The sequence below is a fragment of the Pseudomonas sp. AF32 genome (assembly GCF_022342325.2).
Lineage (GTDB): Bacteria > Pseudomonadota > Gammaproteobacteria > Pseudomonadales > Pseudomonadaceae > Aquipseudomonas > Aquipseudomonas uvaldensis.
The window spans coordinates 1-114777 of the sequence record NZ_RQJK02000006.1 but is presented as its reverse complement, the minus strand read 5'-3'; the positions used below and the strand labels follow the sequence as shown (position 1 = coordinate 114777).

The 114777-nt window shown below is 60.6% G+C and carries 99 protein-coding genes and 3 tRNA genes (1 of these 102 only partly in view); 53 read left to right on the top strand and 49 right to left on the bottom strand.

The genetic code is table 11. The annotated features are described in order from the left end of the window. From EGM97_RS07985 to EGM97_RS07975, 3 genes are all read left to right on the top strand, one after another. Positions 1–1233: the 3' portion of a dicarboxylate/amino acid:cation symporter gene (locus EGM97_RS07985; protein WP_238965150.1), read on the top strand. The gene continues 63 nt to the left of window position 1, outside the view; 1233 of the gene's 1296 nt are visible here — the last part of the coding sequence; its start codon lies off the left edge, out of view; its stop codon occupies positions 1231–1233. Between the two features lie 10 nt (positions 1234–1243). Continuing rightward, positions 1244–2767 (top strand): cysteate racemase, encoded by a 1524-nt coding sequence (gene cuyB / locus EGM97_RS07980; protein WP_238965149.1) that lies wholly within the window; start codon positions 1244–1246, stop codon positions 2765–2767. A gap of 90 nt (positions 2768–2857) precedes the next feature. After that, positions 2858–3160 (top strand): hypothetical protein, encoded by a 303-nt coding sequence (locus EGM97_RS07975; protein ID WP_238965148.1) that lies wholly within the window; start codon positions 2858–2860, stop codon positions 3158–3160. Here the strand turns inward: EGM97_RS07975 and EGM97_RS07970 are convergent. The 3 genes from EGM97_RS07970 to chrA all read right to left on the bottom strand — a co-directional run bounded on the left by EGM97_RS07970 (position 3157) and on the right by chrA (position 6418). Beyond that, a complete protein-coding gene (locus tag EGM97_RS07970) occupies positions 3157–3645 on the bottom strand; it encodes a hypothetical protein (RefSeq protein ID WP_238965147.1) in 489 nt (162 codons plus the stop codon). The two genes, EGM97_RS07975 and EGM97_RS07970, sit on opposite strands and share 4 nt — an antisense overlap. Before the next feature lie 87 nt (positions 3646–3732). Beyond that, a complete protein-coding gene (locus EGM97_RS07965; protein ID WP_238965146.1) occupies positions 3733–4884 on the bottom strand; it encodes a mechanosensitive ion channel family protein in 1152 nt (383 codons plus the stop codon). Positions 4885–5074: 190 nt separating this feature from the next. After that, entirely contained in the window at positions 5075–6418 is a 1344-nt protein-coding gene (gene chrA / locus EGM97_RS07960) for a chromate efflux transporter (RefSeq protein ID WP_238965145.1), read from the bottom strand. Between the two features lie 185 nt (positions 6419–6603). Here chrA and EGM97_RS07955 point away from each other — a divergent pair, with 185 nt between their 5' ends. The 6 genes from EGM97_RS07955 (at position 6604) to EGM97_RS07930 (ending at position 15235) form a co-directional block, all read left to right on the top strand. Further along, entirely contained in the window at positions 6604–7263 is a 660-nt protein-coding gene (locus EGM97_RS07955; protein WP_238965144.1) for a ribonuclease T2 family protein, read from the top strand. A gap of 315 nt (positions 7264–7578) precedes the next feature. Then, positions 7579–9150: a sensor domain-containing diguanylate cyclase gene (locus tag EGM97_RS07950; RefSeq protein ID WP_238965143.1), complete on the top strand. Its 1572-nt coding sequence runs from the start codon at positions 7579–7581 to the stop codon at positions 9148–9150. Between the two features lie 75 nt (positions 9151–9225). Beyond that, a complete protein-coding gene (locus EGM97_RS07945; protein WP_238965142.1) occupies positions 9226–11796 on the top strand; it encodes a bifunctional diguanylate cyclase/phosphodiesterase in 2571 nt (856 codons plus the stop codon). 69 nt (positions 11797–11865) lie between these two features. Further along, the gene (gene xth, locus EGM97_RS07940; RefSeq protein ID WP_238965141.1) at positions 11866–12660 is read left to right on the top strand and encodes an exodeoxyribonuclease III; all 795 of its coding nucleotides are present in this window, start codon (positions 11866–11868) and stop codon (positions 12658–12660) included. Between the two features lie 96 nt (positions 12661–12756). Further along, positions 12757–13575: an arylamine N-acetyltransferase family protein gene (locus tag EGM97_RS07935; protein ID WP_238965140.1), complete on the top strand. Its 819-nt coding sequence runs from the start codon at positions 12757–12759 to the stop codon at positions 13573–13575. Between the two features lie 139 nt (positions 13576–13714). After that, positions 13715–15235 (top strand): nucleobase:cation symporter-2 family protein, encoded by a 1521-nt coding sequence (locus tag EGM97_RS07930; protein ID WP_238965139.1) that lies wholly within the window; start codon positions 13715–13717, stop codon positions 15233–15235. 72 nt (positions 15236–15307) lie between these two features. Here EGM97_RS07930 and EGM97_RS07925 read toward each other — a convergent pair whose 3' ends face one another. Continuing rightward, the gene (locus tag EGM97_RS07925; RefSeq protein WP_238965138.1) at positions 15308–15658 is read right to left on the bottom strand and encodes a hypothetical protein; all 351 of its coding nucleotides are present in this window, start codon (positions 15656–15658) and stop codon (positions 15308–15310) included. A gap of 176 nt (positions 15659–15834) precedes the next feature. On the opposite strand from EGM97_RS07925, the gene EGM97_RS07920 reads away from it, so the two are divergent. Then, a complete protein-coding gene (locus tag EGM97_RS07920) occupies positions 15835–16656 on the top strand; it encodes a shikimate 5-dehydrogenase (protein ID WP_238965137.1) in 822 nt (273 codons plus the stop codon). A gap of 5 nt (positions 16657–16661) precedes the next feature. Here EGM97_RS07920 and EGM97_RS07915 read toward each other — a convergent pair whose 3' ends face one another. Beyond that, the gene (locus EGM97_RS07915; RefSeq protein ID WP_238965136.1) at positions 16662–17309 is read right to left on the bottom strand and encodes a YceH family protein; all 648 of its coding nucleotides are present in this window, start codon (positions 17307–17309) and stop codon (positions 16662–16664) included. A 128-nt stretch (positions 17310–17437) separates the two neighbouring features. Here EGM97_RS07915 and EGM97_RS07910 point away from each other — a divergent pair, with 128 nt between their 5' ends. After that, a complete protein-coding gene (locus tag EGM97_RS07910; protein ID WP_238965135.1) occupies positions 17438–17947 on the top strand; it encodes a DUF1993 domain-containing protein in 510 nt (169 codons plus the stop codon). A gap of 199 nt (positions 17948–18146) precedes the next feature. On the opposite strand, the gene sstT is transcribed toward EGM97_RS07910, so the two are convergent. Beyond that, on the bottom strand, positions 18147–19379 hold the full coding sequence (sstT, locus tag EGM97_RS07905; protein WP_238965134.1) for a serine/threonine transporter SstT: 1233 nt from the start codon (positions 19377–19379) through the stop codon (positions 18147–18149). A gap of 280 nt (positions 19380–19659) precedes the next feature. Between sstT and EGM97_RS07900 the strand changes: the two genes are divergently transcribed. Then, positions 19660–20820, top strand: a complete 1161-nt coding sequence (locus EGM97_RS07900; RefSeq protein ID WP_238965133.1) for an MFS transporter — start codon at positions 19660–19662, stop codon at positions 20818–20820. Here the strand turns inward: EGM97_RS07900 and nhaR are convergent. After that, positions 20817–21713: a transcriptional activator NhaR gene (gene nhaR, locus EGM97_RS07895; protein WP_238965132.1), complete on the bottom strand. Its 897-nt coding sequence runs from the start codon at positions 21711–21713 to the stop codon at positions 20817–20819. The two genes, EGM97_RS07900 and nhaR, sit on opposite strands and share 4 nt — an antisense overlap. Positions 21714–21849: 136 nt before the next feature. Here nhaR and EGM97_RS07890 point away from each other — a divergent pair, with 136 nt between their 5' ends. After that, positions 21850–22113 carry a hypothetical protein gene (locus EGM97_RS07890; protein WP_238965131.1) on the top strand — a complete coding sequence of 88 codons (264 nt, stop codon included), beginning with the start codon at positions 21850–21852 and terminating at the stop codon, positions 22111–22113. A 28-nt stretch (positions 22114–22141) separates the two neighbouring features. After that, positions 22142–22891, top strand: coding sequence for a TerC family protein (locus tag EGM97_RS07885; RefSeq protein ID WP_238965130.1), 750 nt, complete (start codon positions 22142–22144; stop codon positions 22889–22891). A gap of 61 nt (positions 22892–22952) precedes the next feature. On the opposite strand, the gene EGM97_RS07880 is transcribed toward EGM97_RS07885, so the two are convergent. Next, positions 22953–23117 carry a hypothetical protein gene (locus EGM97_RS07880; RefSeq protein ID WP_238965129.1) on the bottom strand — a complete coding sequence of 55 codons (165 nt, stop codon included), beginning with the start codon at positions 23115–23117 and terminating at the stop codon, positions 22953–22955. Between the two features lie 223 nt (positions 23118–23340). Here EGM97_RS07880 and EGM97_RS07875 point away from each other — a divergent pair, with 223 nt between their 5' ends. Together EGM97_RS07875 and EGM97_RS07870 are read left to right on the top strand one after the other, a co-directional pair. Then, positions 23341–24018 (top strand): peptidase C39 family protein, encoded by a 678-nt coding sequence (locus EGM97_RS07875; protein WP_238965128.1) that lies wholly within the window; start codon positions 23341–23343, stop codon positions 24016–24018. A 98-nt stretch (positions 24019–24116) separates the two neighbouring features. After that, a complete protein-coding gene (locus EGM97_RS07870; RefSeq protein ID WP_238965127.1) occupies positions 24117–24323 on the top strand; it encodes a DUF6021 family protein in 207 nt (68 codons plus the stop codon). Positions 24324–24371: 48 nt separating this feature from the next. On the opposite strand, the gene pbpG is transcribed toward EGM97_RS07870, so the two are convergent. Then, positions 24372–25310: a D-alanyl-D-alanine endopeptidase gene (gene pbpG / locus EGM97_RS07865; protein ID WP_238965126.1), complete on the bottom strand. Its 939-nt coding sequence runs from the start codon at positions 25308–25310 to the stop codon at positions 24372–24374. 290 nt (positions 25311–25600) lie between these two features. After that, entirely contained in the window at positions 25601–26455 is an 855-nt protein-coding gene (gene folD, locus EGM97_RS07860) for a bifunctional methylenetetrahydrofolate dehydrogenase/methenyltetrahydrofolate cyclohydrolase FolD (RefSeq protein WP_238965125.1), read from the bottom strand. 281 nt (positions 26456–26736) lie between these two features. Between folD and EGM97_RS07855 the strand changes: the two genes are divergently transcribed. From EGM97_RS07855 to EGM97_RS07810, 10 genes are all read left to right on the top strand, one after another. After that, positions 26737–26813, top strand: a tRNA-Arg gene (locus tag EGM97_RS07855). Between the two features lie 40 nt (positions 26814–26853). After that, positions 26854–26929: transfer RNA gene (locus tag EGM97_RS07850), tRNA-His, on the top strand. Between the two features lie 54 nt (positions 26930–26983). Beyond that, positions 26984–27068 (top strand) — tRNA-Leu (locus EGM97_RS07845). Between the two features lie 426 nt (positions 27069–27494). Next, a complete protein-coding gene (tig, locus tag EGM97_RS07840; protein ID WP_238965124.1) occupies positions 27495–28805 on the top strand; it encodes a trigger factor in 1311 nt (436 codons plus the stop codon). 92 nt (positions 28806–28897) lie between these two features. Then, positions 28898–29539 carry an ATP-dependent Clp endopeptidase proteolytic subunit ClpP gene (gene clpP / locus EGM97_RS07835; protein ID WP_003183177.1) on the top strand — a complete coding sequence of 214 codons (642 nt, stop codon included), beginning with the start codon at positions 28898–28900 and terminating at the stop codon, positions 29537–29539. A gap of 107 nt (positions 29540–29646) precedes the next feature. Beyond that, on the top strand, positions 29647–30930 hold the full coding sequence (gene clpX / locus EGM97_RS07830) for an ATP-dependent Clp protease ATP-binding subunit ClpX (RefSeq protein WP_030140022.1): 1284 nt from the start codon (positions 29647–29649) through the stop codon (positions 30928–30930). 161 nt (positions 30931–31091) lie between these two features. Next, the gene (lon, locus tag EGM97_RS07825) at positions 31092–33488 is read left to right on the top strand and encodes an endopeptidase La (RefSeq protein ID WP_238965123.1); all 2397 of its coding nucleotides are present in this window, start codon (positions 31092–31094) and stop codon (positions 33486–33488) included. A 149-nt stretch (positions 33489–33637) separates the two neighbouring features. Further along, positions 33638–33910: an HU family DNA-binding protein gene (locus tag EGM97_RS07820; protein WP_238965122.1), complete on the top strand. Its 273-nt coding sequence runs from the start codon at positions 33638–33640 to the stop codon at positions 33908–33910. 225 nt (positions 33911–34135) lie between these two features. Beyond that, positions 34136–36007, top strand: a complete 1872-nt coding sequence (locus tag EGM97_RS07815; RefSeq protein WP_238965121.1) for a SurA N-terminal domain-containing protein — start codon at positions 34136–34138, stop codon at positions 36005–36007. 222 nt (positions 36008–36229) lie between these two features. Beyond that, positions 36230–37102, top strand: a complete 873-nt coding sequence (locus EGM97_RS07810) for a DUF2242 domain-containing protein (RefSeq protein ID WP_238965120.1) — start codon at positions 36230–36232, stop codon at positions 37100–37102. Between the two features lie 285 nt (positions 37103–37387). Here EGM97_RS07810 and EGM97_RS07805 read toward each other — a convergent pair whose 3' ends face one another. Both EGM97_RS07805 and EGM97_RS07800 read right to left on the bottom strand, forming a co-directional pair. Beyond that, on the bottom strand, positions 37388–38425 hold the full coding sequence (locus tag EGM97_RS07805; RefSeq protein ID WP_238965119.1) for an AraC family transcriptional regulator: 1038 nt from the start codon (positions 38423–38425) through the stop codon (positions 37388–37390). A 1-nt stretch (position 38426) separates the two neighbouring features. After that, positions 38427–39557: a carbon-nitrogen hydrolase family protein gene (locus EGM97_RS07800; RefSeq protein ID WP_238965118.1), complete on the bottom strand. Its 1131-nt coding sequence runs from the start codon at positions 39555–39557 to the stop codon at positions 38427–38429. 328 nt (positions 39558–39885) lie between these two features. Here EGM97_RS07800 and EGM97_RS07795 point away from each other — a divergent pair, with 328 nt between their 5' ends. From EGM97_RS07795 to EGM97_RS07785, 3 genes are all read left to right on the top strand, one after another. Next, on the top strand, positions 39886–40452 hold the full coding sequence (locus EGM97_RS07795; protein WP_238965117.1) for a hypothetical protein: 567 nt from the start codon (positions 39886–39888) through the stop codon (positions 40450–40452). A gap of 169 nt (positions 40453–40621) precedes the next feature. Continuing rightward, positions 40622–40891, top strand: coding sequence for a YceK/YidQ family lipoprotein (locus EGM97_RS07790; protein WP_238965116.1), 270 nt, complete (start codon positions 40622–40624; stop codon positions 40889–40891). A 45-nt stretch (positions 40892–40936) separates the two neighbouring features. Continuing rightward, positions 40937–41272, top strand: a complete 336-nt coding sequence (locus tag EGM97_RS07785) for a hypothetical protein (protein ID WP_238965115.1) — start codon at positions 40937–40939, stop codon at positions 41270–41272. 51 nt (positions 41273–41323) lie between these two features. On the opposite strand, the gene EGM97_RS07780 is transcribed toward EGM97_RS07785, so the two are convergent. Then, positions 41324–41539, bottom strand: coding sequence for a hypothetical protein (locus EGM97_RS07780; RefSeq protein ID WP_238965114.1), 216 nt, complete (start codon positions 41537–41539; stop codon positions 41324–41326). A gap of 378 nt (positions 41540–41917) precedes the next feature. Here EGM97_RS07780 and EGM97_RS07775 point away from each other — a divergent pair, with 378 nt between their 5' ends. After that, a complete protein-coding gene (locus EGM97_RS07775) occupies positions 41918–42424 on the top strand; it encodes an anti-virulence regulator CigR family protein (RefSeq protein ID WP_238965113.1) in 507 nt (168 codons plus the stop codon). Positions 42425–42445: 21 nt separating this feature from the next. Here EGM97_RS07775 and EGM97_RS07770 read toward each other — a convergent pair whose 3' ends face one another. The 6 genes from EGM97_RS07770 to EGM97_RS07745 form a co-directional block, all read right to left on the bottom strand. Next, entirely contained in the window at positions 42446–43657 is a 1212-nt protein-coding gene (locus EGM97_RS07770) for an MFS transporter (protein ID WP_238965112.1), read from the bottom strand. 38 nt (positions 43658–43695) lie between these two features. After that, complete coding sequence (locus EGM97_RS07765; protein ID WP_238965111.1) at positions 43696–44082, bottom strand: ectoine synthase; 387 nt, start codon at positions 44080–44082, stop codon at positions 43696–43698. 20 nt (positions 44083–44102) lie between these two features. Beyond that, entirely contained in the window at positions 44103–45290 is a 1188-nt protein-coding gene (locus tag EGM97_RS07760) for an acyl-CoA dehydrogenase family protein (RefSeq protein ID WP_238965110.1), read from the bottom strand. Continuing rightward, positions 45283–46251 (bottom strand): class I SAM-dependent methyltransferase, encoded by a 969-nt coding sequence (locus tag EGM97_RS07755; RefSeq protein WP_477788792.1) that lies wholly within the window; start codon positions 46249–46251, stop codon positions 45283–45285. The genes EGM97_RS07760 and EGM97_RS07755 overlap by 8 nt, the downstream gene beginning before the upstream one ends. A 77-nt stretch (positions 46252–46328) precedes the next feature. Further along, positions 46329–47867 (bottom strand): class I adenylate-forming enzyme family protein, encoded by a 1539-nt coding sequence (locus EGM97_RS07750; RefSeq protein WP_238965108.1) that lies wholly within the window; start codon positions 47865–47867, stop codon positions 46329–46331. Positions 47868–48273: 406 nt separating this feature from the next. Beyond that, a complete protein-coding gene (locus EGM97_RS07745; RefSeq protein WP_238965107.1) occupies positions 48274–50124 on the bottom strand; it encodes a sigma-54-dependent Fis family transcriptional regulator in 1851 nt (616 codons plus the stop codon). Positions 50125–50546: 422 nt separating this feature from the next. Here EGM97_RS07745 and EGM97_RS07740 point away from each other — a divergent pair, with 422 nt between their 5' ends. Genes EGM97_RS07740 through EGM97_RS07715 form a run of 6 tightly spaced genes read left to right on the top strand, consistent with a single transcriptional unit; the run spans position 50547 to position 56481 of the window. Then, positions 50547–51641, top strand: a complete 1095-nt coding sequence (locus tag EGM97_RS07740) for an ABC transporter ATP-binding protein (protein ID WP_238965106.1) — start codon at positions 50547–50549, stop codon at positions 51639–51641. Beyond that, a complete protein-coding gene (locus EGM97_RS07735) occupies positions 51641–52750 on the top strand; it encodes an ABC transporter ATP-binding protein (protein ID WP_238965105.1) in 1110 nt (369 codons plus the stop codon). Before EGM97_RS07740 ends, EGM97_RS07735 begins: the two co-directional genes overlap by 1 nt. Continuing rightward, positions 52747–53613 carry a carbohydrate ABC transporter permease gene (locus tag EGM97_RS07730; RefSeq protein WP_053158456.1) on the top strand — a complete coding sequence of 289 codons (867 nt, stop codon included), beginning with the start codon at positions 52747–52749 and terminating at the stop codon, positions 53611–53613. Before EGM97_RS07735 ends, EGM97_RS07730 begins: the two co-directional genes overlap by 4 nt. A 10-nt stretch (positions 53614–53623) precedes the next feature. Continuing rightward, positions 53624–54424 carry a carbohydrate ABC transporter permease gene (locus EGM97_RS07725; RefSeq protein ID WP_053158453.1) on the top strand — a complete coding sequence of 267 codons (801 nt, stop codon included), beginning with the start codon at positions 53624–53626 and terminating at the stop codon, positions 54422–54424. Between the two features lie 10 nt (positions 54425–54434). Then, complete coding sequence (locus EGM97_RS07720) at positions 54435–54707, top strand: DUF2160 domain-containing protein (RefSeq protein WP_053158450.1); 273 nt, start codon at positions 54435–54437, stop codon at positions 54705–54707. A 31-nt stretch (positions 54708–54738) separates the two neighbouring features. Continuing rightward, a complete protein-coding gene (locus EGM97_RS07715; protein WP_238965104.1) occupies positions 54739–56481 on the top strand; it encodes an ABC transporter substrate-binding protein in 1743 nt (580 codons plus the stop codon). Between the two features lie 224 nt (positions 56482–56705). On the opposite strand, the gene EGM97_RS07710 is transcribed toward EGM97_RS07715, so the two are convergent. Then, positions 56706–57647, bottom strand: coding sequence for an alpha/beta hydrolase (locus EGM97_RS07710; RefSeq protein WP_238965103.1), 942 nt, complete (start codon positions 57645–57647; stop codon positions 56706–56708). 161 nt (positions 57648–57808) lie between these two features. Between EGM97_RS07710 and EGM97_RS07705 the strand changes: the two genes are divergently transcribed. Further along, on the top strand, positions 57809–58027 hold the full coding sequence (locus EGM97_RS07705; RefSeq protein WP_238965102.1) for a hypothetical protein: 219 nt from the start codon (positions 57809–57811) through the stop codon (positions 58025–58027). A 163-nt stretch (positions 58028–58190) separates the two neighbouring features. On the opposite strand, the gene EGM97_RS07700 is transcribed toward EGM97_RS07705, so the two are convergent. From EGM97_RS07700 to EGM97_RS07620, 17 genes are all read right to left on the bottom strand, one after another. After that, positions 58191–58982: a carbohydrate deacetylase gene (locus EGM97_RS07700; RefSeq protein ID WP_238965101.1), complete on the bottom strand. Its 792-nt coding sequence runs from the start codon at positions 58980–58982 to the stop codon at positions 58191–58193. Further along, the gene (locus EGM97_RS07695; protein WP_238965100.1) at positions 58954–60132 is read right to left on the bottom strand and encodes a GNAT family N-acetyltransferase; all 1179 of its coding nucleotides are present in this window, start codon (positions 60130–60132) and stop codon (positions 58954–58956) included. Before EGM97_RS07695 ends, EGM97_RS07700 begins: the two co-directional genes overlap by 29 nt. Positions 60133–60137: 5 nt before the next feature. Further along, positions 60138–60827, bottom strand: coding sequence for an N-acetyltransferase (locus EGM97_RS07690; RefSeq protein ID WP_238965099.1), 690 nt, complete (start codon positions 60825–60827; stop codon positions 60138–60140). 76 nt (positions 60828–60903) lie between these two features. Next, entirely contained in the window at positions 60904–61593 is a 690-nt protein-coding gene (locus EGM97_RS07685; RefSeq protein ID WP_238965098.1) for a GNAT family N-acetyltransferase, read from the bottom strand. Further along, complete coding sequence (locus EGM97_RS07680; protein WP_238965237.1) at positions 61590–63554, bottom strand: hypothetical protein; 1965 nt, start codon at positions 63552–63554, stop codon at positions 61590–61592. The genes EGM97_RS07685 and EGM97_RS07680 overlap by 4 nt, the downstream gene beginning before the upstream one ends. Before the next feature lie 89 nt (positions 63555–63643). Continuing rightward, entirely contained in the window at positions 63644–64948 is a 1305-nt protein-coding gene (locus EGM97_RS07675; protein ID WP_238965097.1) for an oligosaccharide flippase family protein, read from the bottom strand. Next, complete coding sequence (locus EGM97_RS07670) at positions 64945–65949, bottom strand: polysaccharide deacetylase family protein (protein ID WP_238965096.1); 1005 nt, start codon at positions 65947–65949, stop codon at positions 64945–64947. The genes EGM97_RS07675 and EGM97_RS07670 overlap by 4 nt, the downstream gene beginning before the upstream one ends. A 12-nt stretch (positions 65950–65961) precedes the next feature. Then, positions 65962–67098, bottom strand: a complete 1137-nt coding sequence (locus tag EGM97_RS07665; protein ID WP_238965095.1) for a glycosyltransferase family 2 protein — start codon at positions 67096–67098, stop codon at positions 65962–65964. Beyond that, on the bottom strand, positions 67091–68050 hold the full coding sequence (locus EGM97_RS07660; RefSeq protein ID WP_238965094.1) for a glycosyltransferase: 960 nt from the start codon (positions 68048–68050) through the stop codon (positions 67091–67093). The genes EGM97_RS07665 and EGM97_RS07660 overlap by 8 nt, the downstream gene beginning before the upstream one ends. Then, positions 68047–69417, bottom strand: coding sequence for an O-antigen ligase family protein (locus EGM97_RS07655; protein WP_238965093.1), 1371 nt, complete (start codon positions 69415–69417; stop codon positions 68047–68049). The genes EGM97_RS07660 and EGM97_RS07655 overlap by 4 nt, the downstream gene beginning before the upstream one ends. Beyond that, positions 69414–70517: a glycosyltransferase family 4 protein gene (locus EGM97_RS07650; RefSeq protein WP_238965092.1), complete on the bottom strand. Its 1104-nt coding sequence runs from the start codon at positions 70515–70517 to the stop codon at positions 69414–69416. The genes EGM97_RS07655 and EGM97_RS07650 overlap by 4 nt, the downstream gene beginning before the upstream one ends. Next, a complete protein-coding gene (locus tag EGM97_RS07645; RefSeq protein WP_238965091.1) occupies positions 70514–72106 on the bottom strand; it encodes a GumC family protein in 1593 nt (530 codons plus the stop codon). The genes EGM97_RS07650 and EGM97_RS07645 overlap by 4 nt, the downstream gene beginning before the upstream one ends. 17 nt (positions 72107–72123) lie before the next feature. Beyond that, on the bottom strand, positions 72124–73146 hold the full coding sequence (locus EGM97_RS07640; protein ID WP_238965090.1) for a polysaccharide biosynthesis/export family protein: 1023 nt from the start codon (positions 73144–73146) through the stop codon (positions 72124–72126). A 20-nt stretch (positions 73147–73166) separates the two neighbouring features. After that, on the bottom strand, positions 73167–73811 hold the full coding sequence (locus EGM97_RS07635; RefSeq protein ID WP_238965089.1) for a CpsD/CapB family tyrosine-protein kinase: 645 nt from the start codon (positions 73809–73811) through the stop codon (positions 73167–73169). Further along, positions 73812–74552: a sugar transferase gene (locus EGM97_RS07630; protein WP_238965088.1), complete on the bottom strand. Its 741-nt coding sequence runs from the start codon at positions 74550–74552 to the stop codon at positions 73812–73814. After that, a complete protein-coding gene (locus EGM97_RS07625) occupies positions 74549–75607 on the bottom strand; it encodes an NAD-dependent epimerase (protein WP_238965087.1) in 1059 nt (352 codons plus the stop codon). The genes EGM97_RS07630 and EGM97_RS07625 overlap by 4 nt, the downstream gene beginning before the upstream one ends. Further along, entirely contained in the window at positions 75604–76959 is a 1356-nt protein-coding gene (locus tag EGM97_RS07620; protein WP_238965086.1) for a UDP-glucose dehydrogenase family protein, read from the bottom strand. The genes EGM97_RS07625 and EGM97_RS07620 overlap by 4 nt, the downstream gene beginning before the upstream one ends. Positions 76960–77328: 369 nt before the next feature. Between EGM97_RS07620 and EGM97_RS07615 the strand changes: the two genes are divergently transcribed. The 6 genes from EGM97_RS07615 (at position 77329) to EGM97_RS07590 (ending at position 83964) form a co-directional block, all read left to right on the top strand. Next, positions 77329–79026 carry a sulfatase-like hydrolase/transferase gene (locus EGM97_RS07615; RefSeq protein ID WP_238965085.1) on the top strand — a complete coding sequence of 566 codons (1698 nt, stop codon included), beginning with the start codon at positions 77329–77331 and terminating at the stop codon, positions 79024–79026. 180 nt (positions 79027–79206) lie between these two features. After that, positions 79207–79875 carry an ABC transporter ATP-binding protein gene (locus tag EGM97_RS07610; RefSeq protein WP_238965084.1) on the top strand — a complete coding sequence of 223 codons (669 nt, stop codon included), beginning with the start codon at positions 79207–79209 and terminating at the stop codon, positions 79873–79875. After that, positions 79875–82343: an FtsX-like permease family protein gene (locus EGM97_RS07605; protein ID WP_275300779.1), complete on the top strand. Its 2469-nt coding sequence runs from the start codon at positions 79875–79877 to the stop codon at positions 82341–82343. The genes EGM97_RS07610 and EGM97_RS07605 overlap by 1 nt, the downstream gene beginning before the upstream one ends. 25 nt (positions 82344–82368) lie before the next feature. Further along, positions 82369–83448, top strand: a complete 1080-nt coding sequence (locus tag EGM97_RS07600; protein ID WP_238965236.1) for a lipocalin-like domain-containing protein — start codon at positions 82369–82371, stop codon at positions 83446–83448. A 77-nt stretch (positions 83449–83525) separates the two neighbouring features. Then, positions 83526–83768, top strand: coding sequence for a hypothetical protein (locus tag EGM97_RS07595; RefSeq protein WP_238965082.1), 243 nt, complete (start codon positions 83526–83528; stop codon positions 83766–83768). A 16-nt stretch (positions 83769–83784) separates the two neighbouring features. Continuing rightward, positions 83785–83964 (top strand): hypothetical protein, encoded by a 180-nt coding sequence (locus tag EGM97_RS07590; protein ID WP_238965081.1) that lies wholly within the window; start codon positions 83785–83787, stop codon positions 83962–83964. A 327-nt stretch (positions 83965–84291) separates the two neighbouring features. Here EGM97_RS07590 and EGM97_RS07585 read toward each other — a convergent pair whose 3' ends face one another. From EGM97_RS07585 to EGM97_RS07555, 7 genes are all read right to left on the bottom strand, one after another. Then, positions 84292–84810 (bottom strand): Hcp family type VI secretion system effector, encoded by a 519-nt coding sequence (locus tag EGM97_RS07585; protein ID WP_041022074.1) that lies wholly within the window; start codon positions 84808–84810, stop codon positions 84292–84294. Positions 84811–85117: 307 nt separating this feature from the next. Then, positions 85118–86488, bottom strand: coding sequence for a 2-oxoadipate dioxygenase/decarboxylase HglS (hglS, locus tag EGM97_RS07580; RefSeq protein ID WP_238965080.1), 1371 nt, complete (start codon positions 86486–86488; stop codon positions 85118–85120). A gap of 97 nt (positions 86489–86585) precedes the next feature. After that, positions 86586–87806 carry a glycolate oxidase subunit GlcF gene (gene glcF / locus EGM97_RS07575; RefSeq protein ID WP_238965079.1) on the bottom strand — a complete coding sequence of 407 codons (1221 nt, stop codon included), beginning with the start codon at positions 87804–87806 and terminating at the stop codon, positions 86586–86588. After that, positions 87806–88870, bottom strand: a complete 1065-nt coding sequence (gene glcE / locus EGM97_RS07570) for a glycolate oxidase subunit GlcE (RefSeq protein ID WP_238965078.1) — start codon at positions 88868–88870, stop codon at positions 87806–87808. Before glcE ends, glcF begins: the two co-directional genes overlap by 1 nt. After that, on the bottom strand, positions 88870–90369 hold the full coding sequence (glcD, locus tag EGM97_RS07565; RefSeq protein ID WP_238965077.1) for a glycolate oxidase subunit GlcD: 1500 nt from the start codon (positions 90367–90369) through the stop codon (positions 88870–88872). The genes glcE and glcD overlap by 1 nt, the downstream gene beginning before the upstream one ends. 55 nt (positions 90370–90424) lie before the next feature. Beyond that, complete coding sequence (locus EGM97_RS07560; protein ID WP_238965076.1) at positions 90425–91354, bottom strand: alpha/beta fold hydrolase; 930 nt, start codon at positions 91352–91354, stop codon at positions 90425–90427. Between the two features lie 713 nt (positions 91355–92067). Next, on the bottom strand, positions 92068–93585 hold the full coding sequence (locus EGM97_RS07555) for a polymorphic toxin type 44 domain-containing protein (protein ID WP_238965075.1): 1518 nt from the start codon (positions 93583–93585) through the stop codon (positions 92068–92070). A 269-nt stretch (positions 93586–93854) separates the two neighbouring features. On the opposite strand from EGM97_RS07555, the gene EGM97_RS07550 reads away from it, so the two are divergent. Further along, positions 93855–95093 carry a M20/M25/M40 family metallo-hydrolase gene (locus EGM97_RS07550; RefSeq protein ID WP_238965074.1) on the top strand — a complete coding sequence of 413 codons (1239 nt, stop codon included), beginning with the start codon at positions 93855–93857 and terminating at the stop codon, positions 95091–95093. A gap of 141 nt (positions 95094–95234) precedes the next feature. On the opposite strand, the gene EGM97_RS07545 is transcribed toward EGM97_RS07550, so the two are convergent. From EGM97_RS07545 to xthA, 3 genes are all read right to left on the bottom strand, one after another. After that, positions 95235–95561 (bottom strand): DUF6124 family protein, encoded by a 327-nt coding sequence (locus EGM97_RS07545; protein WP_238965073.1) that lies wholly within the window; start codon positions 95559–95561, stop codon positions 95235–95237. A gap of 530 nt (positions 95562–96091) precedes the next feature. Beyond that, positions 96092–97426, bottom strand: a complete 1335-nt coding sequence (locus EGM97_RS07540; RefSeq protein WP_238965072.1) for a substrate-binding domain-containing protein — start codon at positions 97424–97426, stop codon at positions 96092–96094. A gap of 136 nt (positions 97427–97562) precedes the next feature. Next, positions 97563–98375, bottom strand: a complete 813-nt coding sequence (gene xthA / locus EGM97_RS07535) for an exodeoxyribonuclease III (RefSeq protein ID WP_238965071.1) — start codon at positions 98373–98375, stop codon at positions 97563–97565. A gap of 174 nt (positions 98376–98549) precedes the next feature. Here xthA and EGM97_RS07530 point away from each other — a divergent pair, with 174 nt between their 5' ends. The 7 genes from EGM97_RS07530 (at position 98550) to EGM97_RS07500 (ending at position 109786) form a co-directional block, all read left to right on the top strand. Continuing rightward, complete coding sequence (locus EGM97_RS07530) at positions 98550–99194, top strand: GNAT family N-acetyltransferase (RefSeq protein ID WP_053158344.1); 645 nt, start codon at positions 98550–98552, stop codon at positions 99192–99194. 65 nt (positions 99195–99259) lie between these two features. Beyond that, positions 99260–100987 carry an autotransporter assembly complex protein TamA gene (locus tag EGM97_RS07525; protein ID WP_238965070.1) on the top strand — a complete coding sequence of 576 codons (1728 nt, stop codon included), beginning with the start codon at positions 99260–99262 and terminating at the stop codon, positions 100985–100987. Beyond that, positions 100984–104670, top strand: coding sequence for a translocation/assembly module TamB domain-containing protein (locus EGM97_RS07520; RefSeq protein WP_238965069.1), 3687 nt, complete (start codon positions 100984–100986; stop codon positions 104668–104670). The genes EGM97_RS07525 and EGM97_RS07520 overlap by 4 nt, the downstream gene beginning before the upstream one ends. A 222-nt stretch (positions 104671–104892) precedes the next feature. Further along, a complete protein-coding gene (locus EGM97_RS07515) occupies positions 104893–105366 on the top strand; it encodes a MarR family winged helix-turn-helix transcriptional regulator (RefSeq protein ID WP_238965068.1) in 474 nt (157 codons plus the stop codon). Then, complete coding sequence (locus EGM97_RS07510; RefSeq protein WP_238965067.1) at positions 105363–106832, top strand: efflux transporter outer membrane subunit; 1470 nt, start codon at positions 105363–105365, stop codon at positions 106830–106832. The genes EGM97_RS07515 and EGM97_RS07510 overlap by 4 nt, the downstream gene beginning before the upstream one ends. 15 nt (positions 106833–106847) lie before the next feature. Continuing rightward, on the top strand, positions 106848–108047 hold the full coding sequence (locus tag EGM97_RS07505; protein ID WP_238965066.1) for an HlyD/EmrA/EmrK family protein: 1200 nt from the start codon (positions 106848–106850) through the stop codon (positions 108045–108047). A 209-nt stretch (positions 108048–108256) separates the two neighbouring features. Beyond that, positions 108257–109786 carry a DHA2 family efflux MFS transporter permease subunit gene (locus EGM97_RS07500; RefSeq protein WP_238965065.1) on the top strand — a complete coding sequence of 510 codons (1530 nt, stop codon included), beginning with the start codon at positions 108257–108259 and terminating at the stop codon, positions 109784–109786. A 127-nt stretch (positions 109787–109913) separates the two neighbouring features. Here EGM97_RS07500 and lpxH read toward each other — a convergent pair whose 3' ends face one another. Then, positions 109914–110663: a UDP-2,3-diacylglucosamine diphosphatase gene (gene lpxH, locus EGM97_RS07495; RefSeq protein WP_238965064.1), complete on the bottom strand. Its 750-nt coding sequence runs from the start codon at positions 110661–110663 to the stop codon at positions 109914–109916. Continuing rightward, positions 110660–111163, bottom strand: coding sequence for a peptidylprolyl isomerase (locus tag EGM97_RS07490; protein WP_238965063.1), 504 nt, complete (start codon positions 111161–111163; stop codon positions 110660–110662). Before EGM97_RS07490 ends, lpxH begins: the two co-directional genes overlap by 4 nt. Before the next feature lie 250 nt (positions 111164–111413). Here EGM97_RS07490 and EGM97_RS07485 point away from each other — a divergent pair, with 250 nt between their 5' ends. Then, positions 111414–113111, top strand: coding sequence for a glutamine--tRNA ligase/YqeY domain fusion protein (locus tag EGM97_RS07485; RefSeq protein WP_238965062.1), 1698 nt, complete (start codon positions 111414–111416; stop codon positions 113109–113111). Between the two features lie 21 nt (positions 113112–113132). Further along, positions 113133–114515, top strand: a complete 1383-nt coding sequence (gene cysS, locus EGM97_RS07480) for a cysteine--tRNA ligase (protein WP_238965061.1) — start codon at positions 113133–113135, stop codon at positions 114513–114515. The last annotated feature ends 262 nt before the right edge of the window (positions 114516–114777 follow it).

Below are 114777 nucleotides of genomic sequence, written 5' to 3'. Positions count from 1 at the left end.
TGGGCGTGTCACCATTTCGCAGGGAGCGAGCAACAGGCCAAGGAGATTGCCGGCTACTTCTCGATGGTCACTGACATCTTCCTGCGCATGATCAAGATGATCATTGCGCCACTGGTGTTTGCGACGCTGGTGGGTGGAATCGCCAGCATGAGCAACTCCCGCTCCGTGGGGCGTATTGGTGCGCGGGCGATGGCGTGGTTCGTGACGGCCTCAGTCGTGTCGCTGTTGATTGGGATGGGGCTGGTGAATCTGTTTCAACCTGGCGCCGGACTGAACCTGGACGTTGCGCAACAGGCAGCGGCGGCGATACCGGTCAACACCGGTGATTTCAGCCTCAAGGCCTTTATCGGCCATGTCTTTCCCCGCAGCATTGCCGAAGCCATGGCCAACAACGAGATCCTGCAGATTGTGGTGTTCTCGTTGTTTTTCGGTTTTGCCCTGGCCGGTGTGAAACGGGCGGGCTACACCCGGATCACGGACGCCGTCGACGAGTTGGCGAAGGTGATGTTCAGGATCACCGACTACGTGATGGCTTTCGCTCCGGTCGGGGTTTTCGCCGCCATAGCCTCCGCTATCACCACCCAGGGGCTCGGCTTGCTGGTCGACTACGGCAAACTGATCGCCGAGTTCTACCTGGGGATCCTGATCCTCTGGGCGCTGTTGTTCGGTGCCGGGTATCTGTTCCTCGGACGTTCGGTCTTGCAACTTGGCAAGCTCATCCGCGAGCCGATCCTCCTGGCGTTTTCGACCGCCAGCAGCGAATCGGCCTATCCGAAAACCATCGAAGCGCTGGAGAAGTTCGGCGCGCCTAAACGGGTGTCCAGTTTCGTACTGCCCCTGGGTTATTCATTCAACCTGGACGGTTCGATGATGTACCAGGCGTTCGCCATTCTGTTCATCGCCCAGGCCTACAACATTGATCTGAGTTTCACCCAGCAAATGCTGATTCTTCTGACGCTCATGATCACCAGTAAAGGCATGGCCGGTGTGGCGCGGGCATCGGTCGTGGTGGTGGCGGCCACGCTGCCGATGTTCCATCTGCCCGAGGCGGGGTTGCTGTTGATCATTGGTATTGATCAGTTCCTGGACATGGCGCGCACGGCCACCAATGTGGTGGGTAACAGTATCGCCACGGCTGTGGTCGCCCAGTCCGAACCTCACGAAGAGCCTATCGAGGAAGCGGGCACCCGGTCTCCCGTGCGGGCTCGATCCGAGCCGGTCCCGGTTGCTTGAGGAGCGCACCATGAAGATGAGAGGCAAGTCTGCCCGCAAGGTTTCTGTAGCGCGCAAGCTCGGGATTGTCGGGGGGCTGGGTTCACTGGCCGGCGGCGATCTGTTCTACAAGTTACTCAAGTCCCGGGCCGTGATAGAGGACCAGGACCGGTATCACTTTCTGGTCGAGCAGCACCCGTTCAAGGATGTCCTGCTGCCCCTGGATACCGGTGCGAGCATGACGTCGCGCAAGTTCTATGTCTTTGAGGTATGCAAATCATTCGAGGCGAACGGCTTCGATGCGGTGATGCTCCCGTGCTTCGCCAGCCATACCTTTCGGGGCGAAATCGAGGATGCGCTGGGCATTCCCGTGTTGGACATGATGGCCGCCTTGAGCCGGCACGTCAGTGATGTTGTCCAGTCCCGGGCGACGCTGGGCGTCATCGCGGCGGACTTCGTGCGTCATAGCGGGTTGTTCGAACGCTATTTCGCCGATGATTTCAGGATCATCTACCCCGATACCGAGGCGCAATCGGCATTGATGGAAGCCATGTACGGCGTCAATGGCATCAAGGACGGACACCTGGAAGACGCTCCGCTGGAGGCGGTCTACCAGGCTTGTCTTTCACTTCAGGAGCAGGGCGCGACGCTGATCCTGCCCGGCATGACCGAGCTGTCGCTGGTGTGCCTGGAGCTGCAGCGACGTGGTGTGCCGGTGCTGGACATCAATGAAATCTATGCCGATTTTGCGACCGAGGACCGGGAGCCATTGAGCTCCCCATTCAAGCTGGGCGTCGTGGGCGGTGTGGGGCCCGCCGCCACGGTGGACTTCATGGCCAAGGTGGTCGCCAATACCCCGGCGCAAAGGGATCAGGAACACATCAGGATCGTGGTCGAGCAGAACCCGCAAATACCCGATCGAACGGCCAACCTATTGGAGAATGAAACCGATCCCACGATGGCGATGTACGCCATCTGCAAGCGTCTCGAAAGCGCAGGCGCCAATACCATCGCAATCCCCTGCAACACCGCCCACGCTTTCGTCGAGCGGATCCAGGCGCACCTGAACGTGCCTATCGTGCATATGCTCGACGAGACGGTGGCGTGGATCGCGCATCAGTACGGTCCCGGCCAGGTCATCGGGCTGCTGGCGACCTCAGGCACCGTGCAAAGCCAGGTTTATCACCGTGCGGCCCGCCGCGCCGGGTTGCAGATCCTGACGCCAGGTATCGATTATCAAGCCATGGTCATGGACGCCATCTACGGGCCGCGGGGTATCAAGGCCGGTTTCACCCAAGGACTTTGCAAGGAGCAGTTGTTGCTGGCGGCCGAGCATTTATGCGAGTTGGGGGCCGCGGTGTTGATTCTGGGGTGTACGGAGCTGCCCCTGGTGCTCGAACATTGCGAGGCGTTCGACATCAACGGTCACACTGTCGCTCTGGTTGACCCGACAATGATCCTGGCGCGCAAATGCATTGAGTTGTCGCAGACAACCAGTCGGGCATCAAACCACCTGGCGATCACGACCTGGGCCGTGCGACATAACTCACCCTGAAAGCCACCAGAAGCGACCGTTGAGCGCCTATGGTTGGTGGCCTATTGATATCTTGCTAAGCTCAAGCTTCTTACCTTCAGGCTGTCAGTTGTGTCTACCGAACGTATTGTCCAGCTGGAACAAGCCCTCATGGCCGTTATCGCCGCTGCCGGAAAATTGGGCGTTGGCAGCGATAAATTGTGCGCCGAAGCGATTGGCGGTTTGATGTCTGATCGCTACTGGGGCTGGGCCCATGCCCAGCACGCACAAGGCGCTGCCGATGAAATCGACAATGCCTTGAACCTGCTGGTGGGGCGCAGGGCATTGAATCTGAGGCCGCCAGAGATGGAGCAACCGCTCGATTCGGTGGTCGGCGCCACGCAGGCGGCCTCGACGGATCGCCTTGTGCCTTAAAGCCCCAAGCCTTCCTCTACCAACGCGAGCAGGGCGTCTTCATCCAGCTTCAAGGGTTCGGGGCGTGGTTGTCCGGCCGGTTGAGTCATCTGGACGTGCCACAGCGATTCGCCATGCTCGCCGATGGTTCTCAGGATGCAGCGAGCCTGTCCCTTCATATGCACTTCGATACAACCTTCGCCTCGGCTGGAAAAGCGCGCGATCGGGTCCAGTTCGATACGACGATGGTTGCCCTCCATCACCAGTTGGTCGATGGCGTAGTTGTAGGTCGAACCGTTGGGATGACTTTCGAACACATGGGTGGGGTTGCGCCGGATATGCAGCCCGGCCTCGCAGACCGGCGCCAGCCAGGTCTCGATCTGGCGATACAGCTCATAGACCTGGGCGGGCCAGTGCTCGATGGCCAGGTCGGCGCAGGTGTCGGTGTCGGCGCGGGTTCTCTGGGTCTGCCTCAGTTTGGCTGCTAGCTCGTCTGCCTTGCTCATGTCGATTCCCTTTCGTGGTGATGGGGTGAACTTAGCTGATGAGTGATTGAACTCGTGTTGCGCTGGATCATGGGGAGCCCGACACGATTAATGTTGTGCCCGGTAGGAAGGTTCAGCTCGCATGGATGTCCTGTCGGTATTTTTCCCAGGCAGTCGCTCGGACACCTCCGGCAACGAAGCCACATGCACCGTCCGCGCCGGCAGCGCAAACCGTACGCCGATCTTGGCGAAGGCTTCCATCATGCCCAGGTTGATTGCCTGCTGGACGTCCATGTAGACGTTGTAGCTGGGGTCCAGCACGATGTACACCGTTTCGAATTCCAGCGCACTCTCGCCAAAACCGCGGAAGTGAGAGCGGTCGAAGCGGGTTTTTTCCTGGGCCTTGATGATGCGTTCCACGATGCCTGGCACTTGCTTGATCTGGTCGAGGGAGCAATCGTGGGGCAGGGCGAATTCGAAGACGATGCGTCGTTCCTGGAGCCGTTTGTAGTTCTGGATGGTGACATTGATCATCTGCGCGTTGGCCATCACGATCTGCTCGCCGCTCAGGCTGCGGATTCGTGTGGTTTTGAGGCCAACATGCTCGACGGTGCCGGCCAGGGTGCCGACGACGATGAAATCGCCGACTTCGAACGGTTTATCCACGGCAATCGACAGCGAGGCGAACAGGTCGCCGAGGATGTTCTGCACGGCAAGGGCCACTGCGATACCGCCGACCCCGAGGCTGGCGACGAACGCGGTGATGTTAACGCCCAGGTTGGAGAGCATGGCCAGCAGCACCACGGCCCAGAGAAACACTTTCGCACCCCACAGGCTCAAGGTTGCCAAGGCACTTTTCTGATGAATTTCGCTGTGGCTGTGGCGGGCGAAATAGTGCAGCAGAGTGAGCGCAATGGCCCGGTTCGCCCACAATCCTAATTGCAGGGCCGCCACCACGAACCAAAGGCTGCTGACCCGGCCCAGCCAACGCTCCGGCAGGTCGAGGACGCCGACGCCAATGAGGATCGAAGCCAGCAGCAACAAGGTATTGCTGGTGCTCGACAGCACCTCGACGGCAATGTGGCTGACATGGGCGTCAGGCTTCTGCGCCCGGGTCTGCACGTTTCTGAACAAGAAGGCGACACTCGCCCTGGCGATGATGAAACTCACCGTCATCACGCCGAGTGCGAGCAGCCAGTTGGCGATGGAAATACCCAACAGATGGGTGTCGGTAAAGAATGGAAGAGCGTTTGAATCCATGGGTCGTTCACCTGCGCCAGGCAATGGCACCGTGCGCAGCGGTGTGCTCATCCGGTTGCGCCATTGCTGTTCTGGTTCGGGCCCTGGCCGTTGTGCGCGAGGGCGTGGCAGGGCCATGAACCTGATTAGGTCGCAGGTAGGATAGGGTGTTCAATTTTATTGGCGGCGGCCCCCAGCTCGTCTGCAGGGCCTAGCGCAACAAATGCACCGCCAAGCCGGCCAACCCGCACGCCACCAACACCTGAAACACCCCACGCTTGTAGTGAAACAGGGCGACGGCCGCCGCCAGGGCGATGACTGCCGATGGCCAATCCAGCGCCCCCGAGAACCCATTGGGCCACAGCACGTGATAACCGAAGAAACAGGCGAGGTTGAGAATGACGCCGACCACGGCCGCGGTAATGGCCGTCAGCGGTGCGGTGAATTTCAACGCGTTGTGGGTCGATTCCACGAGCGGACCGCCGGCCAGGATGAACAAGAAGGAAGGCAGGAAAGTGAACCAGGTCACCAGGGTGGCCGCGACGGCGCCGGCGAGGAACGCCTGCTCGGGGCCAAACACCTGCATCACGTAGCCACCGACGAAACCGACGAACGCCACCACCATGATCAAGGGACCGGGCGTGGTTTCCCCGAGCGCCAGGCCGTCGATCATCTGGGTCGGCGTCAGCCAGCCGAAGTGTGCGACAGCACCCTGATACACATAGGGCAAAACCGCATAGGCGCCGCCGAAGGTCAGCAGCGCGGCCTTGGTGAAGAACCAGGCCATTTGTGTAAACGTGCCTTCCCAGCCGAACACCACGGTCAGCAGGCCCATCGGTAACGCCCACAGCAGGGCGCCGATGACCGCCAGGCGGATGAGCCTGAGGGCGCTGAACCGTGCATGGTCCGGGGTCGGAGTGTCGTCGTCGATCAAGGCCGGGCCATAGGAGCGATGGCTCGTGTCGTGACCGCCCAGGCTGAATTCTTCCGGGACCCAGCGACCGCCCAGGTAGCCGATCACAGCAGCACTCAGAACAATCAGTGGGAAGGGCAGATTGAACGCGAATATGGCGGTAAACGACGCCGCGGCGATTGCCCACAGCCAATTGTTCTTGAGCGCGCGGGAGCCTATGCGGTGGGCGGCATGCACCACGATCGCCGTCACGGCCGGCTTGATGCCGTAGAAGATTCCCGCCACCACCGGGACTTCGCCAAAGGCGACATACAGCCAGGACAAGGTGATGAGGATGAACAGCGAAGGCAAAACGAACAACGCCCCGGCGATGACCCCACCCCAGCCGCGGTGCATCAGCCAACCCAAATAGGTCGCCAACTGTTGCGCCTCGGGTCCCGGCAGCAGCATGCAGTAATTCAGGGCATGCAGGAAACGCCGCTCGGAAATCCAGCGCCGCCGCTCCACCAGCTCCTGGTGCATGATCGAAATCTGCCCCGCCGGCCCACCAAAACTGATAAAGCCCAGCTTGAGCCAGAACCAGAAGGCTTCGCGCAGACTGATAGCCGAGGGAGCATCGACGGGGTTAGGCAGTTTATTCATGGGCGTTGGGGTGCCTCAGGGCCAAGGACGAACTACGTTATGGCGCGTAACGCAATTTGGATAGCCCCAGGCGAGGTTTACCTGTAAATAACACGTCCCTTCATGGGGTTGAAACACAGCCCTGGAACAATCACCGCCCGGAACGTCGTCATGGTTATTTCCAATACAGCCCAAGGAATGGGTCAATGAAACACCGTTTAATGATTGTTGTGCTGCTTGCCCTCACATCAGGTTTCATCGGTACGGGCAATGCCCGTGAGTCGCGCAACGCACGGGCGGAATCCGTCGCGGGCGTATTCGATTACTACGTCCTGTCATTGTCCTGGTCACCGACCTTCTGCCTGACTCACCAAAACGATACGCAATGCTCCGGCAAAGGCTACGGCTTCGTGCTCCACGGCCTCTGGCCGCAATATGCCAAGGGGGGATGGCCGCAATCCTGCGGGCCGAGGGTGCCGTTGACGGCCGCCGAGCGGGCAAAGGGACTGACACTGTTCCCTACGCCAAAGCTGTTGGAGCATGAATGGTCCAAGCACGGTACGTGCAGTGGTCTGGGCGCGATGGGTTATCTGCAAGCCTCCGACAAGGCACTCGGTGCGGTGAAGATTCCACCGCAGTTGCAGCCACTCAATTCCTCCTATTATTTTGAAGCCGAGGAGATCGCCCGGTTGTTTCGACAGAGCAATCCAGGTATCCCGGACAAAGGAATCGCCGTTATTTGCAGTGGCCCGCAATTGTCGGAAGTGCGGGTGTGCATGGACAAGGACCTGAGCTTTAGCGCATGCGGCAAGGGCGTCAGGACACAATGTCGGGCAGGGGAAATCCGCGTGCCGCCGGTGCGGTGACTCCGGCATGATTGCGTGAGGCAGGCCAGCCCCTGCCTCGTGGGAGCAGTGTGCCTACCCGATTCGCAAGCACCCTTAACCCCTTGTGGGAGCGAGCCTGCTCGCGATGACGGCGGTACATCCGGCATCTCTGCAAACTGATCCACCGCTGTCGCGAGCAGGCTCGCTCCCACGGGCGACGTTTTGGATCCAGTCGAGCCATCTATCGCCTCCGTCACGACGGCAAATTGCCGCCCTACAAGCGGTAGGCTAAGCTCACGGATATTGGGGGCTTTGAGCGATTTGCTCATGTTTTTGCCCTCCCCAGGACTTCGCTTGCCAATCCCCATCCATGATCCGCTCCATACCCCTGGCGGTGCCCTGAAGCGTCTGCCGCTGCTAAAGGCAGCGGTGGCCTTTATCGTGGCCGTCTGCCTGTGCCTGTGCGGTTTGCTGTACCTGCAACTGGAGCAGTCCCGTCGGCACGACCTCGAAGCGGCGAGCATCGCCTCGGCCAACCTGACCTGGGCCATGGCCCAGCAGGCCCAGGATACGTTCCGGCAGGCCGACCTGGTGTTGGACAGCCTGACGGACTGGATCCAGGCCGAGGGATTCGGACCGGCGACGCAACCGCGCCTGCAGAAAATCTTCGCCCGGCGCGCGCTATCGCTGGAACAGTTGCATGGCCTGTTTCTGTTCGACAAGGACGGACACTGGGTCGTGACCTCCTTCGATCATTTGAAGAGGGGCAACGGTGTGGCGGACCGGGAATACTTCACTTTCCATCAGCAGAATGCCTCCCTGATCGCCCATATCGGGCCGGCGATCCGCAGCCGGCAAAATGGCGATTGGATCATTCCCATATCCCGGCGTCTGAATGATCAGAACGGCAACTTCCAAGGCGTGCTGATGGCCGGGATCAAGATGTCGTACTTCGACAGATTCTTCAAAAGCTTCAACCTCGACGACAAGGGCGAGATGGTCCTCACCTTGTCCGATGGAACGCTGCTGGCCCGTCGGCCATTCGATGAGGCGATGATCGGCCGTTTCCTGGCCCAGGAACGTCTTTTTCGGCATGACCCGCAGGAAAAGGAGCCTCACCGGGCGATGATCCGCTCCACCACCGACGGTGTCGTCCGGCTATACGATCATCAACATTTGCAGGCCTATCCGTTGATGGTCTCTGTGGCGATGTCCAAGCAGTCGATCCTGGCGGGCTGGTATGACAAGGCCTTTCAATCCACTCTGATCGTGGCCCTGGTGGTGATCGGCATCTGTCTGTTCGGTTGGGTCTTCGTACGTCAGGTGCGTAACAGCGAGCGGATTGAGGCCGATCTGCGCAAGGCCCAGGAAACCTTGCGATTGATCGCTACCCACGACAGCCTGACGGGGCTGGCGAATCGGCGATTGTTCGAGCGGGCGCTGGACATCGAGTTCGGCCGGGGCGCCCGCCAACGCAGTTCGCTCAGCCTGATTTTGCTCGATATCGACTTCTTCAAACGTTACAACGATACCTATGGGCACGTGGCTGGGGATCATTGCCTGGCGGAGGTGGCGCAAGTGCTCAAGGGTTGCTGTCATCGCAAGGCAGACCTGGCGGTGCGCTACGGTGGAGAGGAGTTCGCGGTGTTGCTGCCCGATACCAACCTGCAGGGCGCCGTGACGCTGGCCGAGCAAATCCGCAGCAGGCTGATCGAAAAACACATCACACACGCCGGTTCCCCGACCGGTTACCTGACGGTGAGCCTGGGCTGCTACGCTTTTGTACCGAGTAGCCTCGACAGCACCGAGGTCTTCATCCAGAGGGCCGATGCCGCCCTTTACCAGGCCAAGCACAGCGGTCGCAATCGCGTGGCGGTATGGCCGACGGAAGACGGGCGAGATGTGCTGGAGCGCTCCGATCGTTGAGTTCGTGGGAGTCATCGACGGCGGGCAACGGTCAACTGCACATCCAAGCCAGCGTCGAAGCCCAGGAACAGATGAATGGACACTTCTGCCGATACGCCTTCAAACGTCACGCGCCATACCCCTATTACCCGTCGCCTGGTGGCGGCGGTGGCAGGATTGTTTGTCCTCGGTGTGCTGCTGACGGTTGGGGCGTTATTCGAGATCGCGGGCGACCTGGACACCGAGGATGTGCGCAAAACACATTTCTACACCGAGCGCGCCGTCGAGAACCGCATCACTGCTTCCAAAAACTACATCACCAGCTATGCCTTCTGGACCACAGCCTATGAACATCTCAATGGCGAGGTGGATGTGCAATGGGCCTACGCCGACCAGAACATGGGCAGGACGCTGTTTACCAACGACGAATACGAAGGCGTGTTCGTCATTGATCGCGAGCGCACCAAGTACGCCGTAATACGAGGGCAGCCTCTCCAGGTCGACGCGTCGGCTTACATGGAAATGCCATTGAAGGAACTGGTGGAACAACTCCAGGGGCAAGCCGACCTGACCATGCCCCAGATCCGCTATACCTTGTTCGAAGGCTGGCCAGCGATCGTCGCCGCGGCGGTGATCGTGCCCAACGACGAGCGTCCACGGATCGATCCCAGGGGGGCGTCGATCCTGCTCTTTGTCGATCAACTGACCCCCGTCAAATTGCGCAAACTGGGCAAGAGCTATGGCCTCATCGATCTGAATCTCAAACAGGACACGGCTCTTGAGCCAGGCCAGCCGGCGGTGCCGCTGGACAGTACCGGCTACAGCCTGGTGTCCCGGCTCGAACGGCCGGGTCGGCAATTGCTCTGGTCCCTGATCCCGCCGCTGGGTGGGGCGCTGTTGATCCTGGCGCTGCTCACCGCCTGGTTTTTCCGCTATGCCATGCGCGCGGCCCGGCATGTGGACGCCAGTCATGACAGCCTGGAAAAGTCGACCCGGGCCCTCGAAGCCAGTGAAGAGCGTTTTCGCGCCGTGGCGGAGGCCGCATCCGATTGGATTTGGGAGATCGACAGCCAGCGTCGCATCACTTACTTATCGGGACGCTTCAATACGGTCACGGGGTTTTCCGACCGGCAATGGCTGGGGCAAGACATCGAACAACTGCTGTTCTGCGACACGACTCCGATCGCCTTGTGGCTGGGTAACCTGACGGAGGAGCATAACGTCAGCAACCTGCGTTGTTCCTACCGCGATCAATCCGGGCAATTGCGCTTTTGTCGGGTATCGGCGCGACCGATCCTGGACAAGGGAGAAACGGCAGGGTATCGCGGCACTGCCAGCGACATCACCGATGAGGTAGCGGCTCATGCCCAGGTCCAGCATTTGTCATTGCACGATGCGCTGACCGGGCTGCCGAACCGCAACAAACTGGCGCGGTACCTGGATGATGCGCTGCTCGCCAAGGAGCATGCCGCACCCTTGACCCTGCTGGTGGTGGATCTGGACAACTTCAAGCCGATCAACGACTCCCTCGGCCACCCGGCGGGCGATGCGGTGTTGCTCGAGGTGGCGCAACGGCTGCGCGACAGCACCCGTGACCAGGACCTGGTGGCACGGTTGGGAGGCGATGAGTTCGTCGTGGTGCTCAGCGGAATGGAAAACACCACCGAGATCGACCGATTCTGCGAGCGACTGATCGACAGCTTGCAGCAACCGATTCACTACGAGACCCACGCCCTGCACATCGGCGCCAGCATCGGCATCGCAGTGAGCCGTCGCCAGGGCTATATTCCCGGAGAGTTGATCCGTTGCGCTGACATTGCCATGTACCAGGCCAAGTCCGAGGGCAAGAAAACCTGGTGCTACTTTGCGCCACAAATGAACGATCAGATCCAGCACCGACGCCAGTTGGAAAGCGACTTGCGCCAGGCTCTCAAGAAAAACGAATTCGTCCTGCATTTCCAGCCCCGCTACAAGGTCGATGGTCGCGAAATCGTCGCCGTCGAGTCGCTGGTGCGCTGGCAGCATCCGACCCAGGGCTTGCTGGGCCCGGACGCCTTCATTCCCTTGGCCGAACAAACCGACCTCATCGTTCCGCTTTCGCGCTGGGTGCTGCGCGAGGCTTGCGAAACCGCGCTGACCTGGCCGGGGGATCTGATGGTCTCGGTCAATCTCTCGCCCGCGCAATTCGAGCGCAGCGACGTCGTCGAGGACGTGCGCCAGGTTCTGATCGAAACCCATTTCCCGGCCAGTCGCCTGGAGCTCGAAATCACCGAGAACGTGATGCTCAACGATGTGGACGGTGCCCTCCAGGTCATGAACGCCCTGAAGGAGCTGGGCGTGCGTTTGAACATGGACGATTTCGGCACCGGTTATTCGTCGCTCGGCTATCTGCGTACCTATCCGTTCGACGGCATCAAGATCGACAAGCGCTTCATTGCCTCCATGAGCAACAGCAGCAACGATCGGGCGGTGGTGCAGGCGATCATTAACCTGGGCAAGGCGATGGGCCTCACCGTCACGGCCGAAGGGGTGGAGACGCTGGCCCAGCTCGGTTCGCTGGGATCGGATCAATGCCATGAGGTCCAGGGCTATTTCCTCAGCCGCCCAATCGATAAGACCGCGTTCGCGCGCCTGCTGGACAGTGATCGGCCTTCATCGAGTCCCTGAAGACCATTGCAACCACTGCGGTTTGTTATCGGTCACACATGAGTGTCCTGACATTTTGAGTTCTGGCCCATGAAAAACCTGCGGATCGCGACCTTCAATATCAACGGCATCCGGGCCCGGTTGCCCAACCTGCTGGAATGGCTGGAGCGGGAGGGCCCTGAGATTGTCTGCCTGCAGGAGCTCAAGGCGGCCGACAAGGATTTCCCGGCGGCGGAGCTGGAGTCGGTGGGGTACGGATCGATCTGGCATGGCCAGGCGTCGTGGAACGGCGTTGCGATCCTGGCCCGGGATGCGCAGCCGCTGGAGAGCCGTCGTGGCCTGCCCGGCGCCGATGACGACAGTCACAGCCGTTATCTGGAGGCCGCTGTGCATGGTGTCCTGGTGGGGTGCCTCTACCTGCCTAACGGCAACCCGCAGCCAGGCCCGAAGTTCGACTACAAGCTGGCATGGTTCGAACGGCTGATCGACTACGCCCAGGGCTTGCAGGCCAGCGATCATCCGGTGGTACTCGCCGGTGATTACAACGTGGTGCCTACCGACATGGACATCTACAACCCGCGCTCCTGGCTCAAGGATGCACTGTTGCAGCCCGAAAGCCGCGAGTGCTATCAACGGCTGCTCGATCAGGGATGGACGGATGCGTTGCGTCATCTGTATCCGCAGGAGCGGATCTACACCTTCTGGGACTATTTCCGTCAGCATTGGCAGAAAAATTCGGGGCTGCGTATCGATCACCTGTTGCTCAACCCGGCGGCAAGCCCTTATTTGAGCGAGGCGGGCGTGGACGCCTGGGTCAGGAACCAGCCTCATCCCAGCGATCATGCGCCTACCTGGATCCGGCTGGCTTCGCGCAAGCGGCGCTGAACGGGTTATTGTCGTCGCCGGAACAATGCCTTATACCTGCTGCCGACAGCAGCTGGCCTACTGTAGGCCTGCGCTGGACCAGGAAAGGACACCCTCATGGACACCCCACGACTGAGCGATACGGGCCGTTATCTCAAACGCCTGGGCTTCGACGCGCCCCCGGCGCCGACCCTCGATACCTTGCGCAAGCTTCAATGGCGCCACACGGCCGAATTCCCCTTCGAAACACTCTCGACGCTGCTGCGTCAGCCGGTGCCTATCGATCTCGAATCGGTGGAGCGAAAAATCCTCGATCAAGGACGTGGCGGTTACTGTTACGAACTCAATCAATTATTCCTGACGTTGTTGCAGGCGCTGGGCTTCGATGCCCGCGGCATCACCGGACGGGTGGTGATGACCGCTCCCGAAGGGGCCTGGCCCGCCCGCACCCACCGTCTCAGCCTGGTGACGCTGGATGGCGCGCGCTATATCACTGACGTCGGCTTTGGTGGCATGGTGCCTACTGGTCCTTTGCTACTGGACAGTCGCGACATCCAGGCCACTCCCCACGAGCCGTACCGTATTGAAGATCATCCAGACGGCTACCTCCTGCGGGCCAACGTGGCGGGGGAATGGCGACCGATGTACCTGTTCGACCTGCAACGCCAGGAGGACATCGATTACATCGTGGGCAATTGGTATGTCAGTAGCCACCCCGACTCTCCATTCATGGGGCGGTTGATGGTGTCCCGCACCGGTGATGGCCTGCGCAAGACCCTCAACGGCAACAGCTATGCCTTGCATCGGTTGGGGCAGGAGAGCGAGCGGCGGGAAATCACCGATGCCGATGAGCTGATCGATGTGCTGGAAAGTGAATTCGGGCTGCGCGTGCCGCCACGAGAACGGTTGCGCCCCGTACTGGCGGGGCTTCTCTGAAACGCAGTGGTTTGTTTTTTGCGGGCGCGATGACCCTTTGGTCGTGATGCGGCTTGCAGGTTGTATACAACTATCTGGACATTTGTCCTGAGTTTTGAATACAGTGTGCCCATAACAAAAAACAGGGAACCCCCGAACCATGAAAACGCCCCATGTTTCACTCCCACGGCCCGAGGACGAAAACCTTGGCGTCGGCGCGAATATGGCTTATGGCCTGCAACATGTGTTGACCATGTACGGTGGCATCGTCGCCGTGCCTTTGATCATCGGGCAGGCGGCCGGATTGTCGTCGGCGGACATCGGCCTGTTGATCGCGGCGTCATTGTTCGCGGGAGGGCTGGCGACCTTGTTGCAGACCCTGGGTCTGCCGTTTTTCGGCTGCCAGTTACCCTTGGTACAGGGTGTATCGTTTTCCGGCGTCGCGACCATGGTGGCGATCGTCGGGACAGGCGGGGAGGGCGGGTTCCAGGCCATCCTGGGCGCAGTGATCGCCGCATCCTTGATCGGTTTGCTGATTACCCCGGTGTTTTCGCGAATCACCCGGTTCTTTCCGCCGCTGGTCACGGGCATCGTGATTACCACCATCGGCCTGACATTGATGCCGGTTGCGGCACGCTGGGCGATGGGCGGCAACAGTCACGCGGCTGATTTCGGCAGCATGGCGAACATCGGCCTGGCCGCCGTCACGCTGGTGCTGGTGTTGTTGCTCAGCAAGATGGGCAGCGCGACCATTTCCCGGTTGTCGATCCTGCTGGCCATGGTGATTGGTACGGTGATAGCGGTGTTCCTTGGCATGGCTGATTTTTCCGCCGTCAACCAAGGGCCGATGTTTGGCTTCCCCACGCCGTTCCACTTTGGCATGCCGACCTTCCACATCGCGGCGATCCTGTCGATGTGCATCGTGATCATGGTGACTTTGGTGGAAACTTCCGCCGATATCCTGGCGGTGGGCGAGATCATCGACACCAAGGTCGATTCCCGGCGCCTGGGCAATGGCCTGCGGGCGGACATGCTGTCGAGCATGATCGCGCCGATTTTCGGCTCCTTCACCCAAAGCGCCTTTGCCCAGAACGTCGGGCTGGTGGCGGTCACCGGGATCAAGAGCCGCTATGTGGTGGCGACCGGCGGGCTGTTCCTGGTGGTGCTCGGGCTGTTACCGTTCATGGGCCGGGTGATCGCTGCAGTGCCGACCTCGGTGCTGGGCGGTGCCGGTATCGTGCTGTTCGGCACCGTGGCCGCCAGTGGCATTCGTACCCTGTCGAAGGTCGATTACCGCAACAACGTCAACCTGATCATTGTCGCCACCTCCATCGGCTTTGGCATGATTCCTATCGCCGCGCCAAATTTCTACGATCACTTCCCGAGCTGGTTCGCCACCATTTTCCATTCAGGGATCAGTTCCTCGGCCATCATGGCGATCGTACTGAACCTGGCATTCAACCACCTCACCGCCGGCAATTCCGACCAGCAGTCAGTTTTCGCCGCTGGCACCGAGCGGGTGTTGCGCTACCAGGACCTGGCGGCTTTGCGCGAAGGGGACTATTTCAGCGACGGCAAGTTGCATGACTGCGATGGCAACGAGATTCCGGTGGTGGCGGAGCCTGCCCATTCGACTGCGGAACATGGCACGGTAAGGCTCAAAAGCAGCGAGCATGTCTGATATCGGTTGCTCGCCCCATAAAAAAACAGCCTGCGGTCACTGACCGCAGGCTGTTTTTTTGTTACGGATCGCTTACCAGCGACCGTAGTGACCACGGGGCGGGCCATAGTAATAGCCCCGTGGTGGCCCGTAATACACGGGCGCCGGGCGATAGTAGACAGGTCGCTCGATGTACACCGGCGGTGGCGCGTAATAAACCGGTGGAGGTTGTTGTACATAGACCGGTTGTGGCTGCACGTAGACCGGCTGCTGCACATAAACCGGCCGGTCACGGTTGATGAGCGCCGAGCCGACAATGGCCGAGCCGACGATTGCACCAAACACTGCGGGACCCTCCCAACCACCGCGACCATGGGCGGATGCCTGGCCGGTGACCGCGAGTGCCCCCACGAGCAGGGCGATGATGGGGAGTTTACGATTCATGGCGGTTCCTCGTTTCGGCCCCGGCAACTGTGGTCTGTAGCAGACCCGATGATGGTCGCCGGGATACTTGCTCTGACAACGATTTTCTCAGGATCTGCAACGCCGTTGGGTAAATATTGTGTAAGGTCCAACGAGACGGTCATCCGTTTGTCCGAAAGTGAACGCAAGGAACCAGCATGCAATTCAAGTACAACAAAAACACCCAGCTATGCATGTCCCTGTCGGGACGCCCCGGAAACTTCGGCCTGCGCTTTCATAATCACCTGTACGAGCAGTTGGGCCTGAACTTCTATTACAAGGCTTTCAGCAGCCAGGACCTGCCCGGTGCGGTCAGGGGCATCCGCGCGCTGGGCATTCGCGGGTGCGGCGTGTCGATGCCTTTCAAAGAGGCCTGCATTCCCTTGGTCGATGAGCTGGACGCTTCCGCTGCCGCGATCCAGTCCATCAACACCATCGTCAACACCGACGGTCACCTGAAGGCCTATAACACCGACTACATCGCCATTGCCCAGCTGCTGCAAACCCATGCCGTGCCGAAGGACTCGACCTTCGCACTGCGTGGCAGCGGGGGCATGGCCAAGGCTGTGGCCAGCGCCCTGCGCGATGGCGGCTACAGGCAGGGCTTGATTGTCGCTCGCAATGAAGCCGCCGGTCGCGCCCTGGCCGGGTCCCTGGGCTATGAGTGGCAAAGCGAACTGGGTGAACAACGGCCCCGGATGTTGATCAATGTCACGCCCATTGGCATGACCGGCGGCCCGGAGGCCAGCGAACTGGCGTTCGCGCCGGACGCCATCGCAGCGGCGCAGACGGTGTTCGATGTCGTGGCGATCCCGTCGGAAACGCCACTGATCGTGCGGGCTCGGGCTGAAGGCAAGCGTGTCATCACCGGGCTGGAAGTCGTCGCGATCCAGGCCCTGGAGCAATTCGTGCTCTACACCGGTGTACGACCGAGCCTGGAACAGTTCGAGAAAGCCGTGGCCTTCGCCCGGGCCGTGTAGGCGCGCTATTCCAGTCGGGCCAGCCGCTCTTCCAGCGCTGCGATGCGGGCTTCGAGCTCTTCGATGCGCTCCAGCGATACGCCGCTGGCGGTGCCGCGTTCCACCGGATGCTGTCGAGCAGCGAGGATCGCCTCGATGTCCGCCGGATCGCCCAGGGCATGGACGTAGCGGTCTTCCCGCTGACCGGCCTGGCGCGGCACCAGCAGCGCCAGGCCGCGGGCAATCAGGCGTTCCAGTTGATGCAGCACCTGTTCGGCGTCTTCGAAGTCGTGCATCCGGCCGCTGCGGGTCAGCAGCTCATTGATCGTTTGCGGGCCACGCAGGAACAGTAGCCCCATCAGGACCACCTGGGCCGGCACCAGTTCAAGAGCCTTGTCGACCCGGTGTTCCCAGCGGTCGGCGCGGCTGCCCATCACCAACCGGGTAAAACCGCGGCCTTCAAGGGCCCGCAGGCTTTGGCCAACCTGGCCGGGCGTCAGGTTCATCACCGGTTCGCGGCTGGTCTTCTGATTGCAGGCCAGAACCAGGGCGTTGAGTGTCAGGGGATAGGTTTCCGGGTTGGTCGCCTGTTTTTCAACCAGTGATCCCAGGATGCGGATTTCCGTGCTGTTGAGCCGTGCTTCTTCAGCCTGGCCTTGTTCTTCGATGCCCATCGCGCGTCCCCTATGCTTTGAAGCCGCCTAGCGTAATCCTTGCGTGATAAAAGACAAGCCGCTCAACGCCGTGTCTATAATCGCCCACGTTCGATGAACCTCTTTTCTATCACCTGCATGAGATCGCCATGACTATTTCCCTGTACGCCGCTTCCATTCCGGTTTTCAAGCAGATGCTCAATGCCCTGAGCGATGTGCTGAACAAGGCCGAAGCCCACGCCAGCGCGAAAAACATCGACCCGAATGCCTTCCTGCAAGCTCGCTTATACCCGGACATGTTCCCGCTGGTGCGCCAGGTGCAGATCGCCGTGGATTTCGCCAAAGGCGTTTCCGCGCGGCTGGCCGAAGTCGAAGTGCCGAAATATGACGACAGCGAAACCACTTTCGCCGAGTTGCAAGCCTTGATCGCCAAGGTCCTGGCCTTTATCGACGGCATTCGTCCCGAGCAGATCGACGGCAAGGAAAACATCGAGATCGTGACCCGTCCGGGCACGCCCAAGGAAAAGCGTTTCACCGGCCAGAACTACCTGCTGACCTACGGCCTGCCGCAGTTCTTCTTCCATGTCACCACCACCTATGCGCTGCTGCGCCACAACGGCGTGGAAATCGGCAAGCGCGACTACATGGGCGCGTTCTAAACCCGCCAATGTAAAAAGCCCGGGACGGTGTGGGCCGTTCCGGGCTTTTTTGTCTGTTGGATCATTGCTGGATGTGCCGCCGCTATCGCGAGCAGGCTCGTTCCCACACAGATCCAGGGTGGATGTGAATCCTGAGATCACTCCAAACCCATGTGGGAGCGAGCCTGCTCGCGATGAGGTCGATACAGCCGACGGCGGCTTACGCCGTACGCGCGAGCTTCTCTTCCTCACCCAGACATGCCGCTGCCGTGAACAGCACGTCAGTGGACGAGTTCAGCGCCGTTTCCGCCGAGTCTTGCAATACACCAATGATGAAGCCCACGGCCACGACCTGCATGGCGATCTCGCTGGGGATGCCGAACAGGCTGCACGCCAGGGGAATCAGCAGCAGCGATCCGCCGGCCACCCCGGACGCGCCGCAAGCGCAGATGGCCGCGACGACGCTCAGCAGTACGGCCGTCGGCACATCCACCACGATACCCAGCGTGTTTACGGCCGCCAGGGTCAGTACGGTAATGGTGATGGCGGCGCCGGCCATGTTGATGGTGGCGCCCAGCGGGATCGAGACCGAGTAGGTGTCCTCGTGCAGGCCCAGGCGTTTGCTCAGTTCCAGGTTCACCGGGATATTCGCCGCCGAGCTGCGGGTGAAAAACGCGGTGATGCCGCTCTCGCGCAGGCAGGTGAACACCAGCGGGAAGGGATTGCGACGCAGTTTCCAGAACACGATGAGCGGGTTGACCACCAGGGCGACAAACAGCATGCAGCCGATCAGTACGGTCAGCAGGTGCAAGTAACCGAGCAGGGCGCTGAAGCCGGAGGTGGCAAGGGTCGAGGCCACCAGGCCGAAGATTCCCAGCGGGGCGAAGCTGATCACCAGCCGCACGATTACCGTTACGCCATTGGAGAGGTCTTCCAGCACGTTGCGGGTGGTCTGGCCTGCATGACGAATCGCGATGCCCATGCCGATAGCCCAGGCCAGGATACCGATGAAGTTGCCCTCCATCAGCGCCCGAACCGGGTTATCAACGACGCTGAGCAGCAGGCTCTGCAGCACTTCGCCGATGCCGCCAGGAGCGGTGACGGCGACGTCCTGGGTGGACAGCACCAGGCTGGACGGAAACAGCGTACTGGCCACGACCGCCACGACGGCCGCCGCGAAGGTTCCCAGCAGATACAGGAACAGGATCGGGCGGATATGGGTTTCCTGGCCGTGCTTGTGGTTGGCGATCGACGCCATGACCAGCACGAACACCAGGATAGGAGCCACCGCCTTGAGAGCGGACACGAAGACCTTGCCAATGAAGGCCGTGGACTTCGCCACATCGGGCGCGAGCCAGGCCAGGGCAATACCGGCAATCAGACCGATGATGATCTGTGTCACCAGGCTGGTGCGTTTCAAGCGTTGCAACAGGGAAGGGGATAAAGCAGTCATAACGACCATCCGTTTGTTTTTTTGAGTAACGGTCGACGATCAGGGCGACAAGCGGGCAGGCCACATGAGCGGGACCGGAAGCGGGTACAACAGTTGCGGGGCGCGGACTTTAGCACAGCCCGCTGAAGAATCTGACGGACCTGTGACGATCCGCCACCTATGGTTTTAATCGGCGTTTGTCTGTCACGTACATTCTGTTAGGCTTTGAACCTCTCACTTCTCTATTCCTCCAGCGGACCCTTGGGTTCACGCTGGTGTCGTTGTTTTGCTGGAGTCATGCATGTTGTTACCCATTTTCCTGTTGTCGGCCGCCGGCTTCACGGTACTGACCACGGAATTCATCATCGTCGGCCTGCTGCCTTCCATCGCCCGTGACCTGGACGTCAGCATCCCCCAGGCCGGGTTACTGGTGACATTGTTCGCGTTTACGGTGGCAGCGTTCGGGCCGTTCCTGACGGCCTGGTTCGCCCGTTTCGAGCGGCGCCGGCTGTTCATCAGCGTACTGATGATGTTCGGCCTGGCCAACACATTGGCGGCCGTTGCCCCGGATATCTGGGTCATGGCCATTGCCCGGTTGATTCCGGCGCTGGGCTTGCCAGTGTTCTGGGCGTTGGCGAGTGAAACGGCGGTGGACATTGTCGGGCCACAGTACGCCGGGCGCGCCATTGCCCGGATCGGCTTCGGCATCGTCTGCGCCACGGTGTTCGGCATTCCGGTGGGCACGCTGATTTCCGATGCGTTCGGCTGGCGCAGCGCTTTTGCGATCCTGGCAGTCATTGCGTTTGCCAAGGCGTTGTTGCTGTTCATTTACTTGCCAAAGACCGCCCTGCACCTGCAGCAGGTGAGTTTGCGTTCGCAGTTCAAGATCCTGCGCAGCCCGTTGATGCAGGGACACGTGCTGTTGTCGATCCTGGTGTTCAGTGGCATGTTCACCGCCTATACCTATCTGGCCGATATCCTCGAGCGTCTGGCCGGGTTCGATGGCACGCTGGTGGGGTGGTGCCTCATGGGCTTCGGTGCCGTGGGATTGGTGGGCAACTCGCTGGGTGGTCGTGCGGTGGACCGGCATCCACTGATCGCGTCGATGGTGTTCTGCCTGTTCATGATCGGCGGCATGGTGGCGCTGGTGCCGAGCATTCATTCAACGCTGGGCCTGGCTGCGGCGATGGGGATCTGGGGCGTGACCCAGGCTGCCCTGTTCCTGGTCAGCCACGTGCGCCTGATGAAGGCCGCCCCTGAGGCGCCGGCTTTCGCTGCCTCTCTGAACATCGCGGGTGCCAACCTGGGGATTGGTCTGGGGGCGATGATCGGCGGGCGGGTCATCGACACCCTGGGCCTGGGCAGTGTCGGATTCGCGGCGGCCGGATTCATCCTGGTGTCGATCCTGCTGGCGATGCTGTTGATGACGTTTAAGCCTCGCACCACTTGCGCAGGCCGTTAAGTGCTGAACAGCTCGCGCCGCGCCCCTTCGGCAATGGCGACAATCCCCGGATGGCTGACTTTGCGCTCCACGGAAATGGCATAGAACGACTCGCTCACCGCGTCGGTCTGGCCGATTTCCCGCACGCCGTACTGGCGTTTGACCTCATCGGCAATCACGCTCGGGCCGATGAAGATTCCACTGCCTGACTGACCGAAGGCCTGCATCAGCGCGCTGTCGTCGAACTCGCCGACGATGCGCGGCTGGATCTGCTGTTCGGCGAACCAGCGTTGCAGGCGGCTGCGCACCACGGTTTCCGGGCCGGGAATCAGCAGTGGCGCGTCGTGCAGGCTGTGGGGGAAATCCTGCCCGTAATGCTCGGCCAGCGCGGCGGTGGCGAAGAAACTGATACCGCATTCTCCCAGCTTCTGACTGTAGCCCTTGATGTCCAGGTGAGTCGGCATCGGGCTGTCGGAAATCACCAGGTCCAGGCGTTGGATCGCCAGGTCGGCCAGCAGTCGTTCGAGTTTGTCTTCGCGGCAGGTGATGCGCAGGGGCTCGCTCAGCTCCATGGTGGGCGCCAGCAACCGATAGACGATGGACTTGGGCACCACATCTGCCACGCCGACCCGGAATAGCGTCTGTTGTTCATTGGGCTGGGCCCGCAGCATGAGCTCCAGCTCGCCACCCAACTGAAACATATGCTCGGCGTAGGGCAGCGTCTGGCGTCCGGCTTCCGTCAGCTCCAGCTGGCGCCCGACGCGACGAAACAATTTGAGGTTATACGTCTGCTCGAACAGAGAGATCTGACCGCTGATGGTTTGTGGAGTCAGGTTCAGTTGCTCGCAGGCCCGCACGATGCTGCCTGTCTTGGCCACTACCCAGAAGTAATGCAGTTGTCGATAATTGAGCATGGAGTGACTTCGGTTCGTAAAAATCGAAGTATAACCGCTGAAAATACGAATTTTCCTGAAGTATTCGCGTCCCTAGAATGCTGAGCCACTGGTGAGCCATCTTCGCGCTCTGTCCATTTCGAGAGGCACTTTATTCATGACGTACATAACCTTCGGGCTTACTGCCCTGCTGGCTGTGTCGGTCCTGACATTGTCAGGTTGCGAACAGGCCGAAAAAAGCGCTCAGCACTTGGCCGAGCAATTGAAGGAACAGGCGGTCGAAACCGCCAAAAAAGCGATCGATGACACCCACAAGGCTGCCGAGAAAGCGTTGAGCGAAGCAACGGGCGGTTTGATCAGCCCGGAGAAAGAACCGGCGCCCGACGCTGACGAATCCAAGCCTTCCACTCAATCCCTCTAACCCCGTCATATCGAGTCAGGACTGACCCATGGATTATCTTTTACAACTTGTCGCCAGCCCCACCGCCTGGATCGCCCTGGCGACCCTCGTCGTCATGGAAATCGTGCTCGGCATCGATAACCTGATCTTCATTTCGATCCTGACCAACAAGCTGCCCGAACAACATCGTGCCAAGGCACGTCGGATCGGTATCGGCATGGCATTGATCCTGCGCCTGGGTCTGCTGAGCACTATCGCGTTCATCGTGCAGTTGACCGAGCCGGTCATCGAGATCCTGGGCCAGGCGTTCTCCTGGAAGGACATGATCCTGATCGCCGGTGGTCTGTTCCTGCTGTGGAAGGCGACGACCGAGATCCATCACAGCATGGACCCCGCGCCGGATGATCCCAAGACAGCCACATCTGGCGTGACCCTTGGATTTGCTGCCGCGATCGGTCAGATCCTGATGCTGGACCTGGTGTTCTCCATCGACAGCATTATCACGGCTGTGGGTATGACCGAGCACTTGCCGATCATGATCATTGCCGTGGTGGTCTCGGTACTGGTGATGCTGCTGGCAGCCGAGCCGCTGGCCAAGTTCATCCATGACAACCCGACGGTGGTCATGCTGGCCCTGGGCTTCCTGATTATGATCGGCATGACGCTGATTGCTGAAGGTTTCGGTGCCCATGTACCCAAGGGCTACATCTACGCGGCCATGGCGTTCTCTGCCTCGATTGAAGTGCTGAACATGATGGCCCGTCGTGCCCGGCAAAAGGCGCTGGGTCACCAGGCCTGATAACAGCCAGGAAAAAGCCGCCCGGGTTGAGGCCCGGGCAGCTTTTTTCATGGAGTTTGACTCAATGCGCGGTGGCGGGGCGCCTTGGGGTTTTTGTGTTTTTCTGCGTTTGCGCCGGTGTCACATGATGATGGCGACGGGTGATCCGCAACACCCCCCACAGCATGGCGGTCGCTACACTCAGCCAGCCGAATATCAGCATCACAATGGTCGTCGTCAGGCTCATCAGGGCCTCCCTCTGCCCCGGTCCGGGGCAACACATTCAGTTCAATTGACAGTCTAGTCGCTCAAGTGTTGCAGGCAGTCGATCGAAGCGCCCGGCCACGCAACAATTGGTTCTATCGCGGTGTCGCAACTGCGGTTCAGGCTATACCCGAGCCGGTGTGCGCTTTATGATCGACGGCCCCAACCCGACCCGAATATCGGGTACCTGAAATAGAGAGTCATCAATGTTGCCGGTCATTCCCTCTTTTCGATCACTGGTATTCGCCACTGCTTGCCTTGTCGTGCTGGGCGGTTGCGCAGGCAGCGTGTCGCCGCAGATCCAGCGCCTGCCCGAACGGGTGGAGCTCAACGGTGTGCCGTTCTATCGGGGAGACCTGTATCAGGGCGCTCCGCAGTCACTGGCCGCCCTGCTGACGTTGCAAGGTACGGTGATCACGCCGGGGTTGCTGGAGAAGCCACTGCATCTGCCGGGCGGTGAAGCCAAACTGCAGCAGAATATGCAGGCGCTGGCGCGCGAATACGGGCTGGTGGTGTATCCACTCGACAGCCAGCTGGACGCGCTGCTGACGCAGGTCGGCGCGGGTAACCCGGTGTTGCTGCGTTACACCGAGGGCGCCGCGTTCTGGTCCGGGCCTCGATACGCGATCCTTGCCGGTTATAACCGGCAGAAGCAGACGGTCTTGCTGCGCTCGGGCATGAACCGGCGGCTGTCGATGAGCTTCAGTGGGTTCGAATCGGCTTTCAAGGATGCGGGTGGCTGGGCCGTACTGCTCCAGCAACCGACGCAGCTCCCCGCCAATGTCGACTCGCAGCGTTGGTTGAAGGCCGCCGACGAACTGGCCGGGGCAGGGCGGGAGCAGGCAGCAGCGCGGGCCATCAAGGCCCTGGGGGCGGCGCATTGATGGCCTGCCCCGTTCGTCACTTGTCGGGCACGACCTGACTCGCCCGGGGCTCTTATCGTCAGGGGCCATTGTCCGGGCCCTGATTCGAGGAGGCAGGTATGGCACAGTCGAAAACACCCACGGGGCCCCATTCATCCGAGCATTCGTCCGCCGATGACGACTTGGGATTCGATCCGGATTCACCGGACCTCGACGACCCGCAGGTTGACCCGATAGGGCCGGCCAAGGCCCCACGGGACGAGAAGCGCGAACAGGATCCGCCATCTTCCAGGGCCTATGATCCGCTGGGCAAGCTCAAGCCCTGAACGCAAACAGCCCCGAATGATCGGGGCTGTCGATTTACTACCGAGCGCTTACTGAGAGGCTTCCACCACACCGCTCTGGCGGCTTTTGAGATTTTTCGCGGCCTTGTACTGCAGGGCCACGGCCGGAGCACTGGTACTTTTGCCGGTTTCAACCCAACTGCGAATTCGGCTGGCATCAGCGAAATGGGTGTATTTGCCGAACGCGTCGAGGATGACCAGCGCCATCGGACGATTATCCATCCGGGTCACCAGCACCAGGCAATGCCCGGCCTGGTTGGTGAAGCCGGTCTTGGTCAGCTGAATATCCCAGTTGCCTCTGTGAATCAGATGGTCAGTGTTGCGAAAGCCCAGGCTGTAGACCGGTTTGCGGAACGTGACGGTCTTTTCCTTGGTGGTGCTCAGCTCGCTGAGCAGCGGGTACTTGCGTGCGGCGATCAGCAGTTTCGTCAGGTCCCTGGCAGTGGACACGTTATGGATCGACAAGCCGGTTGGCTCGACGTAATGGGTGCTGGTCATCCCCAGCGCCTTGGCCTTGGCGTTCATCGCGGCGATAAAGGCCGCGTAACCGCCCGGGTAATGATGGGCGAGGGTGGCGGCGGCGCGGTTCTCCGAAGACATCAGGGCAATCAACAGCACGTCGCGGCGCGACAGCTCACTGTTGAGCTTGACTCGGGAAAACACACCTTTCATCTCCGGCGTATTGGCGATGGTGATCGGGATGTACTCATCCAGGTTCTGCTTGGCATCCAGCACGATCAGCCCGGTCATGAGCTTCGTGACCGAAGCGATCGGCACCACGACGTCCGGGTTGCTGGAATAAACGACTTTATCCGTCTGCAGGTCCAGCAGCATCGCACTGCCCGAGGCCACCTGCAGTTTTGACGTGTCTCGTGGGGTCGCGATGGTTTCCTGTGCGTTGACATCCTGCGTGATAAGAGCGCCCGAGAAAGCGAAGAACAGGCTGAGGAACGAAAGACGGATTTTCACGCGAGTAGACTCGATAGTTTGAAGGTACCGTTCAGCAACGGCTTTAAAAAGCGCTGCATTTTAGGAGTATGGGCGACAACAGCGCTACATGCCTGCGCCGTTGGGGCTCGCGATTAAATAAAGTTTAATGCAGGGGGTATGGGCAGCCCGGCGCGCAATCCTGTGGGAGCGAGCCTGCTCGCGATAGCGGCATGGCAGTCAATAACAAGGTTGACTGATGCACCGCCATCGCAAGCAAGCTTGGCCCCTCGGGGGTTCGCTTGCAGCTTTCAGGAAATGGCCGGGACGTATCAGCTATGCAGCGTCTCTGCGGCGTACAGCGTATTTTCCAGCAAACAGGCGCGGGTCATCGGGCCCACGCCGCCTGGTACCGGAGTGATCCAGCTCGCGCGGGGCAGGGCGGTCTCGTACACCACATCGCCCACCAGCTTGCCGTCGTCCTGGCGGTTGATGCCCACGTCAATGACAATCGCGCCTTCCTTGATCCATTCACCCTTCACCAGCCCGGGCTTGCCGGCGGCCACGACCACCAGGTCGGCGCGCCCGACATGGCCAGCCAGGTCCTTGGTGAACCGGTGGGTCACAGTGACCGTGCAGCCTGCCAGCAACAGCTCCATGGCCATCGGCCGGCCAACGATGTTGGATGCGCCCACCACCACCGCATCGAGGCCATAAAGGTCAACGCCAGTGCTTTCCAGCAGTGTCATGATCCCTTTTGGGGTGCAGGGGCGCAGCAGTGGGATGCGTTGGGCCAGGCGACCGACGTTATAAGGGTGGAAACCGTCGACGTCCTTGTCCGGGCGGATGCGCTCCAGCAGCCGAGAGGCGTCGAGGTGTTCAGGCAGGGGTAACTGAAGCAGGACCCCGTCGATGTTCGGGTCGTCGTTAAGGCGATCGATCAGATCGGCCAACGCTTGCTGGGTGGTTTCGGAAGGCAGGTCGTAGGCTTGGGAAAGGAAGCCGACCTCTTCACAGTCTTTACGCTTGTGCGAGACATAAACCTGAGAGGCAGGATCGCTGCCGACCAGGATCACCGCGAGACCAGGTGTGCGCAGGCCTTGCTGGCGACGCTCGCTGACGCGTTGGGCGATCTGCTGGCGCAGGCTGGCGGCGATCGATTTGCCGTCGATAAGTTGTGCAGTCATTGCGCGTGGTTAACCATCGAGAGGGGAAAAAAAGAGAGCGCATTCTCGCATGCCAGGGCGTGAGGGCAAAGGCGCTTGGTCTGCAAATTCCCCTAACCCCTTTAATTAAATGAATTTTTTTTAGAAAAGAGTTGACGGCCTTTCGGGTCGTCTATAAGATTCGTCGCACTTGTCGGGCACAGCCTAGCACTGGTTAAGAAGGTTGAGCGGAGTTGGCAGTTTCAATTCGGCAAAACTGAAAGCACTTAGTTTGTAATCGTCAAAGAATACAGATTAAAAAGGCGCCCGTAGCTCAGCTGGATAGAGCATCCGCCTTCTAAGCGGATGGTCGCAGGTTCGAGTCCTGCCGGGTGCGCCATTAGGCAGCTTTGGCACAAGTAACGCAGTAAGGCAATATGGTGGGCGTAGCTCAGTTGGTAGAGCACGGGATTGTGACTCCCGTTGTCGTGGGTTCGATCCCCATCGTCCACCCCATATTCTAGAAAGGCGCCAGATTTAACGGTCTGGCGCCTTTGCTTTAAAAGCTTGGCGGATGTGGTGGAATTGGTAGACACACTGGATTTAGGTTCCAGCGCCGCAAGGTGTGAGAGTTCGAGTCTCTCCGTCCGCACCAAACAAGTCGCTATTTAAATAGCAGAAAACGGCGCAGTACCTGAAAGGGGCTGCGCCGTTTTTGTTTTCAAGGTTTTTATTTGATCGCCAATTGTCCGTTCCGTTTGTGGGAGGGCGTGCGGCGGTCGCTTGGTCGTCATTGTGTTTCTTGATGATGCGCAATATGCCGTCGGTCCTCCGGTGTGGCCGTCTGTCCTGCGCTCGGAAACCACGCTTCTTATAAGGAAGCGTTGATGCAGAGCCTTGGGTCGATCGACTGTTTATGCAATCCGGTACGGGGCGGGTCCATGTGGCCTGCCTTTGAATTCGGCGCTTATTTTCCGGCTGTTTTCAGTAGGGTGACTTCTTGAGTTTGACCTACTAGAATGCATGCCCTTGATTCTGGGGTCGGAAACGCCGGCCAACGTCTGTGCAACGAGGAATATCCATGCAAGTTTCTGTTGAAAATACTTCTGCTCTTGAGCGCCGCATGAGCATCACCGTGCCGGCTGAGCGCATCGAGACCCAGGTCAACAAGCGTCTGCAGCAGACTGCCCAAAAGGCCAAAATCCCAGGTTTCCGCCCAGGCAAAGTGCCAATGAGCGTGATCCGTCAGCGTTACGAGGCTGATGCGCGTCAGGAAGCCGTGGGCGACGTTATCCAGTCTTCGTTCTACGAAGCTGTGGTCGAGCAGAAACTGAACCCGGCCGGCGCACCGTCCGTCGAGCCTAAAGTGTTGGAAAAAGGCAAGGACCTGGAATACGTCGCCACGTTCGAAGTGTTCCCTGAGTTCACCGTTGCCGGTTTCGAGTCCATCGCCGTCGAGCGCCTGAGCGCCGAGGTATCGGATGCCGATCTGGACAAGATGCTGGACATCCTGCGCAAGCAGAACACTCGTTTCGAAGTGGCTGATCGCGCCGCTCAGAACGAAGACCAACTGAACATCGACTTCGTTGGCAAGGTTGACGGTGAAGTGTTCGCCGGCGGCTCCGCCAAGGCTACCCAGCTGGTGCTGGGCTCCGGTCGCATGATTCCTGGTTTCGAAGATGGCCTGGTTGGCGCCAAGGCCGGCGAAGAGCGCGTCCTGAACGTGACCTTCCCGGAGGACTACCAGAACCTGGACCTGGCCGGTAAGCCTGCCGAGTTCACCGTGACCGTCAACAGCGTTTCCGAGCCGAAGCTGCCTGAGCTGAACGAAGAGTTCTTTGCCCAGTTCGGTATCAAGGAAACCGGTCTTGAAGGCTTCCGCGCCGAAGTTCGCAAGAACATGGAGCGCGAGCTGCGTCAGGCCATCAAGTCCAAGATCAAGAATCAGGTCATGGACGGTCTGCTGGCCTCCAACCCGATCGAAGTGCCAAAGGCCCTGCTGGACAACGAAGTGAACCGTCTGCGCGTGCAGGCTGTCCAGCAGTTCGGCGGTAACATCAAACCGGACCAACTGCCAGCCGAGCTGTTCGAAGAGCAAGCCAAGCGTCGTGTCGTGCTGGGTCTGATCGTGGCTGAAGTGGTCAAGCAGTATGAGCTCAAGCCTGATGATGCCCGCGTTCGCGAGCTGATCCAGGAAATGGCCTCTGCCTATCAGGAGCCTGAGCAAGTCGTGTCCTGGTACTACAAGAACGAGCAGCAACTGAACGAAGTCCGTTCGGTTGTGCTCGAAGAACAAGTTGTGGATACTGTTCTGCAGAAAGCTAGCGTGACCGATAAAGCGGTCTCTTACGAAGAAGCGGTCAAGCCGGTGGAAGCTCCACAAGCCGATTGATTGTTCTGCGGTAAGAAATACACACCATAAGCCAGCCTTCGCGCTGGCTTATGCGTATTCAAGACATAACTATTTGGGAGTGACTGCGAGACATGTCCCGCAATTCTTTTTATCAGCAGAGCTCTGACATCCAGGCCGCAGGCGGCCTGGTCCCGATGGTTATCGAGCAGTCCGCTCGTGGCGAGCGTGCCTATGACATCTACTCGCGTCTGCTCAAGGAACGCGTCATTTTCCTGATCGGCCCCGTTGAAGACTACATGGCCAATCTCGTGGCGGCACAACTGCTGTTCCTTGAAGCGGAAAACCCGGACAAGGATATCCATCTCTACATCAACTCACCTGGCGGTTCGGTGACTGCAGGCATGTCGATCTACGACACCATGCAATTCATCAAGCCGGACGTATCCACCATCTGCATCGGCCAGGCCTGCAGCATGGGTGCATTCCTGCTCGCCGGTGGCGCCGCAGGCAAGCGTCACTGCCTGCCTAACTCGCGCATGATGATCCACCAGCCATTGGGTGGCTTCCAGGGCCAGGCGTCGGACATCGACATCCATGCCAAGGAAATCCTCCATATTCGTTCGCGCCTGAACTCGCTGCTGGCCCATCACACCGGTCAAAGCCTCGAAACCATTGAGCGAGACACCGAGCGTGACAACTTCATGAGCGCTGAGCGTGCGGCCGAATACGGCCTGATCGACTCCGTGATCAACAAGCGTCAAATGCCTGCCTGAGGCCTTCAAAATGCAGGTGGTTGGGATGACCGGCCGCCTGCGGGCTTGAAAAAGCCCGCAATTGCCTTCATCTTGTGTTGCAAGCCTATCGGATTTGGATCGATCGAATGACTGACACCCGCAACGGCGAGGACAACGGCAAACTGCTTTATTGCTCCTTCTGTGGCAAAAGCCAGCATGAAGTACGCAAATTGATTGCCGGCCCCTCGGTCTTCATTTGCGACGAGTGCGTCGACCTGTGCAATGACATCATCCGCGAGGAGGTGCAGGAAGCCCAGGCCGAAAGCAGCGCGCATAAGTTGCCTTCGCCTAAAGAAATCAGCGGCATCCTCGACCAGTATGTAATTGGTCAGGAGCGTGCGAAAAAGGTACTGGCCGTAGCGGTATACAACCACTACAAGCGCCTGAACCAACGTGACAAAAAGAATGACGAGGTCGAACTCGGCAAGAGCAACATTCTGCTGATCGGCCCGACAGGCTCGGGTAAGACCCTGCTTGCCGAAACCCTGGCTCGTTTGCTGAACGTTCCGTTCACCATCGCCGATGCAACCACGCTGACCGAGGCGGGTTATGTCGGTGAGGATGTCGAGAACATTATTCAGAAGTTGTTGCAGAAGTGCGACTACGATGTGGAAAAGGCCCAGATGGGCATTGTCTACATCGACGAAATCGACAAGATTTCCCGCAAGTCCGACAACCCGTCCATCACCCGGGATGTTTCCGGCGAGGGCGTGCAGCAGGCCTTGCTCAAGTTGATCGAAGGCACGGTCGCTTCGGTTCCGCCCCAGGGTGGTCGCAAGCATCCGCAGCAGGAGTTCCTGCAGGTCGACACCCGCAACATCCTGTTCATTTGTGGCGGTGCGTTCTCGGGCCTGGAAAAGGTCATCCAGAATCGCTCTACCCGCGGCGGCATCGGCTTCAATGCCGAGGTCCGCAGCAAGGAAGAGGGCAAGAAGGTCGGTGAATCCCTGCGTGAAGTCGAGCCTGACGATCTGGTCAAGTTCGGTCTGATCCCGGAATTCGTCGGTCGTTTGCCGGTCCTGGCGACGCTGGACGAGCTGGATGAGGCTGCACTGATGCAGATCCTGACCGAGCCGAAGAACGCCCTGACCAAGCAGTATGCCAAGCTGTTCGAAATGGAAGGTGTAGACCTGGAATTCCGTTCCGACGCGCTGAAATCGGTCGCCAAGCGTGCCCTGGAACGTAAGACGGGTGCTCGTGGGTTGCGTTCGATTCTCGAAGGCGTATTGCTCGACACGATGTATGAGATTCCCTCGCAGTCCGATGTGAGTAAAGTCGTAATCGACGAAAGCGTTATAGAAGGCAAGTCCAAGCCACTGTATATCTACGAAAACAGTGAGCCGGCTGCCAAGGCTGCCCCGGACGCCTGAGCGTCCGGTCGCCGGATTAAAGGAGGGGCCTTCGGGCCCCTTTGCTTTTAGCGTGATTTAGACGTGTCTTAGCGCTTGTATTTTTTCAAGGCTGCCCCCATCTTGGTTTCAAGCTTACATTCATCTGTTTCCGGCCTTAGTGCCGCCGTAGAGGCGAAATCATGAAGACAACCATCGAATTGCCTCTCCTGCCATTGCGCGATGTCGTGGTGTATCCGCACATGGTTATCCCGCTGTTCGTGGGGCGCGAGAAGTCCATCGAAGCCCTCGAGGCTGCGATGACGGGTGACAAGCAGATCCTTCTGCTGGCTCAGAGAAATCCTGCTGACGATGATCCCGGCGAAGATGCACTTTATCGCGTAGGTACAATTGCAACGGTTCTGCAACTGCTCAAGCTGCCTGATGGCACGGTGAAGGTTCTGGTCGAAGGTGAGCAGCGCGGAGCTGTCGAGCGCTTCAGCGAAGTGAATGGTCATTGCCGGGCCGAGGTATCGCTGATCGACGAAGCCGACGTACCCGAACGTGAGTCCGAGGTGTTTGTCCGCAGCCTGCTGTCTCAGTTCGAGCAGTACGTGCAATTGGGCAAAAAGGTACCCGCAGAGGTCCTGTCGTCGCTCAACAGCATCGATGAGCCTGGACGCCTGGTGGATACCATGGCGGCGCACATGGCGCTCAAGATCGAGCAGAAGCAGGAGATCCTCGAGATCATTGACCTGTCTGCCCGTGTCGAGCACGTATTGGCTCTGCTCGACGGAGAAATCGACCTGTTGCAGGTCGAAAAACGCATCCGTGGCCGCGTCAAGAAACAAATGGAGCGCAGCCAGCGCGAGTACTACCTGAATGAGCAGATGAAGGCTATTCAGAAAGAGCTGGGCGATGGTGACGAAGGCCATAACGAGATCGAAGAGCTGAAGAAGCGCATCGATGCCGCTGGCCTGCCGAAGGATGCGCTTGCCAAGGCTCAGGCCGAGCTCAACAAGCTCAAGCAGATGTCGCCGATGTCCGCCGAGGCCACCGTGGTGCGTTCCTATATCGACTGGCTGGTCCAGGTGCCATGGAAAGCCCAGAGCAAGGTGCGTCTGGACCTGGCCCGTGCCGAAGACATTCTCGATGCCGATCATTACGGCCTGGAAGAGGTCAAGGAACGCATCCTCGAATACCTCGCCGTGCAGAAGCGCGTGAAAAAAATCCGTGGACCGGTGTTGTGCCTCGTGGGGCCTCCTGGGGTCGGTAAAACGTCGCTGGCTGAATCGATCGCCCATGCGACCAATCGCAAATTCGTCCGGATGGCGCTGGGTGGCGTGCGCGACGAGGCGGAAATTCGTGGCCATCGCCGTACTTACATCGGGTCGATGCCAGGAAGATTGATTCAAAAGATGACAAAGGTTGGCGTGCGCAATCCGCTGTTCCTTTTGGACGAAATCGACAAGATGGGCAGCGATATGCGAGGCGATCCGGCTTCCGCGTTGCTCGAAGTCCTCGATCCCGAGCAGAATCATAATTTCAACGATCACTACCTGGAAGTCGACTACGACCTCTCGGACGTGATGTTCCTGTGCACCTCCAACTCCATGAACATTCCACCGGCCTTGCTGGATCGGATGGAGGTGATTCGTCTGCCCGGTTACACCGAGGACGAGAAGATCAACATCGCCGTCAAATACCTTTCGCCCAAGCAGATCCAGGCCAACGGCCTGAAAAAAGGCGAGCTGGAATTTGACGAGGAGGCGATTCGCGACATCATTCGCTACTACACCCGCGAAGCAGGTGTGCGTGGCCTGGAGCGGCAGATTGCCAAGGTCTGCCGTAAGGCGGTCAAGGAACATGCGCTGGAAAAACGCTTCTCGGTCAAAGTCACTTCGGACCTGCTGGAGCATTTCCTGGGTGTGCGCAAGTTCCGCTATGGCCTGGCCGAGCAGCAGGATCAGATCGGCCAGGTGACTGGCCTGGCATGGACTCAGGTCGGCGGCGAGCTGCTGACCATCGAAGCCGCCGTGGTACCGGGCAAGGGGCAACTGATCAAGACCGGTTCGCTGGGCGACGTGATGGTCGAATCGATCACCGCGGCCCAGACGGTCGTGCGCAGCCGCGCCCGCAGCCTGGGTATTCCCGCCGACTTCCATGAGAAGCGCGACACGCATATCCACATGCCGGAAGGGGCCACGCCCAAGGATGGCCCTAGCGCCGGCGTAGGCATGTGCACGGCCCTGGTTTCGGCATTGACCGGCATCCCGGTTCGAGCCGATGTCGCCATGACCGGCGAAATCACCCTGCGTGGTCAGGTACTGGCCATCGGTGGGTTGAAGGAAAAACTGCTGGCGGCTCATCGTGGCGGGATCAAGGTCGTGATCATTCCAGAAGAGAATGTCCGCGACCTGAAGGAAATTCCCGACAATATTAAGCAGGATCTTCAGATCAAACCGGTTAAATGGATTGACGAAGTCCTGCAAATTGCGCTGCAATACGCGCCGGAGCCCTTGCCGGATGTGGCTCCGGAGATCGTCGCGAAGGATGAAAAGCGAGAGTCTGACTCTAAGGAAAGAATTAGCACGCATTAATACGCATTTGCCTGGGGGGCTTCCTTGACAGTTTTTTAGAGCCCTTGTTATAAAGCGGCTCTTAAGTGTCTGTAGGCCATTCAGCACTCGTTTTTTGCTTTCACCAAAAAAACTTAGAATCATCTCAAATAGATATAAGGGGACTTAGAGTGAACAAGTCGGAACTGATTGATGCTATCGCTGCATCCGCTGATATCCCGAAAGCTGCTGCTGGCCGTGCGCTGGACGCTGTAATCGAATCCGTCACTGGCGCTCTCAAGGCTGGCGACTCCGTTGTTCTGGTTGGTTTCGGCACCTTCTCCGTGACTGATCGTCCGGCTCGTACCGGTCGCAACCCGCAAACTGGCGAGGCGCTGCAAATCAAGGCCGCCAAGAAGCCGAGCTTCAAGGCCGGTAAAGCACTGAAAGACGCCGTTAACTAAGGTTTCATCGAGTTTATCCGGGTCGGGGTCATGCCTGGCTTGGCAGCGGAGCGGTAGTACGGCCGGTTGTAGCCGGCCTGTCGTGCCAGGGCTCGCGGGTTCGAGCCCGGTCCGCTCTGCCAGTTACGAGAAGGCGCATCCTCGGATGCGCCTTTCTTCTATCCGGATTCTACCCACGCTCCACGGTTGCCTAATTTTTGAAGTTCAACCGTTTCTGGGGGACGCATGCTGCAGAATATCAGGGACAATTCACAGGGCTGGATTGCCAAGACCATCATCGGAGTCATCGTCGCACTGATGGCGTTGACCGGTTTCGATGCCATTTTTCAAGCCACCAGGAACAGCAACGAAGCGGCCAAGGTGAACGGCGAGAAAATCAGCCAGAACGAGCTGAGTCAGGCAGTCGATATGCAACGTCGCCAGCTCATGCAACAGCTGGGCAAGGATTTCGACGCCTCCTTGCTGGACGAAAAGATGCTGCGTGATTCGGCGCTCAAGGGCCTGATCGATCGCAAGTTGTTGTTGCAGGGCGCACAGGATGCGAAGTTCGCCTTTTCTGATGCCGCACTGGACCAGGTCATCCTGCAAACGCCTGAATTCCAGGTCGATGGCAAGTTCAGCCCCGAGCGCTTCGACCAGGTGATTCGCCAACTGGGCTATAGCCGTATGCAGTTCCGCCAGATGCTGGCCCAGGAAATGCTGATTGGCCAATTGCGCGCTGGCCTGGCCGGCAGTGGTTTCGTCACCGACTCCCAGGTCCTGGCGTTTGCTCGGCTGGAAAAACAGACCCGTGATTTTGCCACCCTCACCCTCAAGAGCGATGCGTCGGCAGTGAAACTGACCGATGACGAGGTCAAGGCTTATTACGACAAGCACGCCAAGGAGTTCATGACGCCGGATCAGGTGGTGATCGATTACCTTGAGCTGAAGAAAGCCTCTTTCTTCGATCAGGTTAGCGTCAAGGATGAGGACTTGCAGGCGGCGTATCAAAAAGAAGTCGCCAACCTGTCCGAACAACGACGGGCAGCGCATATCCTGATCGAGGTGAACGACAAGGTCTCCGAGGCCCAGGCCAAGGCCAGGATCGAGGAAGTCCAGGCTCGCCTGGCCAAGGGCGAGTCGTTCGAAGCCCTGGCGAAGGAGTTCTCCCAGGACCCAGGTTCGGCGAACAATGGCGGTGACCTCGGCTTCGCTGGTCCAGGCGTCTATGATCCGGCTTTCGAAAAAGCACTGTACGCCTTGAACAAGGACCAGGTGTCGGCACCGGTGCGTACCGATTTCGGCTTCCACCTGATCAAGCTGCTGGGTGTCGAGGCGCCGGAGGTGCCTGCTTTCGCCAGTCTCAAGGACAAGCTGACCCGTGAGCTGAAGACCCAGCAAGTGGAACAGCGTTTCGTAGAAGCGACCAAGCAACTGGAAGATGCTTCCTTCGAAGCTTCCGACCTGGCACAACCTGCCCAGGACCTGAAACTGACCGTCCATACGTCGGCCCCGTTCGGCCGCGAGGGTGGAGAGGGCATCGCGGCCAACCGTGCCGTTGTCACTGCTGCGTTCAGCCCGGAAGTACTGGACGAAGGCGCCAACAGCACCGCCATCGAGCTGGATCCGGAAACCGTCGTGGTGCTGCGCGCCAAGGAACACCGCAAGCCTGAGCAATTGCCGCTGGAAAGCGTGTCTGCGGCCATTCGTGCCCAGTTGGCGAAGGAGCACGCCAGTGCGGCTGCCAAGACCCGGGCCGAAGAGTTGATCGCCAGCCTGCGCGAAGGCAAGACTGCATTGGACAAGCCTGTCGATGGCCAGAGCTGGAAGGCCACCGAGGCGGCGACGCGCAGCCAGGAAGGTGTCGAGCCGGCGGTATTGCAGGCGATTTTCCGCATGCCCAAGCCAGAGTCCAAAGACAAACCGACCTTCACCAGTGTGACGTTGCCAGACGGAAGCCTGATGGTCGTGCGCCTGAATGGTGTGAACGAAGGTGCAGCGCCGACTGAGGAAGAGAAGGCCGAGTACCGCCGCTACCTGGCGTCCCGCGCCGGGCAACAGGATTTCGCCGCCTATCGCAAACAACTGGAGAGCGCGGCGGACATCAAGCGTTATTGATGGTTTGACGTTTGCCGAACAAAAGACCCCGACCGAAAAGTCGGGGTCTTTTGTTTCTGGGCATTGCGATTAACAGGATGTTCATCGATCTGCCTGGTTTGCGTCTTTTTCCGGCACCCATCCCCCGGTAGACTTGTAACCCCTTTGAGACAGCAATCCCCACGTTGCCGGAAAGCGTTCTGCTGCACAACGCGCCCCGGACCGTTTTCTTCAGGACGTTCAATGTTCAGATCATTTCACATGCGCACCGTCGGGCTGGCACTGATGCTGGCCGTCGCAGCCGGTTGCTCGTCGAAGAAAGCCGCCATTTACGAGCATGAAAACTTCGACGACTCCGGGACGTTTTCCCGTACGTATCCCGTGAGCGATGTGGCGACCTGCGAAGCCGGCCGCCGTGCCTTGCTCAGCCAGGGCTACATCATTACCAGTAGCGATCCGAAGCTGGTCAGTGGCCACAAGAGTTTCCAGCAGGCCGGTGATACCCACATGGAGATCAGCTTCAACCTGGTCTGCGCCGAGGACAGCGGCACCGGACACCGTTCGACGATGTTCGCCAACGCCCTGCAGGACCGTTATGCGCTGAAGAAAATCAACAACTCCGCCAGCCTGGGCGTGGGCGTGTTGGGCTCGGTGTCGATGCCGATCGGTTCGACGGACGATTCCATGGTCAAGGTCGCCAGCGAAACCGTTTCGGCTACCAAGTTCTATGAGCGTTTTTTCGCCTTGGTGGAGGCGTTCCTGCCCGCCCAGGCGAAGACGAGCACCGAGAATGCCGATAAACCCAAGGCTGAACTGGGCGTTCCGGACACCAAGGGCGAGCCGGCCGCGCTGACGCCGGTGCAAACGCCGGAGCCCGTGGCACCTGCACCTGTCGCGCCCCCCCAGGAAACGGCGCCAGTGCCTGCCGAAACCGCCCCCGCCGCGTCGGAGCCGGTCGTGCCACCGGCGGAGCCGGCACCGATTGCGCCGAGTGAGCCTGCACCGTCAGGGGAGACCCAGCCGACGGCTGAACCGGCGCAGGAAATCATTACGCCGCCTCCGCCCAGTGACCTGCCAGCCCCGACCGCGCCCATCCAGCCACTGCCTGCCTCTTGAGCGTCATGGGGCGAAGTGGAAACACCTTGCCACAGATCAGTCTTTAATTTTTCGCCCCTGTGCTACGTTTAAAACATGAAGTCTTTACTTCATGTTTTATTCATAAAGCAGCTTTATGCTGATACCAGCGCCATCAGGCATCGGTTTCAACGATAGGGGAAGGACTCGCAATGGATGATTATCAGGAAGAGCTGCTGGAGTACCAGGCATACGAGCTGGACCCGCTGGAACCCGCCGAGGACGCAACCGAGTTGTAGGGAAGGGCGGCAGCGGCGGGCTTGAGGCTCATTTGTGCCTGTGACCGCGACGGAACTCCCCCGGCGTCTGGCCATTCCACCGCTTGAAGGCACGTTGGAACGCTTCGGCTGAAGCGAACCCCAGCAAGTAGGCTATTTCACCGAAGGCCAGTTCAGTGTCGCGAATGTAGGTCATCGCCAGGTCGCGGCGAGTGTCGTTCAGGATGGCGCGGAACTGCGTGCCTTCTTCCGCCAGTTTTCGCCGTAGCGTCCAGCTCGGTAGCTTCAGGCGTGCCGCTACTTCCTCCAGGCCGGGCTCCCGGCCACCGCTGAGCAATGGCCCCAGCAACTGGATGATGCGCTCGCGCAGGCTACGGGTGCGGGTGAGTTGCTCCAGCTCCCGCTCACACAATTGCAGCAGGTGCCGCCAGGTGCTGGGACAGTGCTGGGGGTTACGCTGGGCGAGGCTATCCAGTCCCAGACGCAGCTGATTCTGTTCGGCGCCGAACAGGATCGGGCTGTCACCCAGGCTTCGGTAGGCCTCCAGGTAGGCCGGTTCCTCGAACTCGATGTCTATGCGCTCGGCTCGCAGTACGGTGCCGCTTACGCTGGATAATTGATGGAGCCAGCCGGCGATGATCGAATCCACGACGAAGCGGTTATAGGCGTTATACGGGCTGATGGAATAGAACCGTAGCCACGCCCCTTGGGCGTCTTCGTGAAAACTCGATTGACCACGGTAGTTGGAGCCATAGAGCGGTTCGAAGCGAACCAGGCAGCGTGCGGCTTCGCGCACGGTCGGTGCCTGGGCTGCGGTGATGCCGGCCAGTCCGGCCTGGCTCAGGCGACTGAGTCGCCCCATGCGCAACCCCAGGGCCGGGTCCCCGGTCTGTTGGATCGCTGCATGGCCCAGGCGCATGTAGCGTGGAATCGACAACCGGGCACCGGGTTCGGCCAGACGCGCGGCATCGAGGCCGTATTGTTCGAGCAAGGGTTGGGGATCCTGTCCGTGGCTGGCAACCGCATCGGCCAGGCTATGGACGAAGCCCACGGACAGGTCTCCCAGGCGCATCGGCTGCGGTTTCATGTCACAACCACAGGTTCAGCAGGCGCGCACCACGGGCTTCGCCGTCGGGGTAGTGCTGGCCGTCGTGGCTGATGAAACTCTGGCCGGCGCTGCCGTTGTCCCAGAACTGTCCACGCAAGAACACGCTGACGCCACCCTTGGCCTGGCTGATGGGCGGCCGGCTTGTCAGTGTCAGCCGATGCCAGGCCTGGCCTTCGCTCACTTCACCGGGCTTGAGACTCACCTCGCTGGGGGTGGACAGGCCCTTATACCCGCCCCAGGGTTCGTTCCAGGTGTTTCGACCAAGGACGAAGGCGGGGACGGCGATCAGTTGCGCACCCTGTTCGTTGAGTTGGCGGTAGTGAAGCGGGTACCAACTGTCGCTGCCGATCAGAATGCCCAGGCGTCCGGCCGGGGTGTCGAAAACGAGGGTTGAGCCAGTGTGTTCGGCCCCCAGTACGTCGTGCTGGCCGAATACCGGGTGCTGTTGGCGCTGGGGCTGCCCGAGGGGGAGGCCATCACGACCGAATACCAGACTGCTGTTGTACAGCGCGCCAGAGCCCACCTTCAGTTCGCCTTCGCTGACGCTGGGTTCGGGCAATACGATGGACCCGGCCACCAGGGTCACACCGAACTCCTTTGCCAGCCCGCCGAACAAGGCCTGGTAGTCATGGGCCATGGTGTCGGCCTTCATGCGCAGGTACGCATCGTCCAGTCGGTTATCGCCCCGGGCGCTGACCAAGGCGCGAATAAACCCCAGCGGGTTGCTGACGGCCAGCCAGTTCATGGCCTCCTTCAACGTACCGGCCTGATACAGCTCATCTTTTTCACCACTGATCATCAACCAGGTGCCGATGTGCTCGGGCAGGACCACGACGGTTTTATCACTGAGAAGGCCCTGGTCGCGGGCGACTTGCAGATAGGCAGCCAGTTTGCGATGCAGGCGGTCGGCGTTCTGGTAGTCAGTGGGGAACAATTCTGGCTGGATGCCCAGCAAATTGCCTTGGTCGGCGGGCGTGCCCTGGTCGACTGCCAGGTTGATGCGCAGGTCCGACAGGTAATGGCCTGCGGGACGATCCGCCGTCCACAGTGCGTAGGTGGTCAGGGCGGCAATCAAGGCCAGTGAAAACAGCAGGTACAAAACTTTGCGCATAGGGGAAACAGTCAGCGGCCGTGGGTGATTCAGGGTGCTTTATCGGTGTCACGGCAGGGTACGGTAAAACCCGGGATTCGCAAAAGAATGCGTGTCTTCTCTGTTCATTGTGGGGGGCAAAGCTTACTCGCGAAGAAGCTGTCCGGGATCAAGACGGGCATGGCAGGAGGTGCATTGACACCTAAGTGCAGTTTATATGCGCTCCTGTTTATGTTTTAAAGGATCTGCCGCGAGCTGGGTATTTCGTGGCATCACTGAAGCTGCGCCTGGAAGGCGACGACCAAGTGAGGCGGATGCCTCCAGGTATTTTAATAAAAGGACTTTAGCTATGACTCTGTCTCTTCAAGATATCCAGCCTGACCAGGTCGACGCGCTCAAAAATCAATCACAAGCGGCTTTTGACGCGGAAGTCAAAAGAATGCAGGCGCTGTCGAGCGCCAGGCCTGCATTGCAAGATGTGCTCCACCAGAAGGTACATCCTCAATCCTTGTGCGGCTGTGGATGCCAGCAGAACATTTGCGGTTACTTCAACTTCGAAAGTTGTGGTTGCGGTTGTGGGCCACATACCGAGGTTGTCCAGATCAGTGCATCGCCCGCTGATATTGGCCCAAATGCCCCCCAGCAAGGGACTCCAGTGCGATTCGTAGGCCAAGCAACAGGCACGGGAACCAACTTGAATATTTCCGGCGTGTACCTGCAAGGTACGGTGCCTGATGCTGAAAATCTCATAGGCGTCCAATTGTCGATACAACTGTCCATCAGCGCTGGCTCAATTACGATGTTCGTCTCTGAAGGGAGCCGCTTGCTGGCCGCGCTGGTGCATCCATCACAATATTCGGCGAATATCAACGGGGAGTTCTTCGGAAGCGGATTCGGCATGTTTACGCCGGCTTGATGTAGCAATCGGAAGTCATTCCGATAGTGGCTATGAAGCCCTGACTCAATGCCAGGGCTTTTGCTGCAGGATCAATGGAACGGGCGACTTACAGGTCGCCCGTTTCATTGCACTGGGGTAAATTTGCCAAACGCTGCGCGACTGCCGTCCGTACTGTTGGAGTTATCGCATGAAATTTTTCCTGGGCGCATCGGTCGTTTTCCTGTTGGCTGGGTGCTCGACGCTTTCCGAAACCTTCGACGATCACCCGCGCTGTGGCCCACATCCCTATTGTGGGTCCGCCAGCGACATTGAGCTGATCAGGGCTGCCACGGAGGAAGACGCCGGGATCTTGCGAGCCCTGGTGCCGGTGGCTGTGATTGACCTGCCGTTCAGCTTGGTCGCTGATACGTTGTTCCTGCCTTATACCGCCTTTGCCGGAGAACCCGCTCGGGACTGAGTCCATAACCGAGCTTTCTTTTCTGATTTTCCAAGGAGCCTGAAAGTGAGAGGTAAAGCTGTCGCGGGTACATGTTGTCTATTGGTCGCCCTGGTCGCCCAATTCGCCCACGGCCGCGCAGTGGACGAATCCGAAGAGAGTGCATCGACGCTTTGCAAAGTACTGGATGGCCTGGATGCCTTGACCCAGGCTTGCGAGTTTTCGACAAAGAATCGGACCGTCAACATCGTCATCGATGGGGTGCCAAAGAATGCTGAAAAGCTCTGCCCTGAAATCGATGCGCTTGTCGAGCAGAACGACCTGGCTTTTACCGAAAGCTGGGCGGTCGAGATCGTCTCATCCCGCCCCGACTACGCCGTCATCGGCACTTGTCCGCTGTAGCGGGGCGATAGTCATCGTTGTTGCCTCGTCAGATGACTGCGTTGACTACGTTCATAATTCTTGACCGAGGACCGGGTGGCTTCCCACCCTGACGTCGACCAACCCTATGAAGTCGAAGTGCAGCGAGATGTCCTGTCTCGCTTCAATAGCCGGCACCTCAAATCCACCCACAATTTGCCCATGAAGCTCACTCAACCGAATCGACTCCTCTTCCTTTGCCTTTGCCAGTCTCGCGTGGTTCGCTGCGATTTCGTTGAGGGTTGACACGGTACATCTCCGGTGGCTGACCAGTATTGATAATTTTGCCGCCGCGTCAGGATCACGTCGTCCTGAGGCTACAGGGATCAATGGTGCAAACCCTGAGCCATGCGCGGCGCCGCCATGGACGCCATGTTTTGCAGGTGACGAATGGCGAAACGAAGTCCGTGTAGCGCTCATTCGGCGTCCATGACGTCGGCAACGTATCAACCATGCCTCAACAATAAGTCACTGATAATACAGACCGACCCCTCCATGATCGTCGTAGTGGCGGCGGCTCTTTGCATGAGTTGGAATGCACCCTACGGCGCGCAGCGTGATATGGAACTAATATCACTGTTGACCTCTATATGAGCAGGGGATGTCCCCTTTTAAGCGAGAACCATCATGCTCAAATCGCGCTCGTTGATTGCAGCGGTTACCTGCTTCGCCCTGGTGGTAGGTACCGAGACGGTTGTAGCGGATCCGGGTAACGGCAAAGGGAATGCTCAGTTCGACCAAGGGCCGGGTCATGGACAAGGCAAGGGCGGACCGGGCAACAAGGGCGGCCAGGGTAATCCCGGCAACAAGGGTAACCAGGGCGGCAAAGGTGGTGGCGGTGGGGGCGGCGATTGGCATAACGGCCCCAGTATTGACCGGGGTGGCATCATCGGCGTGATCGGCGGTTACCGTGATTATTGGAGCCCAGGTCCGGCACTGCCGCCGGGTATCCAGAAAAATCTCGCCCGGGGCAAGCCGCTGCCTCCGGGGATTGCCAAGAAGCTGGACGGGCGGCTGTTGGGGCGCCTGCCGCATTACGATGGTTACGAATGGCGGCAGGCGGGCACTGACCTGATCCTGGTCGCGATCGCCACCGGCATTATCTACGAGGTTCTCAACGGCGCGTTCGATTGATACGCCGTGGGCCGGCGTCGGTCATTCCGGATCGACGCCGTAGGCTGCAGGTGCGGGTGTGGTTTTTTTGAACGCGACCACCACGGCCATTCCGATCAGGCTGGTGGCGAAGGCCAGCAGCAGGATCACGTGTTGTGTGCCGACCGGCGCGGCCAGCACGGCAACCAACAATCCCGCCAGCGGTTGGGACAGGTTGTTGAGCAGTGTGATGACGCCAACGGTCTTGCCGAAATCCTGGGGCGGAATGACTTGTTGGCGGATGCTGCGCATGTACACGTTGAACATCTTGTCGAAGCCGACGACCAGCAGGAATCCCACCACATAGCCCCATGCGCTGGGGCTGAACGCCGTGATGAACGCGCCTGCGGCAATGAGCGTGTACGACAGCGCTCCCAGCACCTTCAAGGGCAGCGTAACCCGCGCCAGGAAGAACAGGATGACGATGGTGGTCAGGGCACCGGCCGCTTGCACGCCGGCGTAATAGTCCTTGCCGGCATCGTACTGGCCGATGACCATGGCCGCCGATGTAGCTAGGGTCACGCCTATGATCAGGTTGACGCCCACGGCGAGGCTGATGACCTTCTTCAACTCCACCAAATCGCGGATATGACCGAAAGCGATGCGCAGCGGGTTCAGCCAGAGATCGTGATGTTGTTCGAACGTTTCCAGGGTGACTGAGCTGCTGCGTTGCCAATACAACATCGCAAGGTCCGCCAGCAGAAACAGCCCGGCGATCGCCAGCACCACCCAGTGCCATGCCCACACTTCAAGCATCAGCGCGGCCAGCAACGGGCCCAGCACCAGGCCCGTCTGGTCGGCGATTTGCGAATAGGACAGGGTCTTGGTGTAGGTGTAGTGCTTGAATATGTAGGGCATCACCACTTCGCGGGCCATGATGCCCTGGGTCGTGAGTACACCGCACAGCGCCGAAAGCGCCACGATCCAGTAGATGCCACCCAACAGCGCGTACAGAATCACTGCCGCGACACACGCCACGGCGCGGTAGACCTGGCTGATGTGCAGGATTCGGATGGGCGGGAATTTGTCGCACAGGGCGCCGCAGATCGGGAACGACAGATAGCGCGGCAGGGATTCGACAAAGAACGCCAGGCCTGCCCAGGAAACGCTGTTGGTGGTCTGGAACACGATCAGCGGGACGATAAAAAGCAGTATCTGGTCGGCCAGCCGGGAGAGAAACATCGAGGTGAAAAAGGCCAGGTAATCCTTGCGCATGGTGTTCTCGTGTCGAGGAGCGGGGGAGCTGGTTGCACTCAATAGGCAGAGCCGGACGTGTCGTTGAGATTATGCCGCTCGTCGCCCCTGAGAGGCGGATTGAAGACGCTGACCAGGATCAGATCCTGGTCTTTGCCGCCACGCAGGTAATGGCGGTCATGCTGGTCGAGTACATAGATATCGCCTGGGCGAATCGGGTACACGTTGCCCTCCATGTCTTCGACTTCACCCTCACCGGCAATGCAGTAGCACGCTTCGAGATGGTTGCGATACTGGAGCAACGATTCTGTCCCGGCGCGTACGACGGTATGGCACACGGTGTAGCCCATGCCGTCTTTTTCGGTCAGCAACCGATGGCTGGTGCCGGCGCCCCACTCGACGAAGTGAGCGGTTTTTTCGATATCGGATTTATTGCGAACAAACATACCTGTCTCCTTGGTGAGTGTTACGGTGTGTTCAGTGGCTGGGAACAGACCGGCGCATCGACGGCAAAGTCGGCGAAGGCCTGCATGGCGCTGTCCCAATGGAGGTCTCGGTGTGCCACCATGGCCTGCAGGTCACGCCAATGGCGATGGAGCGTGTTGTCACGGGTCATGGACGAGGCACCTGCATGTTCCACCAGGCGCTGGATCACTTGAAGGCAAAGCCGTGCCACATAGGCGCGATCACGCTTGAGTCGCAGCAGCTCGTCCATGGATAACGACCGTCGTGCCTGACCGGACTCATGCAGCAGGGTCACCAGTGTCGTGTACAAGGTGCTTGCCGCCGACAGTTGCGCGGCGCTGTGAGCCAGCCGTTCCTTTGCCGGGGCCAAGGCAGGGACTTTTTGCTGTCTCAGCGATTCGACATACGCGGCATAAGCCCCTTCGGCGCAGCCCAGCACAGGCCCGAGAATGGAGGTGGTTATGAAAGGAACGATTGGCACGCTGTACAGATAGTCGCCGGACGATTCGCTCGTCCGGTGCGCGAAAATGTCTTCCAGGCGGAACACCTGTTCGGCAGGTACCAGGACATCCTGCAATAACACATCGTGCGAACCCGTGGCCGCCATGCCGCAGGTGTCCCACGTGTCCAATATCTCCACGTCACGGGTCGACACCACCAGCAGCATCCGTTCTGTGCCGGGAGTACCGCTGTGATCGGTCACAGGGCCGTTGAGCAATAGCCAGGTGGCTTGCTCGATCCCCGAACTGAAGCGCCAGGTGCCGTTAACCCGAATACCGTCCGAGTCAGCCGATAGCCGGCTGTGGGGGCCAACCGATGCGGAGGCAAACAACTGTGGACGATCATCCTGATACAGCCTGTGCTGGCAGGCGTGGCTCAAGCGACCCGCAATCGCGGCATGCCCCCCCACCAGGCTGATCATCCAGGCCGTCGAAGCGCATGCAGTGGCGGCAAGTCGTGAAGCTTCCATCAACGTGGGCCAGCCGGGAGCGTCCCAGGGCTTACGACGGGGGGAAACCAGTTCAAGCAACCCATCGCTGAATAACTCGTCGAAGGTCGCTTGGCTCAACTTTCGGTTCTTCTCGGCGTCGGCCGCGCGCTGGTGCCAGCCTGCCAGGCGTTGCCGGACTCGCTCCACTGGCGTTGGTCGGACCGCCTCATCGAGGCTATGCGTGTCGATTTCACCCATTGGCGCGTTCCTCTTCGCACGGTTGCGAGCGACTCACATAGCCGATGGTGCGAGCCTCGAAACAGAACCCTTCCGGCTGATTGATCGGGCCCAGCAAATTGAGGAATTGCTCAAGTCGAGCCCCGTCGTCCGTGGCAACGAACTCATAGAAATTCGTGCTGTTCCACAACAAGTAGACGTATTTGAAATGACTGGACAACGCCTCGACGAGCTCGTGCATCAACACTTGGCCGTTTTGCATTTGCTCCAGCATCTGCTGGCGTTTCCAGTCAATTTCCTCCTCAGAGAAATAGCGTGTCTTGAAACCGCTGTCCTTGACCCGCTCACGCTCCAGGTATTGCCCGAGGTCCTCGTGGTTGAGCTTTTCAAGAAAGAACACCAGGGCGCCGGGTTTCAGCAAGGGCTTTATGTGATTGATCTGGGCTTTACGGTCGCGGGTATAAAACTGGAAGGCCGCCGTTTCATAGACGTAATCGAAACCCTCGTTAAACCGCTCGTAGGGCTCCTCAGCGAACAATCGGGGTTCCAGGGTCAGGAACGACCGAGGGTAGAACAGCGAGCGCGCCGGGTCGGCATGCCGGTCGAAGTGAGGTTGATTCGCCTGGTTGGGTGAGGTGGTGAAGGTGTTGATCAAGCCTTGCGAATGCGCGGCGAGTGCGCGTCCGTTGCTGCCGTCAAACGCGTCGATCTCGAAAAAATTGAAGGTTCGAGGTTCGGTGGCCCGCCGGGCCTGGGAGAGTCGTGTGAGGGCAACGCCGACTCTTGCCATCTCCTCGAGGATATACGGAACGCTGGCCAGGAAATGCAGGAACAAAGGGCCGGCGTCCGCCACCAGTCGGTCGTGATAGGCCACTACGTCGGCATCGGCAATGGATTGCCTGAGATGGCTGGTCAACGATTGCGCCGGCACCTGGGTCGCGCCAGTGGCCAAACGATGGAAGTGATCGGCGAGCTGCAGCATTGAGCTGCTCCTCAGGTCTTGTTCCGGGCTGAACGAGGAAATCGTTTGTGCGGTGTCCATTTTATCGCTCCCTGATATCAGATCAGTCCTTTGGCAGTGATCTTTCCCGAGTCGGTTTTCGGCAACGTATCCATGAATACCCACTGGGCAGGCACCATGTGCCAATCCAGCAATGCCTGGCAATGATCCAGCAGCATCTGCTCCGTTGTGTCCTGGCAGTCGGCTTCCAGTACGACGCAGGCCTTGGGGACGAAGCCGGCGGACTCGTCGGCAACGGGGACCACCACGACCTGAGCCACCGAAGGATGGGAGGCCAGGCATTGTTCGATTTCCCGAGGGTTCACTTTCCAGAGATGACGGGCAAACAGATCGTCTTTCCGGCAGACGTAATAGAGATAACCTTGCGCATCCCTTCGGAAGAAGTCGCCGGTACGGTAAAACCTGTCGCGACCGAAACTGTTGTATTTGAACGCCCTGGTTGTCTCTTCAGGCATCTTCCAATACTCCAGCATCAAATAGTCACTGCTCACCAGAAGTTCGCCGACGACATCCGGTTCTGTAATGGGCTCGTCCTGTTCATTAACAATCAAGGCGTGTACGCCTTTGAGTGGCTTTCCTACCGAACCCGGGCGCAGTGCAATGTCGGATGGCGGCAGATAACTGACTCGCTTGCACTCGGTAAGGCCGTAGTTGGAAAAGATATCGACATTGGGCAGTGCTTCTCTTATTTGTTGGATGTGCCGTGGGTAAAGCGGTTGGCCACTGCTGGATATATAACGAAGTGAAGGTAATTGTCCTTGCCAATGCTCGCCCATGCTTGCCAAGAGGAAAAATACCGGTGGAAAAACATGCAGGCCGGTCACGTTTTCTCGCTTGATGACTTCGAGTACATCGTCGGCACAATTTGCGGTTCGGCTTTCGATCACCGCAGTACCGCCAAAGAACAACGGCATCATGATGTTGTAGACGCCGTAATCGGAGGCCAGGGTGGAATAGCTGAGGATGACGTCACTGGCGGTATTGCCCAGGTAATCGATCACGCTGGTCGCGGCCGCAATCATGATGGGGTGATTCACCACCACGCCTTTGGGATTGAAGGTGGATCCGGAGGTGTAGAAGATTGAGGTCGGCAGGTGTTCGTCAATGTCGGGAAGGGCTCTTTCCAGGTCTTGCGGCGTCAGGGTGTCCAGGGCTTTCCCAAGGCTGGGCGCTTCTGCCGGAAGGTCTTGCGTTGCGCTGAAGACGAAGATCGTCTCCAGACTGGTCTGCGAGACCAGCGACTCTGGATCCTCATAGCGATCGGTGAATAACACCCGGGCATCGGTGTGCTTGAGTTGATAAAGCTGTTTGCTTCGGCTGTAGGTGGGGTGCGTCGCCGCCGTGATTGCACCGACTTTCAATACCGCCAGAAAAGTCGCGATCAAGTCCGCGCTGATACCGGAATACAAGGCCACACGGTCGCCACTTTTGACGCCGCACTTGATTAACAAGGCGGCGATCTGTGTCGCACGCTTGTGCAGGGCATCATACGGTGTGTGGACACCGTCGATGACCAGCGCTGATTTATCAGGCGTACGACGGGCATGGTTTTCAATGAATTGATGAAAAAGAGGCATCAGCGTTCCCTTGCGTTCACTGCCTAATGTTTCGGTTAGATTGTTAATTCACCGGAGCGATGACATCTATATGAGCGGGAAATGGGCGAAAAGGAAGGCGCGCCTGTGAAGGGCTGAGGGGCGTTTTAAGAAAGGATAGAGCGACATAAGCTTGATCTCCTTATTGTTTTTATTGCAATCCCTGGTGAAGCTAAGCTTGAAGTTGCCCTGATAGTTCCATCCTGAAGTTTGAGTGTCAAGCTGGCGGGTGCTGGCTGATGCAGGGTTTTTGTCACCGTGTCGTGACAAATTCAGCCATTTGAAGAGCGGTGTGGGTTTGCCAGCGTATTAATCTGCAAATAAGCAAAGATATTCTAAAGGTATGCATTCGTACAAAGCCTGAGCCTGCGCGCAGGCTGTTGGCTTATCAATTTTCCAATTGCCTCAGACGCTTGTATAACGTGTTGCGGCTGACCCCCAGCCGTCGCGCCAGATGGGAGATATTGCCGCCCACTGCTTGCAATTGCCTGTTCAGATCCTCCGCATCGTTCAGGTCCACCATCAGCGGCTCCGGTGCTTCCACCGGTTCCATTTCCAGGTCCACGAAGAAGTCATCCGGCAGGTGTTCCGGGCGGATGGGCTGTTCTTCGGCCATGGCAAGCGCCACTTGCAGCACGCTGCTGACCTGACGCAGGTTGCCCGGCCAGGGATGGCGCTCGAACAGTTCCAGGACTTCGCGGCTCAAGCCGGCCCATTGGCTCGGTTCGCGGTGATGTTCCCAGAGACGTTTGAACAGCGCCTGCTTGTCGCTGCGTTCGCGCAGGGGTGGCAGTTCCAGGGTCAGGCCGCCGATGCGGTAGTAAAGGTCTTCGCGGAAGCGCCCCAGTTGCACCTGTTCGCGCAGCGAGCGGTTGGTGGCGGAGATGATGCGGATGTCCACCGGGAACAGCTCGGCGCTGCCCACCGGCTGCACGCAGCGCTCTTGCAGTACCCGCAGCAGGCGGGCCTGGGTTGGCAGGGGCATGTCGCCGATTTCGTCGAGGAACAGCGTGCCGCGGTCGGCCTTGCGGATCAGGCCGATGCTGCCTTTCTGGTTGGCGCCGGTAAAGGCGCCTTTTTCGTAACCGAACAATTCCGATTCAACCAGCTCGGCGGGGATCGCCGCGCAGTTCACGGCAATGAACGGCTGTTTGCAGCGGGAACTGGCCTGGTGCAAGGCTTTGACGAACACTTCCTTGCCGACACCGGTCTCGCCGTGGATCAGCAGCGGGATGTCTTTCTCCAGCAAACGCTCGGCCTGGCGCACCGCTTTTTCCACGCGGCTGTCACCGAAGTGCAGGGTATCGAGGCTAATGGCGTTGCTGGCGGGGGGCGGCGCTGGCGCGGGTGTCGGCTCGGCAAACACGCGAGGCTTGATCGACAACTGGCTGGGGCGCTTGAGCATGCACTGGAAGCGGTTGCGTCCTGCTGCTTGCAACGAGAACGGCAAGCCATCGGGTTGGTTCAACAGGTCCAGTAACGAAACCTTGAACAGGCTTTCGATGCTGACCCGCGACAGGCTCAGGCCCAGCAGATTGTCGGCCCGGCGATTGGCGGACAATACCTGGCCGGTTTCATCGAAGATCAGCAGCCCGGCCCACTGGCTGTCGAGGTTGTTCAATCCGGTGTTGAAGGTCAGCTGGAAGTGTTCACCGCGAAACAGGTTGAGGATCAACCGGTTCTCCACGGTCTGGCTCATCATCTTGACCATGCCCAGGGTGTGGGAGGGCGGCAGGTAGCTGTCGCTGGAGACATCCAGTACGGCGATGACCTTGCGCTCGGCGTCGAAGATCGGGGCGGCGGAGCCGGTCATGAAGCGGTTGGCCTTGAGAAAATGTTCATCGTGCTCGATGTGTACGGCCTGTTCACAGGCCAGCGCCGTGCCGATGGCGTTGGTGCCGGTGCAGCGTTCCATCCAACTCGCCCCGGCGCTGAAACCGTGGGCCAGTTTCGGCTCGATGAAGCGCTGGGTCCCCCACGAGGTGAGCACCTGGCCCTGGTTGTCGGCCAGCATGATCAGGCAATTGGAGTTACTCAGGATGTTCTCGTAATACGGCAGGACTTCCTGGTGGGTGGTCTGCACCAGTGAGTGCTGGCTCTCCAGTAACTGGGCGACGCCTTCGGCGGGCAGCGGGTCGAAGGAGGGCACGCTCTGATGGTCAAGGCCAAAGGCGCGGCAACGGGACCAGGAGGCCTGGATGATGGCGTCATGGGACAAGGCTGGGGCAGGTGCGGCCATGGGGCACTCTCGCAGGAGCTGTTTTTATTGTTGGGGTGAGTCTCGCACATCCTCCTTGTGCAGGGGCAGGTCTGGGTGTGACTGAGTGCACATCTCCCCTGTGGGAGCGGGCTTGCTCGCGAAGGCGGTCTATCAGTCGACATTCATGCAGCTGATCCACCGCTTTCGCGAGCAAGCCCGCTCCCACAGGGGATCGCGCCTGGCCCGACTGTAGCATTCATTCAGTGTTGTTCAAATTTGTTCATTGTCAACAAGCTGACTGTTCACTTGTTCAGTTCTGGCTGTTCATTTTCGTTCACCAACGAACACATTTTTCTGACGGGATTCAGGTAAATCCACCTGTATCAATGACTTGCGATTTCTGGCACGGCTTTCGCTTTTAATCTCCAGTCGCTTGACTCCAAAAATAAAAAGGCCGAGCCATGTCATTAACGCTTGAGCACATCTGTCGCACCGTCGAGGGCCAGACCTGGATCGACGATGCCAACCTGAATTTCGAACCCGGATCCTTCAACGTTCTGTTGGGCCGTACGCTGTCCGGCAAGACCAGCCTGATGCGCCTGATGGCTGGCCTGGACAAGCCCGACAGCGGCCGCATCCTGATGAACGGCGTCGACGTGACCAACCGCCCGGTGCGCTTGCGCAATGTGTCGATGGTTTATCAGCAGTTCATCAACTACCCGACCATGACCGTGTTCGAAAACATCGCTTCGCCCCTGCGCCAGGCCGGTGTGTCCGATGAGGTGATCCAGGGCAAGGTGCTGGAAACCGCCAGAATGCTGCGCATCGAGAAATTCCTGAAGCGCCATCCGCTGGAGTTGTCCGGCGGCCAGCAGCAGCGTACCGCCATGGCCCGCGCGTTGGTCAAGGACGCCGAACTGATCCTGTTCGACGAGCCCTTGGTGAACCTGGACTACAAGCTGCGCGAAGAGCTTCGCCAGGAAATGCGCGAGCTGTTCCAGGCTCGCCACACCATCGCCGTCTACGCCACCACCGAGCCCAACGAAGCGTTGGCCCTGGGGGGCACGACCACGATTCTCCACGAGGGGCGGGTGATCCAGAGCGGCAAGTCGTCCTCGGTCTATCACCAACCACAAAGCGTACTGGCCGCCGAGCTGTTCTCCGAACCACCGATCAACCTCATGCCGGGTCGCATTGCCGGCAATGAAGTGAGCTTCGCCAATTTCGTGCACTTCCCGCTGAACGTCGACCTGCGTCCTGTGGGCGAGGGCGAGTTCCGCTTCGGCGTGCGCCCCAGCCACATTTCCCTGGTGCCGAGCAACGATGACGACCTGGAACTGGCGGTGACCGTCGAGGTGGCCGAGATCAGTGGTTCGGAAACCTTCCTGCACGTGCGCAACGAGCACTTCCTGTTGGTGCTGCACCTGCCCGGCGTGCACGAGTACGACGTGGACGCGCCGATCCGCATCTACATCCCGACCCACAAACTGTTTGTCTTCGACGCCCAGGGCAAGTTGGTCCAGGCTCCGGGCCAGCGTATTGCGAGGGTTGCCTGATGGCTGAAATACATTTGCAGAACCTCGCCCACAGCTACACCAGCACCCCGGCGGGCCCCGAGGATTACGCGATCCGTGAGATGAACCACGTCTGGGAGCAGGGCGGTGCCTATGCGCTGCTCGGCCCATCGGGTTGCGGTAAATCCACCTTGCTCAACATCATTTCCGGACTGCTCAGCCCCTCCGAGGGCCAGGTGAAATTCGACGGCAAGGTCGTCAACGACCTGAGCCCGGAGCGTCGCAACATCGCCCAGGTGTTCCAGTTCCCGGTGGTGTACGACACCATGACGGTGTTCGACAACCTGGCGTTCCCGCTGCGCAACCAAGGCATGGCCGAGCCGAAAGTCCACACCAAGGTGCAGGAAATCGCCGAGGTCCTCGACCTGCAGAACCTGCTGGACAAGAAGGCCCGCAACCTCACCGCCGACGAGAAACAGAAAGTCTCCATGGGCCGCGGGCTGGTGCGCGACGACGTGTCGGCGATCCTGTTCGATGAACCGTTGACGGTGATCGACCCGCACCTGAAATGGAAGCTGCGGCGCAAGCTCAAGCAGATCCACGAGCAGTTCAATATCACCATGGTCTACGTCACCCACGACCAGTTGGAGGCGTCCACCTTCGCCGACAAGATCGCGGTGATGTACGGCGGCCAGATCGTCCAGTTCGGCACGCCTCGGGAGCTGTTCGAGCGTCCCGGTCATACCTTTGTTGGCTACTTCATCGGCAGCCCGGGGATGAACCTGATCGACGTCACGGCGCAGCCCGGTGGCGTCGGCTTCGCATCGACCCACTTGCCGCTCTCCGACACCCTGCAGCAACGTGTTGCCGAGGCGCAAGGCAAGTCCCTGAAAGTCGGCATCCGCCCGGAATTCGTCCATGTCTGGGACGGCCCCTACGACGACGCCATGCGCGCCGAGGTGGTCCATGTCGAAGACCTCGGCACCTACAAGATCCTGACCCTCAACCTCGATGGCGCGCCGCTGAAAGTGCGCCTGGCCGAAGACAAGCCGGTGCCGGAAGGCACGGCGTACATCAGTTTCCCGGCCCAATGGCTGATGGTCTATGCCGATGAATACCTGCTGGAATCGTTGAGCGAGGTGCAGCCATGAACAAGGTGCAGAACAACAAGGCCTGGTGGCTGGTGTTGCCGGTATTCCTGCTGGTGGCGTTCAGCGCCGTGATCCCGATGATGACCGTGGTCAACTATTCGGTGCAGGACATCTTCGACCAGTCCAGCCGCTACTTCGTCGGCGCCGACTGGTACAAGCAGGTGCTGATGGATCCTCGGCTGCACGACTCGCTGCTGCGCCAGTTCATCTATTCGGCGTGCGTGCTGTTGATCGAAATTCCCCTGGGCATCGCCATCGCACTGACCATGCCGACCAAGGGCAAGTGGTCCTCGCTGGTGTTGATCATCCTGGCGATTCCGTTGCTGATCCCGTGGAACGTGGTCGGCACCATCTGGCAGATCTTCGGCCGGGCCGACATCGGTCTGCTGGGCTCCGCCCTCAATAACCTGGGCATCAACTATAACTATGCGGCCAACACCATGGACGCCTGGGTCACGGTGCTGGTGATGGACGTGTGGCACTGGACCTCGTTGGTGGCGCTGCTGTGCTATTCGGGGTTGCGAGCGATTCCGGACGTGTATTACCAGGCCGCACGGATCGACCGGGCATCCAACTGGGCGGTGTTCCGGCACATCCAGTTGCCGAAGATGAAGAGCGTGCTGCTGATCGCGGTGATGCTGCGCTTCATGGACAGCTTCATGATCTACACCGAGCCCTTCGTGCTGACCGGCGGCGGGCCGGGCAACGCCACCACGTTCCTCAGCCAGACCTTGACGCAAATGGCCATCGGCCAATTCGACCTGGGCCCGGCGGCGGCGTTTTCCCTGGTCTACTTCCTGATCATTCTGTTGGTGTCGTGGCTGTTCTATACCGCCATGACGCACTCCGACGCCAACCGTTGAGGCCCGCTCCATGAACAAGAGAAAGCTGATTGCGCTGCTGATCTACATCCTGTTCCTGCTGGTGCCCATCTACTGGCTGCTGAATATGTCGTTCAAGAGCAATACCGAGATCCTCGGCAGCCTGACCCTCTGGCCGCAGGACTTCACGTTCCACAACTACAAGGTGATCTTCACCGACCCGAGCTGGTACACCGGTTACCTGAACTCGCTCTACTACGTGAGCCTGAACACGGTGATCTCCCTGAGCGTGGCACTACCGGCCGCCTATGCGTTCTCGCGCTACCGGTTCCTGGGGGACAAGCACCTGTTTTTCTGGCTGCTCACCAACCGCATGGCGCCACCGGCGGTGTTTCTGTTGCCGTTCTTCCAGCTGTATTCGTCCATCGGCCTGTTCGACACCCACATTGCGGTGGCCCTGGCCCATTGCCTGTTCAACGTGCCGCTGGCGGTGTGGATCCTCGAAGGCTTCATGTCCGGGGTGCCGAAAGAAATTGACGAGACGGCCTACATTGACGGCTACAGTTTCCCCAAGTTCTTCGCCAAGATCTTCATTCCGTTGATCGGCTCCGGCATCGGCGTCACGGCGTTCTTCTGCTTCATGTTTTCCTGGGTCGAACTGTTGCTGGCCCGTACGCTGACTTCGGTGAATGCCAAGCCTATCGCGGCGGTGATGACCCGCACGGTGTCGGCCTCCGGTATCGACTGGGGCGTGTTGGCGGCGGCGGGGGTGTTGACCATTCTGCCGGGCATGCTGGTGATCTGGTTCGTTCGCAACCACGTGGCCAAGGGCTTTGCCCTGGGCCGGGTCTGAGGAGTTGATGATGGAATGGATGAACTGGACCGTCCCCACGGCGGCCTTCTTTGGTGTCATTGCCTTGCTGCTGGCAGGCATGACCACGTGGGAAATGCGTTCGCCGAGTGTACCCCGGCGTGGTTTCCTGCCGATTGCCACCACCCGCGGCGATCGGTTGTTTATCGGTCTTCTCGGTAGCGCCTACCTGCACCTGATGGTGATCGGCGCGACCGACTGGAGCATCTGGATAGCGTTCGCGTTGTCTTTGGTGTGGCTGTTGGCAGTGATGCGGTGGGGCTGAAGTGGCTCTTAAACCCAAACAGGAGGTCTCTATGTTCGATAAAAACAATAAGCTGCGACATAGCGTTTCATTGGCAGCCATGCTGGCACTCAGCGGGCTGAGTGCTGCGGCCTGGGCCGACGCCTATGAAGACGCCGCAAAAAAATGGATCGGCAGCGAATTCAAGCCGTCAACCCTGACAGCCGAGCAACAACTTGAAGAGCTCAAGTGGTTCATCAAGGCGTCCGAGCCGTTTCGTGGCATGAAGATCAACGTGGTGTCGGAAACCATCGCCACCCACGAGTATGAATCCAAGGTGCTGGCCAAGGCCTTCAGCGAGATCACCGGGATCCAGCTGACCCACGACCTGCTTCAGGAAGGCGACGTGGTGGAGAAGCTGCAGACCCAGATGCAGTCGGACAAAAACATCTACGACGGCTGGGTCAACGACTCGGACCTGATCGGTACGCACTTTCGCTACGGCAAGACCGAAGCGATCACCGACATGATGGCCAACGAAGGCAAGAACTTCACCTCGCCGACCCTGGACCTCAAGGATTTCATCGGCACCTCGTTCACCACCGCGCCGGACGGCAAGCTCTATCAACTGCCCGACCAGCAGTTCGCCAACCTGTACTGGTTCCGCGCCGACTGGTTCGAGCGGCCGGACCTGAAAGCCAAGTTCAAGCAAATATACGGCTACGAGCTGGGCGTACCGGTGAACTGGTCGGCTTATGAAGACATTGCCAAGTTCTTCTCCGAAGACGTCAAGGAAATCGACGGCAAGCGTGTCTACGGCCACATGGACTACGGCAAGAAAGACCCGTCCCTGGGCTGGCGCTTCACCGATGCCTGGTTCTCCATGGCCGGTGGCGGCGACAAGGGCTTGCCCAACGGCTTGCCGGTGGACGAGTGGGGCATCCGCGTCGAAGACTGCCATCCGGTCGGCTCCAGCGTGACCCGCGGCGGCGACACCAACGGCCCGGCGGCCGTGTTCGCGACGACCAAGTACGTGGACTGGATGAAGAAATACGCACCACCGGAAGCGGCGGGCATGACCTTCTCCGAATCCGGCCCGGTGCCGTCCCAAGGCAACATCGCCCAGCAGATTTTCTGGTACACGGCGTTCACCGCCGACATGACCAAGCCGGGCCTGCCGGTGATGAATGCCGATGGCACGCCGAAATGGCGCATGGCACCTTCGCCGCGCGGTCCGTACTGGGAAGAGGGCATGAAGCTGGGGTATCAGGACGTGGGTTCGTGGACCTTCATGAAGTCCACGCCTGAGAAGCAGCGTCTTGCCGCCTGGCTGTATGCGCAGTTCGTGACTTCGAAAACCGTGTCGCTGAAGAAAACCATCGTCGGTCTGACGCCGATTCGTGAGTCGGACATCAACTCCCAGGCGATGACCGATCTGGCGCCGAAACTGGGTGGCCTTGTGGAGTTCTACCGCAGCCCGGCCCGTGTGCAGTGGACCCCGACCGGGACCAACGTGCCGGATTATCCGCGTCTGGCGCAACTGTGGTGGAGCCACATCGCCGAAGCGGCCAGTGGCGAGAAGACTCCGCAGCAGGCACTCGACGGTCTGGCCAAGGATCAGGACGCAATCATGACCCGTCTGGAACGCTCCAAGGCCCAAGCCACCTGCGCCCCGAAAATGAACCCCGAGCGCGACGCGCAATACTGGTTCGACCAGCCGGGCGCACCGAAGCCGAAACTGGCGAACGAGAAGCCAAAAGGCGAAACGGTGAGCTACAGCGAACTGCTGAAGTCCTGGGAGGCAGCCCGCAAGTAAACCTCTGACAGCGAAATACGAACGGCACCGAAAGGTGCCGTTTTTTTTGTCCAGCGAGACGTGCGGCTGGCGAGAACCCTATGGGAGCGAGCCTGCTCGCGATGACGGCGGCACATTCAACATCCATGCAAGCAGACCCACCGCCATCGCGAGCAGGCTCGCTCCCACAGTTGATTTGGCGGGGATTTGAGACTCGCGGCTGGCGCGGGCACTGTGGGAGCGAACTAGCCAGCCTTGGCTGAGGTCGCTCGGGGTTGTGCCGCCACGGGCGCCGGTTTGGCGATCATCAGCGCATCGAGTGCCTGGCGATAGTTTCGGCCCGCCAGGCTCATGCTGTTGTTGTGGGTTGCGCCCGGCACCATCAGCAGGCGCTTGGGCTCTCGGGCGGCCTTGAACAGTTGCTCGCTGAAGCGCGGTGGCACGTACCGGTCGGCCGCGCCGTGGACGACCAGTAAAGGCATGTTGATCTCGGGAATCTTGTCGATGGAGTCGAACTTCTGCGACAGCAACCAGCGTACCGGCAAGGAGGTGTCCGCCATGGCGGTTGCCACATCGCCCAGCGAGGTGAACGTGGATTCGATGATCAAGCCCCGAGCCGGCACGACACGGCCTTCCCTGACGGCTTTTTGTCCCAACTCGGCGGCAAGATCCACCGCGATGGCACCACCCAATGAGTGACCGTAGATCAACCGCAGCGCCGGGTCCGGTTGCAACACTTCAAGGCGTTCCCAGGCGATCCGCGCATCTTCGTAGACGCTGGCCTCCGAGGGTAGATCGCCATGACTCTTGCCAAAGCCCCGGTAATCGATGGCCAGCACGGAAAAGCCCATCGCGTTCAACTGCTGGATCCGAAACAACTGCCCGGTCAGGTTCCAGCGCACCCCGTGCAGATACAGAATCGCTGGCGCGTTCTTGCGTGTGGCCGGCCACCACCATCCATGGATGTTTTCCCCGGCCTTGAAATGCTTCGGTTTGAGATCGAACTCTTGCAGGTCGTTGGGAATGCCGCTGAACCAGGTCGCGGTTCCCGGTTCGATGCGAAACACCAGCTCGCGTTCCTTGTGCTGCAGCACCGCACAGCCCACCGGCAACCCGACCACCATCGCCGCCATGAACGAAAATGCCAGCCAGCGCCGTTTAAGAGCAGAAAAGGAAAATAAAGACATCGACGCGATTCGCTACCGGGAACAGAAGATGCGTTTTAGCAGATTCTTCCACTGAATGGAGGGTCTTTTGGCTCAGAGGTCGTGGCCGTTCAATCCAATCGAACTCCTGCGTCGCGCGCCCACTCGAAAACTCAGCACCCACAGACAGCGAGGGCAACTCCATGACGATTCAACATTCGGATAAAGAGGCGGGGGCCATGCCGGCCAAGGATGCGAGCGGTGAGCCGGTCGCGGTGGTGGAGCGCGATATCCGCCGGCCAGATCCGGACACTGACAAGGTCGATAAGGTGATTACCCCGACGTCGATCAAGAGCCACGAGCAGGACGCTGAAAAACTGCAAGACAAGGTCACGGACGTAGAGAAAAAGCTCGACCGATAACAAGGTCTGTCATTTTAAGGTGCTGAAAAACGACGCAGCCTGATGATTCGGGGTAGGTGTGGACCGGGTACGTCAATGGCAAGAACGCGATGCTTGGGATGACCTTGTGAGGCGGATGTAAATCCCTGCCCCGCAAGGCCGATGCTTTTAAGTGCAGGTGTCACTACGCATCCTCGAGCTGAACCAGTTCGAATGCCCGTTCAGTTCTGCCATATCCTACCTTGGGTACCCCGGCCAGACGCTGATGCAGCACTTGGGTCAATGAGCAGCCAGGGGGCAGGTAGCTATCGCCGAAGTCCCCATCCAGTTGAGTCGGATGAGTGATCACTTCCAACAACCCGTGTTCCGGTGCCGCGGTGTGCTGCAAGTCAGCTGGCGTGCAGACGTAGTCAGCCGTCGCTGCGCATAAACGACGCAGGCGGCGGTTGAGTAAAGTCTTGAAGATACGCTTGGCTATATTCAGGTTCGCTCCAACGTTGCGCGCCAGGCGAATCGACACACCTTGCCGCGCAGCGAAGCGCGCCACCAATTCGCCGATGGGCCAGATGTTGTGCACGTGCTGATGGGAGTCCAGGTGGCTTGGACGCAAGCCGTGATCCAGGCAGCGCTGCCATTGCGCCTGAAGTTCGCCCTCGATTGCCGCGAGGTCTTTTGAGCCCAGGCGCAGGCAGTAGCGGGACAGGCTGAAGTCGAACTGGCCGTGCGCATTGCAAAATGCCCGCCGAGATTTTATGGCCTCGCTCAGCGGCCACCCATGGCTGAGATTGAAGTGCAGGCCGATGTGTCCTTTGAGCCGGGGCTGTCGGGACATGACACAGGCCTGTTCGAAGCCTGGCGTATTGGCCATTACGGTAGCGGAACTGATCAGACCTGCCTGGAAGGCTCGAACGATTATCGCGTTTTCACTGGCGCATAGTCCGAAGTCGTCAGCGTTGACGATCACTTGGCGGGGCATGGGGAATCTCCTTTTCCTTGGGAATGGAAGGTGAAGCTGTCGCTTTGGTTTTTTTTGATGAGCGTTTACGAAGCCAGGGTTTCAGACTTTTCCAGAGACGCAAGGCCAGCCCGAGGATCAGGCCATCGGGTTGCCAGGAATAAAAACTCCAACGCCAATGCTCCAGTTGTCCGGTCATGCGTTCGTGCAGTTGATGGCTGGAGTTATCGAGGCTGACCCGTGAGGCATCGATCCACCGCCAGTTTTCCTCCAGCCCCCAGCGGATCCATTCTTCAAGCAATACCCGGCCACTGCCCAAGTCCGAGTACTGTGGCAGAAACGCCAGGTTGTAATCGTAAAGCCGGCCTTGATCCAACAGACCGAGGCGATAGCTGATGCACTCGCCGTTCAGCTCCAGCATCACCACCCGCACCAGGCCCTGGGCGGCGAGGGCGGTAAAGGCATGATTCATCCATTGCCGACCCATGGCGTCGGCGAAGATGCCGACACCTTCCTCGCCTTTCCAGCTGGCCGCCTCGACACTGGCAATTGCCCGCAACACCTGCCCCATGCTGATGGCATCCGGTGTCACTCGACGGATTTGGGCACCGCAAGCGGCGATCCGCTTGCGCGCCCGGCGCAACTTGTAGCGTGGATCACCGGAGATTTCCTGATGATCACTGTCGCTGATCAGGTGCACCGGAACCCGGCAACTGAGCCGCCGCTCCCCGGTGGAACTCAGCGCCATCCAGGCACTGAGGACGCTTTGTTCGCCGACCGGCTCGATCACTTCGTTGAGCTGCAGCAACGCGTGAGGCAAGTGCTGACGGATCTGCATCAGCGCCTGGCCCATGCCCTCGGCGTCCAGGCGCACCAGCACCGCAATGCGGTCAGCCAATGGGTATCCCAAATGATGCAACACCCGGAACCGCAGCCCGCCGATACGCTCAAGCCCCGATATCAGGGGCAGGCAAAGGCATAAGGTCTGATCCTGCCAGCCCAGCAGCACATGCAGTTGCTGCTCGGGCGACAAGGCGAATTCCGCCGCTTGCAGCCAGGCCAGGGTATTGAACGGTGTGGCGTCAGCCACCTGGGTTCGCAGCTGTTCATAAGCTGTCGTGGGGAAATCCTCTGCGCCCAGGGAGCGACACCATTGGAACCGGATCGCCATGGACGTCAGGCCGTCGCAGTGGATGCAACCGGCTTGGCCGGTTTACGAAAAGAGTCCAGGACCGAGCCGGTGTAGAACGTGTCACGGAAAAACCGCCAGCGGCCGAACAGACAATGCATATGAGTGATCTGGCCGCGCTCCCGATAGTCCATGCGCAGGTGCAGCTTGGCGGCGGGAACGTTGCTCAGTTCGAAGACGTCGACCACTTTGTTGCAACCCTGCTCGGCCATGGCTTTCCACAGATCCAGTTGGATATCCACCGATAGTCGGGTCCCCCAGTAAGCGCGGTACAGCTCACCGCCGAACTCGAAGAACTCGCCCGGTTTGACCGGGAACCAGCAGCGAAAGAAGTGGCGGTCGAAGTAGTCCCGTGTACTGCCCCAGATGAAAGCGACTGTGTCGCCCTTGTCGTCCAGGTACATGAGTCCGGTGTGGCCTTCGGCGGCCAGTTCACGCATGGTCTCGACACGGTCGCCAAAGTACGTGGCGAAGGCATCGGCATTACCGGTGGTAATGGTTTCCCGGCGCAACGGCGTATAGGGCCTGAGGTTGTTGGGCCGTATCGGGCTGACCAGATCACGTTCCATCCACACCAGTTGTTCGTGGAAATACACGTAATGCCTGCACAGCTGATTCAGAACGGCGCGCAAACCTTTTGTCCGAATGCGATCACGCAATTTTTGCAGAATGTTCATGGTGCCTCCTGGCGAGGGGCCGGTTTGGGTAAATCCCATCGCGAGCTTTCTCGCGATGGGGGGAGCGCAATGGGCATCAGGCCGGCGCAGTCGATGCAAGCGGTGGGGCCGGTTTACGAAAGGCGTTCAGTGCCGAGCCGCGGTAGAGCGTGTCGCGGAAAAAACGCCAGCGACCGAACAGGCGATACACGTGGGTGATCTTGCCGCGCTCCTGGAAGCCCATGCGCAGGTGCATCTTGATGGCCGGGATGTTTTGCAAGTCGCAGACATCGACCATCGTTTGGCAACCTTTGCCTGCCATGACTTTCCATACCTCCAACTGCATGTCCGCCGACATACTGGAACCCCAGTAGGCGCGGATCATCTCGCCACCGAACTGAAAGTACTCGCCAGGCTTGATCGGAAAGTTGCAACGATAGAAATGGCGGTCGAAATAGTCGTGCGTGCTGGCCCAGGCGAAACCCACGGTGTCACCCTGAGCATCCAGGTACATCAAGCCGGTGTAGCCTTCGGCCGCCAGCTCGCGCATGGTTTCGACACGGTCGCCGAAGTGCCGGGCAAAGGCATCGGCATTGCTGACCGTGATGAACTCCAGGCGCATGGGTGGGTAGGGCTTGAGGTTATGCGCAGGAAGCGGGGTCCGCACATCGTGCTCCAGCCACACCAGCCGAGTGTGGAAATACACGTAGTGCTTGATCAGTTGTTTAAAGACTGCGCGCAGGCCCTTTTGCTGAACGTGACGACGACATTTCTGTAGAACGCTCATGGTGCCTCCTGATGGATGGCCGGTGGTGGGGGAGCGGAAGCAGTCCAGCCCAGGGCGAACAGGGTTTCTCCTGGCAGGAGAAACCGGACCTGCTCGGCCTCGCAATTGAACGGGGCGCTGCGGATATGACTATCGGGCCCGAAATACGCCAGTTCTGCTTGAGCCTGGGAACAGGCAACGCCGTCCAGGCTGACCTGATGGGCGCGTGTGCTTTTGTTCACGCCCAGCAGGCTGCGTTGCTTCCCTGTGGCCATGGCCAGGGCGTCGACTTCGAAGGCGTCGTTATCCAGGCGTAGCACCTGATCGAGCCAGTGCAGCTGAATGAACTGCTGGGCCAGCCCCACGGGCTTGAGTTCGAAGCGCTGGTTGTCCAGCACCCGCACCATGCCTTTGGGGTACTCAGGTTCATCAGCGAGCATGAACCAGTTGAGCATGTCCAGCCAGCCGTCGGCCGAGGCGTTGATGACCACGGATGTCCACCACAGGGCGGCGTAATGGGTTTCCTGGTCATAAGGGCTCAGGCTCGAACCGCTGGACATGTTGGTCTGGTCCAACAGCAAGGCTTTGCGCGGGCGCCCCTGGCTATCCAATCCCACCAGACGGGCAGCCTGGCGAACGCTGTTGCGATAGGCCCGCGTCGCCAGCAGGTCGCGGATCATCCATTCGTGCCAGGCCAGGGCATCTATCTGGTCGCCGTACTTATCCAGCAAGCGTCGCGCCCAGTCGAGGCCACGCTTGTCGGCAGCGTTCTCGGCCAGCGGACCGTTGGTGAAGCGTGAGCTGGCCGGTATGGCGATGCGAACACCGGCGCGTGCGTTGGCGGGGTCGGCGCGGACCTGAGCCGCCATGCTCTGGAAAACTTGCTGGAAGCTGGCGAAGTCTGGGTAGTTGAGGTTCGGCTCATCGGCAAAGCTGAGGTAATGGAGGCCTTTGCCGTCCAAAGCGCGGGTTGCGGTGAGCCAGGCTTGCAAGCCGCTCTGACTGGTCCGGTCGGCCTGCAGGTCGGCCCGACGTTGGCTGCCGGCCAGCAAGGTGATGTCCCGGTGTATGCCGAAGCGATCCTGATACAGGCGCCGGAATGCGTCTTCATGACTGGCCTTGGCCGCCATGACATCGACCAGGCTGTAGAAGCTGGCCGCTTGGGGTTTGATTGCATCGAGCAACGGGTAGCTGGACGGCGGCGGCAACACGTAGGGCAAGTACATGCCCAGCTTGGGGGTTGGGCCGAGCGCTTCAGGGTGCAGCATCAGGTGGGTCTGCCCGGGATTCTGGCGCAGCGGCTGCAAGTGCGTCGGATTCTGGGCGAACAGGTTGGCGGTGCCATCCAGCCAGAACGCAGCCTTGCCATTGCCCTGTAGGTGCAGGCGCCAGACCTGTTCTACGTCGGCAACCGGCAGGGCCATCTGGTCGAACTGCCAATAGGCACGGTACGGTTTGAGGTTCAGTTGCAGCTGCTTGCCGTCTGCGACGCGCCGGGCTTGCAGCCTACGAACGCCCCCGTGGAACTTGCCTGCCAGAACTGCCTGCTCGCCGGCTGCAATCTTGAAATACAGCTCGTCGCCATCGTGGGTTTCGGCGCTGAAATGCACCTTGGCCGGGGCGAACAAGGCCTGTGTGCGCCCATCGAGCTCAACGTTATAACGGCGGAAACTGTAGCCAGGGATTTCCAATCGATAACTGGCGGTGCCCGGCAGCAACGGCCACTGTTGCTCGCCACGCTCCTGAGCCGCTTCGATCAGACGCTCGCCCGCCAGGCGGCCCTGGCCGTCCAGCAGGTACAGACGTTCTTCGTTGGCGTCGGCCTGCCACGCCGGTACCCAGCGGACGGTGACCTGGGTGGGGCGGCCGGTTTGCAAATAGAGGCTACCGTCGCGGATACCGGTCCACTCCATGGATCCCCCCTGGGCCGATAGCGCCATGGCCCAGAGGCCAATCGTCCACCACCACCGCGCCGCCCCCATCGCGAGCAAACCCGCTCCCACGGGGCAGTCACCGGCTCCTGTGGGAGCGAGCCTGCTCGCGATGGCGGACTGGCAGGCAACGAAGAATTTCATGCCGATTTCCCCATCAGCATCTGCCGCATCGGCAGCAAATCGCTGGGCAGGATGAGCAGTGTCTGCCACAGCGCCACCCCGCTGAGGCGGCAGTACATCGCCAGCAGGGCCAGGGTCACGCCCAGGTAGGCGATTGACGACGCCGCCGCCGCGCCGACGATGCCATAGCGCGGAATCAGTACCACATTCAGCGCCAGGTTCAACACCGCGCCCAACCCCATCAGCAGCGAAACCGTGCCAGGTCGGTTCTTGCCCAGCAGGTCCAGGCGCAGGATGCTCGCATAGCACAGCCCGAACAGCCCCGGCAGCAATGCCAGCAAGGCAGGATAAGCCGGTTGATAAGCGACGCCGAACAGGGTGACGATCAACCATTGGCCAATCAATGCCATGCCCAGGCAGGCGCCGAGCATGACGGTGGCGGTCAGGCGCAGGGCGAAGGGGGTCAGGCGCTGCATGTCGGTGTCTTGCTGCAACAGGCGTTTCATCAGTGGCGTGGTGACCGCTTCGGGTACGATCAACAACAGTTCGGCAGCGGCGCTGGCCATCGCGTAATGCCCCAGGGCCGTGCTGCCCAGCAGGGCGCCGATGAACAGGAAATCCGAGCGCAACACCACCTGCTGGAACAGCAGATCCGGGTGGCTGCGGGCGCCGTAGCGCAACAGTTCCTTCTGGCTGGCGCGGTCCCATTGCAACGACACATCGTGATCCCGTCGCAGCCACACCCAGCCGGCCAGCACCACCAGGCCCAGACCCGTCAGCCAACTGATCAGGGCTGCTTCCAGGGCCGCGTCCTGCCACATCCAGAACAACATCAGGAACAGCACCAGCGGCGCCAGGGATTCCGTCAGGCGCAGGGCATTGAAGGCACCCAGGCCACCGGATGCGTTGTGCAACGTCAGCAAGCCGCTTTTCAGGACGGTCAACGGCACGGCCAGCAACAGCAACCATGCCAGCAGCCCCAACTGCGTGGTGATGTCCAGTTCGCCGCCGAATTCGCGCACCGTGGCCACCACCAGCAATGTCAGTAACCCGGCCAGCAGACAACCGAAGACCAGCACCTGACTGAGCAGCAGCCCTATTGAGCGATGCTGGGCCGCCTGATAGCCCACGGCGGAATTCAAGCCACCGCTGGTGATTGCGCTGATCAGGTCCGGCAGGGTACTGAGCAGGGCGAACAGCCCGCGTTCGCTGGGCCCCAGGATCCGGGCCAACAACACGTTGCGCAGCAGGCGCAGGCCGATCATCGCCAGGCGCGTGCCCATGCTCAGCGCCAGATGCTTGAGGTAATGGCCGCGACTCATGAGCGAGCCCCTCGACGGATACGCCAGGCCAGCAGTTCGGGATGATGAGCGTTGCGCTGACTGACGCCAAAGCGCGGCAGATTCAACGGATCGCCATCGTGGCGATACAGCCCGGTCTCGGTGCCCAGGCCGAATGCAAAGCCGTGGGCCGCCACCTGCCGGCGCACTCGCTCATCGTTATCGCCATTGGGGTAGCAGTACACCGGCAATGGCTGGGCACAGCCGTTTTCCAGGGCTATGCGGCTACGGCTCAGTTCTTCGTGCAGGCGCTGGTCGTCCAGTCCGGTGAGGATCGCGTGGCTGGCGCCATGGGGCCCGAAGCGGATCAGGCCGGAGTCTTCGAGCATGCGCACCTGCGTCCAGTCCAGGGCCTGGGGCAGGGCCCCCTGCGGGCAGGCCTGGGTAAGGGCATCCAGCTCTCGTGGGGCGAGGGTCTTCAGGCTTTGCAGGTAGTGCATGAGCGACAGGCTGCGGCGTTCGTCATTCAGGTCATCGAGCATCACCGGCAAGGGCCGGCCGACGTGTTGCAGGTGTTCGATCAGCACATGCCGCGCCACTTGCCCATGACTGCCCCACAGGGTTTCGCCGATGCTTTCCCACCAGAAGTGCTGGCGGCTGCCGATGAAATCGGTGGACAGGAAAATGCTCGCCGGCACCTGATACTGACGCAGCAGGGGAAAGGCGTTCATGGCGTTGTCGCGCCAGCCATCGTCGAAGGTCAGGGCGACCCGTGGACGGTCCGGTACGCTGGCGGGATCGGCCAGCAGCAGCGTCATCAGCGGCACGCAATCGAAATACCGTTGCAACCAGATCAGCAGGTGTTCGAAGGCTTCCGGTCCCACGCACAGTTCATTGCGATGGGGCAGTTCGGCGGCGCGATCATTGCTCAACACGCGGTGCAGCATCAGGATCACGCCGGCGCCCCGCAGCGGGCCGCGCCCCAGGGACGTGTTCAGGTACAGCCAGCCGCCGGTGCGCTTGAAGACTTGTTTGATCGACATCGGCCATGCTCCTCAGCGGTTCTGCTCGGGGTTCCATTGGCTGTAGCGTTGGCCTCGCAGGAACTGCCACAGGCCCAGGCTCATGCCCGTCATTGTCACCAGCACGAACGCGGCCAGACGAAAGGGCCGGGGCAATCGATGACGCCGGTCCAACAGGCCGATCATCGCCATGGCATAGCCGAACAGTTGTCCCGCCAGGGTCAGGCGATAGAACGGATGGTCGTCCCACAGCCAGGCGTTGCTGAGCAACAGCGGCAGCAGTAGCACGGGTGCCAGGCGTCGGATCAGCTTGTGGCTGATCAGTGCGGTGGCGTAGAGCCCATGACGCAGCGGGTTGAGCAGCGCCCGGCGATGGGCCAGGCTCAGCAGGCCGCCGACGGTGACCCGCTGGCGCCGACGAAACTGCTTGTCGGCCTCGTCCACGCCCTGGTCGATTACCCGCGCCTGAGGCACGTAGACGATGGACTTGCCGGCTGCCGGCGCGCAGGTACTGAGGAAGAAATCGTCGTTGACCTGAGCCGGTATGGGCTCGAACAGTCCCCGACGCAAGGCCAACAGCGCGCCGTCGGCCGAGACCATGCAGCCGGCGCGACTTTCCACCCGGCGCAGCCAGCCCTCGTAATGACGGTACAGACTGTCGCCAAGGCTCAGGCCTGCGCCCGGTATCGGGATTTCCATGTGGCCGGCGCAGGCGCCGACTTCCGGATCGCCCAGCGGCGCCAGCAAATGGCGGAGGGTGTCGTAGGACCATTGGTTGTCGGCATCGGTGAACACCAGGATTTCGCCGCTGCTGTGGGCCACGCCGGCATTGAGGGCGGCGGCCTTGCCCTGGCGTGGCAGGTCGAGCACGCTGATGCGCGGATCGACAACCCGGTGCGCGCGGGCCACGGTGTCGTCGGTGGAGCCGTCGCTGACGAGGATGATTCGCAGCGAATGCGCCCGATAATCCTGGGCCAGCAAGGTGCGCAGCTTGTCTTCGATGTGCCGTGCTTCGTTGTGGGCGGCGATGACGATGCTGACGTCCATCGGCAATGCCCGGCCGTAGTGGCGCACTGGAAACAGTGGCACCAGCAGGCTCAACATCAGCGGATAGCCGAGGTAGGCGTACACCGGCAGCAACAGGCAGGTCCAGTAGATGAGTTCAGCCACGGGCAGGTCTCCTGGCGTTCCAATGAAACAGATTGAGCAACAATGCGGCGCCGGTGAGGTGCAGGCGTATGCCATGCAGGGCCCATAGCTGCAGCGTCAGGCGCAGGTCGCGGCGGCTCTGGCGCAGGCTGAGCAGCAGCGCCGGCAACGAGCAGACCAGCAGGATCATCAATGCCAGGCGCAGCTGGCCCTGTAGCAGGGCGACCAGCGCCAGCAGATCCAGCCCCCAGATGCCGATGGACAGGGCCGGGAAACGCAGCAGGCGCAGACTCGGACCGTGGCTGCGCAGCAACTGCACGTGACTGCCCTGGCGCCACAATTCCTTGCGCATCCACTCGCGCCAACTGCCTTCATAGCCCCAGTGCAGGGCCACGCTTTCGTTGACCAGCAACAACTGCGCGCCGGCCTGGCGCAGGCGCAAGGAGAAATCCTTGTCCTCGCCGGTGCGCAGGGTTTCATCGAAACCATCGACCCGCTCGAACCACGAACGACGCATCAACAGGTTGGCACTGGGCAGCCACTGCACGCGATGCAGGCGATGGGCACCGGGGCGTTGGCTGCGGCGCTGCCAGGCTTCGGCAAACCATGGCGCCTGGCGTGGGGTGTCCAGGTCCAGTCCCAGCACATCGCCCTGGCGGCCTTCCAATTCCACCAGCGACGTGAGCCAGTTGGCGGGCATCTCGATGTCAGCGTCGATGAACGCCAGCCACTCGCCGCTGGCAACAGCGGCACCGCGATTACGTAGCGCGCCGATGTGCACGCCGGGCACGATCAACACGCGCGCGCCCAGCTCGTTGGCGATGCGCGGGCCGTGGTCGTCGGAGCCGTTGTCCACCACGATCAATTCGCACTCCAGCGCTGCCTGGCGAGCCGCTTCCCGGGCTGCCGACAGCGTACGCCCGATGTGCCGGGCTTCGTTGTACATCGGGATCACGATGCTGACCCAGCTCATGCGAGCGCTTCCCGTGGCGTGGTCTGCTCGGCCTCGTGGCGCAACACACTGGTCAGCGCGAGCATGATCCACAGCAGCTTATGGTTCGGGGCGCTGAGGAACATCAGGAACAGCGTCAGCGCCAGGAAACTCGTGCCCAGGTGCGTCAGCAGGTCCGCCTGCGCCCAGTCCCGGCGCGCCAGCCAGAGCCGGCGGGCGTGCCACAGGTTGTACAGGCCCAGGCCAAGCATGCCGACGAACATCAATCCGCCCGGAATGCCAATTTCGCTGAAGATCTCCAGATAGGTGTTATGGGCCCGGCGATACAGGTCACCGAGCTTGCGGTTGGCCGAGAACGCCTTGGCGTAGCCGGTGGGCGCGTAATGCAACGGGAAGGTGCCCGGGCCGGAGCCCAGCACGGGGTTCTCCCGGATCATCTGGCTGCCGACGACGATGTACGAGGCGCGGCGACCCAGGGATTCGTCCTGGTGGGCGCGGGCGCCGTTACTGAGGATGCTCAATGACTGGATGCGTGCCATGTAACCGTCCGGCATCACGGCGATTGCCACGGGTATCAGAATGGCCAGTCCGAGCATGGCGAACCCCAGGTGTCGTGGGCGGACGCGTGGCAATTGTGCGCGATAGTGGTAGAGGCCGATCATCAGGCTGAGCATCAACACCACCAGCCCCGAGCGCGACTCGGTCTTGGTCATGCCCCCCAGCAACAGGATGAAGCAGCCGCCCCAGAACAAACGATGCAGCAGGCTCGGGCCGCGCATCACCAGCAGCAACGCCAGGGGCACGGTAAAGGCGATCAGCAAGGCAAAGACGTTCGGGTCTGACAGCAGCCCCGAGGCGCGACCCTGTTCCTGGTACCTGGCGGAGAACATCGCCATCACGCAGGTCGTGGCAACGCTCAGGGTCACCAGCCGGCAGAACAGGTCCAGGTTCAGTTCGCGGCCAATCAACAGTGTTATCACGAACAGGACCAGACCCACCCCCAGGTCGCGAAAATGCGTCAGGGACAGGTCCATGTTCTCCGACAGCAACAGGCTCAGGCCGTACAGCACCATGAAACCGACCAGTGGCCGCCAAATATTGCTGCGCAGGCGCGTCTCCGGAATCTGGCGCAGGACCAATTGCAGCATCAGGATCAGCATCAGCGCCAGGCCGAGGAACTTGGTGCCGGAAAAGGCGCTGTCCTTGAACAGCCCTTCGAACGGCACCAGTGCGGCGATGCCCAGCAAGCCCCAACCGGGCTTGCGGTACAGCACGGCGACACCCACCAGACCCAGCACTGCGCCGGGCGCCAGGTACGGATAGGGGCTGGCCAGCAACGCCAGGCAAACCAGGCCCAGCAGGCTGACAATCGAAAGCGGGACAATCATGAGCGAGTCTCCCGTGCCGTGCGGACGTAGAGCTGCGACCAGCGTTCGGCCAGCATGCGCAGGTCATAGCGGTCCTGTTGGGTACGACGGGCGTTGTCAGCAAGAATCCGGGCCAATGGCGGCTCGCTGTACAACGTTTCGATCTGTCGGGCCAGTTCGGCGCTGTCGGCGGGCGTGGCGAGCAGGCCGTTGTGGCGGTCCTGCAGGACGTCGGGAATGCCGCCAACGCTGAAGGCCACCACCGGCACGCCGGCCTGCATCGCTTCGAGCAGAATCATCGGTGTGCCTTCGGTGCGTGAACTGATCACCAGGGCGTCGAGGCGACTCCACCAGGCATTCATGTCGGTCTGATAGCCCGGCAGCTCGATGCGTTTGGGCAGGCCGGCGTCGGTGATGCGCCTGAGCAGGGCCTGGCGTTCCGGGCCGTCGCCGAGCATCACGGCGTGCAATGACGGGTGTCGCTGGCACAGAGGGATCATCGCGTCGAGGAACAGGTCCGGGCCTTTCTCGATGCTCAAGCGGCCCACATAGCCGACCCGCCAGCGCTGCCTGTCGTCGCGGTGAGCCAGCGGCGCCGTGACGGCCGGCAGTCCGTTGGGAATCACGTCGAGCTTTTCCGCCCGGACGCTGGCCTCGCGGTGCAGCGTGGCGATGCTTTCGGCCACGCAGACCACTCGCTTGACCGAGGCGGTGCGACACAGTTGCAAACTCAACCAGGTGTAGAAGCGCTGCTTGGGACTGCGCGGCGTGAACCCGTGCTGGGTGATCACCAGCGGCAGGCGCAACAGCGTGGCGGCGGCCCAGCCGAACAACAGCCCCTTGAAATTGTGGGTGTTGAGCAGCGGTTGTTCGCTGCGCCGTTGGCGCAGATGCTGCAGCAGCTCGCCCCAGGACCCGCATTGGAGGCAATCGACACCGGCCTGGCGAAAGCGCGTGATCAAGGTCGGCGGCGCCGCCAGAAACACGACCTGGTGCTGCCCCGGTGTGGCCAGGCAATGATCGAGCAGCATCCGCTCGGCCCCGTAGAAGCCGCCGCTGTCGAGCAAATGAATGATCGGCAGGGGGCTACTGCGATGGGCCGGCGCAAAGGGCGCGTTCAATTGCGCACCCAATGGACGAGGCTGGGCAGGCTCCAGTTGCGATGCGGATTGATCGGGTCGGGGGATTGCTCGTTGATCACCAGCAGCACGGGCACGTCCAGTTGCTGGCTGATTTGTGCCGGATGTTTGAACCGATGGTCGAAGAACTCACGCACATAGACCAGGGCGATGGCCAACAGCAGTCCACTGAACAGACCGAAGGCAATGATCAGCGCCGGTTTCGGGAAGGCCGGGGCGGTCGGTTCGAACGGTGGGCTCAGCACACGGGCGTTGGACAGGTCGTTGTCCAGCGAGCGGGCGGTGCTGGCCTCGGCAAACCGCTGGGCGTAAGTGGAGAACGCTGCATGCAGGGCGTTGATCTCGGTGTCCATTTGCTGCAGCTTGGTCTGGGTTGTCTGCAACTGATGGATGCGCTCCTTGAAGGAGGCGATACGCTCCTGCTTCTGGTTGATCACTGAGCTGACCACCGCCAGGTCAGTGGTACGTTCCTGGATCCGGTTGCTCACCACTTTCAGGAATTGCTGGCGGGTCCGCACGATCTGCTCCCGGGCCAGCAGCATCGGTTCGCTGCCGGGCTGGAAGATCGCCAGGTCATTCATGTAGCGGCTGACCTGGCCGGTCAGTTGCTCACCCAGTTGCTTGATTTCCCGGTCTTCGAAGGCAATGTTGTCCACGGTGGTGGTGAAGGTGAACGGGAACGTGTAGTCGTTGAACCGCGAGCTGTTCGCCGACGCCAGGCTGGTCTTGAGGTAATCGAGCCAGCGTTGGCTTTGCAGCAGGCGATCCTGGTACAGGTTCAGGGCCTGTTCTTCGGTGTTGATGGCGTTCAGGCGGAACGTAATTTCCTCCTTGGGATCGGCCGAGCCGATTTTCTCCAGCAAGGCCAACCGGTTGCCTTCCAGGCCGTCGAGGCGTGTCTGATATTGGGTTCTCTTCTGTTCATAGAAGGTTTGAGGCAGCTCGATCGATTGCAGGTCCTGGCGGCTGCTGAGGTAGTTTTGCAGCAGTTGCGCGACGAACCGGGTGCCCTCGGCCGGATCGCCGAAGCTGTAAGTGATGGAGATCACGTTAGAGCCGGGCAGGGTTTCGATCTTCAGGTTTTCGATGGCGTCGTCGGTGAGCGTGTCGAGCACGGTGTCGCGCACCGGGTCGACTTCCAGACCCAAGCCATCACGCAACGGGTTGACCACGAATTCGCGCAGTGGCGTGGTGATGTAGCGTTTGAACGGCTCGCTCACCCATTTGTTGAAAATGCCTGGGCTGGGGGTGTACTCGCCACGGTCGCGCAGGGTGCTGATGGTCTGCCGGATCAGGGCCGGCGAGCGCAGGATATTGCTCTCGGTTTCCATATCCGCCAGGGACGGTGGAATGAACGTAGCGTTTTCCTGGTTCAGCGATGTGGTGGCATCGCCCTGGGAGAGTTTTTTCGACTGCACGATCACCTGGGCGGTGATATCGAAGCTCTGCTTGAGCATCAGTGGCAGCGCCAGGGCGATCACGGCGAAAATCAGGAAAATGCGCTTCACCCACTGCTTGTTGGCGAAGAAGATCCTGAAGAATTCGTGCAGATAGTTTTCCTTGGGATTCATGATCGGTCACCTGCGATTCAGTTGTCGCTGCCTTTGTTGTCGACGCGGTAGCCGAAGCTGAACCCCACGCCCTGGAACAGCACCACGTCGGCCAGTTGCCTGGCCAGTTCGCCGGCGCTGGCCAGCTTGGTCTTGGGCACGTAGAGCATGTCCTCCGGTTGCAGGTAGGCGATTTGGCTCGCATCCCCGCTCAGGGCTTTTTCCACGTCGTAGTGGCGGGCTTCGACCTGATTACCGTTACGGCGCATGATCACCACCGAATCGAGACGTGCCTTGACGTTCGTTCCGCGGGCCAGGGTCAGCGCCTCCAGCACCGAGATCGGACGGCGGATCGGGTAGGAGCCGGGCTGGGCCACTTCACCGAGGACGTAGATCTCGTTGCCAGCGGTGGACTTGAGCAGCACATCGACGGTCATGTGCCCCGGCAGTTGGGCATAACGCTCATTGAGGAAGGTTTCCAGCTGATTGACCGTCATGCCCTGCAGAGGCACCGAGCCGATTTCCGGAAAGCTTGCATAGCCGTCCCGACCCACGGTGATTTCCCGGCTCATGCCGGTACCGGGGTGGGTCAGGGTGTTCTTGAGGTTGACCTCGCTGGTCAGCGGGTTGGTCACCATCACCGTCAACTGGTTGCGATTGGGCTGGAACAGCATTTTCTGGTCATAGGCACGCTGCACCGCCAGGCGGGCTTCGTCGGTGGTCAGCCCGGCAATCTTCACCGACGTGTTGGCCCCCGGCAGTTCGATCGTGCCGTCGGGCATCACCAGTTGCGAACCATTGAGCTGGCTGGCAGCGGTGAAGTTCAGCGCAACCTGGTCGCCCGGTTGTACGCGATAGGCCTGGGTGCCGGTGGTGCCGATGTGGAAAATCACATCCAGCACGTCCTGGGGCCGCAGGGTCTGTTCAACCTTGGGCATGTCGGTGGCCTGGGCATTGGCCGGCGGGGCCGTGAGGATCTGCACCGGCATCGAGCGGGTATCGGAAGTGCTGGAGCAACCGGCCAGCGGCAGCAACAGCAGGACAAGCATTCTGGCGTTCATCTCGTCATCCTTCTGCACGCTTAAAGGTTGTTGTAGAGCCATTTGGGCATGTAGTACTTGCGGCGGTTGAAGACGCTGCCCACGACTTTCGCGCCGGCCTGGGCCAGGCGCTGGCGGGCGGCCTGGGCCACCTCCCAACGGGTGTCCTCACCGCGGACCACCAGCACCACACCGTCGACCTGGGCACTCATGACCAGGGTGTCGGTGGCCGAATACACCGCGTCGGCGTCGATCACCACGAAGCGGTACTGCGCCGCCAGGTGCCTGAACAAATGGCGCAGTTGCTCGGGGTTCAGGCGTTCGGCACTGCGTCCAAGGCGGCCGAGGGGCAGCACATCGAACGGCAGGCTGGACACCTGCACCACGCAGTCCTGCAGCAAGGGCGGGGCCAGGGTGTTGAACAGCAGATCGCTGAAGCCGCGCTCCTTGTGCAGCGACAGTTGCTGACTGAGGTTGCGAGGGGATTGGCTGGCATCCACCAGCAGCACGCGCCCGCTGCTCATCTGCGCCAGTTGAGCCGCCAGCGCCATGGCACTGGTGCTGGTTCCGGTGCCGGTGTTGGCGGCCGTCAGAAGCAGGATCCGCAAGGAAGGATCGAGCACGGTCGAGGTCAGGTTGGTCTCGCTCGGGCTTGCGATGGTCAGGATATTCGTTGAACCGTCCATTTAACTCGCTCCGTGGCCGCTGAACACTTTGAAGGGGGTAATCATCAGGATCTTCAAATCCAGCAACAGGCTCTGCTCGGCGATGTAGCTGAGATCCAGTTCCACGCGCTGGTCGAAGTCGATATTGCTGCGTCCGGAGATCTGCCAGAGACCGGTGAGGCCGGGGTAGATGCTCAGACGAGCGAGATGGTTGTCCTTGTAGCGATAGGCGTTGAACGAGGTCGGCCGTGGGCCCACCAGACGCATGTCGCCGGTCACTACATTGATGAGGTTCGGCAGTTCGTCGAGGCTGCTGCGACGCAGGAACCGGCCGATGGGGGTGACGCGCGGATCGTTGTCGATCTTGAAGTCGATGGCGTCGGCACCGTGCTTGTTGAGGTGGCGCAGCGACTCTTTGAGGGCCTCGGCGTCAGCGATCATGGTGCGGAACTTGTACATGCCGAAGACACGGCCGCGGTAGCCGGTGCGTTTTTGCACGAACAGCACCGGGCCGCGGCTGGAAACCTTGACCAGCACCGCCAGGCCAAGCAACAACGGGCATAACAGTACCAGCAGGGTCAGCGCGCCGAGGCAGGCCACCACCCGATTGGTCCGCGAGACGCTCCAGGGCCGCCCGCCAGGGCGGCCGGTCAGCCAGCCACGGCCCTGCCGGTGGATGGCGGCGTCCATGCGCCGACGATGCTCGGGGTCGACACGTTTGTCATCGGGGGCGATGAGAATGGCTTGCTCATGTTGGGTCATAGACTCCTCCGCTGAAGTTCGGCCACAACGGGCGCATGGGCAACAGGCAGCGTGTAGTAATCGAGGAACCACCGGACGAAGCGGCCCAGGCCTTCGTCCAGTTCGATGCCAGGCTGGAAACCGGTGGCCTGCGCCAGGTCGCTGGCATCGGCGCAGGTGTTGAGCACGTCCCCCGCCTGCAAGGGCAGCAGTTCGATGCGGGCGGTTCGGCCCAGGTGTTTTTCCAGCAGTGCGACATAGGTGCGCAGCGTCACCGGGTGCTGCCCGCCAATGTTGTAGATCCGCCAGGGAGCCCGGCTGGTGGCCGGGTCCGGTTGCGCGTGATCCCACTGGGGAGTGACGTGGGGGGGATGTGCAATCAGCCGGGAGATGCTTTCGATGATGTCGTCGATGTAGGTGAAATCGCGCTGATGCTCACCGTGGTTGAACAGTTTCAGCACCTGGCCCTCGGCAATGGCGCGGGCGAACTGGATCGGCGACATGTCCGGCCGCCCCCAGGGACCATAGACGGTAAAAAAGCGCAGGCCTGTGCAGGGAATGCCGAACAGATGGCTGTAGCTGTGGGCCATCAGCTCGTTGGCCTTTTTGCTCGCCGCGTACAGCGACAGCGGGTGGTCCACGCCGTCCTGCACCGAACAAGGCGTGCGCTCGTTGGCGCCGTATACCGAACTGGACGAGGCGTAAATCAGGTGCTTGACCGGGTAGCGCCGGCAGTTTTCAAGGATGTTAAGGAAGCCGGTGATGTTGCTGTCGACGTACGCCTGGGGGTGCTCCAGGGAATAACGCACGCCGGCCTGGGCGGCGAGGTGGATGACCACCTCCGGGCGGCGGTGCTGGAACAATGCGTCGATGCCGGCGGCGTCCGTCAGGTCCACCCGGGCCAGGGGAAACTCGCCGGCCTCGTCTTTTATCCAGGCCACGCGGTCATGCTTGAGCTGCGGGTCGTAGTAGTCATTGAAGTTGTCCAGCCCGCATACCCGATGGCCGTCGCGCATCAGCCGCAGCACGCAATGGGCGCCGATGAACCCGGCCGCGCCGGTCACCAGGATATTCATGCTTGCGGCCCCGTGGTCGGCGCTGCGTGCCTGAGGCCGATGCCGCGATACAGCAGGCCGGCGGCAGCCAGTTGGTCAGGGTTGTACAGGTTGCGGCCATCGATGATGACGCGGGCGCGCAACTTGCTGGCCAGCAGGTCGAAATCCACGACGCGGAAGTTCTTCCATTCGGTGCAGATCACCAGGGCGTCGGCGTCTTCCAGGGTGTCGTCACGGGTGGCGCACAGGTTCAGGTCCTTGCGATAGCCGTACAGACGCCGGCATTCGGCCATGGCTTCCGGGTCATAGGCCTGGACCCGGGCGCCTTCGTGCCACAGTGCTTCCATCAGGTAGCGGCTGGGCGCCTCACGCATGTCATCGGTGTTGGGTTTGAACGCCAGCCCCCAAATGGCAATCGACTTGCCCGCCAGTCCGTCGGGAAACTGCTGGGCGAGCTTCTCGAACAGGATGTGCCGCTGGCGGTCATTGACGTCCGTAACACTGCGCAGCAGACGCAGGGGCATGCCGCTCTGTTCGGCGGTGTGCAGCAAGGCGCGCAGGTCCTTGGGGAAGCAGGAGCCGCCGAAACCGCAACCGGGATAAATGAAGTGATAGCCGATGCGTGGGTCCGAACCGATGCCTTTGCGCACCGCTTCGATGTCGGCGCCCAGGCGCTCGGTGAGGTTGGCCAGTTCGTTCATGAAACTGATGCGCGTGGCGAGCATGGCGTTGGCGGCGTACTTGGTCAGCTCCGCACTGCGGTTGTCCATGAACATCAGCTTTTCGTGGTTGCGGCAGAAGGGCGCGTAGAGTTCGCTCATCTGATCGCGGGCCAGCGGGTCGGCGGTGCCGATGATGATGCGATCCGGCCGCATGCAATCGGCCAGGGCGCTGCCTTCCTTGAGAAATTCGGGATTGGACACCACGCGCACGTTGAGTGTTTTCAGGCCGCGTCGGGCCAGGGCCTGGCGGGCGCATTCGGCGACTTTGTCGGCCGTGCCCACCGGCACCGTGGACTTGATGATCAGGGTGCGGTCGCTGTCCATGAAATCGGCGATTTGCCGGGTGACCGCCAGCACATGGCTCAGGTCGGCCGAGCCGTCTTCATCGGAGGGGGTACCCACGGCGATGAAAATCAGTTCGCCGTGATTGACCGCGTCACTGGCCTGGGAGCTGAACGACAAGCGACCGGCCTTGATGGTGTCCTCAAGTAACCCGGACAGCCCCGGTTCGCTGATGGGAGGCACTGCTTGTTGCAGTTGCCGGATCTTGTTCGGGTCAATGTCGATGCACAACACACGGTGCCCGACGTCGGCCAGCGCTGCCGCCTGAATCAGCCCAACGTACCCCGTTCCAAATACGCTCACGTCCATCTTTGGCGCGCCTCGTAACCCGGATGATGTAACTCGGATGAAACTGTTAGAAGGGGGTATAGCGCAGCCTCGCAAAAGCGTGTCAGCAAAATGACAGTTGTCACTGTTGGCAAAACTCGAAAGAGTCGGGCCTTTTGATATCAAGTTATTGACTGTCTTGAGAAAGTGCCGGTTTTAAAGGCTGATACGGGGTTTTAAGAAAGCGATGAACGGTATTTATCCATAGTTTTTCATGTTTTTTGGCGTCTTTAGGTGTCATTTTTGGGGTAACTATTTTTTGACGCGCTTGCCGTTCGTCTCCTTTCTTGCGCTTTGAAACACCGCTGCTAGTGTGCAGGAACGGACCCCCTTTCCGAGGCCGAGGAAGACATGGCGCGATACCTCAAGGAGCTGTTGCTGGTGCTGTACCTGATCCGGGGGTATGACTATTACCTGGACCGTCTGGCGGTGCTGGGTATTGGCCTGGCGACGGTGCTGTTCGCCTTGATGTTCGTGGCGTTGGTGGTGGCGCTGTGGATGACTGCGTACATTCGCCAGACCCTGGTGCGGCATCTGTTCGCGTTGGCGATGTTCGCGTCGGCGGTGTTCTTCGAGGCGTACACGCGGGTGACCGACAGCTACCTCACCTACAGCCAGTTCGTGTCGCTGGTGTATTCCGGTGGCTTTATCCAGGAAGCGGCCTGGCAATACCGCGAGGTGATTGTCAGGGCGGTGGCGGCGGGCTTGTTGCTATTGCTGGGCATCGGTCTCAAGCCGCGACACCGGCTGTCGCTGCCCGGCTACCTGCCCCTCACCGCGCCCGTATTGGGTGTGCTGTTGCTCAGTGCCGTGCTGTTCATGCGGGCGGGCGAAGGCGCCCGTGGCTTGCCAACGATGTACACACCGCTGGCCTATCTGAACCTGTTCGTCTACGAGACTTTGCACAACACCGTCGGCCCCAGGGCGCCGGTGCGTCTGGTGCGGCGAACGCCGGAGATCGCCAACGATATCGTGCTGATCATCGACGAAAGCATTTCAGGCAATTACCTGGACATCAACACCCCGTCGGGCGTACCCACCGGGTTGAAGACACCGCCGCCCGGTGTCGATATTTTCAACTACGGCTACGCGGCCTCCATCGCCAATTGCAGTGCCGACACCAATGTCACCCTGCGCTACGGCGGCACCCGCGCCGACTACATGCGCATCAACAGCACGCAGCCATCGATCTGGCAGTACGCCAAGGCCGCAGGGCTGCGCACCGTCTACATCGATGCCCAACGCACCGGTGGCAACCTGCAGAATCTGATGACCGATCTTGAGAAAAAGGACATCGATGAATTTGTCCAGTTCGACCAGACACGGGTACGAGACCGCGACATGGCGGCCGCGGATAAATTGATCGGGCTGCTGGGCAATGATCGGCCCGAGCTGATCTTGATCAACAAGGTGGGGGCGCACTTTCCAGTGCATGACAAATACCCCGACGACTTCATGAACTACCGACCGGCGTTACCGCGGGGGCAGTTCCAGGAGGTGGCGGATACGGGGCGGCGTGACGGCTTCAACGGTCAGGAGAATGATTGGGCGCTGTATCGCAATGCCTACCAGAACACCTTGTTGTGGAATGTCGGCGAGTTTTTCCGACGGATTTTCCAGAAGGCCAACCTGGACAATGCCGTGCTGATCTACACCTCTGATCACGGCCAGGACCTGCATGAGCGTGGCAACCCCGGCCTCAACACCCACTGCGGCGGCGACCCCGTGGAGGAGGAGGGCCTGGTGCCGCTGGTGGTGATCCAGGGCAGTCAGTTGGACACCCTCGATTGGCGCCGGATGCTGGCGCAGAACAAGGACCGCTCCAGCCATTACAACCTCTTCCCGACCCTGTTGCAGTTGATGGGGTATGAGCAGGCAGGGGTCGAGGCGATGTATGGAAGATCCTTGAACCAACCGACCGAAGATGACTTCACCTTCAACTACCGCTTCAACGCCCGTTTGGGCGCGAAGCCTGCGTGGAAACACATCGACCTGGGCAGCATCGTCACACCAAAGCCGGCCCGGACTGAAATGGCGGCGGGGCCTTGAACGACACAGGAGCAAAGCTTGGTCCCAGGGGGGCATCGCTGTTGTGTCCACCACCCATCCCCTGTGAGAGCGAGCCTGCTCGCGATAGCGGTGGGCCAGCTTGCGTCGATGCCGAATGTGCTGACGCCTCCTTCCCCGACTCCGCTATCCTGACCCCACGTTTATCCATTGAGCTTCTTCATGCTTGAAGTCCGCGATGTGTTCAAAAGCTACGCCACGCCCCAAGGTCCATTGCCGGTGCTGCAAGGCATCGACCTGACCCTGTCCGCCGGCAGCAGCCTGGCGCTGATGGGGGAGTCGGGCAGTGGCAAGAGCACATTGCTGCACCTGGTAGCGGGGCTGGACAAGGTGGATGGCGGTAGCATTCGCAGCGGCGACTATCGCCTCGATGGCATGAACGAAAGCCAATTGGCGAACTGGCGCCGCACGGAAATCGGTCTGGTGTTCCAGCAGTTCAACCTCATCAACAGTTTGTCGGTTGAGGACAACCTGGCGTTCCAGGCGCGGCTGTGCGGGCGTCATGACGTGAGCTGGCAGGCGCATCTGGTGCAACGACTGGGTTTGCAGGATTTGCTGCGGCGCTACCCCGAGCAACTGTCCGGCGGACAGCAACAGCGCGTCGCGCTGGGGAGGGCACTGGCTTCACGGCCGCCACTGTTGCTGGCCGACGAACCCACCGGCAGCCTCGATGAGGTCACCAGCGATGAGGTGCTGCACTTGCTCCTGGAACTGCTGGACGGCAGCTCTACCAGCCTGCTGATGGTCACCCACAGCCCTCGGGTGGCGGCGCGCCTGGCTCATCGGGTGGTGTTGCAGGGCGGACGGTTGGCGCAGGTGATTCAGGGGTGATGATCCTTCGCCAGACCCTCAAGGCCTTGCTCAGCCACTGGCGTCAGCATCCGGTGCAGTTTTTCAGCGTGCTGACCGGACTCTGGCTCGCCACCAGCCTGCTCACCGGTGTCCAGGCCCTCAACAGTCAGGCGCGGGACAGCTATGCACGGGCCAGCCAGGTCATTGGTGGCGAGCCCCAGGCCAGCCTCAATGCTCCCGGTGGCGGGACCTTTCCCCAGCAATGGTTCGTCGACTTGCGTCGTGAGGGTTGGCCGGTGTCGCCGGTATTGCAAGGCCGGGTCGTGCTCGACGGCCATGAGGAACAGCGCCTGCAATTGATGGGCATCGATCCGGTGTCGTTGCCGCCCGGTGCGGCCGTGGCGGGGCAGGCCCGGGACATGGGCGAAGTGGTGGCGTTCTTTACCGAGCCCGGTCGTACCTGGATCGCTCCACAAACCCTGCAGAGCCTGGGATTGGCGGAAGGTGACCAGCCCCGAACCACTGACGGACGCCTGCTCCCCCCGCTGCACACCCAGGAGAACATGGCGCCGGGTGTCTTGCTGATGGACATCGGGTTTGCCCAGCCAGTGTTGGGTTTGCCAGACCAGCTGTCGCGGTTGCTGTTGCCCGCCACGTTCCGCGCCGAGCTGCCGGAAGCATTCAATGGCCGGTTGCAGCTCAAGCACGCCGATGAAGAAAACAACCTGTCGCGCCTGACCGAGAGCTTCCACCTGAACCTCGATGCCCTGGGTTTCCTTTCCTTTGTGGTGGGACTGTTTATCGTCCACGCCGCCATCGGCCTGGCCCTGGAGCAGCGCCGTGGCTTGCTGAGAACCCTGCGGGCCTGCGGAGTCAGCGCCCGCCTGCTGATCACCGGCCTGGCCCTGGAGTTGGGCGCGCTGGCCTTGTTGGGTGGGATCGCCGGCGTACTCAGCGGCTATTGGCTGGCGAGCCTGTTGTTGCCTGACGTTGCGGCGAGCCTGCGAGGCTTGTACGGCGCCGAAGTGGCCGGACAACTGAGCCTCAGCCCGGCGTGGTGGCTTAGCGGTGTGGGCCTGAGCCTGCTCGGTGCGTTGTTGGCCGGGGCCGACAGTTTGCTGCGGGCGGCGCGCCTGCCGCTCTTGGCCCTGGCCAACCCCCAGGCCTGGCACCAGGCTCATGCGCGATGGCTCAGGCGCCAAGGCGGGGTGGCGACACTGGCTGCGCTGCTGGCGGTGTCGGCGCTGATCTGGGGCGACAGCCTGGCCAGCGGTTTCGTGCTGATGGCGGGCCTGTTACTGGGCGCTGCCCTGGCCCTGCCAGTGTTGCTCAACGGCGCATTGAACCTGCTGTTGCGGCGTAGTCGTTCGGTGCTCGGCCAGTGGTTTATCGCGGATTGCCGCCAGCAATTGCCGACGTTGAGCCTGGCGTTGATGGCCTTGCTGTTGGCATTGGCGGCGAACATCGGTGCTGGCAGCATGACCTCCGGTTTCCGCCAGACGTTCAGCGACTGGCTCGAACAGCGGCTGACCGCCGAGCTGTACATCAGTCCCCAGACCCCTGCCCAGGCCGGTGAGATGCAGGCTTGGCTCAAGCAGCAACCGGCTATCACCGCCGTTCTGCCCAACTGGCAGGTATCGATCCCGTTGCAAGGCTGGCCGGCGGACCTTTTCGGCATTATCGATCACCCCACCTATCGCCAGCATTGGCCGTTGCTGGCATCCGCCGGCGATAAACCCTGGGAACAACTGGCGGCTGGCGACACGCTGATGCTCAGCGAACAATTGGCCCGACGCCTCAAGGTGGGCATAGGCGACCGATTGACGCTTGCGACGCCACAAGGGCCGTGGACACCCCGAATCGTCGGTATCTACGCCGACTATGGCAATCCCAAGGGCCATATGCTGGTCAATGCCGACCACTTGCTGGCGCACTGGCCGCAGCTGACACCCTACCGCTTCAACCTGCGCATCGAGCCGGCGGCGATTGGGGCGTTTTTGACGGCCTTGCAAGGTCGGTTCAGCCTGGACGACAGTCGGATCGTCGACCAGGCGCGGCTCAAGGGCTGGTCGACCCAGGTCTTCGAACGCACTTTCGCCGCCACTGCCGCGCTGAATGGCCTGACGCTGGCCGTGGCCGGGGTGGCGTTGTTCATCAGTCTGCTGACCCAGAGCCAGAGCCGCCTCGGCCAGTTGGCGCCGCTATGGGCATTGGGCGTCACACGTCGGCAATTGATGTTGCTCAACCTCGGCCAGACCTGGCTGCTGGCGCTGCTGACACTGGTGCTGGCCTTGCCGTTGGGCATCGCCCTGGCCTGGTGCCTGGACGCGGTGATCAACGTGCAGGCGTTCGGCTGGCGTCTGCCGCTGCGGGTGTTTCCGCTGCAATTGACACAGTTGCTGGCCCTGGCGATGTTCGCCACGCTGCTCGCATCGGCCTGGCCGTTGTATGCGCTGTATCGCACGCAACCGGCGGATTTGCTCAGGAGCTTTGCCCATGAAGACTAAGTCTTGTACGAAACGTCGTGCACACATGTTTCGTACAGACATCGGAGCCGGTCTGTTGCTACTGGTCGTGCTCACGGGGTGCGATAACGCCCAGCCGCCGGAAAAAGGTTTTGCCGGTCTCGGCGACCAGGCTGTCGCCTTCACGCCGGTCGTGCCGGGACGGGTATTCAGTTTCCCGGCCGACCATGGCGCCCATGAGGGGTTTCGCATCGAGTGGTGGTACGTCACGGCCAACCTCAAGGATGCCCAAGGCCGCGATTTCGGTGTGCAATGGACGTTGTTTCGCAGCGCTCTGGACGCAGCGCCCCAAGCCGGCGGCTGGCGCAACCAGACCCTCTGGCTCGGGCACGCGGCGGTCACTTCCAGCAGCGTCCACCATGCGGTGGAACGCTATGCGCGAGGCGGAGTAGGGCAGGCCGGCGTTCGGAGCGTACCGTTCGAGGCCTGGATCGACGATTGGCGCTTCGGCACCCAGGCTTCGGAAGCCGATCCATTGGCGGACATGCAACTGAAAGCCCGCGGGCCGAACTTCGGTTATGCGCTACGGCTCACATCGACCCGCCCACTGGTGTTGCAGGGCGACAAGGGTTTCAGTCAGAAATCCGAAGAAGGCCAGGCGTCCTATTACTACAGCCAGCCCTTTTTTCAGGCCAGCGGGCAGCTCGAAATCGATGGCCAGCGCTATCAGGTCAGTGGCCCGGCCTGGCTCGATCGTGAGTGGAGCAGCCAGCCGCTGACCGCCAACCAGACCGGATGGGACTGGTTTTCCCTGCACCTGGACAGTGGCGAGCATGTGATGCTTTATCGCATGCGCCACAAAGAAGGAGCGCCGTACCTCACGGGCAGCTGGATCGATGCCCGGGGCCAGTCGCACACCCTGCACGCCGGGGAAATCCAGCTGGCGCCCTTGGACACCGCCAAGGTTGCCGGGCGTCCGATGCCGGTGCGCTGGTCGATCAGGATTCCCGGCAAGCAGCTCGATCTCACCACCCGCGCCCTGAACCCCAACGCCTGGATGAACCTGCGCATTCCCTACTGGGAGGGGCCGATTCAATTGAGCGGCAGCCATGGCGGCAACGGTTACCTGGAAATGACCGGTTACTGAGAATCACCGGAACTCCCCACGAAGGCCAGCCCTCATACCTTTATGAATGGCAGACACGACACCTTCGGGAGCCCGTCATGAACGATGACCTCAAACCGCCGTCGTTGGCCGATTGGCAGCGACTGTTCGACGACAAGGCCTACTGGCAGCAGTCCCCCGATGCGCATTTCAGCGAGTTGATGCGAGTGGCCAATGACCTGTTCGGCCAAGGGGCTGTCGACTTGGCGCAGTGGCAAGACCTCAAGGCCCGCGCCGAGCAACTGCACCAACGCTCGCCGGATGCCAACGTTGCCGAAGAAGTCGCCGATCCCGAAGCCTGAGCAGATAGGAGATCTCATGAAGCATACGACGCAGAACCCCGACGAGCCGGCGATGCCCGGTGAAGTGGAGCGCGATAACGACGCGTTGCGCCCCAATGACCCGGCCAAACGCAAACAGCAACAGGGCGAGCCCGGCGCGGGAGACACCGATGCGCAGAAAACCGGACGGCACGATCCAGGGCGTCGCCCGCAATAAATCCGATTCGATACCTGCGCTTCCAACTTGGCAGGATCAGGCAATAGTTGAATGGATTTGTACTGAGTCTGCTTATTTGTATAACTGTTGTATAACAAAAGAGAAAAAGTCTGTGGATGGGCAAACAAGTTAAATAATTATTTAAGCGAACGCCCGGACATCTTTCCGGAGTTCCTCTATTATTAGGCCCGTTCGCCCAGTGTCTGGCTCTTTACCAGTGCATGGAATGCCGAGGCCGTCGCACTGGGCGAACACCGTCCGGATTTCTTTTTTGTTTATTGTTATTGCACATCGGCCAGCGTGACTGGCCGATGCGGGGCCGGTTGTTTAACCCGCCACCGGCGAGCGCCAGTCATCGGAGCCCGAAGTACCGCTGACTTCGTGGGTCCAGGTAATCTTGCGGTAGGTAAAGTGCACATCCTCCAAGTGAGTGAAGTGCGCGTTCGCCGGGTCCTGGCAGTTGAGCATGTAGTCCTTGATGTCGACGATGATCGCGTCTTCCAGTGTGGTGGTGTAGTAGTGCTCCTGGGTACCGGCCGCGGACGTGCGATACCACTGGATTTCGACTTTGGTCAGGCGCTCGCCGCAGGTCAGGGCTGCCAGCAGCAATGGCGAGGCCTTGTCGAAGACCTTGGTGATGACCAGGGGCTTGTGTACGCGCTGGCCAGTGGGCTGACCGGACTGAGGATCACGCGGGATGATGACCTGATGCTGGAAGCCCTGCACCATGACCTGGTCTTCATGACCTTCCTGATAGGTGTTGCCCACCGAATCGGCAGTAAACGCGCCGGCGGTGATCAGGCCTTGCTTGGTGCCTTCGATGGACATATACGCGGGGGTAGCCAATGGATGCTCTCCTAGCTGGATAACGAAAGGGCCTCGGGAAGACATCTTTCCGAGGTGGCCTGAGCGTTATCAAGAGCTATGCCATATAGCTAAAATCTTTATATTTCAATGATTTACGTTTTTGTTGAGAGGCCGTTAACGGTTTTTTCACCCAATCAGGCCATGGCGTGCGCAACGGCTTGCGCAGTGCCGCGCAATTCATTGCGCAGGCCACGGCGGACGGGGCGGACCGGCGAGTTGAGCTGTTCCGTGGTCAAAGAAGTGCGCAGCTTTCTGCCCGCGTCGATTGTTCGCCCCGCCAATGTGTTCATACGCCCAGTGCAGCCTTGCACTCGTCGATGGAACGCTGTTGCGTCTCGGCATACAGGCGCAGCTCATCGATCGTTGCGCGTCCCAGGGCCTTTTCGAAGGCTTGGCGATTGGACTGGCCGGCATAGTGGCTCTGGGCATCATCGCCGAGGTTCGACTGGAAGATCCCGGCGGCGCTGACCGGCAGGAAATCTTCGTACACCAACGGCTCGGCGCGCAGGTATTGCTGCTCGACCAAGTGTTCAAGTGGCGTCGACTGCTCAAGCGTCCCCTTGGCGGCCAGGCCTTTTGGCGTCACAAAGTAGCGGAAGTACGCCAGTGCCTGCCGGCGCAGCTCCTCCTGATTGTCCGGGAACTGGACAAAGTGTTCGGCCATCAGCGTGTTGTAACGCTCGGCATTGGCCTCATTGGGAAACGCCCCCAGGGCGTCCCGCGCCGCGTTCAGCAACTGGTCATAGAGAGCACGGCCCTTGGGTGTGAGGGCGGCGCCCCGTTGTTCGATCTCACCGAAGCGGGCACTGTGGCTGCCCTGGGGCTGGTCGGTGAAGGCAACCGGTTCGTCCAGCGCCTTGAAACTGGTCTGGCGCAGCAGGATCGGACACTGTCGACGGGGTGGGCCTTCGATAACGGCCTTGGGGGTGATGCCATGGACGGGCATCTGTGCCTGGACGATGTCGATGTCCAGGGTACGGGGTGTCAGGTGGTTGATGTGCGGGCCCTTGAACGCGACTACGTCGGCGATCAAGCGATGTTGGGCGCTGAGTTGCCGGTACTGGTTGGCCGTGACGGTCGCGTTGTGGTGCCAGCGAAACGTTTCCAGGGCCTGCGAGACGAAATCTTCGGCCTGTGGTTCCGTCAGGCCACCCTGGCGTTCGGAGAGGTCGATGAGTTGAAGCGCCTGTGGGGTGAAAATCTGCCGTTTATCCAGCACCGCCTGGGCAAAGGCCCGCAGCTCGGAATCTTCGATCAGTTCCAGGCGCAGCAACGAGGTGAACACCCGGAACGGGCTGATTTGCAACGCGGCTTCATGCACGGCACGGAACGCGGTGGAGTGCACCGGTACCCCGGCTGGCGTCAGGTCGTAATAGCCCACCGGCTGCATGCCCATGACGGCGAACAGTCGGCACAGGGTCGCCAGCTCCGCGGCGGTGCCGACGCGGATCGCACCATGGCGCTCCAGGTCCAGGCGCTGGCGCTCGCCGGTGCTGTCCAAATGCTCGGCCAGCTGCGGATCATTGAGCAACACCTGGGCATTGGTCTGCTCCACCAGGTTCATCAGCGCGCCGTACAACGGCACCTCGTCGCGGTACATGTCGGACATCGCCCTGGAGAAGCGTTGGCGGATCAGGTCGGGACTGACGAAGCTCATGTGAAAGTTCCTGGTTCGGCTGTGAAAATGAGGAGGGGAAGTGCAACGAAAGATCGCAGCCTTCATCGGCCCTCGCAAACGAAGAATCTTCAGGACTTCATTCTGCCAGCGACTGATCCACCAGTTCGATCCAGTGCCGCACGGGTGTGCGACCGGCGCTATCGAGGTGGCTCTGGCACCCGACGTTGGCAGTGACGATCAATTCCGGCTGGCCGCTTTCCAGCGCATTGAGGCGGTTGTCCCGCAGTTGTCGCGCCAGGGCCGGTTGGGTCAGGGAGTAAGTGCCGGCCGAGCCGCAGCACAGATGGCCGTCGGGCACGTCGGTGAGATTGAAACCCAGCCGCGTCAGCAGGGCCTCTACGGCGCCGCCGAGTTTCTGCCCATGCTGCAACGTGCAGGGGCAATGAACCGCAATGCGTTGGTTCCTGGCGGCACAGATGTGCTCCAGTGGTTCGTTGCCGAGCACTTGTACCAGGTCCAGGGCCCGTTCGCTCACCCGCTTCGCCTTGGCGGCGTAGGCGGGGTCGTGTGCCAACAGGTGTCCGTAATCCTTGATGAAGGCACCACAGCCGCTGGCAGTCTGGACGATGGCTTCGACGCCGTTGTCCAGGTGCGGCCACCAGGCATCGATGTTGCGCCGGGCGCGCTCCAGTCCGGCTGCCTGTGCATCCAGGTGGTAATCCAGCGCTCCGCAGCAGCCGGCCTCGGCGCAAGGGATGACACTGATGCCGAGACGGTCCAGCACGCGGGCGGCGGCCGCATTGGTGTTGGGCGACAGACCCGGTTGTACGCAGCCTTCGAGCATCAGAACCTTGCGGGCATGGTGCGGGGCGGGGCGCGCGGTGATCGCCGCTGAGGCCTGGGGCAACTTGGTGGCCAGATTCGTCGGCAACCATGGCCTGAACACCGTGCCCAGGCGCAGCAAGGCCTTGAAACGCTCGGGGCTGGCGGCCAGGCCTCGCAGCCCCAGGCGCAGTGCCCGTTGGCTGGCCGGGCGCGGTACGGCTCGATCCACCACCGCCCGCCCGATGTCCAGCAGGTTGTGATAATCGACGCCGGACGGGCAGGTGCTCTCGCAGTTGCGACACGACAGGCAGCGATCCAGGTGCAATTGGGTGCTGGCGGTGGCCGGTTGGCCTTCGAGCACTTGCTTGATCAGGTAGATGCGCCCGCGTGGGCCATCCAGTTCATCGCCCAGCAATTGGTAGGTGGGGCAGGTGGCATTGCAAAAGCCGCAATGCACGCAACTGCGCAGGATCCGTTCGGCTTCTTCGGCGCGGGGCAGTTGTCTGGCTTCGTCGCTGAAACGGATTTGCATTAGAACTCCGGGTACATCCGGCCGGGGTTGAACAGCCCGAGTGGATCGAGCCGGGCCTTGAGCTGGCGATGGTAGCGCAGCAGCGCCGGCGCCAGCGGCTGGAATGGCGTGTCGGTGACGCCATGACTGTAGCAGGTGGCATGGCCGCCCACTTCATGGGCCAAGGCTTGCAGGGTCTTGGCGTCGGTTTTCAACCAGCGTTGCGCGCCGGCCCAATCGATCAGTTGCGTACCCGGCAGGTCGAGCGGGCCGACGTGGTTGGGCAGCGACAGACGCCACAGGGGCTGGCCTTCATCGAAGAACGTCAGGCGATGTTCATTCAGGTCCGACCAATATTGGCCGTCGATCACTTCACCGCCGAACCGCTGGCGAGCCGCGTTGACGGAGCCTTCGCCACCTTCGAGGCGCAGATCAAGGCAATCGCCGTCATGACAGGCAGCACTGATGGGCAAAGGCTGGCGACCCCATTCGGCGAGTTTCCCCAATGCTTCGGCGCTGGTCATTTCCAGGCGGATGCTCAGGCTGTGACGGGGCTTGGGCAGTACTTTGAGGGACACTTCGGTGATCACCCCAAGGCACCCGAAGCTGCCGGCCAGCAGGCGTGACAGGTCGTACCCGGCAACGTTTTTCCTCACCTCGCCGCCAAACCGCAACAGCGTGCCGTGGCCGCTGATCATGCGGGTGCCGAGGACGAAGTCGCGCACCGAGCCGGCCCAGGGGCGGCGTGGGCCCGACAGCCCAGTGGCGATCATCCCGCCGACGGTGGCGTCGTCGCTGAACGCCGGTGGTTCGCACGGCAAATGCTGCCCGGCGGCGTCCAGGGTCGCGAGCAGTTCCCGCAGCGGCGTGCCGGCGCGGGCGGTGATGACCAATTCCGTGGGGTCGTAGTGGACGATGCCCCGATGTTCGCGGGTATCGAGCACCTCGCCGGCCACCTCCCGCCCCAGGAAGGCCTTGCTATTGGAACCCTGGATGCGCAGCGGCGTGGCGTTGGCCCGGGCGCGGTTGACCTGTTCCAGGAGCCGGTCGCTGGCGTCGCGGTCGAGATCGAGGCTGCCGCTCATCAGAAACGCTCCAGTTCAGGAAAAGGCAATTGCCCGCCATGGATGTGCATCGCACCGAACTCGGCGCAGCGGTGCAGGGTGGGAATGTTTTTGCCGGGATTCAGCAGCCCGTCAGGATCGAAAGCTGTTTTTACGGCGCGGAACAGGTTCAGCTCATCGCTGTTGAACTGGGCACACATCTGGTTGATCTTTTCCCGGCCCACGCCATGTTCACCGGTGATACTGCCACCCACCTGAACACACAGTTCCAGGATCTTGCCCCCCAGGGATTCGGCGCGCTCCAGCTCGCCGGGCTGGTTGGCGTCGAACAGGATCAGCGGGTGCATGTTGCCATCGCCGGCATGAAACACGTTGGCGACGCGCAGACCATACTCGGCGCCAAGACTGGCAATGCGCTGCAACACTTCGGGCAGGGCGCGACGGGGAATGGTGCCGTCCATGCAGTAGTAGTCCGGCGCCAGGCGACCCACCGCCGGAAAGGCGTTCTTGCGGCCTGCCCAGAACCGCAGGCGTTCGGCCTCGTCCTGCGCCTGACGCACCTCGATGGCGCCAGCCTGTTGCAACACCTGGCGGACCCGTTCGCAGTCGTCCTGGACATCGGCCTCGACCCCGTCCAGTTCGCATAACAGGATGGCCTCGGCGTCCACCGGGTAACCGGCGTGGATGAAATCCTCGGCGGCGCGGATCGCCAGGTTGTCCATCATTTCCAGGCCGCCGGGGATGATGCCGGCGCCGATGATCTCGGCCACCGCCCGCCCGGCCTTGTCCACCGAATTGAAACTGGCCAGCAGCACCCTGGCGACCTGGGGCCGTGGCAGCAGTTTGACCGTGACTTCGGTGATCACGCCGAGCAGGCCTTCGGAGCCCGTGAACAGAGCCAGCAGGTCCAGGCCCGGCGAGTCCAGCGCCTCGCTGCCCAGGACCAGGCGTTCGCCTTCCATGGTGAGCACTTCCAGCTGCAGCACGTTGTGCACCGTCAGCCCATATTTCAGGCAATGCACGCCACCGGCATTTTCCGCGACGTTCCCACCGATGGAGCAGGCGATCTGCGAGGACGGATCCGGCGCGTAGTACAGCCCGAACGGCGCCGCCGCCTGGGAGATCGCCAGGTTACGAACGCCGGGTTGCAGGCGCGCGGTGTGGGCGTCGGGATCGATGTGCAGGATCTGGTTGAAACGCGCCATGACCAGCAGCACGCCGCTTTCCAGGGGCAGGGCACCGCCGGACAAACCGGTCCCGGCGCCCCGGGCCACCACCGGAACGTGGTGTTCATGGCACAGCCTGAGCAACGCCTGCACCTGTTCGACTCGCCGTGGCAACACCACCAGCATCGGCGTGGTTCGGTAGGCCGAGAGCCCGTCGCATTCGTAGGGCTTGAGGTCTTCCAGACGATGGAGGATCTCCAGGTTCGGGATCCCGGCCCGCATGGCCGTGAGCAGGGCCTGTTTGTCCACCTTGGGCAGAGGGCCGTCGAGGTGTTCGTCGTAGAGGATGTTCATATGTGTTCCTCGGCAGATGATGAGCCGTGGCGAGGGAGCATTCTATGCAGGATGGTCACTGTCCCAACCCTTTCAGGAACTCCCGATACAGCGCCGCGGTTTTTCCTGGTTTTTCAAGCGGCGGCAGATGCCCGACCCCCTCCCAGATTTCCACCCGCAGATCCGCGATGCCCTTGCTCCACACCGGCACGCTGCTGACGTCGATCATTCGGTCCTGGCGGCCCCAGAGCAGCAAGGAAGGCGCACGGATATCGACCAGGCGTGGCTCCATCGGCGGGCTGCTGGTGAAGTCCGTGTAGATCTCCGCCAGCTCTTCGCGGCGCTGTACATACTGCTGCGCCACCGCCGCCAATATCACCCCCGGCACCCAGGGCGGCGAGGCCATGGTCAACGCATAGAACGGCGCGAAATCACTGCGTGAATGCATGAGGGAAGGATTCCTGCCGGCGGCGACCAGGCGATCCATGTCGCTGGGCTGGGGTGAAGTGACGCCGGCCGGATTTAGCAGCGCCAGGGTCAAGACGCGTTCGGGCGACGTGGCCGCCAGCCATGCGGCGAGATAGCCGCCCATGGAGTTGCCGATCACATGGACCTTGTCCAGGCCGCAGGCGTCGAGCAACTCGATCACCCGCCGGGCCTGGGTCGGTATGTCGTAGCCGCCACCGGCCTTGAAACCGGTTTCGCCATGGCCGGCCAGGTCTGGGATCACCACCCGGTAATCATTGACGAACGGGCGGGCCATGCGCAGCCAGAGGCCCTTGTCGGCACTGTAGCCATGCAACATCAATATGCTGCTGGACGCTTCGTAAGGTCCGCCCTGCAGGGTCGATACCGTCATCTCGCTGATGGGCACCGTGATCTTGCGCAACCGGGAGAAACGCGTTTCCAGGGCCATGCTCAAGTCGAACAGCACTTGACCGATGCCTGGATAGGTCAGCCAGCTCCAGACGATGAACACGGCGACGAGTACCCACAACACCAGCATTATTACCTCCATGAGTCACGACGAAGCTTGAGCGGCCAACCTGGGGCTACGAGGTTGACAGTGGTAAGTGAAGCTCAAAGATGGGCACATCGCGACGGCAGGGTTGCTTTTGCTTGGGTGGTAGTTGTGAAAGTCATGGCATTCCTGATAGTGCGTTGCTTCCTGTTGTGAGTCATTTGGAGTGGCGCGGCTTCTGATAGCCGTCGAAGCGGGACGTGAGGAGGCGAGAGCAAGGGATACCCCCGGCTTGCACCGGGGGTCTGTCGCTTCTTTAATTGGCGGAGTGGTCACCAGTGACAGTGATGGATCAAGGCATATCTGAGATCAAATCTAACTTGACTCCTTTCAATTCTCCGTTTGTTTTGTAATATGCGGTGTTTCTGTATTTGTAGATCGTATCTAAGGTCCTAAGTTTTACTCTTCCTGGCAGAACTGTTCGGACAGCATTGGGGCTTTTGGTTACAAGAAATGGATGGGATGATTTGATTTTATCAAGTGCCTCAACGGGGTCGTTAATTTTTTCCATAAGGAAATATCGATAGATGAAAGGGACGGTCGCTCCGCCTGAATTGTAAAGTACTTCGTAAATAGCGCCTGTTGAATCAACAGGGGTTACTGAAGTTATTTCTGACGGTTCCGGTGTAGCGGGGGACTCCATGTAAATGTATATCGCCTGCATAATGCACACTGCGGACAAAATCAGGCAGGTTCGTTTAGATGTTCTTGCTTTGAGCATACTTTATCCCTGCTTCTATCCAGATTTGGTCCACTTCGTCATCGCCGTAAGGCGATTCTGCCCACCACTTTCCAAACTCTTCCTCTGACGTCCCTGCTATGGATTGAGCCGCTCCTGCCGCTCTTAGTAGGATCTGTTCTGAAATTCCTGCTACTGTGCCGGTAGCGCCATAATTGAAATTTCCAAATTCCTCATATTCCCTGCCGCGCTGCTTATAGTCCCATTCACCTTTGTTTCTAACCTTTGTGTAAAATACCCCAAAAATGACTGCGTCACCGCCCACAATGATTTTTGAAGAGTCTTTCAGCTTTCTTGCCTCCTCCATGTTTTCAGCTAACCTGACATTCGGAGGGGACAATGGAGGTATTCCTGAGTTGGCCCGCTCCTTGATTAATGTTAATCGTGTGGAGGCTAGATTTATAAGTCGTTCTTCTATATTTTTAATTTCGACATTTAAGATGTCGATTTTATAAGTGGCGTGGATAGCGTTGAGTTCTCGTTTTAAAAATATTTCGGGATCAAGAGAATCATTTTTTATGTGCTCAATAAATGCTCTGCTGTCTCTACTCTTGAAATCTATATTGGGCTGGTCAGCCAAGAAAGAGAGCTGCTGTTGCAGTTCTTTTTGCTTTTGATCTCTCAACTGTTTGACCAAGCGAATGGTCTCGTTAACTCTTTGCTCTGGTAGCAGCTCCGTTGTCGAGTCCCCACTGACATCGGCTGAATCCAGTTCGGCCTGGACTCTTTTCTCCAGGCTGGCCTTGTCCAATTGATATCGATTGATAATGGCATTTCTTTCCTGGTTGTATCGGTCGGTCCAAACAGCTACATGTTGTTTTTCTTTGGCTTCTGTGGTTGCGATGGTTGAGGCGAGTTGCTTGGATTTTTCCGTAAGAATTTTTATTTTTGCCGCAAGCATCTTGACTGTGTACGCAGCGGTGATGGAAGTGAGCCATCTGTTATAGGTTGTTAGTGAAGGCTCTCTGCTCTTGTGAAAAATATTTACAAAGTCAACGGCATTTTGTTTGAAGTCTTTATCGAAAGGGTTTCTTCCATAAAAGGTCTTCGCTGTCGCAGTGATTTTTTGCAGTTCGCTGTTCTTGATTTTAAGAAGTTCATCGACGATAGATTTTTCATGTTTGTATTGCTCCAGTGCACTTGGTTTACCAAGAGCTGGTTTTTTGGCAATTTCCTCGTCAAGCTCGGACTTGAAAAACGGAGCGTGTGAGTTATAGGCTTTTTCTATTCTGTTTAGTTGAGTGGCAATGGTGGCGAAGATGGTTGTCGATTGATCGGGGTGCTTGATGTTTTTCTTGCTGAAGAGCGTGTTTATTTCAGATGATTCAACAACTTTTCCGCTCCAAGGGAGTGGTTTGGCTGTGTACCCAGGGGGGATTTTCGGCAGACTGGGCAGTGGCGACGGTTGTGGTGGCTGGGGCGTAACAACTATGGGTGGCAGATTTATTGTTTTAGGTGGTTTGTTTGATTTTTTCATAATGCCTCCCTGGCAATGAGTTTGTAGAGCGTTCGCTAATAACTACGCTAAACGTCCGCCTTCCGAGCGGCAACCTGAAAGGCGCGTCGGAAAGTTCTGAGGAATTTGTCGTATCGTCCTGCATTTCTTTATTTCGTTTCCCTCGTTCCTACGACTGTTGTCGGTAGAGGACTCGTCCGCGAGGGCTTGTTGGTTGTACGGCTAGAGCCTTGCGTCATTGTCGGGTAGGGTGCCAAGGCACTCACTCGATACGGAACAAGGATGAAATCATGACGATTACCTCGCTTCGCTCCCGTCTGGCCGTCAGTCTCGGCTTGAGCCTGGCCCTCGGCGCCTTCGCCCCCGTTGCCTTCGCGCAGCCTGATCAACCGGTATTGAGCCACGCCGAGCAGTACAAGGATGAGGCCCTTAAACTGCTCGAACGGCTGGTGAACATCGACTCCGGTTCCGGCTATGTGCCGGGGTTGACTCAGGTCGGTGACATCGCCATCGATGAGCTGAAGAAGCTCGGCTTCAGCGTCGAAAAGGTGCCGAATTCGGATGGCACCCAGCACGTCCTGGCCACCCTCAAGGGCACGGGCAAGGCGAAGATCCTGCTGATGGCTCATATGGACACGGTGTTCAAGGAAGGCTCGGCGGCCGAGCGGCCTTTTCACATCAAGGACGGGCGCGCCTATGGGCCGGGGGTGATGGATGACAAGGGCGGTATTGTCGCCGGGATTTATGCGCTGAAAGTGCTGAAGAACCTCGACTTCAAGAACTACGCGCAGATCACTTTCCTGCTTGATGCCAGCGAAGAGACCGGCTCGGACGCTGCCACCGACCTGATCAAGAAAACCGCCAAGGCCCATGATGTGACGCTGAACCTTGAACCGGGGCGCCCGGCCGATGGCCTGGTGGTATGGCGCAAGGGCAGTGCCACGGCGCTGGTGGAGGTCAAGGGCAAGGCCTCCCACGCCGGCGTAGCGCCCGAACTGGGGCGAAATGCAGCGATGGAAGCGGCGCACCAGATTCTGCAATTGGGCAAGCTGGGCGATACGGAAAAGAAGACCACCATCAATTTCACCGTGCTCAATGCGGGTGATCGGACCAATGTCATTCCCGACAAGGCCACCGCCAAGGCCGACGTTCGGGCGGCGGTGCCGGAAGAGTTCGACCGTATCGAGAAGGACCTGGCCCGCGTGTCCCAGGAAAAACTGATCGCCGACACCGAAGTCACCACAAGCCTCAAGCGTGGCCTGCCGCCGATGCCGCAGACGGCCGAGTCGGATCGCTTGATGGCGATGGCCCAAGGTATCTATGGCGAGCTGGGCCGCAAGCTCACCGAAGAAGGCAGCGGCGGCGCGGCGGACGCCAGCCTGTCCGCCGGCGTCGGCACGCCGACGCTGGATGGCTTCGGCATCGTCGGCGGCAATATCCACACGCCGGAGGAATATGCCGAGGTGGAGAGCGTCGTGCCCAGGATTTATCTGCTGTCGCGGATGATCATGGAGTTGGCGGGGCGTTAGGTTGCGCCCGATGGCATGATCGACCCTATACCCTGTGGGAGCGGGCTTGCTCGCGAAGGCGGACTGTCAGTTGAACAAGGGTTGATTGATACAAAGCTTTCGCGAGCAAGCCCGCTCCCACAAGGGCATATGGCGTGTCGGTTAGCGCACTTCGACGTTATCCAGTGCCCGGTTCGCCAGCAAGCCGCCCAGTTCGATCAACTGCTGGATGCCCAGCGCCACATGTCGCCTGGAGCCTTCCAGGTCGAACGCGAGGTCGCTGACCATGGCGTTGGCCGAGGACAGGGTTTCGCTGAGGTTGGCGAGCAGGCATTCGGTGTCCAGGTCGTTTACCACGATGAATAGCTGGCCTGGAGCGGTTCTGGACGGCTTGGGTTCGAGGTAGAAGTCGAGGGCGCGCTTGGCGGCTTTGTCGAAGGCTGTTGGGGTCGGATCGGTGTCCGGTGGGTTCGGGGTTGGTTTGAACATCGATGAATCTCCAGATAATGAAGTTGGAGCCATCATCTTTCGCTACCAAACGAAGGGTGGCGGCCATACGAAGGTTGGTAGACCGGTTACCTGGCAACCCGGCGCGCCCTGGGACGCCCTACGCATGACCACCATCAAACAGAGGGCGAAAAAAGTCCTCTGCATTCAAGTTGCACATACGCCAGAAAACCGGGCTACCAAACCCGATCGCTGATTCGTCAGCGACCGGAAAACGATAAAACCCAGGCCCAGGGCGCACAAGCCGGCGGATTCTGGCGTAGTTGTAGGCAATGGCGCAAGGCGAGGTGGTTTGGTCCTACATTGAGACAAGTTGGATGAACAAACCGTTGACTGGGCCAGGGCCATGCCGACCATTCGTGGCGAGGGGATTTATCCCCGCTCGGCTGCGAAGCAGTCGTAATGCGGCTGGCGCGGCTCATCTGGTTCACCGCGGTGTCTGGCTTTGGGGCTGCTGCGCCGCCCAGCGGGGATGAATCCCCTCGCCACAGGGGAGTATCGTCCAACGGATTTCAGTACACCCAAACCTCCACCCGCCGATTCTTGATCCGTCCTTCATCCTCACTGTTGGCCGCCACGGGCATCAGGGCGCCGAAGCCGCGCACTTCCCGCAGTGTGACGCCGTATTTGACCAGCTCGCGCCGTACCGCCATGGCCCGCAATTTGGACAGCAGGTCCGCCCGCGCCGGGTCGTCCTTGGCGTCGCCGAAACCTACCAGTGTCACGCGGCGGTCGGTCTTGCCGTGTTGCTTGATGTAGGCGAGCACACGGCCCAGGTCCTGATGGGCCTTGCTGTCCAGATTTGAACTGCCTTCTTCGAAGCGGAAATTCACGCTCAGGCGCTGGGCATGGCGACTCAGGGCCTGATAACCCTCCGGCATCAGCGCATTGGGCGTGACGGCCATGGCCTGCACCGTTTGCGAAATGAAGCCGCTGGCCGCGACGATGGCCTGGCCCTTGTCGCTTTGGGCAAACGTCACCAACGCTTCGGCCCAAGGGTTCTCTTGACGGGGAGGCAGATAAAAGAACAACCGGCGCGACAAAGGGTAGTCCTCGGTGGCAATCAGGCTGTTCAACGGCAACATGGGCTGGGAGTCGCCATCGACAATCGCCACAGGCTTGGCCTGGCGAACGTAGGGCAAGCCAATGAAACCGATGCCTTGCGGGTCCTGGCTGACGGCGTCGGACAACTGTTCGCTGGATTCGAAGCGCCGGGCTGCAGGGTCCAGCCGTTTACCCTGTCGGCTGAGTACCAATTCCTTGAAGGTATCGTAGGTGCCGGATTGTTCATCCCGGGCGTACAGATGAATCGGACCGCCAACGCCCCCCAACGCTTCCCAGGTTTTCGCCTCGCCGCTGAATATTCGTGCGAGCTGCACGGTGTCGAGCTGACGCAACGGGTTTTGGGGATGAAGAATAATCGCCAGGCCATCGATGGCGATGACCTGCTCGGCGGCGCGACTTTTCAGGTCACCGAGGGACGATAATTCTTTCAGTTCATTGTCCTTGATCGGCCGGGAGGAGGCGGCCAGGTCGGCGCCGGCCTGCTTGAGGGCGGCGAACCCGGTGCTGGAGCCGTGGGCCGCGATGTCGACTGTCACGCGACGGCCATCGGCGGTCTGGCCAACGACACGTTGCTCGTTGTCCCGCCCGGTGATTTCAGTGCTGACCTTGAACAGGCCTTGTTCTTCCAGCAGCCCTTTGACCAAGGCAGGGCCGAGCGCCGCGCCGATGGTATTGGAGCCTTGCAGGCGCAGGGCCGGGCCCTGTTCGGGAAGGGGCAGCGTGCCGGCCCAGGCGGCGAGCGGCAGCCAGAGGACTATGAATAAACCAACGCTCAGCCGCATGCGGCACCTTTGGAACCCGGGAAAGTGCGTGGAGATTAAGTCAGTCAGATGACTGATAGATGACAGGGTTGCTACCTGGCATCGCTCCCGCAAGGGATCGGGGGTGCATGCCGCATCGGCGAACTGTATGTACCGATCAGGCGAGTTCCAGCCAGATCGGCGCATGGTCCGACGGTTTTTCCATACCCCGCAGTTCATAGTCCACCCCCGCATCCTTGACTCGTGGCAACAGGCCATGGGAGGTAAGGATCAGGTCAATGCGCAGGCCGCGCTTGGGTTCGTCCTCGAAACCGCGGCTGCGGTAGTCGAACCAGCTGAAACGGTCGGTGACGTCCGGGTTCAGGTGACGGAAGCTGTCCACCAGGCCCCAGTTCTTCAGGCGGGCCATCCATTCGCGTTCTTCCGGCAGAAAGCTGCATTTGCCGGTTTTCAGCCAGCGCTTCATGTTGTCCGGGCCGATGCCGATGTCACAGTCTTCCGGGGAAATGTTCACGTCGCCCATGACCACCACAGGCTGGTCGTTGCTGAAGCGGCTTTCCAGCAGTTGCTGCAAATCGCTGTAGAAACGTTCCTTGGCCGGGAATTTGGTCGGGTGATCGCGGCTTTCACCTTGTGGGAAATAGCCGTTCATGATGGTCACCGGCACGCCGTTGGCATCGGCGAAGGTACCCCAGATAAAACGTCGTTGAGCGTCTTCGTCGTCACCCTCGAAGCCTTTATACAAGCTCAACGGCGCCTGGCGGGAGAGCAGGGCGACACCGTAGTGACCTTTTTGTCCGTGGTAATGCACGTGGTAACCCAGGGCTTGCACTTCGTCCACCGGGAACTGTTCGTCGTGGACCTTGGTTTCCTGCAGGCCGATCACGTCCGGCTGATGCTTCTCGATCAGCGCCGCCAGCTGATGGGGGCGGGCGCGCAGCCCGTTGATATTGAAGGAGACGATCTTCATGGTCGGCTTTCCTGGCAAAACAGCGATGCTAGCTGACATGTAGGACGCGGGCCAGCGTGGCAGTAGGACAAATGCGCTGCTAATGTCCTGTGCATGTAGGAACGATCGTAACCCTATTGGGTTCGTACTCAATAAGAGCAGGGCCTCGCAAGCCCGCCCAGGAGATTTCCCGTCATGCCTGAAACCGCCATCGCCGATATCCACATGCTCGACAGCGGTTATTCCCGCGAAGCCCGTTCGTTGCTGTACCAGGCGTATCGTCACGAGCCGACGTTCAGCTATCTGTTCGAGTCCGAGCGTCCCGGTTATGAACAGCGGGTGCGAGCGACGGTGCGGGAATTGGTCAAGCAGCATTTTCTCCAGGAATTGCCCGCCATCGGGCTGCTGGTCAACGACCGGTTGATCGGTATCGCCCTGGTCGCTCCGCCTCAGCGACGGTTGGGAATCACCGAAAGCTGGGCCTGGCGCCTGCGCATGGTCCTGAGTACCGGGTTTCGCTGCACCCGGCGGTATCTGGAATACCACGCAGCGGTGACGGCCTGCCTGCCGTCGGATTCGGTGCACGTGTTGCCACTGTTGGGTATTCACCCGCAGTTCCAGGGCCAGCATTTTGGCGAACAGTTGCTGACCGCCGTACATAACTGGTGCGCGGTGGATGAACATTCCCAGGGCGTGGTGCTGGATACGGGCAACCCGCGTTACCTCGAGTTCTACAAGCGCCAGGGCTACCAGGAAATTGGCGAGGTGGCGGTAGGGCCGATCCGCGAGCATGTGTTTTTCCACCCCAACCCGCAGGTCCTGCAAAGCGCAACGGCGTAACCCGACGAACTTTTGGGAAATGTCCGGCTCTATCAAGCACCTACGCTCGTGATAGCATCCGCGCCATGAAACTCCCAGGAAGAATGACCAGCGGCGCGCTCTTGCTGTCTCTCAGCTGCGTGGCCCTGGCACAAAGCGAATTGGATGTACGGATCAAACCGTCCAATGACGCACTCAAGGCCAACGTGGAAGGTTATATCGGTGGGCTGGGCGATCGTGACGAAGAGGCGTTGCTGCGTTTCAGTCGGGGTGCCGAGGAGCAGGCCCGCAAGGCCGCCCAGGCGCTGGGTTATTACCAGCCGCAGATCGACAGCGAGGTCAAGGGTGGCAAGGACCCGCGCCTGATCCTGACCATCGACCCCGGCGAACCCGTGCATTTGCGCAATGTCACCGTGCGTATCGATGGCCCGGCGGCCTCCCTCAAATCCTTTCGTGTGCCGGCCAACGATGCCCTCAAGCCGGGTGCGGTGCTCAACCATGGTCACTACGAGGATGCCAAGCGGCTGATCCAGAACCAGGCTTCGCGCTATGGTTTCTTCAGCGGGCGTTTCACCCGTCAGAAACTGTCGGTAGACCCACAGGCCGGTGTCGCCGACATCGAGCTGGTCTACGACAGCGGCCCGCGTTACAGCCTGGGCCCGGTGAGTTTTGAAGGCGACACGCCGTTCGACGAAGACCTGTTGCGGCGCATGGTGCTGTTCAAGGCCGGCACCGCCTATGATTCCGAACTGATTGCCGAATTGAACCAGGCCCTGCAATCGAGTGGCTATTTCGAAGGCGTTCGGGTGGATGCCGCGCCCACCGCAGCCACCGACAACGTGATCCCGGTGGCGGTCAAGCTCGACACCCGCAAGCCGCGCACCATGGGCCTGGGCCTGGGGTTTTCCACGGACGTCGGCCCGCGGGCCAAGGCCAACTGGACGCGCCACTGGGTCAACCCCCAGGGGCACAGCTACGGTTGGGAAGCCGAAGTCTCCGCGCCCCGGCAGAACGTCGGCCTATGGTATGACGTGCCGCTGGATCCGCCGCTGACCGACAAGTTGCGTTATGCCGGCGGCTATCAATACGAAGAACTGGCGGGCACCGACACCCTCAGTAAATTGCTGACCGTTGGCCCGGAATGGCACAGCAAGTTGCCCAGCGGCTGGCAGCGGGTGGTGTCGCTCAAATGGCAGCGTGAGGAATATCGCCTCGGCGACGATGAAGGCCTCAGTACGCTGCTGATGCCCGGCGTCAGTTATTCCTACCTGCGCAGCGACAACCGCATCGACCCGCACAACGGTTATCGCTTGCAGTTCGAGACCAGAGTCGCGAAGGAAGGGCTGGGCTCGGACAACAACCTTTTATATGGCACTGCCATGGTCAAAGGCCTGACCACCGTGTTCGACAAGCACCGTTTCCTGGCCCGGGCCCAGATCGGCGGCAGTGCCACCAACGGCTACAAATCCATTCCGCCGTCCCTGCGCTTTTTTGCCGGTGGCGACCAGAGTGTGCGCGGCTACGACTACCAGAGCCTGTCGCCGGAAAACTCCGAGGGTGATCGCATCGGTGGGCGCTACATGGTGGCGGGCAGTCTGGAGTATCAATATTCCATTGCCGAGAAATGGCGGGTGGCGACCTTCGTCGACCAGGGCAACGCCTTTAACAACCTTGAATTGCCCAGCCTCAAGACGGGCGTCGGCGTCGGCGTGCGCTGGGTGTCGCCAGTAGGCCCGATCCGCCTCGACCTGGCCCATGCCATGGACGACGAGGGCGGCATTCGATTGCACTTTTCCATGGGGCCCGAGCTGTGAGTCGTGGTTTGAAGAGAACGCTGCTGACGCTCGTCGGGTTGCTGGTGGTGATCGTGCTGGCGTTGAGTACGGTGCTGGGGACCGCATTCGGCAGTCGTTGGACCCTGGGCCTGGTGCCGGGGCTGACCGTGGAGAATTTCCAGGGTCGCCTGGGGGGGCAGTGGAGCGCCGATCATCTGCTGTGGCAGCAGGACAGCAGCCGGTTGGAGGCCGATGGGGTGATCTTCGGTTGGTCGCCCGCCTGCCTGCTGCGCATGACCCTGTGCATCGAACAGCTCAAGGCCGACACGGTCAGCCTGCAATTGCCACCCTCCACCGATGCGCCGAGCGATGGCCCGGTGACGTTGCCGGACCTGGACTTGCCGCTTGTCATTGAACTGGGCGATGTCCAGGTCGGTAGCCTGCTGTTCAACGGCAGCGAACAGTTCAAGGGCCTGCAACTGGTCGCCCACTGGACCGCTCAAGGCTTGCAGATCGATTCGGTGCAATTGCAGCGTGACGAGCTGAGCTTGAAGCTGTCCGGCTTGCTCAAGCCGGGTGGCGACTGGCCGTTGAAGGCCGAAGGCCGACTGACTCTGCTCGCGCCGGGCGCCACGCCTTGGGCACTGGACCTGAAAGTCGACGGTGATTTGCTCAAGACCCTCAACCTCAGCGCCGACAGCAGCGGTTACTTGCAAGGTCGGTTGGTCGGCGAGTTGCAACCGCTGGCCGACAACCTGCCGGCCAAGGTGCGCATCACCGCCGACGGCTTCAAGGCCAGCGCCGGTCTGCCGGACACCCTGTTACTCAACCAGTTGGAACTGAACGGCGAAGGCGATCTGAAAAGCGGCTATCAACTGCTCGGCAATGCAACACTACCCGCGGAGAAAGGCCCGGTGGCCCTGCGACTGCAAGGCACCGTCGATGCCAACGGCGCCCGGATCGCGGCCCTGGACCTGGAGGCCGGCGACCGGCAAAGCCTGAAGCTCACTGGTCAGTTGGACTGGCGCGAAGGCCTGAGTGCCGACGCGAAAATCGCCTGGCTGGACTTCCCCTGGCATCGCCTCTATCCGCTGATCGACGAACCACAGGTGACGCTGCGCAGTTTCAATGGCGAAGTCTCCTACACGGATGGCCAGTATCTGGGCCATTTCCAGGCGGCGCTGGACGGGCCTGCTGGCGCCTTCAGTCTGGGCAGCCCCTTCAGCGGTGATCTGAGCCAAATCCATTTGCCGGAACTCAAGCTCGCCGCCGGACAGGGCAAGGCCGAAGGGCACCTGGACTTGCAGTTTGCCGAGGGCATCGCCTGGGACACGGCACTGGAACTGTCGGCTATCGACCCGGCGTACTGGCTCGGCGAATTACCCGGCACTCTGGCCGGACCGTTGCGCAGCAAAGGCGCGATGAGCAACGGCAATCTCAGCCTCGATGCAAACCTGGACCTCAAGGGCAAATTGCGTGGCCAGCCAGCGATCTTCCAGGCCAAGGCCAGCGGCGGTGGCGAGCAATGGAACCTCAGTGCGCTGGATATCCGCCTGGGTGACAACCGCATCAACGGCAGTGGCAGCCTGCAACAGACACTTTCCGGCAAGATCGACATCAAACTGTCGCGGTTGGCCCAGCTCTGGCCCCACCTGCGCGGCCAGGTCGTGGGGCGTGTCGATGTGGCGGGGACCCTGAAGGCGCCTCAGGGCAAGTTCGGCCTGCAAGGCACGCAGCTGGCCTTTCAGGATAACCGTCTGCAAAGCCTGAACCTGGACGCAACCCTGGACAGTGCGCAGCGGGGCAAGATCGACCTCAAGGCCAGCGGCATACGGGCTGGCGAGACATCCCTGGGCGCGCTGACGATCAGCGGCCAGGGTGACATCAAGCAACAGAAACTCGATCTGGACCTGCAAGGGCCGCAGCTCGACACGACCCTGGCGTTCAGCGGCGCGCTCGATCAGGGCAACTGGCGTGGGCGTCTGCTCAGCGGCGACATTCAGGCCGGCGGCCAGGCCTGGAGCCTGCAAGCCCCGGCGAAGCTGGAGCGCCTGGCCGACGGCACCCTCAACTTCGGCGCCCATTGCTGGCGGTCCGGGCAGGCCAGCCTGTGTGGCGAAGACCAGCGCCTGATGCCGGAACCGAAGTTGCGCTATCACCTCAAGCAATTCCCCATCGAAAGTCTGGCCCAATGGATGCCCAAGGACTTTGCCTGGCAGGGCCAGCTCAACGCGGATCTGCAGTTGGACTTGCCTGCCAGTGGCCCGAACGGCCGTATTCAAGTCGACGCCGGGGGTGGCATGCTGCGAATCCGTGACAAGGACCGCGACAACGGACAGTGGCTCGATTTTCCCTACCAGACCTTGAGCCTGAACAGTCGCCTGACCCCCAAGCTTATCGACACCGAGCTGAATTTCGCCGGTGCCCGACTCGGCGAGCTGGTGCTCCAGGCGCAGATCAACCCGTTGCCCGCCAACAAACCCCTCAGCGGCTCGTTCCGCTTGACCGGCCTGGACCTGTCGGTGGCCCGGCCGTTCGTGCCGATGGTCGAAACACTCACCGGGCACCTGAACGGCAGCGGCACATTGTCGGGCGGTTTGCTGGCGCCCCAGGTCAACGGCAACCTGGTGCTCAGCGAGGGTGAAGTGTCCGGCCCGGAACTGCCGGTCAGCCTTGAGGCCTTGCAGGTCCGGGCCATGATTGCCGGTGACACGGTGCGCCTGGACGGCAATTGGAAAAGCGGCAAGAACGGCCGAGGCAGCCTGATCGGTGATATCGGCTGGGGAGAGGCCTTGAGCATGAACCTGGCCCTCAAGGGCTCGCAATTACCGGTCACCGTCGAACCCTATGCACAGCTGGAGATGGCGCCGGATCTCGACATTAAGCTGCAAGGGGAGCGGTTTTCCGTAGCGGGTAAGGTGCTGGTGCCCAAAGGCGAAATCACCATTCGCGAATTGCCGCCGTCCACCGTCAAGGTGTCCGATGACACGGTGATCGTCGGCCACCAGACCGAAGAGGGCAAGGCGCCGATTGCCATGGCGATGGACATCGAAGTGGTCGTGGGCCAGGAAAAACTCGCGTTTTCCGGGTTCGGGCTGACGGCCAATGTGCAGGGCCAGGTGCACATCGGCGACAACATGGACACCCGGGGCGAACTCTGGCTCAACGATGGCCGTTACCGGGCCTACGGGCAACGGCTGACGGTGAGGCGGGCGCGTCTGCTGTTCGCCGGCCCTATCGACCAGCCTTACCTGGACATCGAGGCGATCCGCCAGACCGACGACGTCATCGCCGGTATTCGCTTGAGTGGCAGTGCCGAACAGCCGACCACGCAAATCTTCTCCGAGCCGGCCATGAGCCAGGAGCAGGCCCTGTCGTATCTGGTGCTGGGCCGTCCGTTGAGCACCACCGGCGAGGACAACAACATGCTCGCCCAGGCGGCGCTGGGCCTGGGCTTGATGGGCAGCTCGGGGGTGACCACCAGCCTTGCCAATAACCTGGGCATCGAGGACTTCCAGCTCGACACCCAGGGCAGCGGCAACGATACCAGCGTGGTCGCCAGCGGCAACCTGTCGGAAAAACTCAGCCTGCGCTATGGCGTCGGTGTGTTCGAACCGGCCAATACCATTGCCTTACGCTACAAGCTCAGCAAGAAGGTCTACCTCGAAGCCGCCAGCGGCGTCGCCAGTTCGCTGGATATCTTCTACAAGCGCGATTTCTAACCCTTTCCCCAATCATTGTGGGAGCGGGCTTGCTCGCGAATGCTGTGTGTCATTCAACAGATAAGTTGACTGATCCAACGCCTTCGCGAGCAAGCCCGCTCCCACATTTTTATCCGCGTTCGTCCGCTTATGTGTAGTTGGCTAACTATTTGTTTGACATTCGCTGCCTAAGCAGTAATATCTCGACATACATTCCCTGCCTAGGCAGCAATCGGTGTCCAGATGAAGCATTTCACCCCTGACGATTTCCACAACTGCCATCTCGGCATGCTGCTCGGCCGTGCCGCGCTGCTCAAGGACCGGATCATCGACACCCACATGGAGCCCGTCGGCATCACCGCCGCGCAGTTCAAGGTGTTGATCATCATGGCCCAGCACGGTATCGACACGCCGGCCGAGCTGTGTCGCTACCTGTCCCTGGACAGCGGTTCGATGACCCGCATGCTTGATCGCCTGGAGCAGAAAGGTTTTCTGGTCCGCCAACGTTCGGCGCAGGACCGCAGGCAAGTGCAACTGGTGCTCACCGAAGCCGGCCAGGCCCTCGCCGATCGCTTGCCGTATATCGGCGCCGACGCCATGAACCAGTTGGCCGGCGCCATCAGCCGCGAGGAGCTGCAAACCCTCGAACACATCCTCAAGAAAATTCTGCTCGCTGCCGGTGACCCCATCACCGTGCTGCGATTGGGGGACAAATGAAGCGTAAAACCTTGCGTACCCGACTGAGCCTGGTGCTGCTGGCGATGAGCCTCGCCGGTTGTGCCAGTTACAGCGGCCTCCAGACCGAAGGTGTCAGCCTTGATGCCCAGAGCCTCAAGGTCGGGCAGTCGTTGAATGGCGTGACCTTGTCGCCCGCCGCGTGGCCGAAAAGCGACTGGTGGAAAAGCCTGGGTGATCCGCAACTCGACGGCCTGATCCGTGAGGCCTTGCGCGACAGCCCGGACATGCAGATCGCCAGTGCCCGTGTTCATCAGGCCAGCGCCGCCGCTTATGCCGCCAATGCGGCACGCATGCCCACTCTGGATGCCAGCGGCAGTGTCAGTCGTTCGCGGCTGGCCCGTGACCAGGACCCGGCGGGGCAGGGCGGTGCCTACAGCACCTTGCGTTCGCTGAGCGTCGATTTCAATTACAACTTCGACCTCTGGGGTGGTCAGCGTGCCGCCTGGGAAGCGGCCCTGGGCCAGGCCCGCGCGGCCGAAATCGACCGCCAGGCCGCGCAACTGACCCTGGCTGCCGATGTGGCCCGGGCCTATAGCGACCTCGGTCAGGCCCACATCATTTATGACCTGGCCGCGGAAGACCTCAAACGCACCCGGCAAATGCTCGACCTGAGCAAGCGCCGTCTCAGCGCCGGGATCGACAGCGAGTATCAGTTCCAGCAGACCGAAAGCCTGGAAGCCAGCGCCGACGCCACCCTTATCGACGCGGAGAAACGCCTGCAAAGCGCCAGGATCGCCCTGGCGGTACTGCTGGGCAAGGGTCCGGATCGTGGCAATGAAATCGCCCGGCCCAATGTGCTGAAAGCCAGCGCGGTGGCCTTGCCGTCGAACCTGCCGGCGGAGCTGCTGGGTCGTCGTCCGGACCTGGTGGCGGCACGTTGGCGAGTGGAGGCGGCCAGCAAGGACATCGAGGCCGGCAAGACCAACTTCTACCCCAACCTCAACCTGAGCGCGGCGGCCGGGGTGCAGTCGTTGCTGGGGGACGCGATGTTCGGTTCGGCCAGTCGCTTCTTCAACGTGGCGCCGACGGTTTCGCTGCCGATCTTCGACGGTGGGCGGTTGCGGGCAGACCTGGACGCCCGCGACGCCGACTACGACCTGGCGGTGGCGCAGTACAACAAGAGCCTGGTCAAGGCCCTTGGGGATGTCAGCGACACCATCAATCAATTGCGTGACATCGCGCGGCAGATCGGTGCCCAGCAACATGCCACCGATATTGCGCAAAGCTCCTACGACACCGTGGTCCAGCGCTACGGCTCCGGCATCGGGAATTACCTGGACGTGCTGAGCATCGAGCAGCAATTGCTCCAGGCCCAGCGCCAACTGGCGAACCTGAATGCCGAGCAGATCGACTTGTCGATCCAGCTGATGCAGGCACTGGGCGGTGGTTTCGAGGCCCAGACCCTGGCTTCGGCCACGCCGGCCTCCACCACGCTGAATAACTGATTCGAGGTATTTGTCATGGCCACTGCAGAAAATACTCAAGCGTCCGAACATTCACAGGACAACAACCCGCGCAAGCGCAAGGTGATGCTGCTGGCGCTGACGGTGATCGTCATTCTCGGCGGCCTCGGCGTCTGGGGCTGGCACGAATTGTATGGCCGTTGGAACGAGAGCACCGATGATGCCTATGTGAACGGCAACGTGGTGGAAATCACCCCGCAAGTCACCGGCACGGTGGTAAGCATCGGTGCTGACGACGGCGATCTGGTACGTGAAGGCCAAGTGCTGGTGCAATTCGACCCGAACGATGCCGAAGTCGGCTTGCAAAGTGCCCAGGCCAATCTGGCGCGTACCGTGCGCCAGGTGCGTGGCTTATACAGCAACGTCGACGGTATGCGGGCGCAGGTCAATGCCCAGGAAGCCGAGGTGCAGAAAGCCCAGGAAAACTACAACCGGCGCCGGAACCTGGCCGCTGGCGGGGCGATTTCCCAGGAAGAACTGTCCCACGCCCGGGATGATCTGACCTCGGCACAGAACGCACTCGCCAATGCCCGCCAACAGCTCAAGACGACCAGCGCCCTGGTGGATGACACGGTGGTGTCGTCCCATCCCGACGTGCAGGCCGCGGCCGCGCAACTGCGTCAGGCTTACCTGGCCAATGCCCGCAGTACCTTGATCGCGCCGGTCACTGGTTACGTTGCCAAGCGAACTGTTCAATTGGGTCAGCGGGTACAACCGGGCACGGCGCTGATGGCGGTGATCCCGCTGGATCAGCTGTGGATCGACGCCAACTTCAAGGAAACCCAGCTGCGCGACATGCGCATCGGCCAGCCGGTGGAGATCGAGACCGACCTCTATGGCAGCGATGTGAAGTACAGCGGCACCGTCGATAGCCTCGGCGCAGGCACGGGCAGTGCGTTTGCCTTGCTGCCGGCGCAGAACGCCACCGGTAACTGGATCAAGATCGTCCAACGGGTGCCCGTGCGTATCCACGTCAACGCCGAGGAATTGGCCAGGCACCCGCTGCGGATCGGGCTGTCCACCGAGGTCAATGTCAACCTGCGGGACCAGAGCGGCCCGGTCCTGGCCCAGCAGCCACCGCAGAAAGCTACGTTCAGCACCCAGGTCTACGACCGGCAGCTGACTGACGCCGACGCGATGATCACCCGGCTGATCCACGACAACAGCGCGGCGGCGAGCAAAACCGCACAGCGCTAGTCATTCCTGGCTCGCCCCCACAGGAGAATTGCGCTGGACACCGGATCCGTGAACACCAAGGTCCAGCGTGGGAGCGGGCTTGCTCGCGAAGACGGCGGCACATTCAACATCAAGGTGACAGTTACACCGCTTTCGCGAGCAAGCCCGCTCCCACAGGTTTGTGTGCTGGCCTGGACGATTTCATCACCTTCGCTTCATAGGATTTCGCAATGAGCAATAACGCGTCCTTCACGCCGCCCAGCCTGTTGCTCAGCACCATCGGGCTGTCTCTGGCGACGTTCATGCAGGTGCTCGACACCACCATCGCCAACGTCGCCTTGCCGACCATCTCCGGCAACCTTGGCGTCAGTTCGGAGCAGGGCACCTGGGTCATTACTTCATTCGCGGTGAGCAACGCCATCGCGCTCCCGCTGACCGGCTGGTTGAGCCGTCGGTTCGGCGAGGTGAAGTTGTTTTTGTGGGCGACGATGCTGTTCGTGCTCGCCTCGTTTCTCTGCGGCATCTCCACCTCGATGCCGGAACTGATCGGTTTTCGCGTGCTCCAGGGGCTGGTGGCCGGACCGTTGTACCCGATGACCCAGACGTTATTGATCGCCGTGTATCCGCCTGCGAGGCGAGGCATGGCCCTGGCGTTGCTGGCGATGGTCACGGTGGTGGCGCCGATTGCCGGGCCGATCCTCGGCGGCTGGATCACCGACAGCTATAGCTGGCCGTGGATCTTCTTCATCAACGTACCCATTGGCATGTTCGCGGTGATGGTGGTGCGCCAGCAACTCAAGGCACGACCGGTAGTGACCAGCCACCAGCCGATGGATTACGTCGGCCTGATCACGCTGATCATCGGCGTCGGCGCGCTCCAGGTGATTCTCGACAAGGGCAATGACCTGGACTGGTTCGAATCGAACTTCATCATCATTGGCGCGCTGATTTCCGTCATCGCCCTGGCGGTGTTCGTGATCTGGGAAATGACCGACCGTCATCCGGTGGTGAATCTGCGATTGTTCGCCTATCGCAACTTTCGCATCGGCACCATCGTGCTGGTGGGCGGTTACGCCGGGTTCTTCGGCATCAACCTGATCCTGCCGCAGTGGTTGCAGACCCAGATGGGCTACACCGCCACCTGGGCCGGGCTGGCCGTGGCACCCATTGGCATCTTGCCGGTGCTGATGTCGCCCTTCGTCGGCAAATACGCCCACAAGTTCGACCTGCGCCTGCTGGCTGGGCTGGCGTTCCTGGCCATCGGCCTGAGCTGCTTCATGCGTGCCGGGTTCACCAATGAAGTCGATTTCCAGCACATTGCCCTGGTGCAGCTGTTCATGGGCATTGGTGTCGCGCTGTTCTTCATGCCGACCTTGAGCATCCTGATGTCGGACCTGCCGCCGCAGCAGATCGCCGACGGCGCCGGGCTGGCAACGTTCCTGCGGACCCTGGGCGGCAGCTTCGCCGCGTCCCTGACCACCTGGATCTGGATCCGCCGGGCCGACCAGCACCATGCGTACCTGAGCGAAAACATCAGCACATTCGACCCGGCCACCCGTGAAGCGCTCAACCAACTCGGTGGCCCAAGTGCGCCGGCCTATGCGCAGCTCGACCATATCCTGACCAGCCAGGCGTATATGCTCTCCACCGTGGATTACTTCACGCTGCTGGGGTGGGCGTTCATGGGCTTGATTCTGTTGGTGTGGCTGGCGAAGCCGCCGTTCGCAGCGAAGGCGGGACCCGCGGCGAGCGGCCACTGATCAAGCATTGAAATGCAATCCCCTGTGGGAGCGGGCTTGCTCGCGAAAGCAGTGTGTCAGTTCACGTCGAAGTGACTGTCAGGCCGCCTTCGCGAGCAAGCCCGCTCCCACAGGGGCGGCGTATGCTTTAAGTGCTTGGCAATGCTAATTGCGAATTGCCACACCCAAACGGCGCCAGCGCAAACCCTTGCTCATCCACCTGCAACGCCCATCCCTGCTTGTCCCAATCCCCCAGTACGATACGCCGAGCGGCGTGATCGCCCAGTTGCAGCTTGTGAATGGCGGGGCGGTGGGTATGGCCGTGGATCAGGGTTTTTACGCCGTACTGTTGCATGACCCGCGGCACTTCCTCGGGGGTGACGTCGACGATGTCGTTGGCTTTCATCCGCGTTTGCGCACGGCTTTCGCTGCGCAGTTTGCGCGCCAGCTTCTGGCGGCTGCCCAATGGCAGGTGGCGCAGGATGAACAGCGTGACCGGGTTGCGCAGCCAGCGCCGAAGCTTCATGTAGCCTTCATCGCGGGTGCAGAGGCTGTCGCCGTGCATCAGCAGCACCGGCTCGCCATTGAATTGCACGACGCTCGGGTCCTTGATCAGGGTGCAGCCGGCCGCTTTACAGAAGGCCTGGCCCAACATGAAGTCGCGATTGCCGTGCATCAGGAATATGGCCGTGCCGCTGTCGCTCAAGGTGCGCAGGGCCTGACAGATGGAGCGTTGGAACGGGGTCATGGCATCGTCGCCGATCCAGGCTTCGAAAAAGTCCCCCAGGATGTACAGCGCCTGCGCCGAACGGGCGCGGGTGGCGAGCAGATCCAGAAACGCCCGGGTGATGTCCGGGCGCTCCTCTTCCAGATGCAAATCTGAAATCAGTAGGATCACTCAACGATCTCGGCTTTCTCGATGATCACGTCTTCCGCCGGGACGTCCTGGTGGCCGGCCTTGGAGGTGGTGGAGACGCCTTTGATGCTGTCGACCACATCGGTGCCCTCGATCACTTCACCGAACACTGCGTAGCCCCAGCCCTGGACGGTCTTGGCGCTGTGGTTCAGGAAGCTGTTGTCGGCCACGTTGATGAAGAACTGCGCGGAAGCCGAATGTGGTTCCATGGTGCGGGCCATGGCGATGCTGTACTTCTTGTTCGGCAGGCCGTTGTCGGCTTCGTTCTGGATGCTTGGGCGCTTGTCTTTCTTTTCCTTCATGCCCGGCTCGAAACCGCCGCCCTGAATCATGAAGTTGCCGATGACGCGGTGGAAAATAGTGTTGGTGTAGTGACCGGCCTTCACATACTCAACGAAGTTGGCAACGGTTCCGGGAGCTTTTTCGGCGTTCAGTTGCAGAACGATGTCGCCGTGGTTGGTGGTCAGTTTCACTTTGCTCATGATGACTACTCTTTCAAGGAATTCGTGGGTTTCGGGGCCCGTAAGCCCGCAACCGGTCTGGCTGCAAACGGCCAGGCTGGGCAGTTTAGCGTGCCGGGCACGAAATTCGAGGCTGTTTTTCGTCCGGCAGCCGAATAAATTCAATCGTTTGCCGGACCTGGCCTGTCAGGTGCTTGACAGCATCGGCTATGATACGGGTTTTGATTTATCAGGCCGCACCCGGCCGCGCACTTGTCTGTTCAAGGATCCTATGAGCAAGCCCACTGTCGACCCTACCTCGAATTCCAAGACCGGCCCGGCCGTGCCGGTCAACTTCCTGCGCCCGATCATCCAGGCGGACCTGGATTCGGGTAAGCACACGCAGATCGTCACTCGCTTTCCGCCAGAGCCCAACGGCTACCTGCACATCGGCCATGCCAAGTCGATCTGTGTGAACTTCGGCCTGGCCGAGGAGTTCGGCGGCGTCACGCACCTGCGTTTCGACGACACCAACCCGGCCAAGGAAGACCAGGAATACATCGACGCGATCGAAAGCGACGTCAAGTGGCTGGGTTTCCAATGGACCGGTGAGGTGCGCTACGCCTCGCAATATTTCGACCAGTTGCACGACTGGGCGGTGGAGCTGATCAAGGCGGGCAAGGCCTACGTCTGCGACCTGACCCCCGAGCAGGCCAAGGAATACCGCGGCAGCCTGACCGAGCCAGGTCGCAACAGCCCGTTCCGTGACCGCAGCGTCGAGGAGAACCTGGACCTGTTCGCCCGCATGCGTGCCGGTGAATTCCCGGACGGCGCACGGGTGCTGCGGGCCAAGATCGACATGGCCTCGCCGAACATGAACCTGCGCGACCCGATCATGTACCGCATCCGCCACGCCCATCACCACCAGACCGGTGACAAGTGGTGCATCTACCCCAACTATGACTTCACCCACGGCCAGTCGGACGCCATCGAGGGCATCACCCACTCGATCTGCACCCTGGAATTCGAAAGCCACCGTCCGTTGTACGAGTGGTTCCTGGAGCACCTGCCGGTACCGGCCAAGCCGCGCCAGTATGAATTCAGCCGCCTGAACCTGAACTACACCATCACCAGCAAGCGCAAGCTCAAGCAACTGGTGGACGAGAAGCACGTCAACGGCTGGGACGATCCGCGCATGTCGACCCTGTCGGGCTTCCGCCGCCGTGGCTACACACCGAAGTCCATCCGCAACTTCTGCGAGATGGTCGGCACCAACCGTTCCGACGGCGTGGTGGACTTCGGCATGCTGGAGTTCAGCATCCGTGACGACCTCGACCAGAGCGCCCCGCGTGCCATGTGCGTGCTGCGTCCGCTGAAAGTGGTCATCACCAACTACCCGGAAGGGCAGGTCGAGAACCTTGAGCTGCCGCGTCACCCGAAGGAAGACATGGGCGTGCGCGTCCTGCCGTTCGCCCGGGAAATCTACATCGATCGCGACGATTTCATGGAAGAGCCGCCCAAAGGCTACAAGCGCCTGGAGCCTGCCGGTGAAGTGCGCCTGCGCGGCAGCTACGTGATCCGCGCCGACGAAGCCATCAAGGACGCCGATGGCAACATCGTCGAGCTGCGTTGCTCCTACGACCCCGACACGCTGGGCAAGAACCCGGAAGGTCGCAAGGTCAAGGGCGTGATCCACTGGGTGCCGGCCGCCGCCAGCGTCGAGTGCGAAGTGCGCCTGTACGATCGCCTGTTCCGTTCGCCGAACCCGGAGAAGGCCGAAGACAGCGCCAGCTTCCTGGACAACATCAACCCTGACTCCCTGCAAGTCCTCACTGGTTGTCGTGCCGAACCCTCGCTGGGCAACGCACAGCCGGAAGACCGTTTCCAGTTCGAGCGCGAAGGCTACTTCTGCGCGGATATCAAGGACTCGAAACCCGGTGCTCCGGTGTTCAACCGTACCGTGACCTTGCGTGATTCCTGGGGTCAGTGATCAAGTCTTAAGGGAAATCCTGTGCTTACGATCTACAACACGCTCACCAAGAGCAAAGAAGTCTTCAAGCCGCTGGATGGCAACAAGGTGCGCATGTACGTCTGCGGCATGACCGTGTACGACTACTGCCACATTGGTCACGGTCGCAGCATGGTCGCCTTCGACCTGGTGACCCGCTGGCTGCGGTTCAGCGGTTATGAGCTGACCTACGTGCGCAACATCACCGACATCGAAGACAAGATCATCAACCGTGCCCGGGAAAACGGCGAGCCTTACGATGCGCTGACCGAGCGCATGATCAAGGCCATGCACGAGGATGAGGCGCGCCTCAATATCCTCAAGCCGGACCTGGAGCCCCGTGCCACGGACCACATCCCTGGCATGCTGAGCATGATCCAGACCTTGATCGACAAGGGCTACGCCTACGCACCGGGCAATGGCGACGTGTACTACCGCGTTGCCAAGTTCATGGGCTACGGCAAGCTGTCGCGCAAGAAGATCGAAGACCTGCGCATCGGTGCACGGATCGAAGTCGGCGAGTCGAAGCAGGACCCGCTGGATTTTGTCCTGTGGAAAGCTGCCAAGCCGGGCGAACCGAGCTGGGATTCGCCGTGGGGCAAGGGCCGTCCGGGCTGGCACATCGAGTGCTCGGTGATGTCCACCTGCTGCCTGGGCGAGACCTTCGACATTCATGGTGGCGGTAGCGACCTGGAATTCCCGCACCACGAAAACGAAATCGCCCAGAGCGAAGCCGCCACCGGCAAGACCTACGCCAATGCGTGGATGCATTGCGGCATGATCCGGATCAACGGCGAGAAGATGTCCAAGTCCTTGAACAACTTCTTCACCATCCGTGACGTGCTGGATAAATACCATCCCGAGGTGGTGCGTTATCTGTTGGTGTCGAGCCACTATCGCAGCGCGATCAACTATTCGGAAGACAACCTCAAGGACGCCAAGGGTGCCCTGGAGCGCTTCTACCATGCGTTGAAAGGGTTGCCGACTGTACCGGCCGCCGGTGGCGAAGCGTTCGTGGCGCGCTTCACCGAAGTGATGAACGACGACTTCGGCACGCCGGAAGCCTGTGCGGTGCTGTTCGAGATGGTGCGCGAGATCAACCGCCTGCGCGAGAGCGATCTCAACGCGGCGGCGGGCCTGGCGGCGCGCCTGAAGGAACTGGCCGGCGTGCTCGGGGTGTTGCAGCTGGAGGCGGACGAGTTCCTTCAGGCCGGAGCCGAAGGTCGCGTGGACGCCGCCGAGGTCGAAGCGCTGATCCAGGCGCGGTTGACAGCGCGAGCCAACAAGGACTGGGCCGAGTCCGACCGTATCCGCGACCAGCTCACCGCCATGGGCGTGGTGCTGGAAGACGGCAAGGGCGGGACGACGTGGCGTTTGGCTGACTGAGGCCGGCAACGCCCGACATCCTGGGGGAGCGGGCTTGCTCGCGATAGCGTTCTAACCGTTAACGATGATGTTGACAGTGAGCACGCCATCGCGAGCAGGCTCGCTCCCACAGTGGTTTTGTGGTGGGCGCAAGACTCCTGACCACCCTCAATCCCCTAATGAAATGGTCCTCTCAGACCTCCCCCAGTGAAAGCTAAGCTTTCACTGGGGGATCTAATCGGAGACCGCCGCCATGAATACTGACAATCTTGCTCTCACTAGT

Bases quoted from the DNA above. Each gene is read 5' to 3' on its own strand.
- cuyB (WP_238965149.1), top strand. From the start codon at position 1,244: ATGAAGATGAGAGGCAAGTCTGCCCGCAAGGTTTCTGTAGCGCGCAAG.
- EGM97_RS07970 (WP_238965147.1), bottom strand. From the start codon at position 3,645: ATGAGCAAGGCAGACGAGCTAGCAGCCAAACTGAGGCAGACCCAGAGA.
- EGM97_RS07965 (WP_238965146.1), bottom strand. From the start codon at position 4,884: ATGGATTCAAACGCTCTTCCATTCTTTACCGACACCCATCTGTTGGGT.
- chrA (WP_238965145.1), bottom strand. From the start codon at position 6,418: ATGAATAAACTGCCTAACCCCGTCGATGCTCCCTCGGCTATCAGTCTG.
- EGM97_RS07955 (WP_238965144.1), top strand. From the start codon at position 6,604: ATGAAACACCGTTTAATGATTGTTGTGCTGCTTGCCCTCACATCAGGT.
- EGM97_RS07945 (WP_238965142.1), top strand. From the start codon at position 9,226: ATGGACACTTCTGCCGATACGCCTTCAAACGTCACGCGCCATACCCCT.
- xth (WP_238965141.1), top strand. From the start codon at position 11,866: ATGAAAAACCTGCGGATCGCGACCTTCAATATCAACGGCATCCGGGCC.
- EGM97_RS07935 (WP_238965140.1), top strand. From the start codon at position 12,757: ATGGACACCCCACGACTGAGCGATACGGGCCGTTATCTCAAACGCCTG.
- EGM97_RS07930 (WP_238965139.1), top strand. From the start codon at position 13,715: ATGAAAACGCCCCATGTTTCACTCCCACGGCCCGAGGACGAAAACCTT.
- EGM97_RS07925 (WP_238965138.1), bottom strand. From the start codon at position 15,658: ATGAATCGTAAACTCCCCATCATCGCCCTGCTCGTGGGGGCACTCGCG.
- EGM97_RS07920 (WP_238965137.1), top strand. From the start codon at position 15,835: ATGCAATTCAAGTACAACAAAAACACCCAGCTATGCATGTCCCTGTCG.
- EGM97_RS07915 (WP_238965136.1), bottom strand. From the start codon at position 17,309: ATGGGCATCGAAGAACAAGGCCAGGCTGAAGAAGCACGGCTCAACAGC.
- EGM97_RS07910 (WP_238965135.1), top strand. From the start codon at position 17,438: ATGACTATTTCCCTGTACGCCGCTTCCATTCCGGTTTTCAAGCAGATG.
- sstT (WP_238965134.1), bottom strand. From the start codon at position 19,379: ATGACTGCTTTATCCCCTTCCCTGTTGCAACGCTTGAAACGCACCAGC.
- EGM97_RS07900 (WP_238965133.1), top strand. From the start codon at position 19,660: ATGTTGTTACCCATTTTCCTGTTGTCGGCCGCCGGCTTCACGGTACTG.
- nhaR (WP_238965132.1), bottom strand. From the start codon at position 21,713: ATGCTCAATTATCGACAACTGCATTACTTCTGGGTAGTGGCCAAGACA.
- EGM97_RS07890 (WP_238965131.1), top strand. From the start codon at position 21,850: ATGACGTACATAACCTTCGGGCTTACTGCCCTGCTGGCTGTGTCGGTC.
- EGM97_RS07885 (WP_238965130.1), top strand. From the start codon at position 22,142: ATGGATTATCTTTTACAACTTGTCGCCAGCCCCACCGCCTGGATCGCC.
- EGM97_RS07880 (WP_238965129.1), bottom strand. From the start codon at position 23,117: ATGAGCCTGACGACGACCATTGTGATGCTGATATTCGGCTGGCTGAGT.
- EGM97_RS07875 (WP_238965128.1), top strand. From the start codon at position 23,341: ATGTTGCCGGTCATTCCCTCTTTTCGATCACTGGTATTCGCCACTGCT.
- EGM97_RS07870 (WP_238965127.1), top strand. From the start codon at position 24,117: ATGGCACAGTCGAAAACACCCACGGGGCCCCATTCATCCGAGCATTCG.
- folD (WP_238965125.1), bottom strand. From the start codon at position 26,455: ATGACTGCACAACTTATCGACGGCAAATCGATCGCCGCCAGCCTGCGC.
- tig (WP_238965124.1), top strand. From the start codon at position 27,495: ATGCAAGTTTCTGTTGAAAATACTTCTGCTCTTGAGCGCCGCATGAGC.
- clpP (WP_003183177.1), top strand. From the start codon at position 28,898: ATGTCCCGCAATTCTTTTTATCAGCAGAGCTCTGACATCCAGGCCGCA.
- clpX (WP_030140022.1), top strand. From the start codon at position 29,647: ATGACTGACACCCGCAACGGCGAGGACAACGGCAAACTGCTTTATTGC.
- lon (WP_238965123.1), top strand. From the start codon at position 31,092: ATGAAGACAACCATCGAATTGCCTCTCCTGCCATTGCGCGATGTCGTG.
- EGM97_RS07815 (WP_238965121.1), top strand. From the start codon at position 34,136: ATGCTGCAGAATATCAGGGACAATTCACAGGGCTGGATTGCCAAGACC.
- EGM97_RS07810 (WP_238965120.1), top strand. From the start codon at position 36,230: ATGTTCAGATCATTTCACATGCGCACCGTCGGGCTGGCACTGATGCTG.
- EGM97_RS07805 (WP_238965119.1), bottom strand. From the start codon at position 38,425: ATGAAACCGCAGCCGATGCGCCTGGGAGACCTGTCCGTGGGCTTCGTC.
- EGM97_RS07800 (WP_238965118.1), bottom strand. From the start codon at position 39,557: ATGCGCAAAGTTTTGTACCTGCTGTTTTCACTGGCCTTGATTGCCGCC.
- EGM97_RS07795 (WP_238965117.1), top strand. From the start codon at position 39,886: ATGACTCTGTCTCTTCAAGATATCCAGCCTGACCAGGTCGACGCGCTC.
- EGM97_RS07790 (WP_238965116.1), top strand. From the start codon at position 40,622: ATGAAATTTTTCCTGGGCGCATCGGTCGTTTTCCTGTTGGCTGGGTGC.
- EGM97_RS07775 (WP_238965113.1), top strand. From the start codon at position 41,918: ATGCTCAAATCGCGCTCGTTGATTGCAGCGGTTACCTGCTTCGCCCTG.
- EGM97_RS07770 (WP_238965112.1), bottom strand. From the start codon at position 43,657: ATGCGCAAGGATTACCTGGCCTTTTTCACCTCGATGTTTCTCTCCCGG.
- EGM97_RS07765 (WP_238965111.1), bottom strand. From the start codon at position 44,082: ATGTTTGTTCGCAATAAATCCGATATCGAAAAAACCGCTCACTTCGTC.
- EGM97_RS07760 (WP_238965110.1), bottom strand. From the start codon at position 45,290: ATGGGTGAAATCGACACGCATAGCCTCGATGAGGCGGTCCGACCAACG.
- EGM97_RS07755 (WP_477788792.1), bottom strand. From the start codon at position 46,251: ATGCTGCAGCTCGCCGATCACTTCCATCGTTTGGCCACTGGCGCGACC.
- EGM97_RS07750 (WP_238965108.1), bottom strand. From the start codon at position 47,867: ATGCCTCTTTTTCATCAATTCATTGAAAACCATGCCCGTCGTACGCCT.
- EGM97_RS07745 (WP_238965107.1), bottom strand. From the start codon at position 50,124: ATGGCCGCACCTGCCCCAGCCTTGTCCCATGACGCCATCATCCAGGCC.
- EGM97_RS07740 (WP_238965106.1), top strand. From the start codon at position 50,547: ATGTCATTAACGCTTGAGCACATCTGTCGCACCGTCGAGGGCCAGACC.
- EGM97_RS07735 (WP_238965105.1), top strand. From the start codon at position 51,641: ATGGCTGAAATACATTTGCAGAACCTCGCCCACAGCTACACCAGCACC.
- EGM97_RS07730 (WP_053158456.1), top strand. From the start codon at position 52,747: ATGAACAAGGTGCAGAACAACAAGGCCTGGTGGCTGGTGTTGCCGGTA.
- EGM97_RS07725 (WP_053158453.1), top strand. From the start codon at position 53,624: ATGAACAAGAGAAAGCTGATTGCGCTGCTGATCTACATCCTGTTCCTG.
- EGM97_RS07720 (WP_053158450.1), top strand. From the start codon at position 54,435: ATGGAATGGATGAACTGGACCGTCCCCACGGCGGCCTTCTTTGGTGTC.
- EGM97_RS07715 (WP_238965104.1), top strand. From the start codon at position 54,739: ATGTTCGATAAAAACAATAAGCTGCGACATAGCGTTTCATTGGCAGCC.
- EGM97_RS07710 (WP_238965103.1), bottom strand. From the start codon at position 57,647: ATGTCTTTATTTTCCTTTTCTGCTCTTAAACGGCGCTGGCTGGCATTT.
- EGM97_RS07705 (WP_238965102.1), top strand. From the start codon at position 57,809: ATGACGATTCAACATTCGGATAAAGAGGCGGGGGCCATGCCGGCCAAG.
- EGM97_RS07700 (WP_238965101.1), bottom strand. From the start codon at position 58,982: ATGCCCCGCCAAGTGATCGTCAACGCTGACGACTTCGGACTATGCGCC.
- EGM97_RS07695 (WP_238965100.1), bottom strand. From the start codon at position 60,132: ATGGCGATCCGGTTCCAATGGTGTCGCTCCCTGGGCGCAGAGGATTTC.
- EGM97_RS07690 (WP_238965099.1), bottom strand. From the start codon at position 60,827: ATGAACATTCTGCAAAAATTGCGTGATCGCATTCGGACAAAAGGTTTG.
- EGM97_RS07685 (WP_238965098.1), bottom strand. From the start codon at position 61,593: ATGAGCGTTCTACAGAAATGTCGTCGTCACGTTCAGCAAAAGGGCCTG.
- EGM97_RS07680 (WP_238965237.1), bottom strand. From the start codon at position 63,554: ATGGGGGCGGCGCGGTGGTGGTGGACGATTGGCCTCTGGGCCATGGCG.
- EGM97_RS07675 (WP_238965097.1), bottom strand. From the start codon at position 64,948: ATGAGTCGCGGCCATTACCTCAAGCATCTGGCGCTGAGCATGGGCACG.
- EGM97_RS07670 (WP_238965096.1), bottom strand. From the start codon at position 65,949: ATGTCGATCAAACAAGTCTTCAAGCGCACCGGCGGCTGGCTGTACCTG.
- EGM97_RS07660 (WP_238965094.1), bottom strand. From the start codon at position 68,050: ATGAGCTGGGTCAGCATCGTGATCCCGATGTACAACGAAGCCCGGCAC.
- EGM97_RS07655 (WP_238965093.1), bottom strand. From the start codon at position 69,417: ATGATTGTCCCGCTTTCGATTGTCAGCCTGCTGGGCCTGGTTTGCCTG.
- EGM97_RS07645 (WP_238965091.1), bottom strand. From the start codon at position 72,106: ATGAATCCCAAGGAAAACTATCTGCACGAATTCTTCAGGATCTTCTTC.
- EGM97_RS07640 (WP_238965090.1), bottom strand. From the start codon at position 73,146: ATGAACGCCAGAATGCTTGTCCTGCTGTTGCTGCCGCTGGCCGGTTGC.
- EGM97_RS07635 (WP_238965089.1), bottom strand. From the start codon at position 73,811: ATGGACGGTTCAACGAATATCCTGACCATCGCAAGCCCGAGCGAGACC.
- EGM97_RS07630 (WP_238965088.1), bottom strand. From the start codon at position 74,552: ATGACCCAACATGAGCAAGCCATTCTCATCGCCCCCGATGACAAACGT.
- EGM97_RS07625 (WP_238965087.1), bottom strand. From the start codon at position 75,607: ATGAATATCCTGGTGACCGGCGCGGCCGGGTTCATCGGCGCCCATTGC.
- EGM97_RS07620 (WP_238965086.1), bottom strand. From the start codon at position 76,959: ATGGACGTGAGCGTATTTGGAACGGGGTACGTTGGGCTGATTCAGGCG.
- EGM97_RS07615 (WP_238965085.1), top strand. From the start codon at position 77,329: ATGGCGCGATACCTCAAGGAGCTGTTGCTGGTGCTGTACCTGATCCGG.
- EGM97_RS07610 (WP_238965084.1), top strand. From the start codon at position 79,207: ATGCTTGAAGTCCGCGATGTGTTCAAAAGCTACGCCACGCCCCAAGGT.
- EGM97_RS07605 (WP_275300779.1), top strand. From the start codon at position 79,875: ATGATCCTTCGCCAGACCCTCAAGGCCTTGCTCAGCCACTGGCGTCAG.
- EGM97_RS07600 (WP_238965236.1), top strand. From the start codon at position 82,369: ATGTTTCGTACAGACATCGGAGCCGGTCTGTTGCTACTGGTCGTGCTC.
- EGM97_RS07595 (WP_238965082.1), top strand. From the start codon at position 83,526: ATGAACGATGACCTCAAACCGCCGTCGTTGGCCGATTGGCAGCGACTG.
- EGM97_RS07590 (WP_238965081.1), top strand. From the start codon at position 83,785: ATGAAGCATACGACGCAGAACCCCGACGAGCCGGCGATGCCCGGTGAA.
- hglS (WP_238965080.1), bottom strand. From the start codon at position 86,488: ATGAGCTTCGTCAGTCCCGACCTGATCCGCCAACGCTTCTCCAGGGCG.
- glcF (WP_238965079.1), bottom strand. From the start codon at position 87,806: ATGCAAATCCGTTTCAGCGACGAAGCCAGACAACTGCCCCGCGCCGAA.
- glcE (WP_238965078.1), bottom strand. From the start codon at position 88,870: ATGAGCGGCAGCCTCGATCTCGACCGCGACGCCAGCGACCGGCTCCTG.
- glcD (WP_238965077.1), bottom strand. From the start codon at position 90,369: ATGAACATCCTCTACGACGAACACCTCGACGGCCCTCTGCCCAAGGTG.
- EGM97_RS07560 (WP_238965076.1), bottom strand. From the start codon at position 91,354: ATGCTGGTGTTGTGGGTACTCGTCGCCGTGTTCATCGTCTGGAGCTGG.
- EGM97_RS07555 (WP_238965075.1), bottom strand. From the start codon at position 93,585: ATGAAAAAATCAAACAAACCACCTAAAACAATAAATCTGCCACCCATA.
- EGM97_RS07550 (WP_238965074.1), top strand. From the start codon at position 93,855: ATGACGATTACCTCGCTTCGCTCCCGTCTGGCCGTCAGTCTCGGCTTG.
- EGM97_RS07545 (WP_238965073.1), bottom strand. From the start codon at position 95,561: ATGTTCAAACCAACCCCGAACCCACCGGACACCGATCCGACCCCAACA.
- EGM97_RS07540 (WP_238965072.1), bottom strand. From the start codon at position 97,426: ATGCGGCTGAGCGTTGGTTTATTCATAGTCCTCTGGCTGCCGCTCGCC.
- xthA (WP_238965071.1), bottom strand. From the start codon at position 98,375: ATGAAGATCGTCTCCTTCAATATCAACGGGCTGCGCGCCCGCCCCCAT.
- EGM97_RS07530 (WP_053158344.1), top strand. From the start codon at position 98,550: ATGCCTGAAACCGCCATCGCCGATATCCACATGCTCGACAGCGGTTAT.
- EGM97_RS07525 (WP_238965070.1), top strand. From the start codon at position 99,260: ATGAAACTCCCAGGAAGAATGACCAGCGGCGCGCTCTTGCTGTCTCTC.
- EGM97_RS07515 (WP_238965068.1), top strand. From the start codon at position 104,893: ATGAAGCATTTCACCCCTGACGATTTCCACAACTGCCATCTCGGCATG.
- EGM97_RS07510 (WP_238965067.1), top strand. From the start codon at position 105,363: ATGAAGCGTAAAACCTTGCGTACCCGACTGAGCCTGGTGCTGCTGGCG.
- EGM97_RS07505 (WP_238965066.1), top strand. From the start codon at position 106,848: ATGGCCACTGCAGAAAATACTCAAGCGTCCGAACATTCACAGGACAAC.
- EGM97_RS07500 (WP_238965065.1), top strand. From the start codon at position 108,257: ATGAGCAATAACGCGTCCTTCACGCCGCCCAGCCTGTTGCTCAGCACC.
- EGM97_RS07490 (WP_238965063.1), bottom strand. From the start codon at position 111,163: ATGAGCAAAGTGAAACTGACCACCAACCACGGCGACATCGTTCTGCAA.
- EGM97_RS07485 (WP_238965062.1), top strand. From the start codon at position 111,414: ATGAGCAAGCCCACTGTCGACCCTACCTCGAATTCCAAGACCGGCCCG.